The 106,842-nt window shown below is 68.4% G+C and carries 91 protein-coding genes, 1 tRNA gene and 1 pseudogene; 52 read left to right on the top strand and 41 right to left on the bottom strand.

Annotated features, from left to right (window positions below):
• Positions 1–121: 121 nt before the first annotated feature.
• The 5 genes from QFW96_RS24700 to QFW96_RS24680 all read left to right on the top strand — a co-directional run bounded on the left by QFW96_RS24700 (position 122) and on the right by QFW96_RS24680 (position 5,334).
• The gene (locus QFW96_RS24700) at positions 122–385 is read left to right on the top strand and encodes a sarcosine oxidase subunit delta (RefSeq protein WP_281458110.1); all 264 of its coding nucleotides are present in this window, start codon (positions 122–124) and stop codon (positions 383–385) included.
• The gene (locus QFW96_RS24695; RefSeq protein WP_281458109.1) at positions 382–3,198 is read left to right on the top strand and encodes a sarcosine oxidase subunit alpha family protein; all 2,817 of its coding nucleotides are present in this window, start codon (positions 382–384) and stop codon (positions 3,196–3,198) included. Before QFW96_RS24700 ends, QFW96_RS24695 begins: the two co-directional genes overlap by 4 nt.
• Positions 3,191–3,781, top strand: a complete 591-nt coding sequence (locus QFW96_RS24690; RefSeq protein ID WP_281458108.1) for a sarcosine oxidase subunit gamma — start codon at positions 3,191–3,193, stop codon at positions 3,779–3,781. Before QFW96_RS24695 ends, QFW96_RS24690 begins: the two co-directional genes overlap by 8 nt.
• A 105-nt stretch (positions 3,782–3,886) precedes the next feature.
• Positions 3,887–4,510 (top strand): MBL fold metallo-hydrolase, encoded by a 624-nt coding sequence (locus QFW96_RS24685; RefSeq protein WP_281458107.1) that lies wholly within the window; start codon positions 3,887–3,889, stop codon positions 4,508–4,510.
• Complete coding sequence (locus QFW96_RS24680) at positions 4,507–5,334, top strand: methylenetetrahydrofolate reductase (protein ID WP_281458106.1); 828 nt, start codon at positions 4,507–4,509, stop codon at positions 5,332–5,334. The genes QFW96_RS24685 and QFW96_RS24680 overlap by 4 nt, the downstream gene beginning before the upstream one ends.
• A gap of 125 nt (positions 5,335–5,459) precedes the next feature.
• Here QFW96_RS24680 and QFW96_RS24675 read toward each other — a convergent pair whose 3' ends face one another.
• The 3 genes from QFW96_RS24675 to QFW96_RS24665 form a co-directional block, all read right to left on the bottom strand.
• Positions 5,460–6,644, bottom strand: a complete 1,185-nt coding sequence (locus tag QFW96_RS24675; RefSeq protein WP_281458105.1) for a hypothetical protein — start codon at positions 6,642–6,644, stop codon at positions 5,460–5,462.
• A 32-nt stretch (positions 6,645–6,676) separates the two neighbouring features.
• The gene (locus tag QFW96_RS24670; protein ID WP_281458104.1) at positions 6,677–7,084 is read right to left on the bottom strand and encodes an STAS domain-containing protein; all 408 of its coding nucleotides are present in this window, start codon (positions 7,082–7,084) and stop codon (positions 6,677–6,679) included.
• 524 nt (positions 7,085–7,608) lie between these two features.
• Positions 7,609–8,670 carry a CobW family GTP-binding protein gene (locus tag QFW96_RS24665; RefSeq protein WP_281458103.1) on the bottom strand — a complete coding sequence of 354 codons (1,062 nt, stop codon included), beginning with the start codon at positions 8,668–8,670 and terminating at the stop codon, positions 7,609–7,611.
• Positions 8,671–8,836: 166 nt separating this feature from the next.
• On the opposite strand from QFW96_RS24665, the gene QFW96_RS24660 reads away from it, so the two are divergent.
• From QFW96_RS24660 to arfA, 4 genes are read left to right on the top strand one after another with little or no spacing between them, the layout of a single operon-like run.
• Entirely contained in the window at positions 8,837–10,132 is a 1,296-nt protein-coding gene (locus QFW96_RS24660) for an extracellular solute-binding protein (RefSeq protein ID WP_281458102.1), read from the top strand.
• Positions 10,133–10,148: 16 nt separating this feature from the next.
• Complete coding sequence (locus QFW96_RS24655; protein WP_281458101.1) at positions 10,149–11,033, top strand: carbohydrate ABC transporter permease; 885 nt, start codon at positions 10,149–10,151, stop codon at positions 11,031–11,033.
• Positions 11,026–11,856 carry a carbohydrate ABC transporter permease gene (locus tag QFW96_RS24650; RefSeq protein ID WP_281458100.1) on the top strand — a complete coding sequence of 277 codons (831 nt, stop codon included), beginning with the start codon at positions 11,026–11,028 and terminating at the stop codon, positions 11,854–11,856. The genes QFW96_RS24655 and QFW96_RS24650 overlap by 8 nt, the downstream gene beginning before the upstream one ends.
• Positions 11,857–11,868: 12 nt before the next feature.
• Entirely contained in the window at positions 11,869–13,380 is a 1,512-nt protein-coding gene (gene arfA / locus QFW96_RS24645) for an arabinosylfuranosidase ArfA (RefSeq protein ID WP_281458099.1), read from the top strand.
• A gap of 1 nt (position 13,381) precedes the next feature.
• On the opposite strand, the gene QFW96_RS24640 is transcribed toward arfA, so the two are convergent.
• From QFW96_RS24640 to QFW96_RS24630, 3 genes are read right to left on the bottom strand one after another with little or no spacing between them, the layout of a single operon-like run.
• Positions 13,382–14,161 (bottom strand): sugar phosphate isomerase/epimerase family protein, encoded by a 780-nt coding sequence (locus tag QFW96_RS24640; RefSeq protein WP_281458098.1) that lies wholly within the window; start codon positions 14,159–14,161, stop codon positions 13,382–13,384.
• Between the two features lie 27 nt (positions 14,162–14,188).
• Positions 14,189–15,109 (bottom strand): sugar phosphate isomerase/epimerase family protein, encoded by a 921-nt coding sequence (locus QFW96_RS24635; RefSeq protein ID WP_281458097.1) that lies wholly within the window; start codon positions 15,107–15,109, stop codon positions 14,189–14,191.
• A gap of 2 nt (positions 15,110–15,111) precedes the next feature.
• The gene (locus QFW96_RS24630; protein ID WP_281458096.1) at positions 15,112–16,242 is read right to left on the bottom strand and encodes a Gfo/Idh/MocA family protein; all 1,131 of its coding nucleotides are present in this window, start codon (positions 16,240–16,242) and stop codon (positions 15,112–15,114) included.
• 183 nt (positions 16,243–16,425) lie between these two features.
• On the opposite strand from QFW96_RS24630, the gene QFW96_RS24625 reads away from it, so the two are divergent.
• A complete protein-coding gene (locus QFW96_RS24625; protein WP_281458095.1) occupies positions 16,426–17,649 on the top strand; it encodes an ROK family transcriptional regulator in 1,224 nt (407 codons plus the stop codon).
• Positions 17,650–17,745: 96 nt separating this feature from the next.
• Positions 17,746–18,843 carry a Gfo/Idh/MocA family protein gene (locus QFW96_RS24620; RefSeq protein WP_281458094.1) on the top strand — a complete coding sequence of 366 codons (1,098 nt, stop codon included), beginning with the start codon at positions 17,746–17,748 and terminating at the stop codon, positions 18,841–18,843.
• A 3-nt stretch (positions 18,844–18,846) separates the two neighbouring features.
• On the opposite strand, the gene QFW96_RS24615 is transcribed toward QFW96_RS24620, so the two are convergent.
• The gene (locus QFW96_RS24615; RefSeq protein WP_281458093.1) at positions 18,847–19,767 is read right to left on the bottom strand and encodes an oxygenase MpaB family protein; all 921 of its coding nucleotides are present in this window, start codon (positions 19,765–19,767) and stop codon (positions 18,847–18,849) included.
• Between the two features lie 129 nt (positions 19,768–19,896).
• Here QFW96_RS24615 and QFW96_RS24610 point away from each other — a divergent pair, with 129 nt between their 5' ends.
• The 5 genes from QFW96_RS24610 (at position 19,897) to QFW96_RS24590 (ending at position 22,558) form a co-directional block, all read left to right on the top strand.
• Positions 19,897–20,118, top strand: a complete 222-nt coding sequence (locus tag QFW96_RS24610) for a hypothetical protein (protein WP_281458092.1) — start codon at positions 19,897–19,899, stop codon at positions 20,116–20,118.
• Positions 20,119–20,183: 65 nt separating this feature from the next.
• Entirely contained in the window at positions 20,184–20,465 is a 282-nt protein-coding gene (locus tag QFW96_RS24605; protein ID WP_093420260.1) for a metal-sensitive transcriptional regulator, read from the top strand.
• A gap of 11 nt (positions 20,466–20,476) precedes the next feature.
• Complete coding sequence (locus QFW96_RS24600) at positions 20,477–20,827, top strand: DUF6153 family protein (protein WP_281458091.1); 351 nt, start codon at positions 20,477–20,479, stop codon at positions 20,825–20,827.
• A 67-nt stretch (positions 20,828–20,894) separates the two neighbouring features.
• On the top strand, positions 20,895–21,515 hold the full coding sequence (locus QFW96_RS24595) for a DUF305 domain-containing protein (protein WP_281458090.1): 621 nt from the start codon (positions 20,895–20,897) through the stop codon (positions 21,513–21,515).
• Between the two features lie 245 nt (positions 21,516–21,760).
• On the top strand, positions 21,761–22,558 hold the full coding sequence (locus tag QFW96_RS24590; RefSeq protein WP_281458089.1) for an SAM-dependent methyltransferase: 798 nt from the start codon (positions 21,761–21,763) through the stop codon (positions 22,556–22,558).
• Here QFW96_RS24590 and QFW96_RS24585 read toward each other — a convergent pair.
• The 3 genes from QFW96_RS24585 to QFW96_RS24575 form a co-directional block, all read right to left on the bottom strand.
• Entirely contained in the window at positions 22,553–22,825 is a 273-nt protein-coding gene (locus QFW96_RS24585) for a GlsB/YeaQ/YmgE family stress response membrane protein (protein ID WP_281458088.1), read from the bottom strand. The two genes, QFW96_RS24590 and QFW96_RS24585, sit on opposite strands and share 6 nt — an antisense overlap.
• Before the next feature lie 81 nt (positions 22,826–22,906).
• The gene (locus QFW96_RS24580; RefSeq protein ID WP_281458087.1) at positions 22,907–23,782 is read right to left on the bottom strand and encodes an SAM-dependent methyltransferase; all 876 of its coding nucleotides are present in this window, start codon (positions 23,780–23,782) and stop codon (positions 22,907–22,909) included.
• Between the two features lie 85 nt (positions 23,783–23,867).
• Entirely contained in the window at positions 23,868–24,755 is an 888-nt protein-coding gene (locus QFW96_RS24575; RefSeq protein ID WP_281458086.1) for a class I SAM-dependent methyltransferase, read from the bottom strand.
• 394 nt (positions 24,756–25,149) lie between these two features.
• On the opposite strand from QFW96_RS24575, the gene QFW96_RS24570 reads away from it, so the two are divergent.
• A complete protein-coding gene (locus QFW96_RS24570) occupies positions 25,150–25,452 on the top strand; it encodes a hypothetical protein (RefSeq protein WP_281458085.1) in 303 nt (100 codons plus the stop codon).
• Between the two features lie 221 nt (positions 25,453–25,673).
• Here the strand turns inward: QFW96_RS24570 and QFW96_RS24565 are convergent, their stop codons facing one another.
• Positions 25,674–25,931: an SHOCT domain-containing protein gene (locus tag QFW96_RS24565; protein ID WP_281458084.1), complete on the bottom strand. Its 258-nt coding sequence runs from the start codon at positions 25,929–25,931 to the stop codon at positions 25,674–25,676.
• Positions 25,932–26,141: 210 nt separating this feature from the next.
• On the opposite strand from QFW96_RS24565, the gene QFW96_RS24560 reads away from it, so the two are divergent.
• A complete protein-coding gene (locus tag QFW96_RS24560) occupies positions 26,142–27,074 on the top strand; it encodes an acyl-CoA desaturase (RefSeq protein ID WP_281458083.1) in 933 nt (310 codons plus the stop codon).
• Positions 27,075–27,163: 89 nt separating this feature from the next.
• Positions 27,164–27,499 carry a VOC family protein gene (locus QFW96_RS24555; protein ID WP_281458082.1) on the top strand — a complete coding sequence of 112 codons (336 nt, stop codon included), beginning with the start codon at positions 27,164–27,166 and terminating at the stop codon, positions 27,497–27,499.
• 44 nt (positions 27,500–27,543) lie between these two features.
• On the opposite strand, the gene QFW96_RS24550 is transcribed toward QFW96_RS24555, so the two are convergent.
• The 5 genes from QFW96_RS24550 to QFW96_RS24530 form a co-directional block, all read right to left on the bottom strand.
• Positions 27,544–27,894, bottom strand: coding sequence for a TraR/DksA family transcriptional regulator (locus QFW96_RS24550; protein ID WP_281458081.1), 351 nt, complete (start codon positions 27,892–27,894; stop codon positions 27,544–27,546).
• 26 nt (positions 27,895–27,920) lie between these two features.
• A complete protein-coding gene (locus QFW96_RS24545) occupies positions 27,921–28,925 on the bottom strand; it encodes a TerC/Alx family metal homeostasis membrane protein (protein ID WP_281458080.1) in 1,005 nt (334 codons plus the stop codon).
• Between the two features lie 275 nt (positions 28,926–29,200).
• Complete coding sequence (locus tag QFW96_RS24540) at positions 29,201–29,809, bottom strand: methyltransferase domain-containing protein (RefSeq protein WP_281458079.1); 609 nt, start codon at positions 29,807–29,809, stop codon at positions 29,201–29,203.
• Positions 29,806–30,456, bottom strand: coding sequence for a TIGR04282 family arsenosugar biosynthesis glycosyltransferase (locus tag QFW96_RS24535; RefSeq protein ID WP_281458078.1), 651 nt, complete (start codon positions 30,454–30,456; stop codon positions 29,806–29,808). The genes QFW96_RS24540 and QFW96_RS24535 overlap by 4 nt, the downstream gene beginning before the upstream one ends.
• Positions 30,453–31,112: a glycosyltransferase family 2 protein gene (locus tag QFW96_RS24530; RefSeq protein WP_281458077.1), complete on the bottom strand. Its 660-nt coding sequence runs from the start codon at positions 31,110–31,112 to the stop codon at positions 30,453–30,455. The genes QFW96_RS24535 and QFW96_RS24530 overlap by 4 nt, the downstream gene beginning before the upstream one ends.
• A 135-nt stretch (positions 31,113–31,247) precedes the next feature.
• Between QFW96_RS24530 and QFW96_RS24525 the strand changes: the two genes are divergently transcribed.
• From QFW96_RS24525 to QFW96_RS24515, 3 genes are read left to right on the top strand one after another with little or no spacing between them, the layout of a single operon-like run.
• Entirely contained in the window at positions 31,248–32,504 is a 1,257-nt protein-coding gene (locus QFW96_RS24525; RefSeq protein WP_281458076.1) for a hypothetical protein, read from the top strand.
• Between the two features lie 5 nt (positions 32,505–32,509).
• Positions 32,510–33,193 (top strand): response regulator transcription factor, encoded by a 684-nt coding sequence (locus QFW96_RS24520; RefSeq protein ID WP_281458075.1) that lies wholly within the window; start codon positions 32,510–32,512, stop codon positions 33,191–33,193.
• On the top strand, positions 33,193–34,212 hold the full coding sequence (locus tag QFW96_RS24515) for a sensor histidine kinase (protein ID WP_281458074.1): 1,020 nt from the start codon (positions 33,193–33,195) through the stop codon (positions 34,210–34,212). Before QFW96_RS24520 ends, QFW96_RS24515 begins: the two co-directional genes overlap by 1 nt.
• Here the strand turns inward: QFW96_RS24515 and QFW96_RS24510 are convergent.
• Entirely contained in the window at positions 34,186–35,238 is a 1,053-nt protein-coding gene (locus QFW96_RS24510; RefSeq protein ID WP_281458073.1) for an NAD-dependent epimerase/dehydratase family protein, read from the bottom strand. The genes QFW96_RS24515 and QFW96_RS24510 overlap by 27 nt on opposite strands.
• Positions 35,239–35,374: 136 nt before the next feature.
• On the opposite strand from QFW96_RS24510, the gene QFW96_RS24505 reads away from it, so the two are divergent.
• From QFW96_RS24505 to QFW96_RS24485, 5 genes are all read left to right on the top strand, one after another.
• Complete coding sequence (locus QFW96_RS24505) at positions 35,375–36,871, top strand: molybdopterin-dependent oxidoreductase (protein WP_281458072.1); 1,497 nt, start codon at positions 35,375–35,377, stop codon at positions 36,869–36,871.
• 77 nt (positions 36,872–36,948) lie between these two features.
• Entirely contained in the window at positions 36,949–37,821 is an 873-nt protein-coding gene (locus QFW96_RS24500) for an AAA family ATPase (protein WP_281458071.1), read from the top strand.
• Positions 37,818–39,164, top strand: coding sequence for a vWA domain-containing protein (locus tag QFW96_RS24495; RefSeq protein WP_281458070.1), 1,347 nt, complete (start codon positions 37,818–37,820; stop codon positions 39,162–39,164). The genes QFW96_RS24500 and QFW96_RS24495 overlap by 4 nt, the downstream gene beginning before the upstream one ends.
• A gap of 123 nt (positions 39,165–39,287) precedes the next feature.
• Complete coding sequence (gene lnt, locus QFW96_RS24490) at positions 39,288–40,934, top strand: apolipoprotein N-acyltransferase (protein ID WP_281458069.1); 1,647 nt, start codon at positions 39,288–39,290, stop codon at positions 40,932–40,934.
• 51 nt (positions 40,935–40,985) lie between these two features.
• A complete protein-coding gene (locus QFW96_RS24485) occupies positions 40,986–41,759 on the top strand; it encodes a polyprenol monophosphomannose synthase (RefSeq protein ID WP_281458068.1) in 774 nt (257 codons plus the stop codon).
• 272 nt (positions 41,760–42,031) lie between these two features.
• Here the strand turns inward: QFW96_RS24485 and QFW96_RS24480 are convergent, their stop codons facing one another.
• The 3 genes from QFW96_RS24480 to QFW96_RS24470 all read right to left on the bottom strand — a co-directional run bounded on the left by QFW96_RS24480 (position 42,032) and on the right by QFW96_RS24470 (position 45,120).
• A complete protein-coding gene (locus QFW96_RS24480) occupies positions 42,032–42,370 on the bottom strand; it encodes an RNA polymerase-binding protein RbpA (protein WP_281458067.1) in 339 nt (112 codons plus the stop codon).
• Between the two features lie 479 nt (positions 42,371–42,849).
• Positions 42,850–44,256, bottom strand: a complete 1,407-nt coding sequence (locus QFW96_RS24475; RefSeq protein WP_281458066.1) for an MFS transporter — start codon at positions 44,254–44,256, stop codon at positions 42,850–42,852.
• Positions 44,257–44,352: 96 nt separating this feature from the next.
• A complete protein-coding gene (locus QFW96_RS24470) occupies positions 44,353–45,120 on the bottom strand; it encodes a glycerophosphodiester phosphodiesterase family protein (protein WP_281458065.1) in 768 nt (255 codons plus the stop codon).
• Positions 45,121–45,227: 107 nt separating this feature from the next.
• Between QFW96_RS24470 and QFW96_RS24465 the strand changes: the two genes are divergently transcribed.
• Both QFW96_RS24465 and QFW96_RS24460 read left to right on the top strand, forming a co-directional pair.
• A complete protein-coding gene (locus tag QFW96_RS24465) occupies positions 45,228–45,581 on the top strand; it encodes a hypothetical protein (protein ID WP_093420650.1) in 354 nt (117 codons plus the stop codon).
• Between the two features lie 141 nt (positions 45,582–45,722).
• Positions 45,723–46,355: a VOC family protein gene (locus tag QFW96_RS24460; RefSeq protein ID WP_281458064.1), complete on the top strand. Its 633-nt coding sequence runs from the start codon at positions 45,723–45,725 to the stop codon at positions 46,353–46,355.
• Positions 46,356–46,430: 75 nt separating this feature from the next.
• Here QFW96_RS24460 and QFW96_RS24455 read toward each other — a convergent pair whose 3' ends face one another.
• Together QFW96_RS24455 and QFW96_RS24450 are read right to left on the bottom strand one after the other, a co-directional pair.
• On the bottom strand, positions 46,431–47,390 hold the full coding sequence (locus QFW96_RS24455; protein WP_281458063.1) for a tyrosine-type recombinase/integrase: 960 nt from the start codon (positions 47,388–47,390) through the stop codon (positions 46,431–46,433).
• Positions 47,391–47,448: 58 nt separating this feature from the next.
• Complete coding sequence (locus QFW96_RS24450) at positions 47,449–48,801, bottom strand: M20/M25/M40 family metallo-hydrolase (RefSeq protein WP_281458062.1); 1,353 nt, start codon at positions 48,799–48,801, stop codon at positions 47,449–47,451.
• 119 nt (positions 48,802–48,920) lie between these two features.
• Between QFW96_RS24450 and QFW96_RS24445 the strand changes: the two genes are divergently transcribed.
• Positions 48,921–49,006 (top strand) — tRNA-Leu (locus QFW96_RS24445).
• Between the two features lie 33 nt (positions 49,007–49,039).
• Here the strand turns inward: QFW96_RS24445 and QFW96_RS24440 are convergent.
• The gene (locus QFW96_RS24440; RefSeq protein ID WP_281458061.1) at positions 49,040–50,533 is read right to left on the bottom strand and encodes a recombinase family protein; all 1,494 of its coding nucleotides are present in this window, start codon (positions 50,531–50,533) and stop codon (positions 49,040–49,042) included.
• Positions 50,534–50,950: 417 nt separating this feature from the next.
• Between QFW96_RS24440 and QFW96_RS24435 the strand changes: the two genes are divergently transcribed.
• The gene (locus tag QFW96_RS24435) at positions 50,951–51,244 is read left to right on the top strand and encodes a tetrahydrofolate dehydrogenase/cyclohydrolase catalytic domain-containing protein (RefSeq protein ID WP_343231406.1); all 294 of its coding nucleotides are present in this window, start codon (positions 50,951–50,953) and stop codon (positions 51,242–51,244) included.
• Positions 51,245–51,463: 219 nt separating this feature from the next.
• Here QFW96_RS24435 and QFW96_RS24430 read toward each other — a convergent pair whose 3' ends face one another.
• From QFW96_RS24430 to QFW96_RS24415, 4 genes are all read right to left on the bottom strand, one after another.
• Entirely contained in the window at positions 51,464–52,297 is an 834-nt protein-coding gene (locus QFW96_RS24430) for an SDR family oxidoreductase (RefSeq protein WP_281458060.1), read from the bottom strand.
• Between the two features lie 182 nt (positions 52,298–52,479).
• The gene (locus QFW96_RS24425; RefSeq protein WP_281458059.1) at positions 52,480–53,901 is read right to left on the bottom strand and encodes a phytoene desaturase family protein; all 1,422 of its coding nucleotides are present in this window, start codon (positions 53,899–53,901) and stop codon (positions 52,480–52,482) included.
• Positions 53,898–55,724 carry a DUF3556 domain-containing protein gene (locus tag QFW96_RS24420; protein ID WP_281458058.1) on the bottom strand — a complete coding sequence of 609 codons (1,827 nt, stop codon included), beginning with the start codon at positions 55,722–55,724 and terminating at the stop codon, positions 53,898–53,900. Before QFW96_RS24420 ends, QFW96_RS24425 begins: the two co-directional genes overlap by 4 nt.
• 79 nt (positions 55,725–55,803) lie before the next feature.
• The gene (locus QFW96_RS24415; protein WP_281458057.1) at positions 55,804–57,276 is read right to left on the bottom strand and encodes a class I adenylate-forming enzyme family protein; all 1,473 of its coding nucleotides are present in this window, start codon (positions 57,274–57,276) and stop codon (positions 55,804–55,806) included.
• A 278-nt stretch (positions 57,277–57,554) separates the two neighbouring features.
• On the opposite strand from QFW96_RS24415, the gene QFW96_RS24410 reads away from it, so the two are divergent.
• The 8 genes and pseudogenes from QFW96_RS24410 to QFW96_RS24375 all read left to right on the top strand — a co-directional run bounded on the left by QFW96_RS24410 (position 57,555) and on the right by QFW96_RS24375 (position 67,928).
• Positions 57,555–58,835, top strand: coding sequence for a PucR family transcriptional regulator (locus QFW96_RS24410; RefSeq protein WP_281458056.1), 1,281 nt, complete (start codon positions 57,555–57,557; stop codon positions 58,833–58,835).
• A 506-nt stretch (positions 58,836–59,341) separates the two neighbouring features.
• On the top strand, positions 59,342–60,778 hold the full coding sequence (locus QFW96_RS24405) for an aldehyde dehydrogenase (protein WP_281458055.1): 1,437 nt from the start codon (positions 59,342–59,344) through the stop codon (positions 60,776–60,778).
• Between the two features lie 123 nt (positions 60,779–60,901).
• Positions 60,902–61,801 carry an SDR family NAD(P)-dependent oxidoreductase gene (locus tag QFW96_RS24400; RefSeq protein WP_281458054.1) on the top strand — a complete coding sequence of 300 codons (900 nt, stop codon included), beginning with the start codon at positions 60,902–60,904 and terminating at the stop codon, positions 61,799–61,801.
• Positions 61,802–62,024: 223 nt separating this feature from the next.
• Complete coding sequence (locus tag QFW96_RS24395) at positions 62,025–63,080, top strand: alpha/beta hydrolase (RefSeq protein WP_485119556.1); 1,056 nt, start codon at positions 62,025–62,027, stop codon at positions 63,078–63,080.
• A 92-nt stretch (positions 63,081–63,172) separates the two neighbouring features.
• A pseudogene (locus QFW96_RS24390) lies at positions 63,173–63,699 on the top strand (YbhB/YbcL family Raf kinase inhibitor-like protein).
• A gap of 218 nt (positions 63,700–63,917) precedes the next feature.
• Entirely contained in the window at positions 63,918–65,171 is a 1,254-nt protein-coding gene (locus tag QFW96_RS24385) for a sensor domain-containing diguanylate cyclase (protein WP_281458052.1), read from the top strand.
• 183 nt (positions 65,172–65,354) lie between these two features.
• Positions 65,355–66,059, top strand: coding sequence for a GntR family transcriptional regulator (locus QFW96_RS24380; protein ID WP_281458051.1), 705 nt, complete (start codon positions 65,355–65,357; stop codon positions 66,057–66,059).
• Between the two features lie 345 nt (positions 66,060–66,404).
• Positions 66,405–67,928, top strand: coding sequence for a helix-turn-helix domain-containing protein (locus QFW96_RS24375; RefSeq protein WP_281458050.1), 1,524 nt, complete (start codon positions 66,405–66,407; stop codon positions 67,926–67,928).
• 612 nt (positions 67,929–68,540) lie between these two features.
• Here the strand turns inward: QFW96_RS24375 and QFW96_RS24370 are convergent.
• Positions 68,541–69,458: an enoyl-CoA hydratase/isomerase family protein gene (locus QFW96_RS24370; RefSeq protein WP_343231405.1), complete on the bottom strand. Its 918-nt coding sequence runs from the start codon at positions 69,456–69,458 to the stop codon at positions 68,541–68,543.
• Positions 69,459–69,516: 58 nt separating this feature from the next.
• Positions 69,517–70,662 (bottom strand): low temperature requirement protein A, encoded by a 1,146-nt coding sequence (locus QFW96_RS24365; protein ID WP_281458049.1) that lies wholly within the window; start codon positions 70,660–70,662, stop codon positions 69,517–69,519.
• A 342-nt stretch (positions 70,663–71,004) separates the two neighbouring features.
• Between QFW96_RS24365 and QFW96_RS24360 the strand changes: the two genes are divergently transcribed.
• Together QFW96_RS24360 and QFW96_RS24355 are read left to right on the top strand one after the other, a co-directional pair.
• Positions 71,005–71,724 carry a GntR family transcriptional regulator gene (locus tag QFW96_RS24360; RefSeq protein ID WP_281458048.1) on the top strand — a complete coding sequence of 240 codons (720 nt, stop codon included), beginning with the start codon at positions 71,005–71,007 and terminating at the stop codon, positions 71,722–71,724.
• Positions 71,725–72,116: 392 nt separating this feature from the next.
• The gene (locus QFW96_RS24355; RefSeq protein WP_281458047.1) at positions 72,117–72,758 is read left to right on the top strand and encodes a GntR family transcriptional regulator; all 642 of its coding nucleotides are present in this window, start codon (positions 72,117–72,119) and stop codon (positions 72,756–72,758) included.
• Positions 72,759–72,931: 173 nt separating this feature from the next.
• Here QFW96_RS24355 and QFW96_RS24350 read toward each other — a convergent pair whose 3' ends face one another.
• The gene (locus tag QFW96_RS24350) at positions 72,932–73,813 is read right to left on the bottom strand and encodes a helix-turn-helix domain-containing protein (protein WP_281458046.1); all 882 of its coding nucleotides are present in this window, start codon (positions 73,811–73,813) and stop codon (positions 72,932–72,934) included.
• A gap of 76 nt (positions 73,814–73,889) precedes the next feature.
• Positions 73,890–74,825: an alpha/beta hydrolase gene (locus QFW96_RS24345; protein WP_281458045.1), complete on the bottom strand. Its 936-nt coding sequence runs from the start codon at positions 74,823–74,825 to the stop codon at positions 73,890–73,892.
• 399 nt (positions 74,826–75,224) lie between these two features.
• Between QFW96_RS24345 and QFW96_RS24340 the strand changes: the two genes are divergently transcribed.
• Positions 75,225–76,625, top strand: a complete 1,401-nt coding sequence (locus QFW96_RS24340) for a PKD domain-containing protein (protein WP_281458044.1) — start codon at positions 75,225–75,227, stop codon at positions 76,623–76,625.
• A gap of 330 nt (positions 76,626–76,955) precedes the next feature.
• Here the strand turns inward: QFW96_RS24340 and QFW96_RS24335 are convergent, their stop codons facing one another.
• Positions 76,956–78,074, bottom strand: a complete 1,119-nt coding sequence (locus QFW96_RS24335) for an NDMA-dependent alcohol dehydrogenase (protein ID WP_281458043.1) — start codon at positions 78,072–78,074, stop codon at positions 76,956–76,958.
• Between the two features lie 236 nt (positions 78,075–78,310).
• Between QFW96_RS24335 and QFW96_RS24330 the strand changes: the two genes are divergently transcribed.
• Positions 78,311–79,210: an alpha/beta fold hydrolase gene (locus QFW96_RS24330; RefSeq protein WP_281458042.1), complete on the top strand. Its 900-nt coding sequence runs from the start codon at positions 78,311–78,313 to the stop codon at positions 79,208–79,210.
• Between the two features lie 103 nt (positions 79,211–79,313).
• Here QFW96_RS24330 and QFW96_RS24325 read toward each other — a convergent pair whose 3' ends face one another.
• Positions 79,314–80,780 (bottom strand): aldehyde dehydrogenase family protein, encoded by a 1,467-nt coding sequence (locus tag QFW96_RS24325; RefSeq protein ID WP_281458041.1) that lies wholly within the window; start codon positions 80,778–80,780, stop codon positions 79,314–79,316.
• Between the two features lie 448 nt (positions 80,781–81,228).
• Between QFW96_RS24325 and QFW96_RS24320 the strand changes: the two genes are divergently transcribed.
• The 7 genes from QFW96_RS24320 (at position 81,229) to QFW96_RS24290 (ending at position 92,006) form a co-directional block, all read left to right on the top strand.
• On the top strand, positions 81,229–82,380 hold the full coding sequence (locus QFW96_RS24320) for a LuxR C-terminal-related transcriptional regulator (protein WP_281458040.1): 1,152 nt from the start codon (positions 81,229–81,231) through the stop codon (positions 82,378–82,380).
• 486 nt (positions 82,381–82,866) lie between these two features.
• Entirely contained in the window at positions 82,867–84,903 is a 2,037-nt protein-coding gene (locus tag QFW96_RS24315) for a hydantoinase/oxoprolinase family protein (RefSeq protein WP_281458039.1), read from the top strand.
• 12 nt (positions 84,904–84,915) lie between these two features.
• On the top strand, positions 84,916–86,838 hold the full coding sequence (locus tag QFW96_RS24310) for a hydantoinase B/oxoprolinase family protein (protein WP_281458038.1): 1,923 nt from the start codon (positions 84,916–84,918) through the stop codon (positions 86,836–86,838).
• 14 nt (positions 86,839–86,852) lie between these two features.
• On the top strand, positions 86,853–87,113 hold the full coding sequence (locus tag QFW96_RS24305) for a hypothetical protein (RefSeq protein ID WP_281458037.1): 261 nt from the start codon (positions 86,853–86,855) through the stop codon (positions 87,111–87,113).
• A gap of 205 nt (positions 87,114–87,318) precedes the next feature.
• A complete protein-coding gene (locus QFW96_RS24300) occupies positions 87,319–88,083 on the top strand; it encodes an SDR family NAD(P)-dependent oxidoreductase (protein ID WP_281458036.1) in 765 nt (254 codons plus the stop codon).
• Between the two features lie 202 nt (positions 88,084–88,285).
• Entirely contained in the window at positions 88,286–90,649 is a 2,364-nt protein-coding gene (locus QFW96_RS24295) for a xanthine dehydrogenase family protein molybdopterin-binding subunit (RefSeq protein ID WP_281458035.1), read from the top strand.
• A 370-nt stretch (positions 90,650–91,019) separates the two neighbouring features.
• Entirely contained in the window at positions 91,020–92,006 is a 987-nt protein-coding gene (locus QFW96_RS24290; RefSeq protein WP_281458034.1) for an AraC family transcriptional regulator, read from the top strand.
• Positions 92,007–92,106: 100 nt separating this feature from the next.
• Here QFW96_RS24290 and QFW96_RS24285 read toward each other — a convergent pair whose 3' ends face one another.
• The 8 genes from QFW96_RS24285 to QFW96_RS24250 all read right to left on the bottom strand — a co-directional run bounded on the left by QFW96_RS24285 (position 92,107) and on the right by QFW96_RS24250 (position 104,808).
• Positions 92,107–92,922 carry an SDR family NAD(P)-dependent oxidoreductase gene (locus QFW96_RS24285; protein WP_281458033.1) on the bottom strand — a complete coding sequence of 272 codons (816 nt, stop codon included), beginning with the start codon at positions 92,920–92,922 and terminating at the stop codon, positions 92,107–92,109.
• A gap of 55 nt (positions 92,923–92,977) precedes the next feature.
• Positions 92,978–94,555 carry a class I adenylate-forming enzyme family protein gene (locus tag QFW96_RS24280; RefSeq protein ID WP_281458032.1) on the bottom strand — a complete coding sequence of 526 codons (1,578 nt, stop codon included), beginning with the start codon at positions 94,553–94,555 and terminating at the stop codon, positions 92,978–92,980.
• A gap of 69 nt (positions 94,556–94,624) precedes the next feature.
• The gene (locus QFW96_RS24275; RefSeq protein ID WP_281458031.1) at positions 94,625–96,091 is read right to left on the bottom strand and encodes an aldehyde dehydrogenase family protein; all 1,467 of its coding nucleotides are present in this window, start codon (positions 96,089–96,091) and stop codon (positions 94,625–94,627) included.
• Positions 96,092–96,191: 100 nt separating this feature from the next.
• A complete protein-coding gene (locus QFW96_RS24270; RefSeq protein WP_281458030.1) occupies positions 96,192–96,926 on the bottom strand; it encodes a hypothetical protein in 735 nt (244 codons plus the stop codon).
• A gap of 72 nt (positions 96,927–96,998) precedes the next feature.
• Positions 96,999–98,945 (bottom strand): hydantoinase B/oxoprolinase family protein, encoded by a 1,947-nt coding sequence (locus tag QFW96_RS24265; RefSeq protein ID WP_281458029.1) that lies wholly within the window; start codon positions 98,943–98,945, stop codon positions 96,999–97,001.
• Between the two features lie 3 nt (positions 98,946–98,948).
• Positions 98,949–100,994, bottom strand: coding sequence for a hydantoinase/oxoprolinase family protein (locus QFW96_RS24260; protein WP_281458028.1), 2,046 nt, complete (start codon positions 100,992–100,994; stop codon positions 98,949–98,951).
• Positions 100,995–101,893: 899 nt separating this feature from the next.
• On the bottom strand, positions 101,894–103,564 hold the full coding sequence (locus QFW96_RS24255) for an FAD-dependent oxidoreductase (protein WP_281458027.1): 1,671 nt from the start codon (positions 103,562–103,564) through the stop codon (positions 101,894–101,896).
• Positions 103,565–103,614: 50 nt separating this feature from the next.
• Positions 103,615–104,808: a cytochrome P450 gene (locus QFW96_RS24250; protein ID WP_281458111.1), complete on the bottom strand. Its 1,194-nt coding sequence runs from the start codon at positions 104,806–104,808 to the stop codon at positions 103,615–103,617.
• 209 nt (positions 104,809–105,017) lie between these two features.
• Here QFW96_RS24250 and QFW96_RS24245 point away from each other — a divergent pair, with 209 nt between their 5' ends.
• Entirely contained in the window at positions 105,018–106,052 is a 1,035-nt protein-coding gene (locus tag QFW96_RS24245; protein ID WP_281458026.1) for an AraC family transcriptional regulator, read from the top strand.
• 465 nt (positions 106,053–106,517) lie between these two features.
• Positions 106,518–106,842 (top strand): methylmalonyl-CoA mutase family protein (locus QFW96_RS24240; RefSeq protein WP_343231404.1); only part of this gene is annotated, 325 nt, incomplete at its 3' end.

Genomic DNA, 106,842 nt, shown 5'->3' with positions numbered 1-106,842 from the left:
TACACGGCGTCGCGGCGTCCTCCCCGGAGAACCGCTGAGAACCCGCGGCGGTGCCAGCTGAGTCCCACACCTGAAACAGCGGCTACCGCCGCATTTCGACAGCTCCTAGAAGGAGACCGTCATGATGTTGATCCCCTGCCCGTGGTGCGGGCCGCGCAACGAGACCGAGTTCCACTACGGCGGTCAGGCCGACGTGTCCTACCCCGCCGAACCGCACGCCACGTCCGATGTGGACTGGGCGGAGTTCCTGTTCTTCCGCGCCAACCCCAAGGGCGTGTTCGCCGAGCGCTGGAACCACCAGGCGGGCTGCCGCCGCTGGTTCAGCATCCGCCGGGACACCCGGACCAACGAGATCCTCCACGACGACAGGGCGGTGACGAGGTGAGCGACGACTTCAGGCTCCCCGAGGGCGGCCGGATCGACCGGGACCGCGTGCTGCGCTTCCGCTTCGACGGGCGCGACTACACCGGCTACCAGGGCGACACGCTGGCCTCCGCGCTGCTGGCCAACGGCGTCCACCAGGTCACCACCAGCATCAAGCACGGGCGTCCGCGCGGGATCGTGGCCGCGGGGCCGGAAGAGCCCAACGCGCTGGTGCAGATCGACGAGCCGTTCCCCGAGCCGATGCAGACGGCCACGACCGTCGAGCTGCGCGACGGCCTGGCCGCCACCGGCCTTCCCGGGCAGGGGCGGCTGGCCACCGAACCGGACCCGGCCCACTACGACGCGACCCACGCGCACTGCGACGTGCTGGTCGTCGGCGGCGGCCCGGCCGGGCTGGCCGCGGCGCTCAGCGCGGCCCGCAGCGGCGCTCGGGTGATCGTCGCCGACTCCGGCACCGAGTTCGGCGGCAGCCTGCTCGGTTCCGGCGAGGAGCTCTCAGGGCGTCCGGCCGAGCACTGGATCTCCCGCGTCGTGGCCGAGCTGACCGAGGCCCCGGAGGTCACGGTCCTCCCGCGCACCACCGTGTTCGGCCACTACGACCACAACTACCTCGTCGCCGTCGAGCACAAGGGCGAGGACTCCCCGATCCGGCAGCGCACCTGGCACATCCGGTCCCGCGAGGTCGTGCTGGCCACCGGCGCGCACGAGCGGCCGCTGGTGTTCCCCGGCAACGACCGGCCCGGCACCATGCTCGCCGGGTCCGCCCGCACCTACCTGCACCGCTACGGCGTGCTGCCGGGCCGCCGCGCGGTCGTGTTCACCACCAACGACAGCGCCTACGCCGCGGCGATCGACCTGCACGACGCCGGTGTCGAGATCGCCGCGATCGTCGACGTCCGGCCGGTCGTGTCGACGGTGTGGGCGGCGCGCTGCGTCGAACGCGGCATCCCCATCCACCACCGGTGCGGGGTCATCGGCACCTCCGGCGACGCCCGCGTCACCGGCGCGACCCTGCAGCGCGTCGACGACGGCACCACCAGCGAGCTCGACTGCGACGTCCTGCTGGTCTCCGGCGGCTGGAACCCGGCCGTCCACCTGCACAGCCAGTCGCGCGGAACCCTGCGCTACAGCGCGGAGATCGCCGCGTTCGTGCCCGACCGCAGCGCCGACGGGGTGCGCTCGATCGGCGCCGCCGCAGGCGTTCTCGACACCTACGACTGCCTGCGCACCGGATCGGAGGCCGGCAGCGACGCGGCGCGCGACGCCGGGTTCGACGCCGACTTCGCCGAGGTGCCCTCCGCCGCGGCTCCCCCGGTCGTCCCGCCGCAGCCCACCTGGCTGGTGACCGGGGTCGACGAGGCCGAGCAGTACGTGGACCTCGCTCGCGACGCCACCGTCACCGACGTCCGCAAGGCCGTCGGGGCCGGGATGGACTCGGTCGAGCACATCAAGCGGTTCACCACCATCGGCACCGCCCACGACCAGGGCAAGACCTCCGGCATCCTGTCCTCGGGCGTCATCGCCCACCTGCTGGGCGTGGACCTCGCCGAGGTCGGGGCCACCACGTTCCGCGCGCCCTACACGCCGGTCGCGTTCGCGGCGCTGGCCGGGCGCGACCGCGGCGACCTCTACGACCCGATCCGGGTCACCGCCATGCACGACTGGCACGTCGAGCAGGGGTCGCCGTTCGAGAACGTCGGCCAGTGGAAGCGGCCCTGGTACTACCCGCGGCCCGGCGAGGACATGGAAGCCGCGGTGCTGCGCGAGTGCGAGGCCGTGCGCACCGGGGTCGGCATGCAGGACGTGTCCACGCTCGGCAAGATCGACGTGCAGGGCCCGGACGCCGCCGAGTTCCTGGATCTCGTCTACACCAACAAGATGAGCACGCTCAAGGTCGGCCGCATCCGCTACGGGCTGATGTGCACCTCCGACGGGATGGTCTTCGACGACGGCACGGTGATGCGCACCGGCGAGCACCGCTACCTCATCTCCACCACCTCCGGTGGCGCGGCCGGCGTGCTGGAGTGGCTGGAGGACTGGCTGCAGACCGAGTGGCCGCACCTGCGGGTGCACCTCACCTCGGTCACCGAGCAGTGGGCCACCATCGCGCTGGCCGGGCCGCGCTCCCGCGAGGTGCTCGCGCAGGTGACCTCCGGCATCGCGCTGGACAACGAGTCGCTGCCGTTCATGGCCTGGGAGGACGGCATCGTCGCGGGCAGGCGCGCACGGGTGTGCCGGATCAGCTTCTCCGGCGAGCTCGCCTTCGAGATCAACGTGCCCCGCTGGTACGGCCGCGAGGTGTGGGAAGCCCTGCACGACGCCGGAACCCCCTACGGCATCACGCCTTACGGCACCGAGACGATGCACGTGCTGCGCGCCGAGAAGGGCTTCCCGATCGTCGGGCAGGACACCGACGGCACCGTCACCCCGCACGACCTGGGGATGAGCTGGGCGGTGTCGAAGAAGAAGGACGACTTCCTCGGGATGCGCTCGTTCACCCGGGCCGACACCGCCCGCTCCGACCGCAAGCACCTGGTGGGCCTGCTGCCGCCGGTCGACGAGGCCGTCGTGCCGGAGGGCTCGCAGCTGGTGGAGACCGAGCTGCTGCCGGAACCGCCGGTGCCGATGCTCGGCCACGTCACCTCCAGCTACCGCAGCGCCGCGCTCGGTCGCCCCTTCGCCCTGGCCCTGGTCAAGAGCGGGCGCGACCGCATCGGGCAGACGATCTACAGCCACGTCGGGGACCGCCTGGTGCCCGTGGAGATCACCGAACCGGTCTTCTACGACAAGGAAGGAGCCCGCCGCGATGGCTGAGCCCTACGGCGAATCCCCGCTGGCCGCCCGCGCCGAGGCGCTGGCCGACGCCTCCGCACCCGGCGCCGTGCGCCTGTCCGAAGTGGCCTTCACCACTCAGGTCACCCTCCGAGTCGACCCGAAGAGCCCCGCCGCCGAGCGGATCGGCACGGCCCTCGGCGTGATGCTGCCCAACCAGGCCGGGCAGGTGGCCCGCACCGAACGGCTGATGGTGGCCTGGCTCGGACCCGACGAGTGGCTGCTGGTGGCCCCCGAGGGCGAGACCGAGCAGATCGAGACCACCCTCACCGACGCCCTCGGCGAGGAGCACGGAGCGGTCGTGGACGTCTCCGCGCACCGCACGATCCTGCAGGTCTCCGGGCCGAAAGCCCCTGAGCTGCTGGCGAAGGGCTGCGCGCTGGACCTGCACCGGCGCAGCTTCGGCCCGGACTCGTGCGCCCAGACGCTGCTGGCCCGGGCGGGCGTGCTGCTGCTCAGCCGCGACGTCGAACCGCCGTCGTACTGGATCTTCGTGCGCGCCTCGTTCGCCCGCTACCTCGCCGACTGGCTCTGCGACGCCGCGGCCGAGTACCGGGAGCCCTGAGGTGACGGCCCGGATCGGGGCCCGCGTGCCCGCGCTTAGGATGGCCGCGAAGCGGTCTTCGACGAGCCGGACCGCGGTGCAGCTGCGTTCGGTGGTGACGTTTCGATGAGCATCCGCATCGACCACGCCGTCGTCGACGGGAAGTTCTCCCTCGACGGCGAGGTCCACGAGGTGGAGAACAACCTGTGGGTCGTCGGTGATGACCACCAGTGCCTGGTGATCGACGCACCGCACGACGTCGAAGCGATCCGCGAGCTCGTCGCCGGCCGCGAGGTGGTGGCGGTGCTCCTCACCCACGCCCACGACGATCACGTGCGGGTGGCCCCGGACCTGGCCGAGGCCGTGGCCGCGCCGATCCACCTGCACCCGGCCGACCGGCCGGTGTGGGAGCTCACGCACCCGGTCCGGCAGCCCGACGCGCGGCTGGTGGACCGCCAGACGTTCCACATCGGACGGTTGAGCGTGCAGGTCATGCACACGCCCGGTCACACCCCGGGCTCGGTGTGCCTGTACAGCCCGGACCTGGCGACCGTGTTCACCGGCGACACCCTGTTCGCCGGTGGACCCGGTGCCACCGGGCGCTCGTTCTCCGACCGGGACGCGATCATCGACTCGATCCGGGACCGGCTGCTGCCGCTGCCGGCCCGCACCCGGGTCCACCCCGGTCACGGCCCCAGCACCACGATCGGCGAGGTCGTGGAGCAGTTCGACGAGTGGGTGTCGCGGTGAGCGCGGCGCTGGCGGCGGCGCTGCGCAACGCCTCCTACGAGGTGCTGCCGTTCCGCAGCACCGAGGAGAAGGTGCTCGCGCACGTGCCCTGCGACGTGCCGCTGACCGTCACCACCACCGAGGCCCGTGGCCTGGAACCGACGCTGGACCTGGCGGTGCGGCTCAGCAAGAACGGCTACACCGCCGCCCCGCACCTGGCGGCCCGCCTGGTGCGCGACCGCGCGGAGCTCGACGACATCGCCGCGCGGCTGCTGGAATCGGGTGTGCGGCGGCTGTTCGTCGTCGGCGGGGACGCCGCCGAACCCGCCGGGGAGTTCCCCGACGCCGAGAGCCTGCTGCTCGCCCTGGCCGAGGCCGGGCACGACTTCGGGCACCTCGGCATCGCCGGCTACCCGGAGGGCCACGGCACGATCCCGGACGCGGTGATCTCGGAAGCGTTGCGGCGCAAGGCCGATCACGCCCACGAGATCGTCACGCAGCTCTGCTTCACCCCGTCCACGACCGTCGACTGGGCCACCCGCCTGCACGCCGACGGCATCCCGACACCGGTCCGGGTGGGCATCCCGGGCAGCGTCAACCGGCAGAAGCTGATCCGCGTCTCCGCAGGGCTGGGACTGGGCCAGTCGGCCCGGTTCCTGGCCAAGCAGTCGGCGATGTTCTGGCGGTTCTTCCTGCCCAGCGGCTACCGCCCGGACAAGCTCGTCAACGCCCTGTCCGACCAGATCCTCCAACCCGCCAACGCGATCACCGGCTTCCACATCTTCACCTTCAACGACGTCGAAGGCACGGAACGCTGGCGACAGAAGCAACTCGCCCGGCTCTAGCACCTTCGTGGCGAGCACGCCGTGACGCCGTGCATCGGCATGCATCAGGAGCGGCGCACGGAGACCACGGAGGCGCTCGGGTTCCCCACCCGCACCGCCACGCAAAGCGAGTCCTCGACGGTTCGTCAGTGCACCTGTTCGCTGCGGCGCTGTTCCTCGCGGTAGCCGTAGGCGGCCTGGCGGACGGCGCGGTCTGATTCCAGGCTGGAGCCCAACGCTCCCGCGATCACGCCCATCGTGGTGAAACCCCACGCCAGGGCGAGGTAGCGGGTGAAGTCGGCGGGATGGCCGAGGCTGCTGGCCAGCAGGTTCGGCGGGACGATGAACAGCGCCACGGCGAGGTTGATCGCGAACAGCCCGACGTACATCACGCCGACCCCGATGGTCAGCGTGGCGACCGTGGAGGTGTTGTACAGCAGCACCTGCTCGCGGTCGCCACCGCTGCGCCGCTTCTCCCACAACCCGTGCGCGGTGATCAACCACAGCACCAGCAGCACCACCGACACGAGCCCGGCGATGATCTGCCGGAACACCCCCAGCTGGTCGCCGATCTGCCAGATGGTGCTCGACGACAACCCGAAGGCACTGGTGGCCACGGCCGCCGCCAGCGCGCTGCGCAGCCCGAACACCAGCTGGGCGGGCTGGTTCGAGCGCACCATGCCGCTGAGCAGCCGCAGCCGCCCGCGCCTGCGGGTGGTGCTGTAGCGGACGTCGACCTCCTGCTCGCCGCCGAGCTCGTGCCGCACCACCGGAGCCAGGAGCCGGGACACCGCGTTGTCCAGCCCGTAGCGGTTCCCACCGCCGCCGCTGCGGCCGGTGAGCTCGTCGACGATCTGCAGCACGACCCGCCGGGCCCGCCGGTAGACGCCGGTGCCGCCGAGCGCGGGCAGCGACACCACGGCCACCCCGCCCTCCAGGTCGGTCTCGGCGACCACCGGACGTCCGTTGGCGCGCACCGGCAGGTCGGTCAGGCAGATGGCGTGGTCCCAGTCGTGCTCGCCCATCCGCTCGCGCGTGGAGGCCAGGATGTCGCGGGTGCTGTGCCTGCCCGCGGTCACCGGATCGACGTCGACCTCGACCGCCCACGAGTGCTGTTCGCCGAGCAGTTCGGGAAGATCGTCGGCCAGGCGGCGGGTGACCTGCTCGGGCATGTCCGGATCGGCGATCAGCCCGAGCCGCCGGTCCGGGGTGCCGGACTCGGGCTCTCCGCGCTCGGCGAGCCGCTCGCCCTCCTGCGACTCCTCGCCGCCGTGTTCCGTTTCGAACGCTTCGGCGTCCTCGTGCTCGGAGTCGGTGTCCTGCTCGCCCATGTTCCTCCTCTCGACGGTCTCCCCAGGATGACTCATCGGGCGGGCAACTCCTGACGGGCCGCGTAGCTGAAGCGGCCGGTGAGATCCAGCAGCCGCAGCAGCCGGTCGACGACGCCGGACGAGACCAGCACCAGCTCGGTGCGCCGCTGCTGGGCGACGCGGCGCGCCTCGACCAGCGCGGTGACGCCGTCGGAGTTGATGAAGGTGACGCGGGAGAGGTCGAGCACCAGCACGGTCACCGCGCTCGCCAACCGCTCGGCGAGGGGGCCGGTGAGCAGATCGCGGGCGGCGAGGTCCAGCTCACCGTCGACCTGCACGACCGCCACGCCCTCGCCGGGCTCGAACACGCGAACCCGCAACGCCCCGGACACCGGTCCCGTCGCGGGCGAGGAGCCGCCCCGCTGCGGCGGCACCGGTCCCGGAAGGTCGGCGTTGGCCACCACTACCCCCTCGATGCCGGATCTACAGGCGCGTTCGCCCGCGCCCCGGAGGAACAGGAGTTCGTTCCGCGCGCACCCAGGAGGCGGGCACCGGTGGGGAGACCGGCCTCCGGCCCGCGTTCCCGCAGCGGAACGACAGCGGTTGTGAGCTCAACCGACGGTGAACGCGAGAGTACCTATCGTCCTGAAAGGTCGCACACCGCACAAACCCGACCACGCACCGGCAGTTCCCGTGGAGATGACCGCGGGTTCCCCTCGATCAGGTGGGAACCGCGCGGGATCGTCATCGACTTGCACGATTTCGCGCACCGGGCAATGCGCCTGCTCCAACCCCGTGGAGCGGTCTGGACCGACTAACCCGATCATGTCCGGGTTTTCGGCGCGGTGTCCACATCGGAGATCAGCCGTTGGTTGGTACTGGTGCACGGGTCGGCGCCGGGCTCGGAGGCGTGCGGGGCGCTGCGGCCGCACGTGGGTGGTCCCTTCGGGGTTGAGCGCTCGGCTGGGGGCGGTTTTTCCTCGAATCAGCCGGCCTCGTCGTCCCATTTGTCCGGATGGTTCGAGGAAGGACCGTCGTCCTCCAGGTGCCGTGCGAGGTTGAGGACGCCCATGCGGTCGACGGCGTCCGGAGTCGGGTCGATGCAGGATTCGAGACGGGCGCGGAGGTTCGAGGGGTCGAGGTCGGTGCCGATGAGGACGAGGCTGGTCGAGCGGGAGCCCTTCCAGCGGGTCGTCTCGAAGGCGGCGTAGACGCCGACCGCGTGGAACTGGAAGCAGCGGCCCTCGCCCGAGGCTCCGAAGTCGATCGGGCCCTTGATGCGGTAGACGCCCCGGCTGCGCTCCTTGAGGAAGGCCAGGAACGCCGTCGGGTTCAGCGGCCGGTCGGTGGTGAACTCCATCGACTCGTAGACGGCGTGCATGTGGTGGCCGTGGTCGTCGTCGTGGTCGTCCAGGTCCGCGAACGACAGCTGCCGAGCGCCACCGGCGTCGCGGATCGCGGGGTCGTCGAACAGGATTCCCGGCGAGATCCGGCCGCGCTCGGTGGCCAGCACGGCACCCTCGGCGAGCTCGCGGACCTCCCCGATCACCCGGTCCCGCTCGGCCTCGTCCACCCGGTCGATCTTGTTGACCACCACCAGGTCGGCGAGCCGCACGTGGTCGTCGAGCTCGGGATGCCGGGCGCGGCTGTCGTCGAACTCGGCGGCGTCGACGACCTCCACCAGCCCGCCGAACTCGATGCCCGGGTTCTGCGAGGACAGCACCATCCGGACCAGCTGGGCGGGCTCGGCGATGCCGCTGGCCTCGATCACGATCGCGTCCAGCGGCGCGCCCGGGTGGGCCAGCTTCTCCAGCATCCGGTCCACGCCCTCGGCGTCGACCGCGCAGCACAGGCAGCCGTTCTCCAGCGACACCGTCGCGTCGACCTGCCCGGCGACGTTCATCGCGTCGACGTTGATGCTGCCGAAGTCGTTGACCAGCACACCGATGCGGCGCCCGTCGTCGTTCCGCAGCAGGTGGTTGAGCAGGGTCGTCTTGCCCGAGCCCAAGTAGCCCGCCAGCACGACCACCGGAATCCGCGCCGTCACCGTCTCCCCCAGATCGACACCTCGCTCACCTGCGCCATCCTCGCACGCGCCGCCCGACCGGCCGATTGACCCGGCCCGCACCGCACCTCTAGCTTCAACCGCGACCTCAATCGGACAATGTTCGAAATCCCGTACATCCGGACACCGCTGTCTCGGAGGTGGATTCGTGGGTGGACCAGGGCTGAGCCGCAGAACGCTGCTGGCAGGGGCCGCACTGGGGTGCGCCGGGCTGGCCGGCGGGTGCGGGGTGCCGCGCGGGGAGCGCGAACTGCGGTACTGGAACCTCTTCGCCGGGGGCGACGGGGACACGATGAAGGCGATGCTGGCCCGCTACCGGGCCGCGCATCCCGACGTCGCGCTCCGGGACGTCACGCTGGAGTGGGGCGACCGGTACTACACCAAGCTCGCGATGGCCGGGGCCGCCGAGCGGGCGCCCGACCTGGCGATCCTGCACCTGGGCCGGTTGCCGGCGTTCGCGCCGGGCGGGCTGATCGACGAGCTGCGCCCGGACCTGCTGCGGGAGAAGGGGATCGAGCCCGATCACTTCCCGGCCGGGCTCTGGAACCGCTCGCACCACGGCGGCAGGCTCTTCGCCGTCCCGCTCGACACCCACCCGGTGGTGCAATACCACAACACCGACGTCTGCCGGGAGGCCGGACTGCTCGACGAGCACGGCCGGTTCCGCCCGCTGCGCGGGCCCGAGGCCGTGCGGGACGCGCTGCGCAGGGCCAAGCAGGTCACCGGGGACAGCGGGCTGCTGCTGGAGACGACCGGCGACGGCGTCGGCCCCTGGCGGTTGTTCTGGAGCCTCTACCGGCAGCTCGGCGGCGACCTGATCACCCCCGACGGCACCCGGTCGGCCGTCGACGACCGCAAGGTCGCCACCGTCCTCGACTTCGTCCAGGGCCTGCACGGCGACGGCCTGGCCACCGGCGGGCTGGACGGTGACGGCGCGATCGCGCTGTTCAGCAGCGGGCGGGCGGGGTTCTTCTGGTACGGCGAGTGGGAGGTGCAGACGTTCCTCGAATCCGGGATGCCCTTCAGCATGACCCGGTTCCCGGCGGTGTTCGGCCGCGCGCTCGCCGAGGCCGACTCGCACGCCTTCGTCCTGCCCCACCGGGACCGAAGCGACGAGGACCACCTGCGGGTCTACGACCTCGTCGCCGCGCTGCTGCGCGACAGCCTCGCGTGGGCCGAGGGCGGCCACATCCCGGCCTACCTCCCGGTCAACCGCAGCCGGGCCTACGCCGACATGCAACCGCAGTCCGAGTACCGGTCGGTCATCGACGACGTGCAGCTGGACCCGGACGTGTGGTTCGCAGGTTCCGGCTCACGCCTGTGGACCGAGATGAACTCCGTGCTCGGCCCGGCGATGGACGGCCGGCTCGCCGTGCCGCGCGCGGTGTCGCAGATCCGGCAGGTCGTCGACGACCTGCTCGCCACCCCGAACCCCACGGCCTGAACGGAGGTTCCCGCACATGGCCAGGCACAACCTCGGTGGTTCGGGGCTCGCGTTCGTGATGCCCTTCCTCACCGCCTACTTGCTGTTCCTCGTCATCCCGCTCGGGATGGGTCTGATCACCGCTCTCACCGACGCCGCCCTGACCTCCGGGGACGCCGACTTCGTCGGCCTGGCGAACTTCGCCGAGGCGCTCACCGATCCGGCGATGTGGCGGTCGTTCGGCGTGACGGTCGGTTTCACCGCCGCCGGCACTCCCCCGCTGATCCTGGTCGGGCTGGTGATGGCGCTGCTGACGCACCACCTGGCACCGGCCCGCTGGTTGTGGCGGCTGGCGTTCTTCGCGCCCTACGTGCTGCCGTCGTCGGCGATCGCGCTGATCTTCGTGTGGATCTACCAGCCGGAGTTCGGGCTGGCCGACTCGATGCTGTCCTGGTTCGGGATCGGGCCGATGGGCTGGCTGTCGCACCCGGTCGCGGCGATGCTCGGCGTCGTGGTGGCCACGGTGTGGTGGACCGTGGGCTTCAACTTCCTGCTGTACCTGGCGGCGCTGCAGGCGATCCCGGACGACCTCTACGAGTCCTCGTCGCTCGACGGGGCCGGGGCGTGGCGGCAGCTGTGGCACATCACGCTGCCGATGCTGCGGCCCACGACAGGACTGATCGCGGTGTTGCAGGTCTTGGCCTCGCTGAAGGTCTTCGACCAGTTCTACCTGATCACCAACGGCGGGCCGCAGCACAGCACGCGCCCGATCCTGCAGTACATCTACGAATCCGGCTTCACCCACTACCGAACCGGCTACGCCTCGGCGATCTCCTACGTGTTCTTCGCCGCGATCCTGCTGGTCACCCTCGCGCACTTCAGCGTCCAGCGCCGCCGAGCCGCGGGAGGCACCCATGTCTGACCGGTTCCGCTGGGGCACAGCGGTTCTCGCGCTGGCGACGGTGGCGCTCGCCGCGCTGTGGGCGCTGCCGTTCGCCTGGACCCTGCTGACCTCGCTCAAACCCGAGTCGGAGACCACCGAGGTCCCGCTGCGGTGGCTGCCCAGCGAGTTCACCGTCGAGGCCTACCGCAGCGTGCTGTCGACCCCCGACATCTGGGTCTGGTTGCTCAACAGCGTGTTCACCGCCGGGACGGTGACGGTGCTGGTGGTGCTGCTGGCGAGCACCGCCGCCTACGGGTTCTCCCGCACCGATTTCCGGGGCCGCAGAGCGCTTCTCGCGTTCGTCGTCGCGGGCGTGCTGGTCCCGGCCGAGGTGCTGATCGTGCCGCTGTTCGACGAGATGGTGTTCCTGGGCCTGGTCGATACCCCGTGGGGCGTGATCCTGCCGCAGGTGGTGCTGCCCGCGATGGTCTACATCCTCAAGGTGTTCTTCGACGGCGTGCCGCGCGAGCTGGAGGAGGCCGCGATCGTCGACGGGGCGAGCCGGTGGCGGATCTACTGGCGGATCGTGCTGCCGCTGTCGCGCCCGGTGCTGGCCGCCGTCGCGATCTTCACGTTCATCACGACGTGGAACAACTTCCTGTGGCCGTTCATCGTCACCGCCGACCCGGCCACGATGACGCTGCCCGTGGGACTGGCCACGGTCCAGGGCAGCTACGGCGTCCGCTACGCCGAGGTGATGGCGACCGTGGTCATCGCGGGCCTGCCGTTGCTGCTGCTGTTCGTGCTGTTCCAGCGCCAGATCGTGCGCGGCATCGCGCACACCGGTCTGGCGGGACGATAAGGAGGGGAAACAGTGACCCACGGCGAGACCGCGCGGGCGAGCCTGACGATCGACCCGGCCTTCGAGATCGGCGAGGTGCACCCGAGGTTGTTCGGCTCGTTCGTCGAGCACCTCGGCCGCTGCGTGCACACCGGCCTCCACGAGCCCGACCACCCCACGGCGCGCGAGGACGGGCTGCGGCAGGACGTGCTGGACCTGATCGGCGAGCTCGGGGTGACGCTGGTGCGCTACCCGGGCGGCAACTTCGTCTCCGGCTACCGCTGGGAGGACGGCGTCGGCCCGGTCGCCGAGCGGCCGCGCCGACTGGATCCCGCTTGGCGGTCGGTGGAGACCAACGAGTTCGGGCTCAACGAGTTCATGCGGTTCACCGAGGTCGCCGGGGTGGAGCCGATGATGGCGCTGAACCTGGGCACGCGCGGGCCGATGGAGGCCCGGGAGCTGCTGGAGTACTGCAACCACCCCGGCGGCACCGCGTGGTCGGACCTGCGGCGCGCGCACGGTCACGAGCGGCCGCACGGGATCGGGCTGTGGTGCTTGGGCAACGAGCTCGACGGGCCGTGGCAGATGGGGCACAAGACCGCCGAGGAGTACGGCCGCGTCGCCGCCGAGACGGCGCGGATGATGCGGATGGTCGATCCCGGGGTGCGGCTGGTCGCCTGCGGCAGCTCGAACTCGGCGATGCCCACGTTCGCGGCGTGGGAGCGCACCGTGCTGGAGCACACCTACGAGCACGTCGACCACATCTCCTGCCACGCCTACTACGAGGAGTCCGACGGCGACGTCGACAGCTTCCTGGCCTCGGCGCAGGACATGGAGCACTTCATCGACTCCGTCGTGGCCACCTGCGACCACGTGCGCGCCCGGTTGCGCAGCCCGAAGCGGCTGGAGGTGTCCTTCGACGAGTGGAACGTCTGGTACCGCGGGCTGCGCGATCCCGCGACCGAACCGGATTGGGAGGTGGCGCCGCGGCTGCTGGAGGACAACTACACGCTCACCGACGCGGTCGTGGTGGGGAGCCTGCTGGTGACGTTGCTGCGGCACTGCGACCGGGTCACCGCGGCGTGCCTGGCGCAGCTGGTCAACGCGATCGCGCCGATCATGACCGAGCCGGGCGGTCCGGCGTGGCGGCAGACGACGTTCTTCCCGTTCGCCGACGCCGCGCGGCACGGGCGCGGCCGGGTGCTGCGCGTGGAGCCGCGCTCGACGCGCCACGACACCGCCCAGTACGGGGAGGTGGACCTGCTGCACGCCACCGCGGTCCAGCAGGACGAGGACACCGTGGCGGTGTTCGCGGTCAACCGCGCCACCGACCGGCCGCTGCAGCTGACCGCCGACGTCCGCGCGACGGGCAGCACGCGGGTGGTCGAGCACCGGGTGCTGGCCGACCCCGACCGGCACGCGCGCAACACGCTGGCCGAGCCCGAGCGGGTGCGGCCGCGCGGTGTCGAAGGCGCGGCGGTCGACGGCGGGACGCTGAGCGCTGTGCTGCCGCCGCTGTCGTGGAACCTGCTGCTGCTGCGGTGAATCAGGCGAAGGTGGAGCCGTGGGTGCGCAGGACTGCGGCGTTGCTGGTGAGCAGGACGAAGGAGTCCAGGCAGGTGGTGTCGATCTCCGCGACGTGCCAAGGGGTTTCGCGGGCGGCGTCGAGGACTTCGACGACGTCGAGGGCGCCCGTGCCCAGCGGGGTTTGCGGGGTGTCCCGGGTGGCCGGGCCGTCCTTGAGGTGCACGGCGATCGCGCGCTCGCCCAGGGAGCGCAGCACCTCGGCGGGGTTCGCACCCGCGGCCTGGGCCCAGTAGGCGTCGAGCTCGGCGCGCAGGTCGGGGTGGGTGCGCTGCCAGAAGCGGTCGTAGGCCGGGCCGCCGGGCAGCGGGGCCCACTCGAACCAGTGGTTGTGGTAGCCGAGGGTCAGACCGGGCGGGGCGTCGGCGGCGGCCTGGCCGAGGGCGTCGGCGAACGCGTCGAGGCTCGCGGTGTCGCCGAAGGTCTCCTCGCCGAAACCGGGGACCTGGCGCGGGTGCGGGATGAACGCGGTGTCGGCGCCGAGTTCGGCGCACTCCTCGGCGAGTTCGGCGACGCTCGGCAGGGCGGCGTGGGTCGCCGAGACCGCCAGCCCCGCGGCGTCGAGGTCGGCGCGCAACTCGCGGGCTGCGGCCAACCTCTCGTCCTGGCTGCGGGTCAGCGAGCCCAGGCCGAACGGTTCGACGTGGCGGAAGCCGATCTCGGCGAGGCGGGCCAGGGTTCCGGGCTGGTCGGCGGCCAGCTCGTCGCGGACGCTGTAGAGCTGGACGGACAGTGTCGGCACAGGATCTCGTTCCTCTCCGGGAAGGGATCAACCCACGATCAACGGCCGGAGGGTGCGCTGGGCGATGCGCAGTCCCCGGGTGATGCGTTCGTCGTCGCCGCCCCAGACGGGGTCCTCGTGCTCGACCGACAGGGTGCCGGTGAAGCCGTGCTCGTAGAGCCGGTCGACGACCTTCGGCCAGTCGACCTGGCCGAGCCCGGGAACCCGGTAGCGCCACCAGCCCATGTCGAACGGGTTGTCGCCCTTGTCGATCTTGCCGAAGAACCCGTAGCGGTTGCGCGCCACCGGGTCGAGCTCGACGTCCTTGGCCTGGGCGTGCACGATCCGGTCGATGTGGGGCGCGATGGTCTCGACCGGGTCGATGCCGATCCAGGTCAGGTGCGAGGGATCCCAGTTGAGGTAGAAGCCCAGCGAGAACATCCATTCCCACAGCTCCGGCGAGTACGCCAGGTTGCCGGGGTAGCCGTCGGGGTGCCAGCCCTCCATCACGCAGTTCTCGACGATGAGCTTCACGCCGCGCTCACCGGCGTAGTCGACGAGCTCGGGCAGCACCCGCTGCCCCTCGGCGAGGTTGTCGGCCACGGATTTCGTCCAGTCGCGGCCGATGAAGGTGCCGACGTGGGGCACGCCGAGCGCTTGGGCGGCGTCGACGGCGTGCTTGAGGTGAGTGCGGATCTCCTCGCGGCGCTTTGGGTCGGGGTGCAGGTTGTTCTCGTAGTAGGCGAACGCCGACAGCTCCAGGCCGTGGCGCTCGAAGAGCGCCTTGGTCTCGTCGACCTGCTGCGGGCCGAAGTCGGCGACCGGCAGGTGGGCGGCTTCGAAGTCGCGGCCGCCGGTGCCGGGCCAGACCGCGACCTCCAGCGCCTCGTAGCCGTTGGTCTTCGCCCAGTCGGCGATCTGTTCGAGGCTCCACTGCGGGAGGCACGCGGTGAGCATTCCGAGTCGCATCGTCACACCTTCGTCCAGTCGCGGTTGCCGGCGGCGCGCACGACCGCGTCGATCAGGCGGGCCGAGCGCAGTCCGTCGCTGAAAGTGGGGAGTCCTTCGGGGTTCTCGCCGTCGATGGCCGCGTAGGTGTCGGCGACGAAGGCGTCGAAGCAGTCGGCGTAGCCCTGCGCGTGCCCGGCGGGCAGCGTCGAGAGCCGTTGCTGCTCGGCGGATCCGGTGCCGATGTCGCGGACCAGCTCGCGGTTGCCCTCGGCGCCGCCGAGCCAGACCCGCTCGGGGTTCTCCTGGTCGAACACGGCGCTGCCGCCCGAGCCGTCGAGTTCGAACCACAACCGGTTCTTCCGGCCCGCCGCGACCTGCGAGATCGTCGCCGAGCCGAGCACGCCGTTGGCGGTGCGCAGCAGCAGCGCGGCCGTGTCCTCGGTGCGCACCTCGACGCGTTCGCCCGCATCACCGGTGGGGCCGGTGAAGCTGGCGCCGCCGGCGGCCGGGCGGGTGGGCACGGCGATGGAGAGCTCGGCGAGCACGTCGGTGAAGGTCTCCCCCGACACCCACTGCACGAGGTCGCACCAGTGCGAGCCGATGTCGGCGAAAGCCCGTGACGCCCCGCCCTTCTCGGGGTCGACGCGCCAACCGGAGGCGTGCGGGTCGAGCATCCAGTCCTGCAGGTAGCTGCCGTGCAGCAGGTGCCAGTCGCCGAACTCCCCGGCCTGCCTGCGGGCGCGGAGCTCGCGCACCAGCGGGTGGTAGCGGTACACGAACGGCACAGTGGCCACCAGCCCGCTGCTCTCGGCCGCGGCGGCCATCCGCTCGGCCTCGTCCAGCGTCATCCCCAGGGGTTTTTCGCAGATGACGTGCTTGCCCGCGGCCAGCGCCGCTTCGGCGAAGGGCGCGTGGGTGGCGTTGGGGGTGCAGATGTGCACCACGTCGACGCGGTCGTCGGCCAGCACCTCGTCGAAGGAGGCGTAGGCGCCGACCCGCCACTCCCCCGCCTTCTCCAGCGAGCGCTGCGGGCTGGAGGCCAGCACGCCGACGACCTCGGCCCCGGCCAGCAGCGCGGAGCGCCGGTGCACGGCGCCGATCATCCCGGCGCCCACGATCGCCGCACCGCGCCTGGTCGTACCAGGGCACACGCGCACCCCTCCCCCCGTGATCGATTGGATCCGTGATCGATGGAACTGCGGACAACGGCGGGTGTCTCACGCCCGTTCTCGTCCTCACTCACGCTAGGATCCGCTTTTTCCGCCGACAAGAGCTATTGTTTATTTTCTTTTCGGTCATAAATCAGCGTTAAATCGCCGGGAAGGGGTTTCGGCGTGGGATGGGATCCGGTCCGGCTGACCGTGCCGCGCACGTCCGGACGAGCCGACGGGAACCTGGTGCTCAGCGGCCTGACCAGGCTCATCGCCTCCGGCACCGCCGAGAGCAGGGCCGAGCTGGTCAAGCGCACCGGACTGGCCCGCTCCACCGTCAACAGCCACCTCGAAGCGCTGCTGGCCGCCGGGGTCGTCGTCGAGAAGGGCGCGATCAGCGGCGGTGGCCGGGGCCGTCCGGCGCACCGGCTGGGCCTCGCCCCGCGCGCCGGGGTCGTGCTGGCCGCCGACGTCGGCGCGCACTCCACCCGCCTGGCCGTGGCCGACCTCGGGCAGGAGCTGCTGGCCGAGCGACACGTGGCGCTGGACCTCTCGGTCGGCCCGGAGCGCTCGCTGGACGTGCTCACCGAGCACCTGCGCTCGCTCGTCGGCGGCGCAGGAGTCGCCACCGATCAGGTCAAAGCGCTGGTCATGGGCCTGCCCGGACCGGTGGACTCGCGCATGGGGATGCCGGTGCGGCCGCCGATCATGCCGGGCTGGGACGGGTTCCCGGTCGGCGACACGATGGCCGACCGGTTCGACTGCGCGGCCTCGGTGGACAACGACGTGAACCTGATGGCCCTGGGCGAGGCGCGGGCACTGCCCGCCGACGAGTCGCCGCTGCTGTTCCTCAAGGTCGGCACCGGCATCGGCGGCGGCATCGTCTCGGCCAACGGCGAGCTGCACCGGGGTTCCGACGGCGCGGCCGGCGACATCGGGCACATCCGGGTGCCCGGGGCCGACGACGTGATCTGCCAGTGCGGCAACGTCGGCTGCGTCGAAGCGGTGGCCTCGGCCGCGGCGGTGCTCCGCGGGCTGCGCACCGAGTCCGGCGGGCCGGGGACCACAGACGACCTGGCCCGGCTGCTGCGCGACGGCGATCCCCTGGCCGTCCGGGCGATCCGCGCCGCGGCGGCCACCATCGGCGAGGTGGTGGCGATGCTGGTGCACTTCTACAACCCGAAGCGGATCGTCCTGGGTGGACTGATCACCTCGGTCGGCGACGACCTGCTCGCCGGGATCCGCAGCGTGGTCTACCGCCGCGCGCTGCCGCTGGCGACCCGGAACCTGTCGCTGGCCAACAGCGCGCTCGGACGTTCCGCGGGCGTGGCGGGTGCGGTGGTGGCCGGCATCGAGAACGTGCTCTCACCGGAGGGAATCCGGGGCCTGGTGCGCGAAATCCCTTGACACCGGCACGTCCGCGCGGCAACGATGCGATCTGTCTCACGCCACCGCACCGACCGCTCGGTCGCGCGGCTTCGAGACGTCTGAGGGAGATCCTTCATGAGTGACCCCACGTTCCGGGTCCCCACGTTCCGGGTCGGAGTCATCGGTGCGGGCTGGGCGGGCCAGCAGCACCTCGCCGCCTACGACGCCCTGCCGAACGTCGAGATCGCGGCGATCGCCGGGCAGGAGACCGACGTGGTCACCTCGCTGGGCGAGCGCTACGGCGTTCCGCACCTGTTCGACAGCTGGGAGCAGCTCGTCGAGCTGCCGGACCTGGACGCCGTGAGCGTCGCGGTCCCCAACTTCCTGCACGCGCCGATCGGCGTCGCCGCGCTCAAGCGCGGGCTGCACGTGCTCAGCGAGAAACCCCTGGCGCGCAACGGTGTCGAGGGCCGGCAGATGGTCGAGGCGGCGCGCGCGGCGGGCCGGGTGCTCGACGTGGCGTTCAACCACCGGCTGCGCGGCGACGTCCAGGCCCTCGGCCGGATCATCGGCAGCGGCGAGCTGGGGCGGCCCTACTACGCCAAGGCCTCGTGGATGCGGCGGCGCGGCATCCCCACCATCGGCAGCTGGTTCACCAGCCGCGAGATGGCCGGCGGCGGGCCGCTGGCCGACATCGGCGTGCACGTCCTGGACTACGCGCTGTTCCTGCTCGGCGAGCCGAAGGTGGAGTCGGTCAGCGCCGTCACCTCCGGTGAGCTGGGCAGTCGCGGAGTCGGCGGCATGAACTGGGAAACGGCCCGCGCCCGGGGCGGTTTCGAGGTCGAGGACTTCGCCTCGGCGTTCCTGCGCCTGGAAGGCGGCGGGGCGCTTGCCCTGGAGACCTCGTGGGCGGCGTTCCGCGACCCGACCGATCTGCTGGACTTCCACGTGCTGGGTACCGAGGGCGGCGCGGAGCTGCGCGCGGTGGGCGCGGCCAAGAAGGCGGTCGGCGACCTGCGGATCTTCCGCGACGTCGACGGCGAGATCGCCGACTACCAGCCCGCCGCCGAGCCGGGCCGCGCGCACGCCGCGGTGGTGGAGAACTTCATCCGCTTGCTGGCGGCACCGCAGGAGTGGGCCGCCAACGACGGCTCCCAGGCCCTGCGCCGCGCCGAGATCATCGACGCCTGCTACCGCTCGGCCACCGAGCACCGCGAAGTTCCGGTGGCGTGAGCCTCACCCGGCGTTGGCCGGGAAGTAGTGCTTCGGGTCGCCGCGCTTGTCCACCGGCGGGTAGTTGCGGGGCGGGGTTTCGACCAGGGGCGCGTCGATCGGGCGGCGCCCCTGGGCGCGCTGCCAGGCCGCGCGGGCGCGCGGGTGGTAGCGGAAGCGGAACGGCACCAGCTTCCACAGAGCGCCGAAGGCGCGGCCGCCGACGCGGAGCAGGAGTTCGTCGCGGCGGGTCCAGCGCAGGCCGAGCTTCTCCCGGACCGGTGGGTCGTAGCAGCCGGTGGTGAGCCAGAGCATCAAGCGCACCGTCGGCGGGCGCAGCAGCCGCCACAGGGGGTCCGGCAGCCAGCGCACCAGCGGCGGTTTGCCGATGCGGGAGACGTCGCGGACGTCGAGGGTGGCCTGGTTGACCTCCAGCTCCTCGCGGCACATCCGGTCCCAGTAGCGCTGGAAGCTCGGCCAGTCCTCCGGCACCGGGCGCATGCTCATGCCGTAGAGCCGGTACCACTGCACGCCCTCGGCGTAGACCTGCGCCTTCTCCGCCTCGCTCAGCGGCGTGCCGAGGCGTTCGTTGATCAGGATCGGCATCACCAGGAACGTCGCGTGCGCCCAGAAGAACGTCTCCGGGTTGAGCGCGTGGTAGGGCCTGCCGCGCTTGTCGACGCCCTTGATGCCGTTGTGGAAGCCGCGCACCAGCTTGGCGGTCTCGGCCGCGCGCGGACCGTCGTAGACCACGCCGCCGATCGGGTACAGCGACCGGTAGAGCCGCTCCCACCGCTCGTCGAAGAACTCCGAGTGCTCCTCCACCCCCGCCCCCAGCTGCGGGTGCATGTTCTGCATCGACCCGGCCCACAGCGCGAGCAGCAGCCCGCGCCAGTCGCCGAAGTAGCGCCACATCAACGAGTCCGGACCCAGCGGTTCGGGCATGCCCACGCTCCGATCGATGTGAGGACAGCTGTCATCAAAAGTAGGCAGGCGAACACGCAGCGTCAATGCCGCACGCCCGGACGGACGCCACCGGACCGGCACCTAGACTCGGACACCGGAGGTGGGGTCGTGAGCAAGAACCAACTGGGCGTGCTGCTGATCCGCACGCTGCTGTTCTTCGTCGTGGCCGTGGTGCTCGGCGTGATGACCGGCTGGCCGACGTACGCGATCATCGCGGTCGCGCTCACCGGCGGCGCCGCGCTCGTGCAGTTCGGCGGCTGGCTGTGGATGCGCCGCACCGAGCAGGACGCGCCCGCCGAGAAGCCCGCGGTGCGCGGCGAGTTCCTCTGACTTTCCCGAGTTACCCCCCTGGGGTATAAAGGTGGTGGGCCCACCGGTCCAGGGGAGGGAAATCGATGCACGGCTACGCCCACAACAAGGACGACTACGCCAAGCGACTGCGTCGCATCGAAGGTCAGGTGCGCGGCCTGGCGCGCATGATCGACGACGACGAGTACTGCATCGACGTGCTCACCCAGGTCTCTGCCACCACCAAGGCGCTGCAGGCCGTGGCGCTGGGGCTGCTCGACGAGCACCTCAAGCACTGCGTGTCCGAGGCGATGTCCGAGGGCGGCGAGCAGGCCGACGCCAAGATCCGCGAGGCCAGCGACGCGATCGCGCGCCTGGTCAAGTCCTGACGGATCATCTCGTGCGCCCGACCGCGCTGCGCTGGGTCCTGCTGCTCGCCCTGGCACTGGGCGTGGTGCTGATGCACCACGTGCCCGCCCAGCACGACTCGCACCACTCCCAGCACACCGCGACCGCGCAGGTCCAGGCCGCCGCCTCCGAGCACGACGACGGCTCCCACGAGCACGACCTGCTGCACCTGTGCCTGGCGGTGGCCGCGTCCTTCCTCGCGCTGCTGGCCCCGCGCCTGCGCGCCGACCTCGGCGTGATCGCCGAGATGCCCCCGCCTCGCTTCCGGCGCACCCTGGAGCGGGCGCGCCAACCGGATCCCTTACCTCGGCGGCTCGCCGCACTCTGCGTACTCCGGCGCTGATCGGCACCGGACCGGCACGACCGGTCACGCCCGATCCAGCCCCAGCGAACACGAGGTATTCCCAGCGATGAAGCACGCCCGCACGGGTGTCGCCGCGTTCGGCGCCGCCCTGTCCCTGTCCTTGCTGGCCGGCTGCGGCCAGCCCGACGACGCCGCCCCGGCGGCTCCCCCGGCGCACACCGCGCACGGCGACCACGCACCGGAGCAGCCCGCACCCGAGCAGCCCGCCGCGCCCGAGCACAACGACGTCGACGTGATGTTCGCCCAGGGCATGGTGCCGCACCACCAGCAGGCGCTCGACATGTCCCGGATGGCCGCCACCAACGCCGAGTCCCAGCAGGTCAAGGACCTGGCCGCGCGGATCGAGGCGGCGCAGGGCCCGGAGATCGCCAAGCTCAACGGCTGGTTGCGCGACTGGAACGCGACCGGCCACGGCGACCACAGCGGTCACGCCATGACCGGCATGATGTCCAGCGACGAGATGGCGGCCCTGGGCCAGGCCAAGGGCGCCGAGTTCGATCAGAAGTTCCTGATGCTGATGATCAAGCACCACGAGGGCGCGGTGGCGATGGCCCGCACCGAGGTCGACAAGGGCCGCTTCCCCGACGCCCAGCAGATGGCCCGCGAGATCATGATCAGCCAGCAGTCCGAGATCGACTCGATGCGCACGATGCTCACCCAGCACTGATCCGGGAGCGTCAGCGAGGGACGGTTCTTCCTCGAATTGACCCGGCAAAACGGACTTTGATCATGGGTGATTCGAGGAAGAACTGCTCCCTCCCGCACACCCGACCGACGCGATCTGGTGACCCCGGTGGCGGTGGTACGGGTTGGCAACTGAACCGTGGCCGGTGCTTGACCTCGACTCGGGTCTGCGGGGTATTAGCATCACGGCTGGGCGGGACCTCCGCCCGGTCGTGAGGGGGTAGTGCGATGTCCGAGCCCGACGAGGTCGACGTGGCCAGGCCGAACGCTGCGCGCGTCTACGACTACTACCTCGGCGGCAGCCACAACTTCGCCGTCGACCGCGAGATGGGCGACGAGGCGATCGCGATGTGGCCGGAGCTGCCGCAGATCATGCAGGCCAACCGCGCGTTCCTGCGCCGGGCCGTGCACTTCTGCGTCGAGCGGGGAATCCGCCAGTTCCTCGACCTCGGCTCGGGGATCCCGACCGTGGGCAACGTGCACGAGGTGGCTCAGCTGGCCGCGCCCGGCACGCGGGTCGTCTACGTCGACACCGATCCGGTCGCCGTGGCCTACAGCAAGAAGCTGCTGGCCGACAACCCCGACGCCGACATCGTGCGCGCCGACGCGCGGGAACCGGACGAGGTGCTGAACTCGGACGAGGTCGCCGCGCTGCTGGACCTCGACGAACCGGTGGCGGTGATGATGGTGGCGCTGCTGCACTTCGTCGGCGACGAGGACGGCCCGCAGGAGATGATCGCCCGCTACCGCGCGGCGATGGCGCCGGGCAGCTACCTGGCGATCTCGCACGCCACCGCCGAGGGACGCCCCGACATGGCGGACGAACACGCCGACCTCTACAAGAAGCGGACCGCCACTCCCATGACGTTCCGCTCGCGAGTCGAGGTCGGCGAGTTCTTCGAGGGTTTCGAGCTGGTCGAACCGGGGCTGGTGTTCCTGCCCCAGTGGCGGCCGGTCTCGCCCTCCGAGGTCGGTGACAACCCGGAGCGCTTCACCGCGCTGGCCGGTGTCGGCCGCAGGTCATGAGCGGATGCGGCGCTTGCGACCCGTGATCTGGTTGTAGATGACGAGCACGATCACGGCACCGATGACGGAGCCGATCCAGCCCGCCGGCTGAAAACCGCGCAGGCCCACCGTGAGCAGGCCGAAGAGGAAACCGCCCACCGCGGAACCGGCGACACCGACGACGATCGTCATCAGCAGGCCGATGTCGTCCTTGCCGGGCACGATGGCCCGGGCGATGAAGCCGGCGATCAGACCGAAGACGATCCAACCGAGAATTGTCAGGAACACCGAGCTCACCCGTTTCGCTCGCGGACACTTGCGAATCCCCAGGCTACTCCGATCTTGCGAGCCGGGTCGCGGTGATCGTCTTCACCCGGGTTTCACCGCGGTCACGAATCGGCTGATGTCGAGCATCGGGCCGACGGCGCGCCCCGGGTCACGGCCGAGCCGGGTGGCCGCGTCCTCGCTGGGCTCGGCTTCGGCGCGCCAGCCGAGCTCGTCGAGCACCTCGGTGACGGGAACCCCTCCGGCGTGGAGGAGTTCGTCGAGGTCCATGCCCTGCTTGCGCCCGTACTCGGCGATCTTCGGGTCGTCGCGGATCCGCGCGGTGTCGCCGAACTCCTCGACCGCCACCCGGCTCGACGGCGCGGACAGCTCGGTGATCGTCGCCAGCAACCGGCGTTCGGCCTCGGCCGGCAGGTACGGCAGCAGACCCTCCGCCAGCCACGCCGCGGGTTCCGCGGTGTCGAAACCCGCTCCGATCAACGCGGCGGGCCAGTCCTCGCGCAGATCGACGCCGATCGGCCGGTAGCCGCAGGGGAGTTCGACGTCGGCGAGGGTTTCTCGTTTGAACTGCAGCACTTTCGGCTGGTCGAGCTCGAACACGACGGTGCCGCCGGGCCAGTCGAGCCGGTAGGGGCGGGCGTCGAGACCGGCCGCCAGGACCACGAACTGCCGCAGGCCGGAACGCGCGGCGGCGAGCAGGAAGTCGTCGAAGACGCGGGACCGGACGCCGACGTAGTGGTCGATGCGCTCGGCCCAGCCGCGCTCGTCGTCGGGGATGGCCGCCAGCGCCTCCGGCGTCGTCGGGAACGCCATCCCCTGGTCGGCCGCGCGCACCAGGACCTCGGCGTGGGGGTCGTCGATGAGCCGGTCGGCGCGGTGGGTCTCGATGGCGCGCACGGCCGCCACGGCCAGCGCGGTGCGGCCGACGCCGCTGATGATGTCCCAGTCCTGTTCCGCCACGACCCGATCGTAGGCGCGGCCGGAGCCGCCTGCCGGTTTCCCCGAAAGAGCCTGACCAGCAGACCCTTTCGGGGGTGCACCGGGTTCACTCGGGCTTGTGGGACTCCACGAAGCGGCTGGCGTGGGTCATCTGCCCGAACAGGCCCGTCAGGTCCCGGCCGTAGCGGGCCGCCTTGGCCTCGGCACCCTCGACCTCGGTCTTCCAGCCGAACCCGCGCAGCACGTCGGGCGCCTCGGGGCGGTCGTCGGAGTGCAGCAGGTCGCGCATGTCCAGGCCCCACTCCTTGCCGAACTCCGCGAGGCTCTCGTCCTCGAAGATCTGCCCGACGTTGGCGAAGTCCTCCACCGCGAGCCGGCTGCCGGGGGCGGAAAGCCGGTCGATGGTCTCCAGCAGCTGCTGCTCGGCCTCCTCGGGCAGGTACGGCAGCAGGCCCTCGGCGAGCCAGGCGGTGGGTTGCGACGGGTCGAAGCCGGCCTCGGTCAGCGCCGCCGACCAGTTCTCGCGCAGGTCGATCGCCACGGGGCGGTGCGCGCAGTTCGGCGCGGCGTCGAGCCCGTCGAGGACGGTCTGCTTGAACTCCAGGACCTTGGGCTGGTCGATCTCGAACACGGTGGTGCCCTCGGCCCAGTCCAGGCGCTGGGCGCGCGCGTCGAGCCCGGACGCGAGGATCACGGCCTGCCGGACTCCCGCTTCGCCCGCCTCAGCGAAGAAGTCGTCGAAGCAGCGGGACCGCACGCCCATGTAGTCCTCCATCTTGGCCTGCGCCCAGACGGAGTCGGCCGGCAGTTCCGCGACCTCGGCCGGGGAGGTCGGCATGGGGGCCGGTGCGTCGGCGGCCTTGACGAAGGCGGCCGCGTACGGGTCGGAGATCAGCCGGTTCTCGCGGTGGGTCTCCAGCGCCCGAGCGGCGGCCACGCCCAGCGCGGTCAGCCCGACGCTGGTCACGATGTCCCATTGCTGGTCAGTTGTCACGCTGCGCCCCTTCCGGCCCCGCGCCACCCCGGGGCCTCATTCGTTCCGGTCACTCGCGCGGAACGCGCTGAGCAGAAATCGGTACTAAGAGTGACCGTAACAAGTTAGTTGTATGACGCAACTAAGTGTGCGCCAGGGCACACGCAGATCGGACGAACCACCGAAAGCCGCCTACCCAGGCGAAATGCGCACGAGAGGCGTTCGACGCCGAGCGTTCACCCGACGGTATTCGCGGTGACCGGCAGCGAACACTTTCCGGGTGAGAATTCGGAAGAGGAAGCAGAGAAAGACGGGTACTTTTCAGCACTCCGTTGCACCGGATCAACGAGATCCACCCATGTGGGTGATCATCGGCGGAGAAAATTGTGCTGTTCAGCGCATAGACTCCCGGCCCGTGACTGCACTACCGCACAGCTCGACCGAGGCGGCCCTGCGCGACGCGGTGGACACAGCCCTCATCGACCTGCTGACGAAGCCGAACAACCCGGCGGACCGCGCCCGTCAGGAACTCACCCGCGCCGTCGGGCTGCTCGACGAGCACCCGCAGATCGAGGTCTCGGCGGACGCGGTGACCGCGGTGCGCTCCGCCGCCGAGCACCTCGCTCAAGGCGAGCGCGCCAACGCCCGCACCGCGCTGGTCAGCGCCCGCGGCCGGCTCTCCGCACCGGGCTCGCGGCAAGCCGCTCGGCACAGCTGACACCACGACGTCCCTCGTGGACGAGGTGCTCACCTCGCGTTGGTGGGTGGACAGTTCTCATGAAAACTGCCCACCTCTGGAGACCGGGAAGTTTTCATGAAAACTTCCCCACTCGTGGGGACGGGAGACCTCGTGGGGGTGTCTCGTGGACGTGGAGGGGGACAGTTTTCATGAAAACTGTCCCCCTCCCACAACCACATCACCCGGAGTTCACGACCACATCACCGGAGTTCGCCGAGTCGTTCTCGGTACTCCTCGCCGGTGAGCTCGCCTCGGGCGTAGCGCTCGGCGAGGATCGTGCGGGCGCTCTCGGTCGCCGAGGGACGCCGGGTCTTGCGCAGCAGCGCGTAGATCACCGTGCCGATCAGGGCGGCGATGAGCACCATCCACACCAGCCCGAAGATCCAGAACGGGCCTCCGCCGTGCCCGCCGGGTCCGGGACCACCGGGTCCCCACTGCATCAGGAGTTCGGTCACCATCTCTGCTCACCTTCTTCGTCGGTGAGACCAGCATCGGCGCGTTGGCCGCTCGCATCGTCGGCCCAGGAGCGACAACCGCCCTACCGAATGCGACGTACCGGTCGTGCGGAGTTCACCGCCGGTTGCCGCCCGGTTCCTTGCGATCATCAGCGCCCTCGGGGTTGGGTGAAGCGTGCGGGCCCACCGCACCCCTAGCCGAGGAGATGCCAGTTGGACGCTGCCGAGATCACCGGACCCAAACCCGTCCTGGCCGGGCGCAGGCCCTGGGGCCCGCAGCTGTCGGTGTACGTGTTCATCCTCGGACCGTTCCTGGCGCTGCTGGCGGCCGTGCCGCTGGCGTGGGGCTGGGGCCTGCGCTGGTGGGACGTCGCCCTGGCGGCGGGCTGGTACGTGCTGACGATCCTGGGCGTCACGGTCGGCTACCACCGCTACTTCACCCACGGCGCCTTCCGCGCGAAGCGCTGGTTGCGGATCACCCTCGCGGTCGTGGCGAGCATGGCGGTGCAGGGGCCGATCCTGCACTGGGTGTCCGACCACCGCCGCCACCACGCCTTCGCCGACCGGGAGGGCGACCCGCACTCCCCCTGGGCCTTCGGGACCTCACCGGCTGCGCTGGTGCGCGGGTTCTGGCACGCGCACATGGGCTGGGTGTTCGAGCGCGACCTGACCAACCAGGAGCGCTTCGTCCCGGACCTGCTGGCCGACTCCGACATGCGCCTGGTGCACAAGCTCTTCGGGCCGCTGACCGTGGCGACGTTCCTGCTGCCGGGCCTGATGGGCTGGCTGATCACCGGCACCGCATGGGGCGCGCTGACCGCGTTCTTCTGGGCCGGTCTGGTGCGGGTGGCGTTCCTGCACCACGTGACCTGGTCGGTGAACTCCATCTGCCACCTGGTGGGCGAACGCCCGTTCAAGAGCCGCGACAAGGCGGCGAACTTCTGGCCGCTGGCGATCCTGAGCATGGGCGAGTCCTGGCACAACCTGCACCACGCCGACCCCACCTGCGCCCGGCACGGCGTGCAACGGGGTCAGATCGACATCTCGGCGCGGGTCATCTGGCTGTTCGAGAAGGCCGGGTGGGTCCACCACGTCCGCTGGCCCACGCCCACGCGGCTGTCCCGGCTGGCCGTCGGCGAGGACTGAGACCCACCGGGCAGCCTCACCGAGGGGTCAACTCGGTGTTGGTCCTCGACCGGGAGCCCGCTGTCGGGGGCCGCACCTACGCTCGGGGCGTGTACGCGATCGACTTCGTTGAGTTCCCATCGAGTGCGGCTTCCAGCTCGGGCCGGTTCTTCGCACGGGCTTTCGGCTGGACCGCCACCCCCTACGGGCCCGACTACGCCGACGTGGCCGGTGCCGGTATCACCCTCGGCTTCCAGTCCGATCCCGACGAGCTGCCTCCGGCGCCCCTGGTGACGATCCGCGCGGACGACCTCGACCAGGCGCGGCGCGACGTGGAGAGCGCGGGAGGCGTCATCACGGTCGAGCCGTTCGAGTTCCCCGGTGGCCGGCGTTTCCACTTCCGGGAGCCCGGTGGCTGCGAACTGGCGGTCTGGCGCCCGACCTGAGCGCGCGAGCGGGGTCGTTCGCGGCCCGCGCCCGCTGCGGGAGGTCAGTGCCGCGCCGAGGTGCAGCGGATGCACAGGGTGGCCGCGGGCAGGGCTTCGAGGCGTTCCTTGCTGATGCGCTTGCCGCAGCGCAGGCACTGGCCGTAGGTACCGGTCTCGATGCGGTGGGCGGCCTGGTCGAGCGCGTCGAGCTCGGCCTTGGCGTCGGCCAGCAGGCCCTGGGTCTGGGCGCGCTCGTAGGCGATGGTCACGCCCTCGGGGTCGTGCTCGTCGTCGTTGGTGGTCCAGGTGGCCTGCTCGACGATGGACGCGAGGTGCCGCTGCAGCGACTCGATGCGGTGCTGCACCTCGTCCCGGTGCTCGGCCAGGATCCGCTCCGGCGATTTGCGCGCCATGCCCGGACAACGCCGGGCGGCGCGCTTTATTCCGCCTCGGCCCCGGTCGTCACCGGTTCAGGTGCCGGTTCGTCCTGGCGCTTGGTGCGCGACCGGGCGAGGCTGGCGACCGTGGTGATGGCCAGGGTGAGCACGATGAAGCCCAGCGAGGCGGCGATGCCGATGTCGGGCACCGCGAAGTGGATCTCCTCGACGTGCGAGCCGTGCAGCGCTTCGATGATCAGCTTCAGCCCGATGAAGCCGAGGATGACCGCCAGCCCGTAGCTGAGGTAGATGAGCCGGTCGAGCAGCCCGCCGATGACGAAGTACAGCTGCCGCAGCCCCATCAGCGCGAAGGCGTTCGCGGTGAAGATGATGAAGCCGTCCTTGGTGAGCCCGAAGATGGCCGGCATCGAGTCGAGCGCGAAGATCACGTTGGCGAGCCCGAGCGCGGCCACGACCAGCAGCAGCGGGGTGAACATCCGCTTGCCGTCGACGCGGGTGACCATCTTGCCGCCGTCGTAGGTGTCGGTGGTGGGCACGAACTTCTGCAGCGCGCGGATCATGCCGCTGCCGTCGTCGTCCTCCGAGTCGTCGCCGGCGTCGCGGGCGACCTTGATCGCGGTGTAGATCAGGAACGCGCCGAACAGGTAGAACACCCAGTTGAACGCGGCGAGCACCGCGACGCCCGCGGCGATGCAGACCGCGCGCAGCACCAGCGAGATCAGGATGCCGATGTAGAGGACCCGGTGCTGGTGCTCGCGGGGCACCGCGAACCGGGACATGATGAGCACGAAGACGAACAGGTTGTCCACCGACAGGCTGTACTCGGTGACGTACCCGGCGAAGAACTCCGCGCCGCTGGTCGACCCGGCGAAGGCGAACAGCAGTCCGCCGAAGATCGCCGCGAGCGCGACGTAGAAGGCCACCCACAAGCCGGCTTCCTTGACGCCGACGGCGTGCGGCCGCCGGCCCACGATCAGCAGGTCGGCCGCGATCAGGCCGAGCAGCGCGACCAGCGTCACCGCCCACACCCACACCGGGAAGTTCATCCGCGTCCCCTCACACCGACTGCTGCGCCACTCGTCCGGACACCCGGACGAGTGAATGCAGAATACTGTATGGAAAACCGGGCCCAACGAGACCAGAGCGACAAACCCGAGCAATTCGGGCGGAAAATCACGCCATTCGGAGCAAAATCACAGCCGGGCAGGGGCCTTTGACGCGCTAAGTCCGATTCATCCTCGCCGGTACCGTTTTTCCGATCGTCCACACTGGACTTATTGTCCCATGCGGGCGGGAATCCTGGTTCTCCGGTCGCCGCGAGTCAAGACGTGCTGCGCAGCTCCGCGAACCAGCGCCCGCCGACCGCGATCACGCGCGGGACGAACCCCGGAGCCAGGCCCGCGATGGCTTCGGCGCCCACCCGGGCCCAGCCGAAGCTGCGGCCCGGTCCGGCGGCGTCGACGACGGCGGTACCGCACCAGATCCCGGTCCCGGGCGGCTCGACCTCCACCCACGCCGCTCCCCCGGGCCGCAGCAACCGGCGGACCCGCCCCAGCAAGGCTCGGGGGTCGCCGCCGATGCCGATGTTGCCGTCGATGAGCAGCGCCTCGCCCCAGCCGCCCTCACCGGGCAGCGGGCCGAAGACGTCGCGGCGCAGCGCCATCGCCCCGCGCCGCACGGTCATCGCGACGGCCAGCGGCGAGCTGTCGATGCCCAGGCACGGCACTCCTGCTCTGGTCAGGGCCTCGGTGAGCCTGCCGGGTCCGCAGCCGATGTCGAGCACGGGACCGGTGCAGGACGCCAGCACGTGCCGGTCGGCGGCCTCGGGAGCGGCGCTCCAGCGCCGTCCCGGCAGCGGACGGCTCGCGCCGTCGCTGGTGCGCAGGGTGGCGGTGGCGCCGCGCAGGGCGGCGTCGAACTCGCCGCTCACCGCGGGCACCCGGCGAGGGCCTCGGCGAAGCGGCTCCCCGGGATCCCGGCGGCGACGGCGCGGGCGTCGGGCATGGTGTCGACGTCGGTGAGCTCGGGCAGCGCCGCGACCCGCAGCCCGGCCTCGCGCAGGGCGAGCAGGGTGCGGCGCCCGGTGTCGGCGCGGGAGGTCGGGATCCCGGCCAGCAGCGCGGCGGCCCGGGGATCGCGGAAGCCGATGGCCCACCAGCCGCCGTCGGCGGCCGGGCCGAGCACGGCGTCGGCGCCGCGCAGCCGGTCGCGGGCCTCGGCGAGCAGTCCGGCGGTGACCTGCGGGGTGTCCATGCCGATCTGCAGCACCGGCAGTCCCAGGCGCGCCGTGTCGGCGTGGGCGGCGGCCAGGCGCTGCGGGAAGTCCGCGCCGCGCTGGGCCAGCAGGGTCGTGGTGCGCAGCCGCGAGCGGAGTTCGGCGGCTCGGGCAGCGCGGTCGATCTCGCCGGTGAGCGCGACGACCGGGTGCGTCGCCGGGGTGGCGTGCACGGCGTCGAGGGTGTCGAGCAGGCTGGCGGCGGCGAGCTCGGCGGCCTGCTCGGGCGTGGCCGGCGGGCACAGGCGCGTCTTGGCCAGGCCGGGCACGGGTGCTTTGGCGACGACGAGCAGCGCGGTCATCGCAGCACCCGGGCCATGTCGCGGGTGGCGCGCAGGGTGCCGCGCAGCGACCCGGAGACCTTCGAGCGGGTGCCCGCGGCCCGGGGCCGGTAGTCGACGTCGATCTCGGCGATGCGCCACCCGGCACGCCCGGCCAGCCGCAGCAGTTCCAGCGGGTAGCCGAAGGCGCGGTCGGCCACCCCGAGCGCGAGGAGGTCGGCGCGGCGCGCGGCGCGGACCGGGGCGATGTCGTGGACCGGCACGCCGTCGCGCCGCAGCAGGGCCGCGATGAGCGCGTTGCCCGCGCGGGCGTGCCACGGCCACGCGCCCGGGGTGGTCGGGACGCGGCGGCCCACCGCCATCTCGGCTCCGGCGCGCACCCGAGCGACGAGCTCGGGCAGCACCGCCGGGTCCAGGGAACCGTCGCAGTCGGCGAAGCACACGATCTCGGTGCGGGCGGCCAGCAGGCCGGTGTGCACGGCGGCGCCGTAGCCGCGGCGGGGTTCGGCGACCACGGTCGCGCCGAGCTCGGCGGCCACCGCCGCGGATCGGTCGCGGGAGCCGTTGTCCACCACGAGAGCGCGGTACCCGGGTGGCAGGGCGGCGAGCACTCCGGGCAGAGCGGCGGCTTCGTCCAGGCAGGGCAGCACGACGTCGACTTCGTTCACAACACCCATGCAAGCGCACAGTGGACGGCCCGAAAACCGCTGCAGCGCTTACCGAATCCTTACGCCGGGGAAGTTCTTACGAGGTTCTGACGGATCGCTCCCACGCGTGGGAAACCACCCCCGCCCACGGCTAGGTTCGCAGCCGTGCCCCGCCGTGCCGACCTGCTCGCCCTGACCGCCGCCGTCCTGGTGGTCGCCGCCACGGCGATCGCCGGCGCGCTGCTCAACCGAATCGGTGTTCCCCTCTTCGCCGACGCCGCGCCGCTGTTCGGCTTCTGGGCACCGCACGTCGGCCCCGGAACGCCCCTGGCGGTGGCGGTCGCCGTGGTCGTGATCGTCTGGGGCCCGGCGGTGTCCGCGCGGCTGCCCTGGCGCGGGCTGCTGGCGGCGAGCTACGCGGCCGCGCTGGCGTGGACGGTGTCGCTGGCGCTGGTCGGCGGGTGGCGCGGCGGCATCACCGAACGGCTCACCGACTGGACCGAATACCTGCACGACGTGCCCCGGGTGCACGACATCGGCGTCGTGCTCGCCGAGTTCACCCGGCACGTCCTGGCAGGTCAGCCCGAGTCGTGGACGGTGCACGTGTCGGGTCATCCGCCCGGGGTGCTGCTGGTGTACACCTGGCTGGACCGGCTCGGGCTCGGCGGCGGCACCTGGGCATCGGTGGTGACGCTGCTGGTCGGGGCCCTGGCCGCGGTCGCGGTCCCGGCGACGGTCAAGGCGCTGCGCGACGAGCCCGCGGCCCGCGCGGTGATCCCGTTCGTGGTGCTGTTCCCGGGCGCGGTGTGGATGGGCGTCTCGGCCGACGGGCTGTTCACCGGGGTCACCACCGTCGGCATCGCCCTGCTGGCGCGACGTCGCGCGCTGCTGGCCGGGCTGCTGCTGGGCTTCTCGCTGTACCTCAGCTACGGCCTCACCCTCGTGGCCGTGCTCGCGCTCGCCGTCGTCGCGCTCGACCGCTCCTGGCGCTCGCTGCTGATCGCCGCCCTGGGGGCATCGCTGGTCGTCGCGGCGTTCACCGCGGCGGGGTTCTGGTGGCTCGACGGCTACCACCTGGTCGTCCAGCGCTACCACCAGGGCGATTTCGCGCAGCGCCCCTACGCCTACTGGGTCTTCGGCAACCTCGGCGCGTTCCTGCTCTCCGCCGGTCCCCTCGCGGCGGCCGCCTCCTTCCGGAGCTCCTCCCCGGCCCGGTGGCTGGTGGTCGCCGCGGGGGCGGCCGTGGTGGTGGCGGACCTGTCCGGGTTGAGCAAGGCTGAGGTCGAGCGGATCTGGTTGCCGTTCGCGGTGTGGTTCGCTGTGGCCGGTGCGCTGCTGCCCGCCGCCTCCCGGCGCTGGTGGCTGGGCGCGCAGGCGGTGACGGCGCTGGGCGTCGAACACCTGATCGCGACGGGCTGGTGATGGGGATGCGGGTGCTGGTGGTCGACGACGACCACGCGGTGCGCGACGTCGTGCGCCGCTACCTGGAACGCGCCGGTTACGAGGTGTTCCTCGCCGGTGACGGCGAGGAGGCCCTGCGCACCTACGCCGACCGCAGGCCCGACCTGATCGTGCTCGACCTGATGCTGCCCGGCCTCGGCGGTCTGGAGGTCTGCCGCCGGGTCCGCGAGCACGGCTCGGTGCCGGTGGTGATGCTGACCGCGCTCGGCGAGGAGTCCGACCGGGTCGCAGGCCTGGAGCTGGGCGCCGACGACTACGTCGTCAAGCCGTTCAGCCCCCGCGAGCTCGTGCTGCGGGTGACCTCGGTGCTGCGCCGCGCCTCCCACGCGCCCCCGGCCGCGCAGGAGTCCCTCGCGGACGGTTCGCTGGTGCTGGACCCGGGTGCGCGCCGCTGCACCCTCGACGGGGTGGAGCTGTCGCTGACCATCCGCGAGTTCGACCTGCTCGCGCACCTGATGCGCAACCCCCGCCGCGCCTTCACCCGGGCCGAGCTGCTGGAATCGGTGTGGGGCTGGAACTTCGGCGACCAGTCGACCGTGACCGTCCACATGCGGCGGTTGCGGGAGAAGATCGAACCGCGACCCGACCGCCCCGACCGGATCAGCACCGTGTGGGGCGTGGGCTACCGCTACGACCCCGAGGTGGGCTGATGGACCTGCTCACCGAGCTCACCCACGTCGCGCCGTACGCGATCGGCCTGTCCCTGCCGGTCGCGCTGATCGGCGCCGGGCTGCTGTACCTGCTGCGGCACCGCTCGCTGGCCACGACGCTGACCGTGCTGGTGGTCGTGCCGCTGGCGGCGACGCTGGCCGGAGTTCTCGGCGTCACCGGATTCATGTTCGGCCCGCTGCTGACCACCGTGGTCGTCATCTGCACCGCCGTCGGCGTGATCACCGCGCCGATCGCGGTCGTGCTGGGCCGCACCATCGCCCGCCGCAGCGTGTGGGAGCGCGAGGCCCGCGCCCGCGAGCGCGCCGCCGAGGCCTCGCGGCGCGAGCTGGTCGCCTGGATCAGCCACGACCTGCGCACCCCGCTGGCGGGCATCCGCGCGATGGCCGAGGCGCTGGCCGACGGGGTCGTGGACGAGCGCGGCGAGGTCTGCTCCTACGCCGACCGCATCCGCGGCGAGACCGAACGCCTGTCGCGGATGGTGGACGACCTCTTCGAGCTCTCCCGCATCACAGCGGGCGCCCTGCACCTCGAACTCGGCGCGGTCCCGCTGCACGACGTCGTCAGCGAAGCCGTGGCCGCCGAGAACCCCCGCGCGCAGCGGCGCGGGGTGCGCCTGGCGACCGAGACCGAGCACTGGCCCGTGGTGGCCGGCAGCGACGCAGAACTGGCGCGGGTGGTGCGCAACCTGCTGTCCAACGCCATCCGGCACACCCCGCCGCACGGCTCGGTGGTGCTCTCGGCGGGTCGCGAGGGCGGGCAGGCGTGGCTGCGGGTCGACGACGCCTGCGGCGGCATCGCCGAAACCGAGCTGGATCGGGTCTTCGAGGTCGCCTACCGGGGCGATCAGGCGCGGGGCGACGGCGAGCACGGCGCCGGGCTGGGGCTGGCCATCGCGCGCGGACTGGTCCAGGCCCACCGCGGTGAGATCCGCGCCCGCAACCACGGTCCCGGCTGCCGCTTCGAGGTCCGGCTACCCCTGGCCGACGGCGTCGCGTAGCGGCGCCCCGGCGAACTCGCGCACCCCGTCGGCGAAGTCGACGCGCGCCTGGAACCCCAGCACCCGGCGGGCTTTGGCGGGATCGGCGACGACGTGCCGGACGTCGTTGGGCCGCGCCCCGCCCACCACCTGCGGAGCGGGTCCGCCGCAGGCCGAGGCGAGGGATTCGGCGAGTTCGCCGATGGTGTGCGGGGTTCCGGAGCAGACGTTGACCGCGTCCAGTTCCCCCTGCGGCGCAGGGGTTTCCACCGCCGCGAGGTTGGCGGCGGCCACGTCGCGGACGTGCACGAAGTCGCGTCGCTGCCGCCCGTCCTCCAGCACCTTCGGAGCCTCGCCCCGGTGCAGCGCGGAGCGGAACAGCGACGCGACACCGGCGTAGGGGGTGCCGCTGGGCATCCACGGGCCGTAGACGTTGTGGTAGCGCAGCGCCCGCACGTCTCCCCCGGTCTGCCGCGCCCAGGCGGCGGCGAGGTGCTCCTGCGCGAGCTTGGTGGCGGCGTAGGTGCTGCGCGGGTCCAGCGGAGCGTCCTCCGGGACGAGCTCGCTGGTCAGCGGCTTCCCGCAGCGCGGGCACGGCGGCTCGAACCTCCCGGCCTCGACGTCCTCGGCACGCCGCCGGCCGGGGCGGACGTCGCCGTGCTCGGTGCAGCGGTAGCGGCCCTCGCCGTAGACGACCATCGAGGAGGCCAGCACCAGCCGCCGCACCCCGGTCTCGTGCATCGCGGCCAGCAGCACCGCCGTGCCGAGGTCGTTGTGGGCGGCGTAATCGGGCATGTCGGAGGGGTCGACGCCGTGGCCGACCATCGCGGCCTGGTGGCACACGACGTCGACGCCGCGCAGCAGCCGCCGCACCAGCTCCGCGTCGCGGACATCACCGCGCACCAACGGGAACCGGGTCCGCGGCGGCGCCCCGTGGGCTTGGGGCAGCAGGGCGTCGAGGGCCACGATCTCGTGGCCGTGGTCGGTGAGGGCCTCGGCGACGGCCGAGCCGATGAACCCGGCGGCGCCGGTCAGCAGGATGCGCACGCCCCGACGCTAGGGCCGCCCCGGCCGGGACGGGGCCGTCCGGGCCGGGATGTCATCGATCCACAAGAACTTTCGGCTCCCTTACGCCTCGCCCGCACCTCTGGCGCGGCGGTCGCGGCAGGGCTCGAATGAAACCATGACCTCGCTCTCCCGTGGCCGAGCCGCCGCGATCGGACTCATCGCGGCGGGCTCGGCGCTGGCCGCCGGGCACCTGGTGGCCGGTTTCGGCGATCCGCGCACCTCTCCCCCGGTCGCCGTCGGCGGCGCGTTCATCGACCTGGTGCCGCCCGGGGTGAAGGAGTTCGCGGTGGCGCTGTTCGGCACCGCCGACAAGATAGCGCTGCTCACCGGCATGGGCGTGGTCATCGCCGCCCTCGCCGTCACCGCCGGTTTGCTCTCGCGGCACCGGGTGCTGCCGGGCGCGCTGATCATCGGCGCGTTCGGGCTCGTCGGGATCGCGGCGGCGCTGAGCAGGCCCGAGGGTGCCGCGCTGCCCGCGGTGGTATCGCTGATCGTGGGGGTGGGCGTGTTCACCGGGCTGCACCGGCTCGGCGGCCGGCCCGCGACCACCGAGTTCGAACGGCGCCGGTTCCTGGCGACCTCCGGCCTCGTCGTGGTCGGCGCCGGACTCGCCGGTATCGCCGGAACCGCCAAGCAGTCCAGCACCGCCACCTCCCAGCAGCAGGTCGCCGCGCGACTGCCGAAGCTGCCGGCACCGGCGATCCCACCCGGCGCGGACTTCGTCGCCGACGGCACGCCGCCGTTCGTCACCCCCAACCGCGACTTCTACCGGATCGACACGGCCCTGGTCGTGCCCCGGCTGCGCGCCGAGGACTGGCGGCTGCGGCTGCACGGCATGGTCGAGCGCGAGCTGGACCTGTCCTTCGCCGACCTGCTCGCCCGCCGCCTGGAGTCGCGCACGATCACCCTCGCCTGCGTGTCCAACGAGGTCGGCGGCAACCTCATCTCCACCGCGCACTTCGTCGGCGTGCCGGTGCGCGACCTGCTGCTGGAGGCCGGGGTGCGGCCGGGCGCGCAGCAGCTGATCACCACCAGCACCGACGGCTACAGCGCGGGCACGCCCGTCGACCTCCTCCTGGAACCCGACCGCGGCGCGCTGCTGGCGTTCGAGATGAACGGAGAACCGCTGCCCGCCCAGCACGGCTTCCCCGTGCGCATGGTCGTGCCCGGCCTCTACGGCTACGTCTCCGCCACCAAGTGGCTGGTCGACGCCGAGGTCACCACCTTCGACCGGCAGGCCTACTGGCAGCAGCGCGGGTGGTCCCGGTTCGGGCCGATCAAGACCCAGTCCCGCATCGACCGCCCGCAGCGCGGCGCCCAGGTCCCGGCCGGGCAGGTGACGGTGGCCGGGATCGCCTGGGCCCAGCACACCGGCATCGACGCGGTGCACGTCCGCGTCGACGGCGGACCGTGGCAACCCGCCGAGCTGGCCACCGAGGCGGGCCGCGACACCTGGCGGATGTGGCGGGCCAGGCTGGACCTGCCGCCGGGCGAGCACGTCGTGCAGTGCCGGGCCACCGACCGCACCGGCACCCCGCAGACCGAGACCCGCCGGGGTGTCGTCCCCGACGGCGCGACGGGCCTGCACGAGATCACCTTCCGCTGCGGGTGAGCGGCGTCACTTCCGTTGGACAGCACCACGCGAACTGAGCAACCGTTCGGTATGGGACTCGGTGAGGGGAGCGCGCGGTGAGCGACGGCGGGACGGGCATCTTCGAGTCGGTGGACGACGTCGTCGAGCAACTGGCCGAAACCGGCTACCTCGCCTCGAACGCCGTGGCCACCACGGTGTTCCTGGCCGACCGGCTCGGCAAGCCGCTGCTGGTCGAGGGACCGGCCGGGGTCGGCAAGACCGAACTGGCCAAGGCCGTCGCGACCGTCGCCGAGGCCCGCCTGGTCCGGTTGCAGTGCTACGAGGGCATCGACGAGGCCCGCGCGCTCTACGAGTGGAACCACGCCAAGCAGCTGCTGCGCATCACCGCCGGTCGCGACGAGACCTGGGACGAGGCCCGCACCGACATCTTCAGCGAGGAGTTCCTGCTCCCCCGGCCGCTGCTCACGGCCATCAGCGGCGACGAGCCGACGGTGCTGCTCATCGACGAGACCGACAAGGCCGACGTCGAGGTCGAGGGCCTGCTGCTGGAGGTGCTCAGCGACTTCCAGGTCACCGTGCCCGAGCTCGGCACCGTCAGCGCCTCCCGGCGGCCGTTCGTGGTGCTGACCTCCAACGCCACCCGCGAGCTGTCCGAGGCGCTGCGGCGCCGCTGCCTGTTCCTGCACATCGACTTCCCCGACGCCGAGCTGGAGCAGCGCATCCTGCGGCTCAAGGTCCCGGGCCTCGACGAGGCGCTGGCCTCCTCGGTCGTCGAGCTGGTCGGGGCGCTGCGCGGGATGCAGCTGCGCAAGTCGCCGTCGGTGGCCGAGACGATCGACTGGGCCCGCACGCTGCTGGCGCTGGGCGCCGACACCCTCGACGAGGAGGTGGTGCGCGACAGCCTCGGCGTCATCCTCAAGCACCAGGACGACGTCCGGCGGGCCACCGAGAAGCTGGTCGTGCCATGACCTTGCAGGCCCGCCTGGTCGGTTTCGCCGGGGCGCTGCGCGAGCAGGGGCTGCGCATCGGTCCGGGCGAGACCGTCGACGCCGCCGCTGCCGCCGAGGTCCTCGGCATGGCCGACCGGGAGCGGTTGCGCGAGGGCCTGGCCGCCGCGCTGCTGCGCACCGACGGGCAGCGCAAGGTCTTCGACGCGGCCTTCGACCTCTACTTTCCCAGCGGCGTCGGCGCACCCGAGAGCGCCCGCGACGGCGATCCCGAAGACCTGGAGCAGCGGCTCGTGGAGGCGCTGGCCGGCGACGACTCCGGCGCCCTGTCGCAGCTGGCCGGGGAGGCGGTGGACGCGCTCGGGCACTTCGGCGGCGAGGGCGGGCCGCAGGGCTGGTCGGCGCACCAGACCTTGGAGCGGCTGCAACCGCAGACGCTGCTCGCCCGGGTCCTCGCGGCCATGCGCGCCGGAACCGTGGAGGACTTCACCGATCGGCTGGATCGCGACGAGATCCGCCGCCGCATCGACGGTTTCCGCGAGAAGGTCCGCACCGAGGCCCGACGTCGGTCCGCGGAGCTGCGCGGCACCGACCACGTCGCCAAGCACGCCATCACCCCCAGCGCCGACCAGGTCGACTTCCTCAACGCGGGGCGCGATCAGCTCGCCGAGCTGCGCCGCGCCGTGCAGCCGCTGGCCCGCAAGCTCGCCACCCGCATGGCTGCCCGGCGGCGCCGCGCCAGCCGCGGCGGCATCGACCTGCGCCGGACGCTGCGCCGCTCGCTGTCCACCGGCGGCGTGCCGCTGCGCCCCGCCTACCAGCACCACCGCCCGGCCCGGCCGGAGATCGTGCTGCTGTGCGACGTGTCGGGCTCGGTGGCCGGGTTCGCGAACTTCACGATGCTGCTGGTCCAAGCGCTGCACGACCAGTTCAGCAAGGTGCGGGTGTTCGCCTTCGTCAACCGCACCGACGAGGTCACCCACCTCGTCGAACCCGGCGCCGCCGATCCGGCCGAGCTCGGGCGCCGCGTGCTCACCGAGGCGGAGGTGACCGGCTGGCACGACAGCAGCGACTACGGCCACGCGCTCGGCGAGTTCGCCGAGCGCCACCTGGACGCGGTCGGCCCGCGCACCTCGGTGCTGGTGCTCGGCGACGCCCGCACCAACGGCTGGAACCCCAACCTGGAGGCGCTGCACCTGATCAAGGAGCGCTCCCGGCGGGTGTTCTGGCTCAACCCGGAACCGGAGAACCGCTGGTCGACGGGCGATTCAGCGGCCCTGGAGTACGCGGCCATCGCCGAGATGCACGAGTGCCGCAACACCCGCCGCCTCACCCACCTCGTCTCGACTCTCCTGCCCGTCTGACGACCGCCGGGGCAGGAGCGCGCGGTCCTGCGCGTACATTTGGGTCGAGGCGCGTCTGGGGCGCGCCGGCAACGTTGGTGGCCCCGGTCCGGGGCCGACATGAGCACCGAGAAGGTTGATCGGGTGGTAGTCCCCACGGCTCCTGCGCAGGACGTCGCGCAGCCGGTTCGACGCACTCCCGGACCGCGGGCCGCGTGGGCGCTGCGCCTCGTCGCGGTGATCGCCGCCGGGTTCGCCCTCTACGCGGGGTCACCGCCGCGCGAGGCCTGGTGGGTCGCGCCGCTGGCGATCGCGGTGCTGGGCGCCGTGGTGCGCCACCGCAGTGCGCGCGCGGGCTTCGGCTACGGCGTGGTGTTCGGCTTCGCGTTCCTGCTGCCTCTGCTGGGCTGGCTGCAGGACTTCCTCGGCGCCGACTTCGGCCCCTGGCCCTGGCTGGGCGTGGCCGCGGTGGAGGCGCTGTTCATCGGCCTGGCCGGTGCCGGGATGGCCCTGGTCAGCCGCCTTCCGGTGGCTCCGGTGTGGATGGCGGCGGTGTTCGTCACCGCCGAGTCGGTGCGCTCGGCGTTCCCCTTCGGCGGTTTCCCGTGGGGCAGGCTGGCCTTCACCCAGGACACCGGTCCGATGCTGTCGCTGGCCGCGATCGGCGGCGCCACCCTGGTCTCCTTCGCCGTGGCCCTGGCCGGGTCCGGCCTGGCGGAGTTGATCGGGCGGGCTGGGCTGATCGGGCGGGCTGGGCTGATCGGGCGGGCTGGGCTGATCGGGCGGGCTGGCCTCATCGGGCGGGCTGGGCTGATCCGCGCCCCGCGCCGCTGGGCGGTGCCGGTGGCCGCGATCGCGGTGCCGCTGCTGGGCGGGCTGGCGTGCTGGCCGCTGGTGGGCACCGACGCCAACGCCGGGACCAAGCGGGTGGCGATCATCCAGGGCAACGCCCCCAACCTCGGCCTGGGCCTGCTCTACGAGGACGACGTGCTGCACGACAACCACGTGCGCGCCGCTGAGGAGCTCGTGGACGACGTGCAGGCCGGGCGCGTGCCCAAACCCGACTTCGTGCTGTTCCCGGAGCAGGTCGGCAGCTGGGGCCCGGCACGCAGCGATCCGGAGCTGTCGGCGATCGCCTCCCGGCTGGGGGTGCCGCTGATCGTCGGCGGGCTGGGGCAGGACCGCGACCAGCAGCTGCGCAACGAGATCGTGCGCTGGGACCCGGAGACCGGCTTCGGCGACCGCTACGTCAAGCAGCACCTGGTGCCCTTCGCCGAGACGATCCCGATGCGCGAGGTCGCGCGCCTGGTCAGCCCGTTCGTGGACCGCTTCCAGTCCGACATGGTCCCGGGCGACGACCCGGGCGTGCTCGACGTCGCGGGCCTGAAGCTGGGCGTGGGCATCTGCTACGACGTCGCCTACGACGACGTGTTCGGCCCGGCCGCGGCGGAGGGCGCCACGCTGCTGGCGGTGCCCACCAACAACGCCTGGTACGGGCATTCCGAGATGAGCTACCAGCAGCTGGCGATGTCGCGGCTGCGCGCGGTGGAGACGGGTCGCGCGGTGCTGGTCGGCGCGACCAGCGGGGTCAGCGCCGTGGTGGCGCCGGACGGGTCGGTGGCCGCGCGGACGGAGCTGTTCACCGAGCAGAACCTGGTCGCCGAGGTTCCGCTGCGGTCGAATCGAACCTGGGCGACCGAGCTCGGTTCGGTTCCGATGTGGACACTGGCGGTGCTGGGGGTGGGCGCGATCGCGGCCGCCGGGTGGCGGGCGCGGAAGTCCGGCGCCTGATCGACGAACGAGTGCGCGGCCGGTCGGCGACGACCGGCTAGGAGGATGTGGATGGCGAGGCAAGCGCCGGCCGAGAAGGTGCTGGTGGTGATCCCGACCTACAACGAGCGGGAGAACCTGGAGCCGATCGTGCGGCGGCTGTTCGACGCGCTGCCGACGGCGAACGTGCTGGTCGTCGACGACGGCAGCCCCGACGGCACCGGTGAGGTCGCCGACCGGCTGGCGGCCGAGGACGACCGGGTGCACGTCCTGCACCGCACGGCGAAGGCCGGTCTGGGGGCCGCGTACGTCGCCGGGTTCGAGTGGGCCCTGGCTCGCGATCACACGGCGATCATGGAGATGGACGCCGACGGCTCGCACGCCCCGGAGGACCTGCCGCGCCTGGTCGGCATGCTCGGTGAGCGGGGCACGGGCGCCGACGTGGTCCTGGGCTCCCGCTACGTCACGGGCGGTCGCACGGTGAACTGGCCCTGGTACCGGGAGTTCCTGTCCCGGGGCGCCAACCTCTACTCCAAGCTCGCCCTGGGCGTCCCGATCAACGACATCACCTCGGGCTACCGCGTCTACCGCCGAGAGGTCCTGGAAACCCTCCAGCTGCACAACGTCGCCTCGCAGGGCTACTGCTTCCAGGTGGACCTGGCCCTGCGCGCGGTGGAAGCGGGCTTCAAGGTCGCCGAAGTCCCCATCACCTTCGTCGAACGAGAGCTCGGCACCTCCAAGATGGACGCCGACATCGTCAAGGAAGCCCTGCTCAGGGTCACCACGTGGGGAATCCGCAGAAGAACCACCCAAGCAACGAGAACCGCACGCCAGCTACTCCCCTGATCCACGTCAGGCAACCGGCGAAGCCGGTTTCTCAGTACCCCACCTGAGCAACTGGCACCGCCGCGGGTTCTGACACGTCTTCTGGGGAGCCGACGTGTCGTGTATCGGCATACATGAGCCTCGGATCCCGGAGCCAGAAGGCGTGTCAGGTTCCGCTACCCGCACCGCCAAGCAACAAGACCACGGAGCAGTTGATCTTTAAACCCTACCCCGGACACACGTAAGCGCCCGAGCCACAAGTAAGAGCCCGGGCGCTTGCGATGTTCAATGAATCAACGACCCCGACGAGTCCTCAACAGCTCCAGCCGCTCGTTGAGCAGCTCTTCGAGCTCAGGGATCGTGCGCCGTTCGAGCAGCATGTCCCAGTGGGTGCGCGGCGGCTTGCTCTTCTTCTGCTCCGGCTCGTTGCCGTCGATGATCTTCGACTCGGTGCCGTGCAGGCGGCATTCCCAAGTCGGGGGGACCTCGGCGTCGTCGGAGAAGGGCACCTCGAACTCGTGGCTCTTGGGGCAGGCGTAGCGCACCGTCCGGCGCGGTGCGAGGTCGTGGTTACGGTCGGTCTCGTAGCTGACAGCTCCGAGCCGGCTGCCACGCAGAACGCGGTCGGCCATGACGGTTCCTTTCCCTTCGGCTCGGGCGCAGTTCCCGAGCGGTTGTGCTCACCGTGTGCAACGACGGAGTACCCGTCGTCTGTTCCCGGTGTCGTGCTGCTGGTCGCCGTCGGTGACATTGTTCACCCGTCAACGACGGCTGTCCTCCTAGGGACGCGGCCAGGTCGCGTTCGTGACGCGTTCTCCCGACAGCAATCCGTAGGTGGGTTCGAACGGGTGATAGTGCCAGATGTCCGGTCACTACCGCCAAGCAGGACCCCGGATTGTTAGTCATTGTGGGATGCAGATCACGACCCGTACGGCCGAAGGACCTGCCCTGGACGTGACTGCTCGTAATGCCATGATCCTCCCCGTGATCACAACGCAGCGTACTGGCATATTCCGTTTCCGCGGATTCCCCGCACCACCTAGATCACCAGCATGGAGCAATGCGCGCTCGATCGCGAGACGAACACGCCTGATCACGCTGCGCACATGACTCAGAGCAGCTCCGGTGCCCGGTTGCCCACCGCCTCGATGGCCCGGCGGACCGGCACCAGCGCGACCAGCACCAGGCCGACCGCGAAGAAGATCACCAGCGAGATGATGGCCAGCCGGAACGAGCCGGTCGCCTGACCGACCCCGGCGAACACCAGCGGCCCGAGCCACGACGTCGAGCGCTCCCCCACCTCGTAGAGCGAGAAGTACTCGGCCTCGCGGCCCGGCGGAATCATCTGGCTGAACAACGAACGGGACAGCGCGTTGGTGCCCCCGAGGACGAGACCGATCCCCACGGCCAGCCCGTAGAACTGCATCTGCTGCCCGGCCTGCACGAAGTAGGCCGCCACCAGCACCAGCAACCAGAACGCCAGGCTGACCAGGATGGTCTTCTTCGCGCCGATCCGGCGGGCCAGCACCCCGTGCAGCACACCGCCGACGAAGGCGATGAACTGCACGATCAGCAGCGTCACGATCAGCGAGTCCTGCGGCAGCTTGAGCTCCAGGCTGCCGTACTGCGCCGAGACCTGGGAGACCGTGGAGATGCCGTCGGTGTAGATCCAGTAGGCGCCCAGGAACGCCAGGGTCAGCGGGAAGTGCTTGGCCTCGCGCAGCGTGTGCAGCAGCTGCTTGAAGCCCGCGGTGACCGCCGCGGTTCCCCTCTCCCCGCCCTCGGGCGCCTGGTGCCTGCGCAGCGCGGTCAGCGGCAGCAGCGTGAACACCGCCCACCAGACGCCGGAGGAGAAGAAGATCAGCCGGACGGCCGCCGACTCCGACAGGCCCACGGCGTCGTGCCCGAGGTAGATGACCAGGTGCAGCGCCAGCGCCGTGCCGCCGCCGAGGTAGCCGATCGCCCAGCCGCGGGTGGAGACCCGGTCGCGCTCGTCGGCGTCGGCGATCTCGGGCAGGAACGAGTAGTAGACGACGATCGAGGCGCCGAAGCAGATGTTGCCGATGATGAACAGCACCACGCCCAGCTGCCAGTTCTGCCCGGCGACCAGCGCGAGCAGCCCGGTGGTGAACGCGCCGCCGAAGGCGAAGATCGCCAGCATCATGCGCTTGTTCTGGGTGCGGTCGGCGATGGCGCCGGTGATCGGCAGCACCACGACCTGCACCACCGTGGCCACCGACAGCAGGTAACCCCACAGCGACCCGGCAGGGAACGTCAGCCCCAGCATCGAGATGTCGCAGTTGACCAGCGAGTTGTCGCCGGCGCAGGCGTTCAGGCCGTTGCGCGCGACGTCGGCCTTGGCCGCGGCGGTGGCCACCGAGGTCAGGTACAGCGAGAGGAAGACGGTGGTCACCGACGTGGGGAACACCGAGTTCGCCCAGTCGTACCAGCACCAGCCGCGTTGTTCCCGCCGACGCTGCGCGGTCCCGGGTCCCGCTTCGCTGTCCATCACGCTCATTCCGTTCGGTCCTCCGGCGGAGTGGATCACTCGATTGGAGGCACCATACTGGCTACCGGAGTGGTCGTGAGACGCACTCGCGCACGATTCTTCCGCTTATCCCGCGACGCGTTCCCGCAGCAACCCGTTCAGCAGGTCGGGCCGGTCGGTGACCAGCCCGTCCACGCCGAGATCCAGCAGCCGCCGCATCTCCGCGGGGTCGTCGACGGTCCACACGTGGACCTCCACGCCCCACCGGTGCGCCAGGGCCACGAACCGCTCGTCGACGACCTCCAGCCCCTGGTGCCGCACGGGGACCTGCACGGCCGCTCCCCGGATCAGCTTCCGCCGGAACAGCGACCCGGCCCGCGAGCACGCCCACAGCGCCGCGACACCGCGCTGCCCGGTGGAGGTCAGCAGGCGTCCCCCGCCGACCTTGCGCAGCAGGGTCAGCCGCCGGTCGTCGAAGGAGGCCAGGCACACCCGGTCCCAGGCGTTGTGCCTGCGCAGGGTCCGCAGGACCGGTCCGGCGGCGCTGTCGGCCTTGACGTCGATGTTGAGCAGCAGGTCCGGGAACTCCTCCAGCGCCGCGTCCAGGCTCGCCACCGGTTCCCGGCCGCAGATGCGGGCGCGGGCGACCTCCGCGAACGGCAGGCGCGCGATCTCACCCGCCCGGTCGGTGGTGCGCCGCAGGTTCGCGTCGTGGTGCAGCACCACGACACCGTCGGCCGTGGCGTGCACATCGGTCTCGACGTACCGGTAGCCCTCGTCCGCGGCGGCGCGGAAGGCGCTGAGCGAGTTCTCCATGTCGGCGAGTTCGCCGAGGTGCCAGCCGCGGTGGGCGAACGCGCGCGGCAACGGCCCGTCCAGGAAGGGATGCGTCACGAGGACCACTGTCCCCCACCCAGGTGACTCCCGGGTAACCGGCCGGTGGACGTGACCTCGGCGTGGCGGGTCGGTGAAGATCACCGGGATTGACTAACGTGATCAGCGTGGACAACCCCGTCGAGCCGACCCGACGAGCTCGCCAGGTGCGGCACTGCGCCTGGTGCGGCAGGCGCGTGCCCGATTCAGGGCGGCAGGGCAGGCCGCGCCTGTACTGCGCCCAGTCGTGCAGGCAGCGCGCCTACGAGCGGCGCACGGCGGTGCAGCGCGGCGGACTCCCCGAGGACTCGGTGGTGCTCTCGGCCGTCGAGCTCGCGGACCTGCAGGACCGCCTGTTCCAGCTGCGCTGCGCGGCCGAGGACGTGGTCACCGCGGTCGACGACGATGCCGACCACGCGGACGTGCGCAAGCTCGCGGCCCAGGTCGTCGACGTGGCCGCCGAGCTCGAACGCCTCCGCTGAACACCGAAGGACCCGCCCGGCCGCAACGGCGAACGGAGCCCACTGCCGAACGGCAAACGGAGCCCGGAACGGCAAACGGAGCATTGTGACGACATGACCGGGTGGCAAGATGAGACGAACCCCGGCGGCGAGGAAACGACGGTGTCCGCACGTCCCGCGGTCCGCGGCTTGCGCCGCGTCGACCTGCTCAGTCCCGACCCGATCGATGCTGCCTTCTTCTACCGCGCCGTGCTCGACTGGTCCCCGGTCCCGGCCGGTCCCGGCCTGGACTGCTGGGTCGGCAACCGCCGCTGCGCGTTCATCCGCAAGCCCCGCGCCGACGAGGCCACCGGGTTCCGGCTGGTGTTCGCCGGGGCCCCGATGGACTGCTCGCTGACCGGCCCGGACGACGCGCTCGCGCAGGTCACCAAGGGACGCGCCCAGCACGGTCCGCTGGCCCCGGAACCGCGCCCGGGCGAACCCTGCTGGGCGGAGCTGACCACGACCGACACCGCCCGCGCCGACGCGTTCTGGGCCGACACCCTGGGCTGGGAGGTCCAGGACGGCGCCTACACCTCCGCGGGCCGGACGGTCGCCGGGCGCACCGAAGCCACCGGCGAGACGGGCTGGCTGTGCTACGTCGCGGTCGCCGACCTCGACGAGATCGAGCGCTACGCCGCCGAGCGAGACGGCGAGGTCGAGCGCCGCACCCACCCGGTGCTGGGCAAGACGATGCTGCTCACCGACCCGTGGGGCGCCCGAATCGGGCTCGCCGAAGCGACCTCCTGGGGCTAGGCCTTTCCCGGAGCCGCTGCTCCAGGTGCGGGACTCAGCCCGCGCCGCCGAGCAGGGCAAGCACCAGAACTCCTCTCAGCCGAGCTCGCCGAGGACCCGGTGAGTCCGGTTCGCCTTGACCGACAGCCGCTGCTCACGGGCGGTGACGTCGATGTAGGTCTGGCTGGAGTTGATCGAGGAGTGCCCGAGGAGCTTGGCGATCTCGGCGGCGCTCGCCCCGTCCTCGGCCAAGCGGGTCGCGAAGGTGTGGCGCAGCGCGTGCACCATCGCCCCGGGCTGCACCCGATCGGACACGCCCGCGGCCTGCAGCGACCGGCGCACCAGGTACTGCAGGCCGCCGCGCTGCAGCTTCTCGCCGCGGTGGTCGACGAACAGCGGCTCGGCCCCGGGGAGCCGGTTGCCGAAGCGCTGCTTGCGGGTGCGCAGGTAGGTCTGGATCAGCCCGTCGAGGCTGTCCTCGATCGGGATGGACCGGCTCTTGCCACCCTTGCCCTGCACGTGCAGCCGCCGGTCGCCGCCGCGCCCGGCCAGCGACGCCACGGTCAGCTCCAGCAGCTCCGCCGAGCGCACACCCGTGCACAGCAGCGTCGCCAGGATCGCCAGGTCCCGCTCCGGCCACGGGTTGCGGGCCTTCCGGACCCCGGAGGCCACCTGCTTGAGCAGGCGCTCCGGGGTCTCCTCCCCCTGCAGCGGCTTGGGCGCGGCCGGGGCGCTGCGCGGCTTGGGCACCACCTGCATCGGATTGCCCGCCACCGCGCCCTCGATGACGCCGAACCCGAACAACCCGTTCCACGTCGACCAGGCCCGCGTCACGGTCGCCGCCGAGCGCTTGGCGGCGAAGCGCGCGAACGCCGACCGCAGCACCGAGGCGTCGAGGTCGTCGACGGGCAGCCGGTCGGACGGCGTGCCGGTGAGCTCGGCGAGCTCACCGGCCACCGACTCCAGGTCGCGGCGGTAGGCGCGCAGCGAGTTGGCCGCCAGCTTCCGAGCCTGCAGGTGCTCCAGGTAGCTCTCCACCAAGCGCGCCAGGTCCACGCGACACCTCCCGAAACGATGATCAACTACGGGAGATCAAACCAGACGCCACCGACAGTCAGCTGTTGCGGATGAACCGGTCCAGCACTCGCACGCCGAACTTCAGCGCGTCGACCGGAACCCGCTCGTCGACGCCGTGGAACAGCGCGGAGAAGTCCAGGTCGGCGGGCAGCTGCAGCGGCGCGAAGCCGTAGCAGTTCATGCCCAGGCGCGCGAAGGACTTGGCGTCGGTGCCGCCCGACATCATGTAGGGCAGCGCCTTGGCGCCCGGGTCCTCGGCCAGCAGCGAGGCCTGCATCTGCTCGACCAGGCGGCCCTCGAACTTCGTCTCCACCGGCGGCAGCCCGACCCACTCGCGCTCGACGTCCGGGCCCAGCAGCTCGGCGAGCTCCCGGTCGAAGGCCTCCTCGCGGGCGGGCAGGATGCGGCAGTCCACGGCGGCCTCGGCGACCGAGGGGATGACGTTGTGCTTGTACCCGGCGGTGAGCATCGTCGGGTTGGCGGTGTCGCGCAGCGTCGCCCCGATGATGCGGGAGATGTTGCCGAGCTTGGCGACCGAGCCTTCGAGGTCGTCCTCCGGGAAGTCCCAGCCGGTGATCTCGCTGACCCCGTCCAGGAACTCCTGCACGCTGTCGCTCATGATCAGCGGGAACCGGTGCTGCCCGAGCTTGGCGACGGCCTCGGACAGCTGGGTGACGGCGTTGTCGGAGTGCACCATCGACCCGTGCCCCGCGCGCGCCCGCACCCGCAGCTTCAGCCAGCGGATGCCCTTCTCGGCGGTCTGCACCAGGTAGGCGCGCACCCCGTCCTTGAGGGTCAGCGAGTAGCCGCCGACCTCACTGATGGCCTCGGTGCAGCCCTCGAACAGCTCCGGCCGGTGGTCCACCAGCCACTGCGCCCCCTGGAAGCCGCCGGCTTCCTCGTCGGAGACGAACGCGAAGACGATGTCGCGCGGCGGCACGATGCCGTCGCGCTTGTAGCGGCGGGCGATGGCCAGGCTCATCGCCAGCATGTCCTTCATGTCCACGGCCCCGCGCCCCCACACGTAGCCGTCCTGCACGGCCCCGGAGAAGGGGTGCACGGACCACTCGGCCGGGTCCGCGGGCACGGCGTCGAGGTGCCCGTGCACCAGCAACCCGCCTCGCGACGAGTCGGCCCCGGGCAGCCGGGCCACCACGTTCGCCCGCCCCACCTGGTCGCCGGCCTCGACGTAGGTCACCTCGTACCCGACCTCACCGAGCTTCTCGGCCACGTACTCGGCCGCGGCCCGCTCGGGAACCAGGGTGTCGGCGTCACCCGTGTTCGTGCTGTCGATGCGGATCAGGTCGCTGGCCAGGGAGACGACCTCGTCCTGCGCCAGCGCCAACCCCGCGTCCTGATCACTACCGGAGATCCCGTTGTGCTCGCTCACCAGGCATTTCTATCACCCGAGGCGCAAACAGGGGGGTCCCTGCAAGGCCCTGTTGACCATGAGCTAATCTATTAGCACAACACAGCGGGAACACCCCGGAAACGGCGGTGACCCGAGATGTCCGAGTGGCGGAATGGCAGACGCGCTAGCTTGAGGTGCTAGTGCCCTACTAATGGGCGTGGGGGTTCAAGTCCCCCCTCGGACACTCTTTTACCCCACGGATCTTCTAGATCCGTGATCAGGGATCATCATCGCTGAAAGCTGATCTTCTCTCCCAGGACTTGGGGATAGGGTTCATGTCGAGCCCTAGGGTCATCTGGCCAGGTGCCACCATCGGTCCCGCGGTCGCGTGGTGTGGCGTCGGCTTGAGCTCCCAGCTTCCGTGACCGCACACCACTTCCAGCCCGTTGCTCGCGAGATACTCACCGATCTCCAGGCCCAGAGCATCCTCCGGTAGTTCCCACTCTTGCTGGCTAAGCAACCCTGGTAAGACATCGCGGAGATGGTCCTCACGGACGTAGACGTTGCGGGGTGCCTCCTCCGGCCGTGGTGTGGCGGTGGTGTAACCATGACGACAGCGATACCCCGCACGGCCGTGCACCCAGTGCGCATCCATCCGACGACCGCACTCACCACACACCACCAACCCGGCCAGCACATACTCACGCGTGTCACCGGTCTTGGTAGGTCGCGCGGCACGTACCCGCTGAACGGCGACAAACGTCGCCTCATCAACCAACGGCGCATGAGCCAACCCCTCGGATACCTCCCAGTCGTTCACCGAGTTCGCACGCACCGCCCCTGAGCCCCTGCCGCTTGCCCGTCCCCCGGCACCGTGGCCCTGGGTTGTCTGCCGGTTCCAGACCTGCCGACCCGTATACCGCGGATTCTCCAAAATCCCCCCAACGGTTCGTGCGATCCACCGCTGCCCCGCCCGGTGCCGATTCCGGACCTGATCCGCCCCGGCCGGGCACGGCACACCACGCTCGTTGAGCTCCCGCGCCAACGACGCCACCGACCGACCACGAGCACGCTCGGCAAACATCCACCGCACCCACGGCGCGGTCACCGGATCCGGCTCCAACACATGCACCCACCGCCCCCACCGCGCATGCACCGCGTTTGGATGCGGCCCACCATCAGCCAACCGATACCCATACGGCGGCCGACCACCCAGAAAACGCCCCTGCGACCGCACCTGGGCCGCCATCGACGCCTTCACCCGATACCGAGCCCGCACCACCTCGCGCTGCGCCTGCGCGCCCAGCAACGCCATCAACGCCTCATGAACCGGGCTGTCCAGCTCGACCGGCCCGCCGGCCTCGGGTAGCCAGACTTGCACCCCGAGCTCGTTTAGCCGGGCCACAACGTCTCGGAACTGATCACCATAGAAAGCACGCTCGTACTCACCCACCACCACCGCATCGAACTCACGGCCCCGATCCTCCGCCGCCGTCAACAGGGCGGCCGCGGCAGGCCGATCCCACCACGACCACCTCCGCGACCAGCCCTCATCAAAGAAGTCAGCCACGATCACACCGACACCCTCAACCAACTCCTCCGCCACCGCCCGCTGCCACCCACGCGACGTCCCCGCATCCTGAAACTCACTGGTCGACATCCGCCCATAAAACGCAAACCGCACACCACCCACAGGCTCCGCCACCGAGCGCAGCCCACGACGACGGCCCGCCACAGCATCCACAAAACCCGAACCACTCAACCCACCCATCTCGGCCCCTTTCCTCAAAGCCGAGACACACAACGCCCGCACCCATGACAACGAACCACCCCACGTCCACCCGAACAGAGCAGCCGAACCAACACCACCCAACCCAACAGCAGCCCCACTACCAACCGCTCTGCGGCTCCCAACTTCCCCACCTCACTTCGCGGGCGTTGTCTTGGTCGCCACCTAACTGCGCAGAGCCCACGCGATCCATCGAAGCGACGCAAACACCACCTCGATCAAATTCGATATGCACTGAACCAATCGCGCAAGCCAAATCCACGGCTACGTCACTTGACCTATCTGGGCCACGACGGTCGGCAAGTCGTGGTCCGGTCATCAGGGTGATTCCTCAGGATGGGCTGGTTTCAACCGTCATAGCAGGTCCGAAGCGCGTTCCGGCGACATCGCTCACGGTGGCTGTCTAGGGCAGCTCGGCGGACCGCGCGGCTGTGGTTCAAGGCGAGCCTGGAAGAAGACGTCCACCGTCTCCGCGCAGAAGGACTCGGAATCGGCCTCGCCACCGTGGTGGTCGGCGAGGAGTACAGCTCGGCCGCCTACGAACGTCGCCTGCGCCGCCTCGCCGACGAACTCGGAGTGCCCTACTCCCACCAGCACCTGAACGCGGATGCGACCCAGGACGACGTCCTCGCTCGGATCGCGCAGCTAACGACGATCCCGCGGTCTCGGGCACTCACGCAGCGCTCGCCGTAGATCATCGTGCTCCACGGTGGTGCGGAAAAGATCGAAATCACGACTTTCGGGCACGAGTTCTCTTAGGGATATGCGGGTACGTGGATGTCCCCGCGGCGTAGAAATGAGCTCGGCCGTGTCATTCGAAGAGCAAGTGCTCAAACCCGTCTCCAGCAGCAGAAAATGGAACACGAGGATTCCATCAAGTCCTCAGCGCATGATTCCGCGTCAAAAACGGCATCAAAGGAAAAGATCCGGCGACAGGTCGGCCTCGCTGGCCCCGTCGTAGGCGTAGGCCGACAGGTCGGTGACCCCGGCCGCTCGCAGAACCTCGGAGTCGATGTAGCACTCGCCGCTCCCTGCGGAGGTCGGCTGGGTCAGCAGCACCTCCGCAGCGTCCGCCATGATCTCCGGTCGGCGCGAAGAGCGCACACCGCCATCCCCAGCAACGACATTGCGCACCGCTGCCGTTGCGATGAGCGTGGCTGGCCACAGGCAGTTAGCGACAATGCCTTGATCCCGATATTCCTCCGCCAGCCCCATGGTCAGCATCGTCATCGCGTACTTGCTCGCGGTGTACGGCGCGTGCGCGGCGAACCACTTGCGGTCCAGGTTGATCGGAGGCGACAAGGTCAATACTCGCGGGTCGTCTGAACGGAGCAAATGCGGCAACGCAGAAGAAGTCAGGACGAACGCGCCCCGGGCGTTGACGTCGAGCATGAGATCGTACCGCTTGATCGGTAGTTCCCCGAAACCCTGGAGAGCGATCGCGGAGGCATTGTTGACGACGAAGTCGATGCCTCCGAATGCGTCGACGACTTGCGTCACCGCACCGCGGACTGCGTGCTCGTCCCGGATGTCACCGATGATCGGCAGAGCCTTCCCGCCAGCTTCCTCGATCTCCGCCGCTGCGGTGTGCACCGTACCGGGAATGCGCGGATCTGGCTCATCGGTCTTAGCGATGAACGCAACGTTCGCGCCCGCACGAGCAACGCGCACGGCGATTGCCAAACCGATGCCGCGGCTTCCACCCGACATCAGAACGGTACGTCCGCTCAGTGGCAGTTCAGCCATGTGCCTTCCCTTCGTGGAACAAGCGCCGTAGCGCCCTGGCATGCGATCGGTCGATCAACGTGCTCGGGACCCCCACACAAACCCGACCAGTCGACCGTGAGGCTCGAAGCGTCACCGATGTCGGCGACAGCTCAAGCACTTCGATTGCGTTGTCGATGAACTCTGCTCGTGCTGGTTCCCGCTCAGCTTCGGCGCTCCAGGTAATGCAGGGCTTCACGGGCCGCATGTGATCCGCACATGCCATGTGCTCCAGGACCTGGCGGAGTGGCCGCTGAGCAGATGTAGACGCCCGGTATTCCCGCGCTGTAGGGGTTGAGCGTCGGACGCGGCCCCAGGATCAGCTGAGTCATGTCCTTGGCGCCCGTGAGGATGTCCCCGCCGACGAAGTTCGGGTTGTGAACAGCTGTCGCAGTCGTCGTGCGCGCCGACTGGCCCACGATCCGATCGCGGAAACCCGGCGCGAACCGCTCGATCTGCGCGATGATCGCCTCGGTCGCGTTACCGGTGTAGCCGTTCGGAACGTGCGCGTAGGTCCATAGCGGATGGGTGTTTCCCACCGAACGCTGCGGGTCGGCGAGGTACTGCTGGCCGACGAGAACGAACGGACGGTCAGGCATGCGTCCCGCATGAATGTCGCGCTCGGCAGCGGCGATCTCAGCAAAGCTGCCACCGACGTGAACCGTGCCGGCCCGCCGAGCCTCGGAGTTGATCCAGGGCACTCCGCCCTCGACTGCGAAATCGACTTTGAAGGCTCCCGGTCCGTGCCGGAAATGCTTGTACGCGCGCGCTACCCGCCCTGGTAGTCGGTTGCCCAGGATGTCCGCGACCGCACCGGGCGCGAGGTCGAACAATGTCACGTCGGCTGCGGGCAGCTCCGACACGTCTCTGACTGCGACACCCGTCTCGATCTTGCCGCCGAGATCTGAGAGCAAGGCCGCCAGGGCGGTGGTGATCGACTGCGAACCACCGGCGGCAACCGGCCACCCGTGCCGATGCCCCGCCGTGAGGATGCCCAGCCCGATGGCGGAGCTCAGGGGCCTGTGCAGCGGCTGGTATGCGTGCGCGGCGACGCCGCCGAACAGAGCCTTTGCCCGTTCAGTCGCGAAGCAGCGGGCGATGGCCGAACCTGGGAGCACGGTGGGCAGGCCGAACCGCGCAAGTCGCAACGGATGCTTGGGCAGCCGCAGCATCGGCCCGGTGATGTCCTCGGCGAGCGCGTCGTAACCGGCAGAAGGTTGACTGAAGAGGAACCGCCACTTGCTTCCGTCCGCGCCGAGGCCGCTGGCGGTGTGATCGACTGATCGCCACAGGACGCCGGCGTCGCCACCGTCCAGGGGGTGTGCGCAGTCGATCTCCGACCAGCGCCACGACAGCCCGTAACGCTCAAGACCGAGACTGTTGAGAAACGACGAGCCTGCCGCCATTGGATGGAACGCCGAGCAGTGGTCGTGCAGCAATCCCGGCAGGATCCCCTCACCGGAGCGGGTACCGCCTCCGACTTCGTCGGCAGCCTCCAGGACCGTGACCTGCACCCCCGCTTTGGCCAGCGCCACGGCGGCGGCGAGCCCATTCGGCCCGCCACCCACCACAACAGCGGTGCTCATGCCGTCGTCCTCGGAGTGCCGTTGTCCTGAGCCTGCCCGCTTCGCTGGTGCGTCGTTGTTGCCGGCCGAGAGGCGCGGGACCACGTCACGGTCAGCGGTATCGGCCCGTTCGGCAACCAGGGCTGCTCCCGCACTGCGTCAGCCACCTTCCACGTCCCCCGCTCGATCACACCCTCTGCGACGTCGATGACCTTGTAGTGCTGGACCTTGCTGTGGATCGCCTGCGATTCGACCCAGACCACGATGAATTCGCCTGGTTCGAACTGGCACTGCTTCTGCACCGCGGCGAGCAGGTCCTCGTTGTGCAGGTGGCCATCACCGAAGTTGAACCCGACCAGGGAGTTGCACGCGAATTCAGCTTCGCGCACGGTCCAGCGGTCGATGTCGGGAATGTGCGTGTACAGCAGGGAGAACAGGCCGCGGCCCTGGCTGTGCAGCGACCGCCACCCGATGGTCTGCTGCAAGGTGATCTCAGCGACCTTGGGCGGGTAGCCCATCATTTCGAGCTGCTCGATCTGGTTCGTCGTGGGCCTCTTCACGCCGTTGAGCTTGGCCTCAGCGCCCGGCGCGAAGGCCCACAGCGCAGATGCCCAGTTACCGGCGTACTGGCGCATCGACGGCAGGAACGACACCAGGTCCGGGCGCAGGTTCCCCAAGATCGGGAAGAACGCAAGGCCGGCGACAATTCCGGCCGCCAGCCATGGCGACGACATGTCCCACACGGCGTGATCCTGCCAGTTGGGGAAACCCAGGAACAGGACCACCGCGGCGTAGGCGAACAGGACGTTCCACTCCAGCGGCACAGCCAGCGGGAATGTCGAGGTGATGAACACGTGGAACAGCACCATCAGGGCGACAGCGCCGAGAGTCACCCAGTAGTTCGTCGAGAACAAGAGCACGAGTGGTGTGATGATCTCCACGCAAGTCCCACCGACGTGAGCCATGAAGAGGGCGAGGCCCGAGGGGCGGATGTCGCGTGGGAAATCACGGTAGTGCGCCCGCTTGATCCATCGGCTGGGAATGCAGGGGCTGTTGCTGACCATCGGAGGGACGACGTTGGAGAAGTGGTGGCCGAACTTCGACACCCCTGCCCCGACCCACACGCTGATGATCAGCAGCTTGAGAGCGATCACCATGTCGCCGAACGGAAGGACGGCGAAGAAGAGCATTGCCGGCAGGTACTGCTCGCTGCGGGCGGCGATGAAGATCGTCTTGTCCCGGAGACCGGCGACGACGAGCAAGACAGCCGCTGAGATCACCGGGACCGCGTTGACCAGCCCCGTCGTGTTTCCGGGCAGCACGGCGGACAGCGATTCACTCGGCACACCGGGTTGCACGATCGCCACGATCAGCGAAGCGAGCAACCCCAGGTAGACGACGACGTCGAAGCCCGTTCGCCGGTCACCGGAGGTGAACGGGACCCGCCGCCATGGGCGCAGGCGGATCGTGCCGGGACGAGCCCAGAACAAGATTCCCCCGGTCATGGGCTTGAACTTGCCGGCCAGCGGCCCCCACGACCCGCAGACACCGACGGCCTCGAGGAGCACCGTCCACAGGACGAGCTTCTGGTACACGACCGGCTCGTCCCACCAGGCGAGGACATCCCAGAACGGCCCAGCACCTGATGTCCAGGTCGCCAGCGCTGTTCCACCCAGGATGTAGAGCAGCAGCACCTTGAGGCCGTAGGTCGTGTGAATCATCTTCGGCGACCCGAACCCGTACTCGACCCAGTGCAGGGCCAGCGTCTTCATGCGTTCCCGCAACGGTTTGTCGAGAAAGGTCTCGACATCGACAGGAGGGAAATCGGCCGTCTTGAACCCCATCATCAACTCCTTTGGTGGCATGGGGACACTGCCCCACCCATGCACCTTTCGCATGGGCGGAAATGGTCGTGGCACGGTTCTAAATCAGCTCGCTTTTCGCAAAACGCTTCCGGAGAGACGGCTTATCAATCTTGCCCACCGGGTTCTTGGGCAAGGAATCCACGATAATAATCTCGGCAGGAAGTTTGAACTTGGACATCATTCCGACCAGGCTGTCGCGAATTTCTCCCTCGTCGAGGATCGCGCCGCTGGCCGGGGAGACGACCAGCACGGGTTCCTCGCCGAGAACCGGGTGCGGACGGCCGACGACGGCCGCCTCGAACACCTCAGGCAACTGGTAGACGACGTTCTCGATCTCTTTGGGATAGATGTTCTCGCCGCCGCGGATCAACATGTCCTTCGCGCGGTCGACCAGGGTGAGGTAACCGTCATCGTCCAGATACCCGATGTCGCCGGTCCGCAACCAACCGTCGGTGACAGTCGCGGCGGTCTCCTCGGGACGGTTGAGGTAGCCACGCATCACGTTCGGCCCGTGGATGAGCACCTCACCAGGGCCACCGCTGTCCAGGTCTTCCCCATCAGCGTTGACGATCCGGACCGACTGGCCCGGCAACGGGAGTCCAACGGTGCCGGGCTTGCGAATGCCGCGAAGCGGATTGACCGTGCTGGCACATGTCCCCTCGGACAAACCGTAGCCCTCAACGATCGGCACGTCGAACCGCCGTTCGAATTTGTTGAGGAGCTCCACGCTCGCTGGCGCGGCGCCGCAGACCGCGAACTCAAGAGAGGACGTGTCCGGCGCGACGCCACTGGGCAGATCAGCCAGTTTGGCGTAGATCGTGGGAACGCCCGAGAAGTAGGTTGGGCGGGCTCGCTCGACACGGTCGAAGAACGACGCCGGGTCGAACCGTCCCGCGATGGTGGCCCGGCCTCCCGCCAGCAGCGGTGACAGGATGCTCACCACGATGCCGTTCACGTGGAACAAAGGCAGGACCAGCAAGCTGTGCGATCCACTGTCCAGGCCGAAGGCCTCGATCATCATCGTGCACATCGCGCCGAGGTTTCCGTGGTCGAGCATCACGCCCTTGGGGCTGCCCGTGGTGCCGCTCGTGTAGATCAGCAGGGCTAAGTCCCGGGAATCCAGCTCCTGTTCCGGGGCATTGGCTGCCGCGCCCGGATGAGCTGCCAGGTCGGTGATCGCCTCCACCGAGTTCGGTATCTCAGCGAGGTGCTCCGGGACCGTGACGACGACCTTCGCCGCCGAATCGTGGAGCTGATGAGCGACCTCACCTGCGGCCAGTGATGGGTTGACCGGTGTCACCACCGCGCCGACATGCCATGCGGCGAACAAGCCCACCACGAATGATGTGCTGTTCGGCATCATAATTGCGACCACGTCTCCCGAAGAAATCCCCCTAGAACGCAGTGCAACTGCTGCCAGTGCGACCGCCGACGCGAATTCGGCATTCGTCAGGTCGACCGATTCATCGGCGATGGCCGGTCCGTGGGGGTCCTGCGCCGCGCGCCTACCGGGCAAAGTCTGGAGAAGCATGAAAACTTCCTGGTGACCTCGTTGTAACCGTGACAACTCGACGATACGAAGCGACCTGTGATCCGCACCATGTCTTGCCATCATGAAGAATCTCGGAGTCTTCGTCTCCGGGAAACAAAAACGGACGGGAGGAACCTGGCCCTGCAAACCCCGAGCTGACCTCTGGCCAAGGTCGAAGCAGGTCAGGTGGGCTGCCACCTCGACTGCGTAGTTGACCCGGCACGACTACCGGGTGTCGTAGTTGACCTGGCGCGACAACCGCGGGCTACCGTTGTTCGATGGGGACAGGGATGGAGCACGCCGACCAGGACGTCGTAGACCGGTGGGCGGCCGCCGTGGCGGCCGAACTCAACCGCCGTCTCACCACCGAAACCCTGGCGATCAAGAAGGTGCTCGAAGCAAGCATCACCGAGCTCCGCGGCGATGCGCGGCTGCTCGAACTTCTCGGCGCGAGCATCGAAGGCAACCTCGACACCATCCTGCACACGCTCCAGCACAACATCGCCGCGGAACACCTGGAAGCCCCCGCTGCGGCCATGGAGTACGCACGACGCCTCGCCCAACACGGTGTCCCGGTCAACGCGCTCGTGCGGGCCTACCGGCTCGGCCAGAGGACCTTGCTGGACATCGCACTGTCCGAGGTGGAGGTCACGAACCTCGATGCGAACCTCCGTCTGTCGGTGGCGCATCGCATCGTCTCCGTGGTCTCCGACTACATCGACTGGATCTCCCAGCAAGTGGTTGACGTGTACGAGCACGAGCGAGAGCGGTGGCTCGCCACCCGCAGCAGTCTCCGCACCGTGCGAGTGCGCGAACTCCTCCGCGAGGAGGACGCGCCGGCTCCGGAAACCGAAGCGGACATCGGGTATGCGATGGGGCAGCAGCACCTCGCCGTGATTCTGTGGCTTCCCGACACCGGCAAGGAGCGCATCGCGGATCTTGAACAAGCCGCGCACGCCATCGCGCACTGCGCAGGGGCTCGACGGTCTCCGCTGTTCGTCGCGTTCGACAGAGTTTCGGGCTGGGCATGGATCCCGCTGGGTGGACGGTCCACCATCGATCGTTCCCAGATCCGCAGTTGCGTGGCCGAACGCGCCGACTCGCTCTCGGTCGCCGTCGGTACCCCGGCACACGGCCATTCGGGGTTCCGCGAGAGTCACCAGCGTGCCCAACTCGCGCACGACATCGCGCTCCTCAGCGACGCTGCTGATCGCCGCATCACGTTCTACGACGAGCCCGGGCTGCCGACGATCGCCCTGCTCAGCAAGAACATCGAGGAAACGAAGAGATGGGTCGCAGAGATCCTCGGGCCACTCGCGGCCAACACCGACAGCGCCCAACGGCTCCGGTGCACCCTGAGAGAGTTCCTGTCCAGAGGATCGAGCCACAAAGCTGCGGCCGAAGTGCTGAACCTGCACTACAACACGGTGAAATACCGCATCAAGAAAGCAGAGGATGAACGCCGACGTCCAATTGGGACGGACAGGTTGGACGTCGAACTGGCGCTACAGGCCTGTCAGTGGCTCGGCAAGTCGGTGCTCATGACCGAGCAGGACTGATCAGCACTGTACTGCCCGGGAAGTTCTCATCGGTCACCTACGAAGTCGCGGCCGGTCGGACTTGATCGACGCCAGTGGCTATGGGGTCGAAGAACACTCGTACGGCGCCGAAGCGATCAAGTTCGAGGCGTCCCGAACCACCGAACTCCAGCAGAAGCGCCATGCTGAGGGGTCGCGTCTCCACTGCCCTGGACTCATGCTCGTCGAGCGGTCCACCTCCGGCGATGCGACGGTGAGCAGTGATCCTATTGCCTCCTCCGAAGCCGTATTATATATTTTTTTCGAATCTGAGCAGGACGGGACTTCGCTCGGTCCCTGCACGAGGGCTGTTGCTTGGCCGTAGAGGATTCGGCGGCATCAGATCGGACCGGCTCGTCGAGTCCGGCCCGGTCGCGCGCATGTCCCAAGCCCGGGAGAGGTGGCCGCCATTGCCTCTCCACATCCTGCCCGACGAGCAAGGTCCGCCGCACCACTGGCGCGCGCCAAGTCGCGAGAGGAAATCCTTCATGACCGTGGTAGCCGATTCCCGGCTCGAGATGTATCTGTCCGGTGCGCGGGTCCCCGCGCACTCGCAGGCCGCCATCGACGTGATCGATCCGGCGACAGAAGAGGTCATCGGCCACATCGCCGACGGGGACGCCACCGACGTCGACCGCGCGGTCCGGGCCGCGTCCGATGCGCTCCCCGCCTGGCGCGAGCTGACACCCGCCCAACGGGCTGGGTTCTTGCGAGCGATCGCGGACGAGTTCGAGCGCCGCATCGACGAGATGTCAGAGCTGGTGTCCCGGCAGAACGGCACCCCCATCGCCCTGGCCGGGGCGATGCAGGCCATGGTCCCGGAGAACTACCGCTACTTCGCTTCGCTGGCCGACGCACTCGAGACGCGGGAACGACGGGCCACGGTCGGCGGTGACGCGATCATCACCCGCGAACCGGTCGGCGTCGTCGGCGCCATCGTCCCGTGGAACGGGCCGCAACCGCTCACCGCGTGGAAGGTGGGACCGGCACTGGCCGCGGGCTGCACCGTGGTGCTCAAGCCCGCCCCGGAGACGTCGCTCGACGCGCTCCTGCTCACTGAGGTCTTCGACGCCGTCGGCCTGCCACCAGGGGTTATCGGCGTCGTCACGGGTGGGCGGCAGACCGGGGCGGCACTCGTCGAACACCCGACGGTGCGCAAGATCGCGTTCACCGGATCGGCCGCGGCAGGCAAGGCGATCGCCGCCACCTGCGGCGCAGGACTCAAGCACGTGACGCTCGAGCTCGGCGGCAAATCGGCAGGCATCCTCCTCGACGACGTCGACCTCGACAGCTTCCGCCCGTTCGTCCTGTCGGCATGCACTCCCAACACCGGACAGACCTGCCGCGCGCTGACCCGCGTGCTGGCCCCGCGCGCACGGTACGAGGAAGTGGTGCAGTTCCTCGCTGATGCGCTGCGCGCCATCCCGCTCGGCTCCCCGTCGGACCCGGCGAACCTGTACGGCCCGCTCGTCAACGCCGCACAGCGCGAACGCGTGGAGGCCTACATCCGCATCGGCGTCGAGGAAGGCGCAGAGGTCGTGACCGGCGGCGGCCGACCCGCCGGATTCAACTGCGGGTACTACGTCGAGCCCACGCTGTTCCGGAACGTCACCAACGACATGCGCATCGCGCGCGAAGAGATCTTCGGCCCCGTGATCGCCGTGATGCCCTACGACACCATCGACGAGGCGGTCGCCATCGCCAACGACTCCGAGTACGGACTGGGCGGCGGCGTGTTCTCGCCGGACGTCGAGCGCGCGACCGCGGTCGCGGAGCGGATCGAGTCCGGCACCGTCGGCGTCAACACGGCGACGTTCCCCATGGACGCACCGTTCGGCGGGATCAAGAACAGCGGGCTCGGCACTGAGCTGGGGCCGCATGCCCTCGACCCGTACCTCACCTACAAGACCATCTTCAGACCCTGACCCCTGACGACCACGCAACGGGACTAGGCCACCCTTGACTGAGAACATAATATATACAATATTTCGTTGGCTGCGAGCAGAGATCCCCGTCGCTGGCCTGAAGACAACAGGGAGAAGCCGAAGATGATGCGGTTCGATGGCAAGGTGGCACTGGTAACTGGTGGCGGGCGCGGCCTGGGACGTTCGCACGCCCTGCTCCTCGCATCGCGCGGGGCTTGTGTGCTCGTCAATGATCTGGGTGGCGACACGCTCGGGTCGGGCTCCAGTTCGCGCCCGGCGGACGAAGTCGTCGCCGAGATCAAGGAGGCCGGCGGAGAGGCCGTGGCCAACCACGATGATGTCGCCACCAACGCAGAAGCAGTAGTGCAGGCCGCGATCGAGGCGTTCGGCAAGCTCGACATCGTCGTGAACAACGCCGGCATCAACGTCCCGGCCACGATCGGCTCGGCCGACATCGTCCACCAGATCAGGCGCCAGATGGAGGTCAACTTCTTCGGCACCGCCGCTATCACCGCCGCTGCGTGGCCTCACCTGATCGCCAGCGGCTCCGGCCGCGTCGTCAACACCGCGTCGCCGACCATCGTCGGGTGGGAGGGCCAGACCCCTTACGTCACCTCCAAGGCCGCCATCTTCGGGTTCACCCGGTGCCTCTCCCTGGAGGGCAAGGAGGTGGGCATCCGCGTGAATGCGATCGCTCCGACCGCATACAGCCGCATGGTCGAGGAAGCCGACCTCCCCGACTCCCTCAAAACAACGCTCAAGGAGAGCATGACCGCGTCGATGGCTTCGCAGATGGTCGCCTACTTCGCTCACGAAAACTGCTCCGTGACCGGCGAGACCTTCCTGACTCAAGGCGGACTCATGCAGCGCATCGCTCTCACGATGAACGAAGGCTATGCCAACCCTGCTACGACCCCTGAGGACATCGCCGAACACCTCGACACGATCGTCGACGACGCAACGAGCAAGCCGCTCGGCATCGTGGGCAGCGACGGAGAGGTCTCCCTTCTCGACATCCTCTAGGTCGGTCCCTCCGAGGCTCGGTCCCGCTTGACGCTGACAGGGGTGCGTGCAGCGCCGGAGGCAGTGTCGCGCATCGCCGACGAGGCGGAGTGCGTGCCATGGCGCTCAACGCCTTGAGGAGCCCGAGGTCTGACGCGTGCAGCTCTTGATTCGCTGCCATGGCACACCGAAGACCCGCGAACGATCGTGAGTACGCACCATTCCGCACTCGGCTGGCGGAGGGATGGGGGGATGGTTTCTTCCCAGGAGGGAGCCGTCCCTTCTCGCACTCTCCATTCCGAAGCACAGTTGGAGTCACGGGGAGACAGACGAACCTCCCCTGGCCGGGAAGCCGACACGGCACCGCGCCACCACTTCAGCACCATTTCGAGGTTTGTTTTTCATGAAGACCGATGTGCGCTTTTCGAGCGGCGACCTGATGCTCGCGGGACACCTCTACACCCCTGACACCACGTCGTCGGAGCGGTCGCCGGCCATCGTGGTCGGTCATCCGGCCACTGGCGTCAAGGAGCAGACTCCCAGCCTGTACGCGCAGCGCCTGGCAGACCAGGGCTACATCGCCCTGACCTTCGACGCCGCGTACCAGGGCGACAGCGAAGGCCAGCCGCGCGGGCTGGAAGATCCGTTCCAGCGCGCCGACGACTTCCGCTGGGCCGTGTCCTACCTCGCCAACCGCGACGATGTGGATGCCGAACGGATCGGCGTGCTCGGCATCTGCGCCTCCGGCGGCTACGTGCCCTTCGCCGCACAGACCGACCACCGGATGAAGGCCGTGGCAACCGTCAGCGCGGTGGACCTGCCCGGCTTCTTCCGCGCAGGCGACGCGGACGGTTTCAACGAGCTGGTCAAGCAGTCGGGTCAGGCGTACAGCGACGAGGTCGCAGGTAAGCCGGTTCCCATGGTGCCTGCACTGCCGGAGACCGCGGATGAGTCGACGCCGGAGTCTGTGGCGGAGTTCGTCGACTACTACAAGACGCCGCGGGGGCAGCACCCCTGCTCGACCAACGCGTGGGCGCTGCGCAGCGCCGCCCTGCTCGACCAGTACGACTCCTACGCGCAGGTCGACAAGATCGCCCCGCGGCCACTGCTGATGATCGCCGGCACCAAAGCGGCGACCCTGCCCTTCAGTGAGGGCGCGGTGGCCAAGGCCGGCGACAACGCCGAGCTGCACCTGATCGAAGGCGCCACGCACGTGGACCTCTACGACAAGGACGAGTACCTCACCCCAGCTGTGGCCAAGCTGACCGAGTTCTTCAACCGAAACCTGGTCAAGGCCTGACACGGAGGCGCGTCGGTCGCGGCACCGATACCGCGGTCGACGCGCCTTTTTCAGCAGGTCGAAACGATTCGGCAGAGCAGGAGGACCGTGTGATGAGTCGTGACCCCTATGTTGACCTTCCCCAGGCCCCGTCGTTCACCCTCGTCAGCGAGGACGTCGCGCACGGCGAAACGCTGCCGCCCGCGCAGCGCAGCGGGATCTTCGGCGCGGGAGGCGACGACATCTCCCCACACCTGAGCTGGTCCGGCTTCCCGCCGGAGACGGCGAGCTTCGTGGTGACCATGTACGACCCCGATGCCCCGACCGTCAGCGGCTTCTGGCACTGGGCGGTGATCGACCTTCCGGCCAGGACTACCGAACTGCCGACCGGCGCCGGCGAGCCGAGCGGACGCGAGCTGCCCGACAACGCCCTGACACTGACCAACGACGCCGGCTTGCGCCACTACCTCGGTGCGGCGCCGCCGGAAGGGCACGGCGTGCACAGCTACTACATCGCCGTGCACGCCGTCGGTGTCCGTCGCTGGGGATTCCGCACACCGCGACACCTGCGTTCATGAGCTTCACCTTGCTCAACCACACGCTAGCGCGGGCGATCATGGCGCCCGTCTACGAGAGGTGACGAACGCGAGGCGCCGGGCAGGGGCGGCGGCGAACGACCGAGCCGCCGGCGGCATGGCGCCGCCCGAAGAGACCCACTTCCATGAGCGCAGGCGACCACCCATGCTCGCCCGCTCAGCAAGTGTCAACCACCCGTCCAGGACGTTCCGCAGGTGGACGGCCAGCTGGTCCAGACCGATCACGGACCGAGTTCGGCCCAGGCCGCCTATCGTGTGAACCGTGGACAATCGGGAAGACAACGCCCTCGACACGGTTGCCTGGGAAGCACTGTGGAAGCGGGTGCCCAGTCCGGTCGCGCTTGTCGACTTGCAGGGGCGCATCATAGAAGCCAACCCTTCCCTGTGTCGCATGCTCGGATATGCCCGGGAGCGATTGCTCGAGTTGTCCCCCTCGGACGTGACGTATGGACGCGGTCCAGTACTGGATCTGGAAAGCGCCGCGAAGATGGCCGAGGAGGAGCAAGACTCCTCCTCAGAGGAAAAGCGGCTCGTGCGTGCCGACGGCAGCGTCATCTGGGCGCTCATCAGTAGTGCATCGGTCCCGACACGGGCAGGGGGCCAGCAGCTGATCATCTCCCAGTTCCAGGACATCACCGCGCAGCGGGCCTCCGACCTGCTCTGGCGTCAGGTTCTGTCCAATGCACCGGTCGGCATGGCGATGAACGATCTCTACGCCCGTGCCACAGCGGTCAACGACAAGGTGTGCGAGCTCGTCGGCTATTCCCGCGACGAGCTCATCGGGTGCGGCACCGAACTGGCTTACGAACCGGACAAGGAACGGATCGAAGCGCTCTACGCGGAGTTCCGGGAGGGGCGCGTCGAGTCGGCGAGCCTGGACTTCTGCATGCGGCACCGCGATGGACACCCGTTTTGGCTGGCCGGCCGCTTCAGCCTGATTCGGGGCCCGGACGACCGGCCGACCTCCGTTGTCTGCCTGTACGAGGCCCTCAATGGCGCCGCACGCGTCAACGAAGAACACCTGGCCGAGCTGACTCGCAAAGCGCTGCACGACCCGCTCACCGGCCTGGCCAACCGCGCCCTGTTCCTCGACCGGTTCCAGAAGCAGCTGGGCGAGCTCACCGGACGGCGCGGTCTGCTCGCCTTGTTCATGATCGACCTCGACGGCCTCAAGGCGATCAACGACACCCACGGGCACCTAGCCGGCGACGCGTTCCTGCAGGCGGCAGCCGAACAGTTGCTCTCCGCAGTACGCCCCGACGATACCGTGGCCCGGATCGGAGGGGACGAGTTCGTCGTCCTCGCCACCGTGGCCGACCAGGACCGCGCGGAGAGGATGCGCAAGCGGATAGACCAGCAGCTCAACAAACAGGCCACCGCTCCGGGCCGAGATCACATCACGCTCGCCGCCAGTGTCGGGCTCGCCACCACAAATGACGTTGCGACCACTTCGCACACCTTGCTCGGCGAAGCCGACCGCGATATGTACGCCCGCAAACGCGCTCGCACGAGGTGAAGGTTCAGCGCCAGTGGCGCTGAGCAGCTCACGCGACGACGAGTAACTCCTATCGCCTCAGCCTGAGATCGCTGCATACAAAATGCATAATGCCCATGCTCGGTCCGACGCATCACCTCACACCGCGGCACGTAACGCTTCATATATTATGTTCTCCAATGCTCTGGGGAAGGTGGCTGAACGATGGCGCACGACACGGGACTTGGGCGGGACCGCGGATCCCGGCGCCAGCAGCTCTCCGAGGACGTGGCGAGCTACGTCCGTGAGCTGATCGTCTCGGGCGCCGCCCGACCGGGCGAGTTCCTGCGCATGGAACCCATCGCTGAGGCGGTCGGCGTCAGCAACACTCCAGCCCGGGAAGGACTCCTTTCACTGCGTGGCGAGGGTTTCGTCCGGCTGGTGCCCAGACGTGGCTTCGTCGTCGCGCCCTTCTCCCGGCAGGACGTGCACGACCTGTTCTGGAGCCAGGCCCAGCTGGCCGGAGAGCTCGCCGCCCGAGCGGCGAAGAACATCACCGCTGCCCGACTGGACCGGCTCGCGGCGCTCGTCGAGCAGTACTCGGCCTCCATCACCAACGATGACGAGGCAGGCCTCGTCGAACTCGGCCACACTTTCCACCGCGAGATCAACTTCGCAGCGGAGTCCGACCGCCTCGCCCTGCTGTTGGGATCTGTGGTCAAACAGCTCCCCAACCGCTTCTACGCAGCGATCGAGGGGAAGATCTCCTCAGCCCACGACGAACACCCACTCATCCTCGAAGCCCTCCGGAACCGCAAGTCACAGCGAGCAAGGGCGCTCATGGAACAGCACGTCTTGGAAAGCGCCGACCACCTGATCGAAATGCTCGACGCACGCGGCCTCTGGAGCGAGGACCGGTCCGCGTCCTGAAGCCGACACCCGGCAATCGTTCCGTGTGCGAGTCGAGACGTTCGACATCTTCGGACCCCTCCGGTCGACAGCACGAAGGTTCAGGCACTCGAGCCCGCTGACCTCGTCTTCGCTCCCCACCAGCCTCGCGATGATCTCAAGCGAATGATCGCGGACATTATGTGGAACATATTATGCTCCTCCTCACGTTGTCGGGTGTGGCATCCCGGGCTCCTCCGGTCGCCGTGAGCCCGAGCAGCCGAGAACCGTGGCGAGAAGAGGTGGTGCCGCGTGCCCAGTCATCCGGTTTGCGCCCCTGCCGCACGACGGCGCCCCGAGATCGAGTCTTCGTGGGCACGATCGCGGTTGAACGGCCTGCGCCAAGACGTCACACCACGTCTCGACCAGGACGTGGTCAACGCGGAGAGCACCCTGTCCCGCGCAGCCGGGCCGGTCCTCGACCACGCGCAGAACGAGCTCCTCGGAGCGCCGGTCGGGCTTGTGCTCGCCAACCACACCGCGCACGTCCTGGACGTGCGCTTCGCCGACCACTCGGACAGACGCGCCGTCGTCGAGCTCGGCGTCGTACCAGGTGCCCGGCTCAGCGAGGATCAGGTGGGCACCAACGCGGTGGGAACCCCGCTGGAGACGAAGCAGGGGTTGCTGGTGCACGGGCCCGAGCACTACATGGCGGCGTTCCAGTCCTTCAGCTGCTACGGACATCCGATCATCCACCCGATCACCCGCCGCCTCGCCGGAGTGCTCAACATCGGTGGTCGTTCGAGCGCGCAGAATCCGCTGTTCCCCGCATTGGTCCGCCGCCTGGTCCGCGACATCGAGGCGCGGCTCCAGCTCAACTCGAGTTCCGGCCAACGGCGGTTGCTGGCTGAGTTCCAAACGGCCTCCCGCCGGCGAGGTCGTGCCGTCGTCGTGGTCGGGCAAGGCTTGGTGCTCGCCACCCCTCCCGCGCTCGATCTGCTCGATCCCACCGACCACGCGGTCGTGCGGACGTGCGCGGAGGAGACGCGATCCGGTACGACGACCCAACGGCTGACGTTGACCTCCGGCCGCACCGTCCGGCTCCAGTGCACGCCTATCGACGGAACGGACGGTGCCCTCGTCGACATCGTGGCTGAGCGGGAAGGCGACCACGACGCCCCGGAGCCCTCAACTCGGTGGCCGCTGCTGGTCGTCGGCGAGACCGGCAGCGGCCGCACCACCGAGGCGCGGCGGCTCATCGGTCTTGACGGCGTCACGCTCGAGGCCCCCGAGATCGTGAGGCAGGGCGAGCAGGCCTGGGCAGCCGGCATGGGCACGCAGTTGGACGGCGAAGGACCCGCTGTCATCGTCGAGGACGTGCAGCTGTTATCCGAACCGATGACGGCGCTGCTGGCCAAGTGCCTCCGCAGCACGACTAGAAAGGTGGTGCTGACCTCGACGCCCGGCGATCACCTCGACAGTGTGCACGCACCGCTCGTGGCCCTGTGCGACGATCGCCGAGACCTTCTCCCCCTGCGTCGGCGCAGCCACGAGATTCCGCAACTGGCGCAGCAGATGCTGGCCGATATTTGTAGCTCCGGACGTACCCGGCTCACCTGCGAGACCATGAGCGTGCTGGCCTCGCAGCCCTGGCCCGGAAACCTGGCCGAGCTGCGCCGCGTGATCCAGAGCCTCGCTGCAGCTCGCTCAGCGGGCGACATCATCCCCTCCGACCTCCCGGAGTCGCACCGCGGTGTGCGAAAGCAGACGTCGCCCTTCCGGGACGCCGAACGCGAAGTCATCGTCGCGGCGCTCGAGACGGCCGGGGGGAACAAGCTCAAGGCGGCACGGGCCCTTGGTGTGAGCCGATCGACGCTCTACAACCGGATGCGGGCCCTGCACATCCACTGACCGCGACGGTCCTTTCAGGAAGCCGGAACCAACTGCCCAAAATGTTGGACACCGCCGCCCAGGGACACTTCCTAAGGTCGGGACAACGCCGCCGAACGTTTCGGCGACACGACCTGGCGATGGGTGGCGCTGGCTGTCAGACCGAGAGCAGTGCCGTGTCCCGAAGAGTTACTGCCCGAGCGACTGCGGCTGTCCAGCGATCGTGAGCGGTCCCCGACGCTCACGACGGTCATCCGAAGGGGCCCAGCCCGACGACGACCACTCGGCCCCCTGCTCCCCTCGAGCAGGGGGACCGGGCTCTACACAGCCGGCGCGTGCGGGCACTAGTAATCGGCCGCAGCGATCCCGTTGGCCTCGGCGACGTGCCCTGGACGAATGCCGACCATCCCGCGATGGCCATGCCACGGGTGCCCCCGGGGCCGCCCCGGAACCCGTCGAGGTTCGAAACGTCGCTCGGGGAGTTGATGCCGCAGCTCCCACCACGGGGAGCTGCGGCACCACCGCAACGGAGCCCACGTGCTCGAGTGCTGCCGGAGGTCATCAGCTCGGTTCGGGATCGCCGTCCGATCGGATGGGCAGCGAATTCGAGCCTCCGCCACGACTTGGGGCCGCTCAGGCGCGTGAGTCAGTGCTGAAGTTCGGGGCACGGCGCTCGCGGTAGGAAGCAACACCCTCCACGACGTCCGGACCGCCGAAGCCGAGGAACTCCAGGCCGAGCGAGGCGTCGAAGATCGGTCCCGCCTGCCGGTACCACTCGTTGAGCGAGTACTTCGTCCACCGGATCGCATCCTGCGCACCCGAGCTCAGCTCACCGGCGATCTCCCGGGCAGTGTCGAGCAAGTCAGCCTCATCGGCGGTCAGCGACACCAGACCAGCCCGCTCGGCGTCCTCACCCGAGATCCGTCGGCACGTCAGCAGCAAGTACTTGGCCTTGGCCATGCCGCACAGCAGAGGCCACACGGCCGCCGCGTGGTCACCTGCGGCCACCCCGAGACGGGTGTGCCCGTCGACGATCTTCGCGTCACGCGCGGCGATCGAAATGTCCGCCATCAGTGCCACAACCAGACCAGCACCGACCGCGGGCCCGTGGATGGCGGAGATGATCGGCTTGTTGCACGCCAGGATGTTGTAGTACAGATCGCGCGCCTCGCGCATGACCCGCATCCGCACGTCGTAATCCGCGATCTGCTCCTCGACCAGGTCGAAATTGCCACCCGCCGAGAAGGCCTTTCCCCTGCCCCGCACGATGACCGCCCGCACCTCGGGATCGGCGTCGATGACGGGCCACAGCTTCGGGAGCTGCGCGTGCGCGGTCGCATCCACCGCGTTGAGGTTCGGAGCGTCGAACACGACGTCCAGCACTCCGGGCTGATTGTTCTCGAACGTCAGAGCCGTGAACTGCTTGTACTTCTCGAGCATCGCTGCCCTGCCTTTCTCTCTAGTCAGGCGACCCGTTCGAACACGGCCGACGAGCCCTGCCGGTGGCCTCGACCGGATGGCCCAGCGAGAAGCCGGACCGTTGACGTTCACCCGTTGTCAAGTTTTATATATTATGCTGACAATTCCAAGAGGGTCGGCAAGGCGGGCGTCAGGCGGCCTCCGCCGCTGCACCCCGCTCTCGGGCGATGTGGCTCACCAGAACGAGCAGGACCAGCACGAGCACCAACACCGCTACCAATGGCGGGAGCCAGTACGCGGCCACCGCACCGGTCGTCAGGGCGATCGCGCCCAGCCCTCGCGGGATCCACACGATGCCGGTGGTAGCCCGGAAGTAGAACATCTGCGCCAACAGGTACAACGTCGGTCCACCGAGCAGGAGCACGCCCCCGATTCCCGCATGGGCATCCTCCGCATGCGCGATCACCAGCTCGCTGCCGGCAGCGAGGACCACCAATCCAGCCATCACGCCGTAAACGGCGTTGATGCCCAAGTGCACGGACCGGATCGGGTCGTCGGTCGCAGCGATGTGGTCGGCCACCTGCTGCTCACCGCGCCCGAAATAGGTCAACCACAGACACACCAGAGCCACGAACACCCCCAGTGATGACAACAGGGTGCGGACGTCGGGGTGTTCTTCTGACATGACCCGGCCGATCGTCAGCACGGTTTCGCCCAGCAAGATGATCAGGAACAGCCGCATGCGCTCGAGCATGTGGGAGGCATCGAAAGGGACGCTCGTCGACCGCAGCGCACGGCGCGGCACTGGATGCGCGGTCCAGGTCCCGACCAGATCGATGAGCGCAGCGACGCCCCACAGCCGCATTCGCCACTCAGCGTCAAGACCCGCTCCCACCAGCCAGAACGGCATGGACGCCGCGATCCAGACCAGCACTCGCCTGAAGTGCTCGCGCAGCTCGGGCGACGGCGCGCGCAACGCCGCGAAACCAGCCGCCCCGGCCAGCGCTGCCAGCATCGGAATCACGAACAGCCACGGGCCGTCGGCGAAGGCATGCGCGATCCCCGCGTTCATGAACAGGCCACAACCCATCACCCCCGCGGTCACAGCCCGGGTGGCCCGGCGTTCAACATCGAGCATCGTGACCTCGAAGCTCGTGAACGCCCACACACCGCAGACCGCGACCAGCAGGAGCAACGTCTCGGCCGCCCCGTGCCACGTCAGGTGCTCGATGAGGTGGTGCGTCAGCTGCGAAACGGCCAGCACGAAGACCAGGTCGAAGAACAACTCCAGGGGTGAAACTTCTCGGTGAGCCCACCGGGAACGCCGTTCGGCCATCGCTCCTCCTCGACATGACTGCTCGGCGAACCTCCGGCATCGTCCCGTTGCCGGCAAGAGGCTCCAGGCGCGAAGCTCATTCTCCGCGACGTCGCGGGGAGATCGCTGAGATCGCGGCAGCCCACTTAAACCCCCTTGACCACGCGGTGCGCCCTCGAACGCCACGTCGAGACGGCGCCGGCTCGCGTGCCGGAGACGCTGGTCGCGGCGCCCCTTTAGCCACCCACGGACGCTGCAGATCGTGGAACGCCGTCCCGTCCACCGAACGAGTCGATCGCATGAAGTGTGACGCCAAGGAAATTTTGTATATGATGCATGTCACCTGAACGGGAGGTGACGCTCATGGTCGACCACTCGATCACCACGGGGCACGACCGGTTCCGGAGCAACCGAAGCCGACGGGAACAGCTCCCCGAAGCGGTGGCCAGCTACGTCCGTGACCTGATCATGTCCAGCCAGGTCAAACCGGGCGACTTCCTCCGCATGGAGCCCATTGCCGAGGCCCTGGGCGTGAGCAGCACGCCCGTGCGCGAGGGACTGCTCGCGCTGAGCAACGAAGGATTCGTCAAGCTGATACCCCGCAGGGGCTTCGTTGCCGCCTCGGTTTCCCAGCAAGACGTGCGTGACCTGTTCTGGACGCAAGCGCAGTTCGCCGGCGAGCTCGCCGCCAGGGCCGCCAGCAAGATCACCCCGGCGGACATCGCAAGGCTCGAATCGATCAACGAGCAGTTCAAGGAGGCCGTCGACAACGACGTTCAGAACGACATCACCGAACTCGGTCATGCCTTCCACCGGTTGATCAATCGCGCTGCCGAATCCCGGCGACTGAGCCTTCTGCTCAGCTCTGCGGTGAAGCAACTCCCGAACCGCTTCTACGCCTCGATCGAAGGCCACGTCACCGCCACCCGCGGCGACCACCCCGAGCTGATCGAAGCACTGCGGTTCCGCGACCCCGAGTTGGCCCGAACCCTCACTGAGAACCATATCCTCGACGGGGCCGACGGCGTCATCCGGACGATGCGGGCACGCAGCTCCTGGGGCGGCCGGGAGAAGACACGCTGAAGATGGGCTTCGCGCTCGTCAACAGCACCCGAAGCGATATCAGCGATCATCGCCATCAACGTGAGGTCCGCCGGCTTTCCAACGTGCCTCACCCGGCCGTCGACCCCGGGAAGCCCAAGACCCGACGCAAGCAACGCGACAACGCGCGACCGACGCATACCAGGTCATTGCGCAGCCTTCTCGGCCCGGTCAGGTGGCTTACAACAGGACACAATCCCCCGACTGCCGCGCTGCGGCGGCCTCGCTCAACGACGCCACAGGGATGTTGCGCCGCAACGATGTAGGTCCGGTATATTATGTTCCGGAAGTCTCGAGAATGTGGAGTCAAAATGTCGGTTGCGAACGACCTGGGCACGGTCCGCAGCAGCAAGCGGAAGCAGCTTCCCGACGAGGTGGCGAGCTACGTCCGCGAGCAGATCATGTCCGGCCGCTTCAAACCGGGCGACTTCCTCCGCATGGAGCCCATCGCCGAAGCAGTCGGTGTCAGCAACACACCTGTCCGCGAGGGGTTGCTGACCCTGCACAACGAGGGTTTCGTCCAGCTCGTGCCCCGCCGAGGCTTCGTCGTCGCGCCGTTCACCAGGCAGGACGTGCGCGATCTCTTCTGGGCACAGGCCAAGCTGGCGGGTGAGCTCGCGGCCCGCGCCGCCAAGAACATCACCCAAGCGCAGCTGAGCATACTCGAATCGATCATGGAACAGCTCGAGAAAGCCGTCGAGGTCGGCGACAAGAACCTCATCGCTGACCTCGGGCACGCCTTCCACCGCGAGATCAACCTCGCCGCGGATTCGAACCGCCTGGCTCTTCTGCTCGCAGGGGTCGTCAGGCACATGCCGAACCGCTTCTACGCCTCGCTCGAGTCCCGAGTGAGCTCGACCAGGGAGCAGCACCCGCTGATCGTCGACGCCCTGCGGAAGCGAAGTACCCGGAAGGCCCGGGCGCTGATGGAAGAGCACATCACTGAGAGCGCGGACTACGTCATCGAGATGCTCGAGCAGAGCGGGTTCTGGGACGACGAAGCGACAGAACCCTAATCTAGATCATCGAACGGACCACCGAGTCCAAGGTGTAGCGCCCCGAGATCGCCGTCTCGGGGCGCCTTGACCCAGCCGGGTTAAATCGCGTTCCGGATTCGCCGCGAGGCGCGGGTCCAGGCACTCGACAACCTCATGCACGTCCGCCAGCCACGACGAAGGACCCGCTGTCTCTAGTGGGTGTGGGTGTCGCGGGTGGGTTCGGTGGTGTCGGTGTGCTGAGCGGCCCAGGAGGCGAGGATGCGCAGGCGGTCGTGGGTGGGGGTGTCCGGCTCGGCGGTCCAGGTGACCAGGTGTTGGTCGGGGTCGTTGGTGCAGGTCAGCGTGTCCCAGTCGAGGGTGAGTTCGCCGACGACGGGGTGGTGCAGGGTTTTGGTGCCGATGCGCTGGTTGGCCACGTGGTGCTCGGCCCACCACTGGCGGAAATCGGTATCGCGTACCGAGAGCTCGCCGACCAGTTCGGTCAGGTGCTGGTCGTCGGGGTAGCGGGCGGCTTCGTGGCGCAGCAGGGCCACGCTGGTGCGGGCCACCGATTCCCAGTCGGCGTAGAGGGTGCGCATGTGCGGCTCGGTAAACAGCAGCCGCACGTAGTTGCGGTGCTTGGCCGGCAGCTGGGCGAAGTCGGTGACCAGGGCCGCGGCCAGGGGGTTCCAGGCCAGCACGTCCATGCGCCGTCCCAGTACGAACGCCGGGGTGAACCGCAGGTCGTCGAGCACCCGCTGCAGGGACGAGCGCACCGTCTGGCGCGTGCGGCGGCGAGGCCGTGTGGCGTCCTTGCCGGCCAGTTCGGACAGGTACTCGCGCTGCCCGTCATCCAGCTGCAGCACCCGGGCCAGAGCGCTGAGCACCGGCGCCGAGGCGGCGATGCGGCCCTGCTCCAGCCGCGTGTAGTAGTCGGTGCTGATCGCCGCCAGCTGAGCGACCTCCTCACGCCGGAGTCCCGGCACCCGCCGGTGACTGCCGGTCTCGGGCAGCCCCACCTGCTGCGGGCTCAGCTCAGCACGTCGTGCTTTGAGGAAATCACCCAGCTCACTGCGGTGCGCCCTGCTGCTCATGACACCCATCCTTGTCTCGTGTGGCCTCCGCCGCACCCCGCCAAGGCACTTCGGGGCGGGGTGCGGCGGATCGGTTTCAGAGGTGCTTGCGGAAGAACGGGACCAGGTGCTCCAGCGCCTCGCCCGTAGCCTTGGGCTGGTCGTAGAGCTCGTAGTGCGAGGCACCCTCGACGACCACCAGTTCCTTGTCCTTCGAGGCCGCACGCCCGTAGATCTCGAACCCGGCCCGGTAGGCACCGAAACCGCCCGGCCGGTCACCGACCACCACGCACATCGGCTGGGTCAGCAGCACCTCGGCCCGATCGAAGGCATCCCAGCCCGCCAGCGCCGCCTGCCGGGAGAACAGGAAACTCGTCGCACCGTTGTCCGCGCGGCCTCGATCGGTCTTGTAGTACTCGGTGGCCTCACGCACGTCGATGTCGCTCACCCCCGCCTCCTCGGCGGCCTGCGGCGACGGCGGCAGCAGGTCGTTGACCACCGCGTCCTGCCCACGAGCCTCGGCAGTGCGCTGCGCGGCGATCGCCTCCAGCGCACTGATCGGGTCGTAGTTGACGAAACCCTCGCGCATCATCCGCCCGACGTTGGCCGCAGTCACCGTGCCCAGCGCCTTGATCCGCCGCTCGGTCATCGTCGCGTTGATCGCATACCCGCCACCACCGCAGATGCCCAGCACACCGATCCGGTTCTCATCGACGTACGGCTGGATCACCAGGTAGTCGATCACGTAGCTGAAGTCCTGCACCCGAAACGCCGGGTCCTCGGTGAATCGAGGCTGACCGCCGCTGTCCCCCTGAAAACTCGCGTCGAAGGCGACCGCGACGAAACCCTGCTCGGCCAACGCGGTGGCGTAGACGTTGCCGGAAGTCTGCTCCTTGCAGCTGCCGGTCGGGTGCGCGCTGATCACCGTCGCGTAGGTCTGACTGCGGTCGAACTCCGGCGGGAAATAGATGTCCGCCGCCAGATCCCACGCCAACGCCTTGATGTTCACACGCTCGACATTGCCGGAAGGCATGCTCTTCACTCCTCACAACAGTCGCCGCGACCCCATTTGCCAGGCCTATCACCAGCGACTTCGTTCCCGATGGCTCCCAGTATTGGCACGTACGCGCCGGCGTGGCAGGGACAATTTCTTCCCAGGAAGCACCCGTCCCAGGACAGTCACCGCCTCGTGACCGACAAGTCTGCGTCCCTAGATCGGTGGAAGGCAGCACACCCGACGGCTTGAACCTGCGGCAGCGCGACGAGATCGCGGTTGTCCAGATTCTTGGACACTCCAGCTCCCATGCGCTCCCTACCGTTTTCAACGCGCAAGAAACCGACTTCAGCGTTGAGCCGCGTGGCTCAGGAGATCGAAAGGGTTCGGCGTATGGATGGAAATGTGCTCCACCGCTCGCGACGTACGGCGATATGCGTGTCGACAGCACTCGCGTTGATGACAACCGGAGGACTGGCCCCCGCAACGGAAAGCCTGGCCTCCTCACCCCGGGAACACGTCCCGCCGACGCGGTACCTCCTCGTCGGCGGCATGGGTTCGGCGAACGTCGGCGTGCTCGCCGTCGATCGTGAGGGCACGACGTCGAACGTGCCCGGATCGCCGTTCCTCACCGGTACCGGGCTGTCGTTGGTGATCACACCCGATGCGCGGGCGGTGTACGTCGCCAGCATGGCCGGGGCGATCACCGGTTACCACATCGGCAGCGACGGCGCCCTCACCCCGATCGACGGTGCCCAGATCGTCGTCGGCTCACCTGTGGCCGGCCTGGCGATGGCTCCGGACGGGGCACACATGTTCGCCACGATCGGCGGTGAAGTCCGCTCGTTCTCGATCGCGTCATCGGGTGCTCTGACGCCCGCCGGTGCCACGCAGGCCCCCGGGCAGAGCACGCTGAGCCTCCCCGCGATCACACCGGACGGAAGACATCTGTTCGTATCCGACTTCCTGAACGACGTCGTGACGTCTTTCGCGATCGCGTCCGATGCCGGCCTCGTCCAGGTCGGCCAGCCTGTTCCCACGGGCTCCCGACCGGCACTGCCCGGCATCACACCCGACGGCCGCTTCCTGTACGTGAGCAACGAAGGCACCGGCGATCTGTCGGGGTACGCAATCGCTCGGGACGGCACGCTGACTCCGACGCCGGGCGGCCGCTACCCCACCGGCGGGACACCGCACGGCACCGCCATCACCCCCGACGGACGCCGCCTCTACGTACCCGACGCGTCTCCGGACGGCAACATCCACGGATTCCAGATCGGCGACGACGGCGCACTGACTCCCCTCGCCGGCTCGCCTCACCCAGGCCCCGGCGGAGGCGCCATTCCCGGGCGAATCGTGCTCAGCCCTGACGCCCGTCGAGCGTTCGTCATCGAAGCCCTCACACCTAACGTGACCTCGAAGGTGCACAGCTACGCGATCGCACCCGACGGAACTCCTACCCCCACCGGGCAACCTCCCGCAAACTCGGGCGTGCTGTTCTCCGACGGACCATCCAGCGAGATCACTCCCAACCAGGGGCCGGCGGCGGCACTGCGCATCGTCGGTGCGGAGGGCCCGACGCACGCCTTCTCCGCCGCGGGCGCAACCGACTCCGACGGCACGATTACCCGTTACGACTGGGACTTCGGCGACGGAACCTCTGCCACCACGACGACACCCGAAATCACGCACACCTTCGACCAGCCCGGGATGCGGACCGTCACCGTGACGGTCACCGATGACGAAGGCTGCTCGCTCAAGCTGATCCACACCGGCCAGGTCACCACCTGCAACGGCGGACCGCTCGCTCGCGCAACGCAGGAGATCAGCGTTCCGTGACGCGTTGCCGTTCCAGGATGACGCGGTTGGCCGCCACACCCGTAGCGGCCAACCGGCCTGCTCGACCGGCTCACGCTCCCTCGACTGAACCTGCAACCATCCGGCCAGCGATGACGGGCACAAGCTCATCACGCAAACCGAGGCAAGATGAACGGCGCCGCAATTACCACCGCGAATGGTTGCGAGCAGTCAAGATCGACGTAATGGTGACCAGGCAGACCTGTTCGCTGTCGAGGAAGTAGGCGACACCGCCTCCAGCGGAAACCGGACACGAACAGCGGGCCCGCACGCCAGCTTCGACGCACCGGGCCCGCTGTTCGGCGGTTCGTCTCACTCGTACCGGATGATGCCGCGGATGTTCTTCCCGTCGTGCATGTCCTGATAACCCTGGTTCACCTCGTCAAGGGTGTAGCTGCGAGTGACCAGCTCATCCAGTTTCAGCAGACCGTCGCGGTAGAGGTTCAGCAACCGCTTGATGTCCCAGTTGCCATTCGTGGCGCCGAAGAGCGAGCCCTGCAAGCGCTTCTGGTGCAGAGTCAGTTCGAACATCGAGATCGGCGCACCGATTTCTGCCTGGTTGCCCACCGAGGTCACCACGCAGGTACCGGCCTTGCGAATCGAGGCGAGCCCCTGGGCCACGTACGCGGGCTGGGCGACCCCGACGGTGATGATCGTCGAGTCAGCGCCCTGACCGTTGGTGAACTGCTTGGCTAGCTCCGTTGCTTCTTCCATCGACGCGACTGCGTGCGTCGCACCGAACACGCCAGCACTCTGCCGCTTGAACTCCACCGGGTCCACAGCAATGATGTTCTCCGCACCGGCGTGCTTGGCGCCCTGGATGGCGTTCACACCGATGCCGCCGATGCCCATCACGATAATCGTGTCGCCCGCCTGGACCTGCGCGGAGTTGACCGCCGAACCCCAGCCCGTGCTCACCCCGCAGCCGACCAGGCAGGCCTTGTCCAACGGGATGTCGTCGTCGATCTTCACCACAGACCCCAAGGACACCGTCGTCGTCTCCACGAAGGTGGAGAGGCCGCACATCTGCCCGACCTGAGTTCCGTCCTCGGTGCGCAGGCGGAACGTGCCGTCGGTGAAGCGAGGCCCAGCCAGGATGCCTGCGGCCAGATCGCACAGGCTCTGCATGCCTGTGGCACACCAGCGGCAATGCCCGCACGCCGGAATCGCAGTCAGGACGACGTGGTCGCCCTCCTCGATTCCCTTGCTGTTCGGGAAGGCCTTCGTGACGACGCCAGCGCCCTCGTGGCCGAGGGCGAAGGGGAACATGCCGACCGGGATGTCTCCCTTAACGTGGTGGTCGTCGGAGTGGCAGAGACCGGAGGCGACGAGCTTGACCTGGACCTCGTCCGGACGGGGATCCTCAACTTCCAGGTCCACGACCTCCAGCTTGCCCGGCGCCTGCCGAATGATGGCTCCACGGGTGCGCATCGGAAGATCTCCTTTGATCAGCGAACGTGCAACCCCGTGAAGATAATATATTATACTACAGCGTGCTAGGGGATGCTCAACGCGTGCCACCTCGCCTAGCCGAGACGCTGCGCATCGATCTCTCACCGCCAGGCCTACGAAAAAGGTCGCTCCATATCGGACAAATTCAACGTGCGCCAGGTCGGCAGGTGTCGCCCGCAAAAAACGCGCATGAAGAAATAGCAGGAGGAGACGCTGTGGTTGAAGCAGACGGCGGCCGTACCCGCGTGGAGTTCCGCGGGCTGGACGGCATCGAGCTCGCAGCCGACCGGTGGGATCCGAACCCGGGAAGCCCACTCGGAACGGTGCTGCTGCTCCACGGCGGCGGCCAGACGCGACACTCGTGGGCGCGCACGGCACAGGTCCTCGCCGATAGGGGATGGACCGCGATCGCGGTGGACGCCCGAGGGCACGGTGACAGCGACCGTTCCCCGGACGGCGCCTACACGCTCGACCACTTCGTCGGAGACATCCACCGCATCGCGCGGGCCTGCGATCAGCCGCCTGTGCTGATCGGCGCATCGCTGGGGGGACGTGCCTCGCTTGCCCTCGCGGGCGATCATCCGGACTCGATTTCGGGTCTCGTGCTGGTCGACATCGCGGCCCGAACCGAAGAATCGGGACGCTCGATGGTCCGGGACTTCATGGCCAGCGCTCCCAACGGGTTCGCCTCTCTGGAAGATGTCGCCGAGGCGGTGAACGCATACAACCCCCGTCGCTCGCGACCGCGCAACCTCGAGGGTCTCAAGAAGAACGTCCGCTTGCACACCGACGGACGCTGGTACTGGCACTGGGATCCGGAATTCCTGCGATACGCGGAGACCGATCTCGACGACGCCACGGGCAGGCTGAACGCGGCCGCGCGCAACGTCACCGCGCCGACCCTGCTCGTGCGGGGCAACAGGTCCAACATCGTGACACCGGAAGCCGTGGCGGAGCTGCTGGAACTCATCCCAAACGCACGGGCTGTCGAAGTCGCCGCCGGACACATGATCGCCGGCGACGACAACGACATCTTCGCCACGCACCTCTTCGATTTCCTCGCCACCGAGGTCCTCGACGGGCATGCGACATGCGGCCGCGAGACGAAGCGGTAGCTCTGGGTCCTGACAGCGGAGCCGCGACCAGCGGGGACGAGTGGCGACTCCGCTCGTCCCCGCTCAACGGCTTCAGGTCCGTCGCTCGAGGCTCGGCGCTCGATCAGAGCGGCCACTGCACGTGCTTCACCTCGAAGAACTCGCGGAATCCCTCCTCGCCGCTTTCTCGCCCGATACCGCTGTGGCCGGGCCCGCCCCACGGGGCGTCATCCCGTCTACCGCCGCCACCGTTGATCGTGACGGTGCCGGAACGAATGCGGCGCGCGACGGCGATCGCCTCCGCTGTAGGCCCCCACACATTGGCGTTGAGCCCGTACTTGGAATCGTTGGCGATCCGGATCGCATCATCGACCTCGCGGTACGGGAGAACCACGCCAACGGGGGCGAACAGCTCCTCCTGGGCGATCTCGTCGGTGTTGTCGACGTCGGTGAGCAAGGTGGGTTCGAGGAAGAAGCCCTCGTCGAGGCCGGCCGGGCGTCCGCCACCGGTCGCCACATTCGCGCCCTGCTCGACGGCGCGCGCCAGATACCCCGAAACGTTGCGGTGATGCTCACCGGTGATCAGCGGCCCCACCATAGTGTGCGGATTGTGCGGATCACCGACGACGAGGCCACTCATGAACGAAGCGGCCTTTTCGACGAACTCGTCGAAATCCGCCTCGGGTACTAGCGTCCGCGTGGTCGCCCCGCAGGCCTGTCCGGCGTTGCGACAGAAGCGCAGCACCGATGGCTTGATGGTGGCCTCCACGTTCGTCCCGGGCAGCAGGATGTTCGGAGACTTGCCGCCGAGCTCGAGGACGACCTTCTTCAGCGACGGCGCGGCAAGTGTCAGGATCTTGCTGCCGACGGTGGCTGAGCCGGTGAAGCTCACCATGTCCACTTCGGCCGCGCCGACCACCTGTTCGGTGACGGCCGGCGGCCCGAACACCAGGTTGACCGCACCCGGCGGGAACCCGGCCTCCTCCACGAGCTTCACGAAGGCGGTCGTGCACAACACGGCCTTCGGTGACGGCACCAGGACTGCCGGGCAGCCGGCAGCGAACGCCGGCCCCAACTTCCACGCGGCCAGCACGAGCGGCACGTTGTAGGCGGTGATCGCCGCGACCACACCAGCTGGCTCGCGCAGCAGCATGCTGCTCGACGTGATGGGGTCGTAGTGCAACGGCAAGTGCTGTTCCCACCCGTCCCTAGGGCCACGCCGCGCCGTTTCCGCGTACCACCGCAGGACCTTGATCGGCCCATCCACGTGGAGCTCCGCACCGCTGAGCGGCGAACCCACCTCGATGGCCGTGAGGCGCACGAGTTCTTCCCGATCGCGTTCCATCAGGTCCGCGAGCCGGTGCAACAAGTCGCTGCGCTCGCGCGCGCCGAGCCGGCTCCACTCGCCGCCGTCGAACGCGCGTCGCGCCGCTGCAGTGGCAGCGGCGACCTGTGCCGGGCTGGCAGACGGCGAGACCGCGATCTCCCTCTCGGTCGACGGGTCGACGGAGCGGATCTCCGCACCCTCCCCCGTTTGCCACTTGCCATCGATGTAGCACGCGGCCTCTGTCGCCGCCGCAATCGCAGCCATGTTCGCTCCTTTCAAGCGAAACGGATGGAATCCGAGTCAGATCAGCAAGGGACGAACTCGCAAGGAGCCGTCCTGAACGGAGTGGAGGTGCCGAACATCGGCTACACCATCAATGCGCACGGCCTTCGGGTGCTGCAGCGCCTACCGACGCGGCCGAACGCCGCGATCTCGCGATGAGGGCACCACCGAACGACCCAAAGTAAAATATTTCATGCGTAATCTCCGGTCAATGCCCAGCGACGCCGGACACCGCGCCCAGCAGACGTTGCCCATCCGACCCGTTCGGGCCGGGGGTTGACCGCATCAGTGCAGGCACGAGTGGTTCGTCGACACGGATGAGTGGTTGTCCCCAGTCGCAGGAGCTGCATATTATGGATAATCTCCTGCGGGCTCAGTGCCGTGCCCAGCGCGAGCTCGCCGATTCCGCACGTCGGGGATGTCGAGGTGGATGATGGAGCTCGAACAGACCGTCTCGCTGCCCCGTGGCGGGGCGGCCGACGGCCCGTTGCTCGGTCGCGAGCCTGGCATGGCTGCAGCATCGGCCCGGGCATTCCACGAGCTCTGCTCCGACGTGAAGGCTGCACTAGACATCGACATCCCTCAGCCCGATGCCAGCACGCTGCCGGTGCGTGCGGTGCAGTCAGTACTGGCACGGCTCTGGAGCGCCGTACTCGGCGAGACGCTGCACTGCGCTCAAGAAAGCACGACGTCACCGGCGCGGCAGCTGGAACTGCTCGAACTCCTGGGACGGATCCGGGGCATTGAATCCGAGGTCGCCGAGGCCCGGATCCGCCGGGGACGGACTGACCTGCGTCTAGTCGCGGACGCGTTGGCCTCGGTCCGCGAGGCGCGAACCGTCCATGACTTCCTGAGCCGGGTCCCCGAAGCGGGCTGCCGGCTCGGCTTCGATCGGGTCCTGGTATCCCAGATCGAGAACTCGGTCTGGAAGCTGCACACGATGTGCGTCGTCCGCGAGCCGCGGTGGGCCGACGAGATCGTAGCGGCTGGGAAGGCTAGACCACCACAGCTTGACGGCGGGATCATCGAGGCCGACGTCGCCGACCGCGCCAAGCCGTGCCTGATCTTCGACGCGCAGAACAGCCACCGGGTCGACCGGAATCTGATCCAGGTCACCAGGTCCGCGTCCTACGGCATCGCACCGCTCACCGTGCACGGCAAGGTCGTCGGCCTCCTCCATGGCGACTGCTACCACCAGCGCCGCGACGTCGACGAGACCGACTTGACGCTGCTGTCGCTGATGGCCGAAGGGCTCAGCCACTCGCTTGGACGACTCAGCATGGTTGAGGGACTGAACGCACTCCGTGAGAACGTCGACCAGCTCGCGACTCGACCACCGATGTTCCCCGCGGAGGCGGCACCGGCTGTGCCGCTCGGAGAAATTCCACCGCTGACAGCCCGCGAGGTCGAAGTCATGGAGCTGCTGGCCGCGGGCCACTCCAACAGGCACATCGCCCGGCGTCTGCTGGTCTCGGAGAGCACCGTGAAATCCCACGTCACCCACCTCCTGCGCAAGCTCGACGCCTCCAGTCGCGCCGAAGCGATCTCGCGCTGGCTACGTCGAGGCGCAGCGGCGCGCTGACCTCGGACGATCAGGATCCCTCAATCTCCCATGCCGCACGTTTCCCCGCGGTGCGCTGCTTCGCACTCACCCGAACCACTCGTGGCGATGCTTCCCGCCAGCTGATCCGCTGGCGTGCAATTCCTCGAGAAGTTCGACAGGCCGGGTGACCAACTGGTTGTGTGATACCTCCTCCTTCAACGAAACGTCCTGTGATGCGCATGGCGACGGCAGAGGTTGACGGCGTAGCGCGAACCTGTCCGAAGGTCGGACGAGATCTCGGACCTTTTGAGGACGCCTCTCCCGGATCGCCCTCACAGAATGACGTGCAACACACCACCACCGATCGGCGCGTTCGGCCCCGGTGGCGGCATCCACACCGGGCTCGTCGCCCCTGCGGCGACCCCTGCAATCCCAAACCCGCTCCTGACGCAGTCGCGTCAGCAGCGCACAACATGATGACCGCGGAGGCGTGAGGTGACTGAGCAACGAGGCTCCGTCGACTGGATGGTCGGCATCGACGTCGGCGGAACGTTCACCGACATCATCGGGCTCAACCGGGCGACCGGCGAGATCCGCGACGGCAAGGTGCTGTCAACCAAAGAGCAGGAAGTAGGTGTACTGCAGGCACTTTCCGCGATCGACGTGACCGTCCCGGAAGTTGCGGAGATCGTGCACGGACACACCGTCGGCATCAACGCGCTGCTCAGCCGCGCCGGTGCGAAGACCGGGTTGCTCGCCACCCAGGGTCACCGAGACCTGCTCGACGTGGGCCGGATGCACCGCGAGTTCGGCAACCGCTTCTACGACCCCACCTGGCTGCGCCCGCACCAGGAGCGCCCGGTCATTCAGCGGCAGAACCGCATCGGCATCCCGGAACGGGTCCTCTACGACGGCTCGGTGCGACTGGATCTGTCCGAAGACGCGGTTCGGGCGGCTGGCAAGGATCTCGCCAGCCGGGGCGTCGAGTCCGTGGGAGTCTGCTTCATGAACTCCTACCGCAACGCCGACCACGAACGGCGGGCGGTCGAGATTCTCGCCGAGGAGCTCCCCGACGCCTACATCCAGACCTCGCAGCTCTACCCGGTCTCCAAGGAGCACGAGCGGACGACGACGGTCGCACTCGACGCCTACGTGGGACCAGCAGTGGTCGGTTACCTGCAGCGGCTCTCGGCGGCCCTGACCGCGCAGGGCTTCGGCGGCACCCTGTGGATCATGATGATGAACGGCGGTGTAGCGACCTACGAGGCCGCTGGAAAAGCGCCGGTCTTCCAGCTCGTTTCGGGCCCGGTCGGTGGCGTCACCGGCACCATCCAGCTGGCGCGCGAGTCGGGTCGCACCGACCTGCTGACCATGGACGTGGGAGGCACCAGCACGGACGTTGCGGCTATCGTCGGATCCCAAACCCCGCTGACGGACTTGTGGACCCTCGAAACGGGTCTGACACTCACGCTGCCGCTGGTCGACGTGGAAAGCGTCGGTTCGGGCGCCGGAAGCATCATCGCGCCGAACACCCTGGGCCAGATCTCCGTCGGGCCGCGCTCCGCCGGGTCCAACCCCGGCCCCGTCTGCTACGGACGAGGCGGCACGGAGCCGACCCTGACCGATGCCTGCCTGGTTCTCGGCATCCTGCAGCCCGATCTGTTCGCCAACGGCAAGATCCGCCCCGACGTCGACGCCGCGCGCGCCGCACTCGCTGCAGCGGGCAAGCGGTGGCACATGTCCGCCGACGAACTCGCTGCGGCCGCCTATCAGGTCGCCTGCGAAGACATCGCCGCCAAGATCCGCACGATCTCCGTCTACCGCGGACTCGACGTCCGCGAGTTCGGACTTCTGCCCTTCGGCTCGGCAGGGCCGATGCTGGCGGACCGGGTCGGCCAGATCCTCGGCCTCGACAGCGTCGTGGTACCCGGCACTCCCGGACAGTTCTCGGCACTGGGACTGCTCCAGAGCGACCTGCGCGCGACGAGCGCGCACTCGCTGATGATCCCTCTCCTGCCGGACAACGCCGACGAGATCGAGGCGGGTTTCGCCACCCTGGAGCGCAAGCTCACCGACGACCTGAAGTCGCAGGGCGTCGACATCGAGGGGTTGACGTTCGACCGCGCGGTGTTCGCGATGTACCGGGGGCAAACCTGGGACAACCGCCTACCCATTCCGAGCGGCCGAATCACCGCGGAATCCGTCAGCGAGACCATCTCTGATTTTCACGCCTTCTACCAGGATTCCTACGGGTTCTCCGCGCACGAGATCCCCGTGGTGATCTCCACCGTCGAAGTCACGGCCGTTATTCCGCGCCCCCACAAGGTTACCGCCGGGGAACCGGAACCAGGTGAGTCTCTGCTCGGCTACCGGCAGGTTCGCGTGCCGGGATCAGGAGAAAGCCTCAGCGTCCCGGTGTACGTCCGCGAACGGCTCAACGACGACGAAACCGTAATCGGTCCAGCCCTGGTCGCGGAGAAGTTCGCCACGACCTTGGTGCTGCCCGGCCGACGCGCCCACGTGGACGAACACGGCCTGTTGATCATCGAGAGCGACCGCTGAGGAGCTACCACCATGACCATCCAAGCTGAAAACACCGCCGCTCCAGCAGAGTTCGAGCTCGACATTCTCCGCTACGGCCTGATCGAGGTCGCCCGTGAGATGAACGATGCGCTGATGCGCAGTGCGTTCTCGCCGGTGTGCCGCGACATCCTCGACTGCACGACCGCGATCCACGTCCGCAGCGGCGACGGCTGGGAAACCGTGGCTCAGTGGGAGGGCTGCATGCAGCACGCCTTCACCTCCCCGCACATCGTCAACTTCGCCATGGACGATATCGACGTCGATTCGATGCAACCCGGCGACGTCATCTTCGTCAACGATCCCTGGCGCGGCACGATCCACCAGTCCGACGTCAACCTGCTCCGCCCCGTCTTCGTAGACGGCCGCGTCGAGTTCATCCTGCACTCGACCTCGCACCTGGTCGACCTCGGCGGCCCGATTCCCGGCGGGTTCGCCAACGGCACGCAAACGGCCTTCGAGGAGCAGCTCAAGCTCCCGCCGACGTTGCTGTACGCCAACGACGTCCCGGTCCGGCCGCTGTTCAACTTCCTGCTGGAGAACAACCGGGTCCCGCAGCTGGTCCTCGGCGACCTCCGAGCGCTCTACGGCTGCCTGGTGGTGGGTGAGCGCCAGCTGCAGGCTCTCATCGCCCGCGGCGGCCTCGAGAAGGTCAAAGCCGCCGGGCAGTATGCGATCGAGGCCACCGAGCAGAGCATGCGCCGCGGCATCGCCGCCGTCCCCGACGGTGACTACACGGTCGAGGACTTCCTCGACGACGACGGCGTCACCGACGAACCGATCCCCGTGCGGGTCACCGTGAAGGTCCGGGGCGACAGCATGGAGATCGACTTCTCCGGCTCGGGTCGCCAACCGCTCGGCAACTGCGGTACGGCCTGGTGCGAGGCTGTGCGGTGCATCGAAGCGGTGAAGATGATGGTCGACCCGAGCACCCCGGTCAACAGCGGCACGCTGCGCCCGATCGAAACCATCCTCCCCCAAGGCAGCGTCGTGTGCGTGCTGCCGCCGTCCAGCTGCTCCAACCACGCCGACATCGGCCCGCGGTGCATCAACGCCGTCGCCAGCGCCCTGAGCGAAGCTGTCGGGGACCGGTCGATCGCCTGCGACACGGGTACAGCGCTGGTCATCAGCCTCGGTGGCGTCGACACACGGCCCGGCCACGAGGGCATGCCGTGGGGCGCGTTCGCACTCACCGGCGGCGGTTGGGGCGGCACGTGGAAGGAAGACGGCGTCTCCTTCTGCGTGACGCCCATCGGCAACTGCCGCACCTCAGTGCAGGAGCACGTGGAAATCGAAAGCCCGCTAATCATCGCCCAGCACGAGATGGTCCTGGACACCGCCGGTGCCGGCCAGTACCGGGGCGGCCTGGGATCCGTCTACACGTTGACCGCCCAGTCGGACACGATGGTCACCGTCACCTGCGACCGCGTGCGCACCGGTGCGCCGGGGGCTGCCGGAGCGGGTGCGGGCGCGCCGGCATTCGGCTGGTACATCCCCGACTTCAACCTGGACAAGCACTCTGACCCGCTCGACCTGCGCGGGCTCGAACCCCTGTTCGGCATGTTCGACGACGACGGCTGGCCTGACCCCAACGACGGCTCGTTCTGCAACGGAGCGCGCTACAACACCGGCAAGATCTCCGGAATCGTCCTCAAGGCCGGGGACGCGTTCCGGTTCATCATCGGCGGAGGCGGCGGGTGGGGCGATCCGCTGCTGCGCGACCTCGACCACCTGGAAGAGGACGTGCGCAACGGGCTCTACAGCGAGGAGTTCGCGTCCCGTGCGTTCGGCGCCGTGCTGACCGATGGACGCATTGATCGTGATGCGACGGCCGAGCGTCGCGCGGAGCTCACCACACTCCGCGAGCAGGGACGCTGGTCGGTGCCCATCGCCGCCCCGCTGAACTGGACCCGCTGAGAAGGAGAAACCCGATGTCACTCGACCGACTCCTCTTCCCCCGTCCGGAGACCCCGCGGGTCTCCGTCGAACGAACGCCGGTGGAGGCCACCTGCCCGTCCTGCGACGGAACGAACGTCGCCCGCTACCCGGTGGCGAACTACCAGGGCCCGCGGATGGTCGTGAAGTGCCAGGACTGCTTCACCCACCTCGCGGTGACTCGCCCTGAGCCCGAGGACCACTGGCCGGCATGGCGCTCCCCCACCCGCGATTGGGCCCCGTCCCGACTCGGTTGACCCCTACCGAGTCGGGAGTGCGAAGGCCCATCCAAACCCCAGCGCGTGCCCGAAGGCGCTTCGGCCGAACTGCTCAACACCAACAACACCGGACAGACACAACGCCGAGCTTCCAACCAGGCTGGGAACTGTCCACTGCTGAGACCAGTCATCCACGCTTGATTGCTTCAGCAGCCCCAATACTGCACAGAGAAAGAAGAGTGAGATGTCAAGATTGCTGGAGGGCAAAGTTGTTCTCGTCACCGGCGCCGGAGGCGGGATCGGACGTGCGACATGCCTGCTAGCAGCCAAGGAAGGCGCGCTGGTCGCGGCGACCGACGTGTCCGCGGAAGCAGTGGACAAGACGGCGCAGTTAGTGCGCGATGCGGGCAGGGAAGCCTTCGCAGCGCCAGCGGACCTCACTGACAGGGCTGCCGTCGATGCGATGTTCGCCGCCGTCGTCGACAACTTCGGACGCCTCGACGGCGCGTTCAACAACGCGGGCGTCAGCGGAGGACAGATCGGGCAGGGCGGCAAACTCGTCGCCGACTGGGACGAAGAAGCGTTCGACCAGATCCTTGCGGTCAACCTCAAAGGGGTCTGGCGATGCATGCGCGCCGAGCTCAAGCAGATGGTCGCGCAGGGCGGCGGTGCGATCGTGAACACCGCGTCGCTCGCTGGACTCTCCGGCTTCAAGACCACCGCGGGCTACGCAGCCTCCAAGCACGGCGTCATCGGGCTGACGAAGACGGCGGCGATCGAGTACGCGCCGACCGTGCGCGTCAACGCGGTGTGTCCCGGCTACACCGACACCGACCTGATGAAGGACGCGATGAGCAGGAGCGGGGCGACCATCATGTCGCGCATTCCCTCCGGGTCGCTCGGCCAGCCCGAGGACATCGCCGAGATGGTGTGCTGGCTGCTCTCCGATCGCTCGTCCTACGCCACTGGCAGCCCGTTCGTCGTCGACGGCGGCTACATGGCAGGTTGACCAGGCCAGTCGCACACCGCCAGGTCTGCGACCGACTGAATGGGCTCGCGGGGCATCGGCCGAATCACCGATGCCCCGCCGCCTTCACCAACTCCAGGTTGCCCGGATGCGCACCGACTGAAGGACGCACCCGCCCCTGCTCACCCGCTCCTCACACCAACGAAAGTGGCACATTACACACAATATATAGTAATGTTCTCCCATGGCAGGGTCGCTGATCGGAACCGAAGTGCGCCGGGTCGAAGATCCGGAACTCCTGCGTGGGCGCGGCACTTTCGTCGACAACCTCAAGATCGACGGCGTGCTCCACGCCGCGTTCGTGCGCTCCCCGTTCGCGCACGCCTCGATAGAACGGATCGACACGACCGAGGCCGCGGCAGCTCCTGGCGTGGTCGCGTTGTTCACAGGACAGGACCTGGACCTGCCCACGCTGAAGCCCTACATCGAGCTCGACCCGCGATGCGCGCGTCTTCCCCTCGCCACGACCAGGGTGCGCTTCATGGGCGAGCCGGTCGCCGTGATCGTGGCCGAATCAGCATCGGCCGCCGCTGATGCGATGGAACTGGTCGACGTCGAATACGACCCCCTGCCGGTCACGGTCGACCCCGAGGCCGCGCTCGACCCCGACGCCGAACTCCAGTTCCCCGAACTCGGCTCGAACATCGCGGGCGGCAACCGGGACGACGAGGACGTCCTGGCCGGGGCCGACGTCGTCGTCCGCGCCCGGCTCGAGAACCAGCGGCTCGCGGTCGTGCCGATGGAGGGCAACGCGATCGCGGTAGTACCGGGTGGCGACCACTCGGCCACCATCCACGTCTCCACCCAGATGCCACACGGCCTCCAAGCCGCCGTGTCCCAGATGTTCGGCTGGGATCTCGAGCAGGTCCGGATCGTCGCCCCGCACGTCGGCGGGGGCTTCGGCGGCAAGGTGGAACTGCGTGCAGAGCACGCGGTGGTGATCGAAGCGGCCCGACGACTGAAACGGCCGGTGAAGTGGACGGAGACACGCTCCGAGAACATGCAGGCAGCACCGCACGGCCGGGCTCAGGTGCAGTACGCCGAACTCGGACTGAACCGCGACGGCGCGATCGTCGGGCTCCGGTGCCGGGTGATCGGCGACGCGGGGGCGTACGCGGGCTTCGGCGGCGCCCTCGCGCTCGGGCCGACGCGCATCATGGCGCAGGGCGTGTACGACATCCCCAAACTCAGCTTCGCCGGGATCGCCGCGCTGACCAACACCACACCCGTCGGTGCGTTCCGCGGAGCAGGCCGTCCGGAAGCTACCGCGATGCTGGAGCGGTTGATGGACCTGGCCGCCGCCGAGCTGGACATCGACCCGGTCGAACTTCGCCGGCGGAACTTCTTGCACCCTGAGCAGTTCCCGCACACCACCGCGACCGGGGCCAGCTACGACACCGGCGATTACGACCTGCCGCTGCGGAAAGCTCTGGAACTGGCCGGCTACGATGAGCTGCGCGCCGAGCAGGCACGACGGATCGAGGCGGGCGAGACCGCATTGCTCGGAATCGGCACTGCCACGTACGTGGAGATCACCGGCGGCGGGGCCGCCGGTGAGTGGGGCTCGGTGGAGATCCGCCCCGACGGCGGTGCGACGATCAAGATCGGTACTTCCAGTCACGGCCAGGGACACGCGACGTCGTTCGCCATGATCGTCGCTGACCGTCTCGGCATCCCCATGGAGTCCGTCGAGTTCGTCCAATCCGATACGGCACAGGTGCCGCGAGGCGGCGGAACCGGTGGCTCGCGGTCATTGCAGCTCGGCGGCAACGCGGTAGGGCAGGCCGCGGAGCAGGTGCTGAACAGGGCGAAGGAGCTCGTCGCCGACCGGCTGGAGGCCGCGGTTGACGACATCGAGCTGACCGAAGACGGCCGGCTCGGCGTGGTCGGCGCGCCGACGACGGGCCTGAGCTGGGCCGAGATCGCCAATCAAGCCGCTGAGGATGGCAATCCCTTGGCAGCCGACACCGACTTCACCTCTGGTGGCGCGACGTTCCCGTTCGGAGCACACGTGTCCGTGGTCGAGGTCGACTCTGAAACGGGAGTCGTACGACCTTTGCGGCACATCGCCGTCGATGACTGCGGCCGCGTGCTCAACCCGCTGATCGTGCGCGGGCAGCAGCACGGCGGCGTGGCCCAGGGCATCGCGCAGGCGTTGTGGGAGCAGGTCTCGTTCGACGAGGATGGCAACCTCATGACCGGCACCCTCGCTGACTACGCGATGCCGTCCGCAGCCGACCTACCACCACTCGAGGCGCACAACACCGAGACACCGACTCCGCGTAATCCACTCGGTGCCAAGGGCATTGGCGAGTCCGCAACCGTCGGATCGACACCTGCGGTGCAGAACGCCGTGGTGGACGCGCTCAAGCACCTCGGTGTCCGGCACATCGACCTGCCCGCTTCCCCGCAGCGGGTGTGGCGTGCGATCCAGGACGCCAGCTCCGGTGACCCCACGTCACCGTGGCAGGAACCACCCGCCGCCTTCGACGCGCTCCCCCTCCGCGAACCAGGCCCATCCCCCGACGCCGACGAAGCGGTCGCCTGAGCGTGACAATGAGATATCAGCCCTCGCTCGTGGCGCGGGCCAGCGCACACTTCAGACACACCGGACAGCTCCCGGGCCAGACTCCGCGAAGTCGAGCAACGTGAGAGACAGGACTGCCCGTACGCACCCAACCGACGGATGCAGGGCCTCGGGCGACGGCCGCCACGACGGTTCAGCGGTTCAAGGGGTACGTGGAACCCGGTCACGCAGTCAACGCTGACAGCACAGTACGCACCGCCTTCCGAGAGCGTGACCTGGGGAAACGAACAACCCGGATTGGCGGCGAACAAGCGCCAACAAGCTTGATCTCGGATATATTATATCGATAATGGTTTTGAGGAACACTTGCACGTCATGCAGGGAGGTCACCGTGGACCAGAAGGAGCAGCAGGTTGACCACAGGCGACCGCTCAACCTCCACACAGCGGACCTCGACCTCGCCCAAGATCACGTGACGAGAACCTTCGCCAACCACGAGCTGCACATTCAAGGGTCCCGAAGCCTCGACTTCCACCTCGACGTCGTCCCGTCGCCACGTCTGACGATCGGACGCATGACCTACGGCGCGGACGCGGTGCTCTACGGCCCCCCGATGCAGCTGTGCTACCACGTCAACCTGCCCGGGTCAGGCGTGAGCACGGTTGAGCAGAACGGCCGCAGCAGAACCTTCACAGCCGGAGAGGCCGGAGTCGCTTTCCTGCCACAGGCTCCCGTCATGGTGGCCTGGAGCGCGGACTCCTGGCAGTACCACCTCAAGCTCCCCAAGAACCTGCTGGAGACCCACGCCGCCAAACTCTCAGGGCACCCGGTGGCAAACGGAGTCGACTTCGATCTCACCTTCGACATCACCTCCAGCACCGGCCGGGCGCTCGTCGCCACGGCCGGCTTCCTCTACGCAGAGCTGGCGAGACCAGGAGGTCTCGGCACGCTCCCCGCCGCTTGCCAAGAGCTGGAGTCCGCCCTCATGACTCAGCTGCTCATGACGATCCCGAGCCAGCTGACCCCCGAGCTCGATCACAAGCCCGCGCACACCCCCCGCTCGAAGATCCGGGAGATCATCAACTACATCGACCGGAACCCCGACCAGCAGATCACCACCGCGGACCTCGCAGCGATGGCGGCTCTCAGCCCACGCACGCTCCAGGTGGGCTTCCGCGAAACGGTCGGAATGTCGCCGACTGCCTATCTCCGCGAAGTACGACTGGACCGGGTGCACTGCGAGCTGGTAGCAGGCGCGGCGTCGGTCACCGAGGTCGCCGCGAGGTGGGGTTTCTACCACCCCGGGCGGTTCGCGCACCAATATCGCGACCGTTTCGGATGTCTTCCCTCGGAGACCGCACGCAGCGGGCGTGGCTGAGCTGAGGCTGCCGGGAAAGATCTAAGCCTGGGCCTGCCGAAGCCGAGGCGGGGCTGGAGCCTCACAACGACGCCCCAACCCCGCCTCGGCTTCTCCCCCGCTAGCCTTGCGGAGCTTCGTCGAACACCACCGTTGATGCGTCGACCGCAGCACCACCACCATCGGCCACCAAGACGTGCCCGGTAACCATCGAAGCATCGCCGGACGCGAGGAAGGTGCAGCACCCGGCGATCTCCTCAGGCTCGGCCACCCGACGAAGGGGCACGTGCTGTGCCGTCATCGCATAGGCCTCATCGACCGTGATCCCCTCGCGCTCGGACAGGTGCGCCATGGCCCCTTCGCCGAGCGGCGTCCGAACCCAGCCGGGGCACACCGCGTTGACCTGCACTCCCCGCGGTCCGTACTCCCGTGCCAACCAGCGGGTGACACCGATGATGGCCGCCTTCGCCGCCGTATAGCCGACGGTGCCGGGCGGGCCTGCGATGAGGCCCGCCGTCGAGGCGAAGAGCACCAACGACCCCTGACTTTCGATCAGGTGCGGCATGACCTCACCGGCCAGGTAGTACGAACCGTGCAAGTTGACGTCGAGAGCCTTGTGGTAGGCGTCCACGTGCTTCGGACGCGCGGTACCAGCAATCGCCGCTCCCTGAGTCGCGATCACAGTGTCCAGACCACCCAGCTCCGCCACAGCCTGGGCGACCACATCGCGAACCGCTTCCCCGTTGGTACCGTCGGCCGGCAGGGCGATCCCGCCGATCTCGTCGGCAAGAACCTTGAGTCGTTCGACGTTGATGTCGGTGATCGCGACACGTGCACCATCTTCGGCGAGACGCCGCGCGGTCGCGGACCCCACTCCCCCAGCCGCGCCAGTAACGAGCGCGAGCTCGGAATTCCTTCTTCCAGTCGGACGGGTCATAACAGGAGCACCTTCCTATCTTCACGAGCCTGTGCGAGCGAGGCTCTACACCCGCTCACAGGCCCGCGGGCCGCGAACCCTCTGAAACGACGTTCTCGTACCGCTCGCGAAGTCGGTATTTGAGGATCTTTCCCGAAGCGTTGCGAGGAAGTTCGTCCTGCGCCACGAAGTACTTCGGAATCTTGTACGCGGCCATCTGCGCCCTGCAGAACTCCCTGAGCGCCTTCTCGTCGATCTCCGATCCCGGCACTGGAACGATGACCGCGCATCCGACCTCGTTGTACTTCGGGTCCGGTACCGCCACCACTGCGCAATCCTGCACGGAGGGATGCGCGGTCAGCACCCGCTCGACTTCCGCGGGGTAGATGTTCTCGCCACCACTGCGGATCATGTCCTTCGCGCGCCCACCCAGGCTGAGGAACCCCTCCGCATTGACCGACCCCAAGTCACCCGTGCGACACCAGCCGTCGACGAATGTCGCCTCGGTCGCTTCAGGCCGTCGCCAGTAGCCCGCGCACACGCCCGTACCGCGGACCACGATCTCGCCGACCTCGCCGACCTCAGCAGGCTCCCCGTAGGGGTTGATCACCTTCGCCTCGGTCATCGGAAGCGGGCGCCCGACGCTCTTGCTCTGCTCATCGAAGTCATCGTCATCAAGCGTCGTGGAAATGGCGCCGCCCTCGGTCAACCCGTAGACCTGGGTGAGGCGGACCTGCGGCATCCGCTTGCGCACCTCAGCCACCGTCCACGGCATCATCGTGTCCCCGCCGATGATGAGGTGCGTCAGAGACGGAGGAACCCGGTCCTCCAGGTCATCCAACCGCAGCATGTCGTTGAGCATGAACGCGAACAGGAGGCAATCCGTCACCCCCTCAGCCCGGATCACGTCCAAGAGGTGTTCGATCGAGAAGTTACCGGACGGCAGGCTCACGGCTCTGCCGTGACTCAGCAGTGCCGGTGCAGTCACCGCCTCGAAGCCCCCGGCGTGGTACAGGGGGCCGGGAACCAGGGCAACGGTTCGCGGCGAAAAACTCCACTTCAACGCCTGCAGAGTAGCCGTTCCGACCGTGTTCCCGTGATTCCACAGCGCACCCTTCGGCAAGCCGGTGGTGCCCGAGGTGTAGATCAACGCGATGCCGTGGTCATCTCCAATATCCAGCCACTTCTCGAGCACCGGCTTGTCGCGCACGACGTCGAACGGCAGAGACCAAGGCGGAAGTTCGCGATCGGAGTCCGGAAGCACCACGAAGGTCTCAACGTCGATGGTCTCGCGGATCGGTTCCACTGATTCCAGCAGGCTGCTATGGACGATCAGCGCCTTGCTTCCGGAGTCGTTCAGGATGAACTCGAGCTCAGTTGGTGCGAGTCGAAAGTTCAACCGCACCAGGATGACGCCCAGGCGCATGGCTGCGAAGCAGAGCGGGAGGTATTCCGGGTCGTTGTACAACAACAACCCGAGCCGATCCCCCTCGGCCAGGCCCAGATCACGCAGCCCCTGCGCGTACCTCATTGACTTCTCGCGCAGCTCGCGGTACGTCAACCGGTCGCGTCCGTCGAAGCTCAACGCGACATTCTCGCTCCCCGCGGTCGGGATCTGGGCAACCGCGGAGTCCAGCACCCAGTTGAAGCTCATGGTGCGTCGCCTCCCGTCCAATTCTCCGAAGTGCACGTCCGCGATGCCACTGCGGTCATCGGGGTCGTGTCATACACCTGGGCCGATCACGACCTGTTTGAGCTCGGTGAACTCCTGGATCCCTTCAGGCCCCGACTCCCGCCCCCAGCCGGATCCCTTCCGCCCGCCGAAGGGGGCGGTCACGCTGGGCCCGAAGGTGTTGATCGCCACCGAGCCCGCCACGACCGCTGAAGCCACCTCCAGCGCGACCGCCCGGTCGGTGGTGTAGACGGAGGAAGCCAGACCGAAACCGGTGTCGTTGGCCAGCCTGATCCCGTCCTCCAAATCCCGATAGGTCTGCACGACCGTGACCGGCCCGAACACCTCGTCCTGAACCACCTCAGCGTCCGGGGCGACCTCCGTGACCAGCGTGGGCTCGTAGTAGAAGCCCTTGTCCAACTCAGGAGGCCGACGACCGCCGGAGACGACCTGTCCGCCGGCTGCGATCGCGCGCTCCACGAAACCTTCGGTCCGCTCACGCGCGACCCGGTTCAGCAGGGGCCCCACCCGGGTCTTCGGGTCGAGCGGATCACCGATCCGCAGGTCCTGCCAGGCTGCGCGCATCTGTTCGACGAGCTCATCGTGCCGACGTTCGGACACGAGCACTCGAGACAGCAGCGCGCAGACCTGTCCCGTTCCGCCAGTGGCCCCCGGCACCAACGATTTCAACACCCGATCGATCGGTGCGTCGTCGAGGATCAGCGCCGGGGACTTCCCACCGAGTTCCAAGTGCGTGCGGGCGAAACGACCGCGGGTGTTCTCGATGATCTCCTGAGCTGCGTTTCGCCCACCGGTCAACGACACCATGTCCACGCGCGGATCCGCAGTGAGCCTTTCCGCTACCGCGACATCGCTGCACAGGATGCTCAGCACTCCACTCGGAAAGCCAGCATCCGCTGCGCACTCGGCGACGATCCGCATCGTGAGCTGGGACTCCTCCGCGGCCTTCACGATGACTGGACACCCGGCCAGCAGAGCCGGCAGAACCTTGGTCGCAACCGTGACCAGCGGACCGTTGTAGGCCATGATCGCGAGCACCACACCGACTGGTTCCCGCTGGACCACTACCTCACCCAACGGCGAGGAACGCACGTCGGACCGCAGAGCGTCCTCGGCGGAGTCGAGAGCGGACCGCCACGCAGCCACAGCCCCGTACTTGTGAAGGGTGCCGCTGTAGCGCACGGGCATCCCGGCCTCGACGGCCCATACGGCGCCCAAGTCCTCGAGACGATCCTCCAGGCGCTCGCAGAACCGCGTGCAGACCGCTACCCGAGCGGTGACGGACATGCTCCCCCACGCGTCACGTCCCTGCTCGTGCGCGGCTGCGACCGCCGTGTCGGCTTCCTCGGCTGCAGGCAGCCGTACCTCACCGACGGATTCCTCCGTACTGGGCGAGACGACGTGAAACGGTCGGCCTGTGGCGGATATCCAGTCACCACCGACATAAATCGCATCCGCATGAGGCACGGTCACCCCGGCTACCTTCAGTTCACTCATCAGTTGTCGTTCCTCAGTTCAGCCGATACGTCACACGGGAAGGCGCGGCCTGTTCGTGATCACACCCGGTTTGGGCAGGACTCGCGCTCAGAGCCGGCCATCAGGTTCCGGTCTTGGGGAGGAAGAAGGGGCTGACCGGCTTCAGGAACATCGTCGAGAAGGGGCTGATCATGAAGTCCGGAATCACCATTTCACCCGAGACCAGCTGCCGCTTGACCTCCTCGCGGAAGCCCCCCAGGTCACCCGCGGTCTCATAGATCGCGAGGTGTCCCAGATCGAGTGCTTCCACCCCAGGCAGGGGTTTCACCTCGGAAACCTCGAAGCGCTCAGCACGCAGCACACCAGGTGCGGACATGATCTGCGGGATGTGCTCCTCGTCGTACCACTTCGCGAACGTCTTGTCGTCTCCTGTGTGCCGACTCCAGGCGAAGAACATGTGCCGGTCGTCGAGGCTGTCAGCCTCTTCGAACGAGGCGGAGTAGAACGGGGAACTGACCGATTTGAGGAACAATGCTTTGAAGGGCTGCACCATGTAGTCGGGAAGGACCATCTCCTGCGAGATCAGCTTCCGCTTCACCTCCTCCCGGAAGCCCTGCGCTGACCCTTCCATCTCGTAGAGCGCAAGATGTCCGAAGTCCAGCGAACGCACCCCGGGAAGCGGTTTGGTGTCAGCGATCACGAACCGCTGTGCTCCCAGGATTCCCGGCGCGTCCATGACCTGCGGGATGTGCTCCTCGTCGTACCACTTGGCGTACGTGTCGTAGTCCGACGTGTAAGTACTCCACGCGAAAAAGAGGTTCCGATCATTCGACGTGGGAACGGCTGCGGAAGCCATTGGATTCACTCCTCAATTCGTTTCAGCTCAGTGCGGCCGGAATGCCCGCTCGGAGCCACTCCGGCCGCGTGATCAACCTCGTGAGCGGAGCTCGGCGGTGGCCTGCTCATCCACTCGGAGCCCTTCGGGGTCGTAATGGGGATCGCCCACCACGACAACGCCGTAGTCACGAGCCGCGCCTTCGGGACTGACGTACTCGTCCCGCACGTCAGCGAGGACCTTCCGCGGGTCGCGCTCGAACGGAGCGCCCCAACCTCCGCCTCCGTTGGTCAAGCAACGAAGCACCGAACCGGCCTTGGTCTTCCAAGGCTTCTGGCTTGCGAAGTAGTGGTACTTCCCGCTCTCGGGGTCCAGCACCTTCGTGTCCGGATCGAGGACACCGGCCACCGGCACGCTGCGGGCGTAGATCTCCGGCGTCACCCCGACCAGTCCCTCCAGCGCTTCACCTTCCGGCGGGAAGACCCACATCGCGCCGGTCGGGCCGGCTTCGCCCCCGTTGGCACCGACGCCGCTGGGCTCCTTGGTCCGGAATGGCGACAAGTGCTGCTCCGCATCGGTCAGCCACAGCGAGTCCTTGAGGTTGGCCGCGCCTCCTCGGTGCTTCCCGGGTCCGCCGGTGTCCATCGCGTGCTCCTTGCGGAGCAGCACGATCGGCGAATCATGCTCGATCGTCTCGGTCGCCGGATCCAGGTTGTTCAGGTTGAACAACACGGTGTAGCTGTCCCCGTCGCCCTCCTTGGTGGCGCCCCACGGACCGTGTTCGCCGCCGCACTGCGTCGCGCTCGTCCAGTACGTTCCGTCGGGACGAACACCGCTGGCGTTGTGCGTGTTCGTCGAGCCGTAGTCGCCGGCCACCGCATTGGCGCCCAACACCGGGTTCAGGGCGTTGAAGATGGCTGCGATCAGTGCCCCCGAGGCTTCCCAGAACATCATGGGAGCGCCTTCTGGAGGCAGGGCCGTCAGAAGTGTTCCGGGTGGGGCGACCAGGTCCACGTGGCGCCAGGTACCGGAGGTGAACGGAATTTCCGGATCGAGCAGCATCGTCAAGGCCACCCCCAACGCTGTTTTCGCGTCGGAGATGCCGCAGTTGATGCAGGTGCGAGCCTGTCCGGAAGTGCCCGAAAGGTCCGCCTCGACGTGCTTGCCGCGCTTGCGCAGGGTCACGTGCACGGTGTAGTCGATGGTGTCGTCAAGGCCGTCGGCGTCAACGGTCGCGCTACCGGTGTAGTCCCCGTCAGGGATGTCGGCGAGCGCTTCGCGCATCCGTTCCGCCGAGGTGTCGCAGGCGTAGTTCAGCGACCCGAGAAAGGCGGCGAGCCCGTACCGGTCGATGTTCTCGCGCACCAGCCGTTCACCGAGCTGCAGCTGCTGGTGCATGCTCTTGAAGTCCGGCAGCAACATCGAACCCCAACGCGTGTTGTCGAAGATGAGGCTGAAGGACGAGCGCACCGGCTCATCCTTCGACCACAGCAGCACCGGCGGGATCACCACGCCGTTCTCGTAGACATTCGTCTTGGTCGCGGAGAACCCGCCCGGGACGGTGCCGCCCATGTCGAGCTGATGGGCGCGCATGTTCACGAACGCCACGATGGCGCCGTCGACGAACACCGGCCGGGTGAACAGCACGTCGTTGACGTGAGTTCCGCCGCGATACGGGTCGTTGCAGATCAACACATCACCTGGCGAGAGGTTCTCCGGACCGAACTCCTCGACGGCATTGCGGCAGGCATCGGGCATCGTCCCGAGGAACGGGGTGAGGCTGTTGCTGACCACAGCCATCCGGTAGTCCTGCTCCGGTGGTCCGCTGATCGTGCAGGCGAAGTCGTACCAGTCCCGGATGATCGGCGAGAACGCCTCCCGCAGGAAAGCGGTGGCCATGTGCCCCACCGCGTACTTCAGCCGGTTCACCAGCACCGCTGCGGTGAACCGATCACAGCCGTACGCCGCCTGGAACTGCTCGTCGGAGATCTCACGGATCAGGGGCGTCGTGTCCACTGATGAGGGCTTGAGGTCGCTCATGGCTCATTTCCTCCGGATGATGAGTTCGCCGTATGGACCGACGGTCATGCGCTGGTGCTTCGCGACGTGGCTGGTCGACAGCCCCTCGTTGACGATGATCGGACCCTCTAGCTCGTCGCCAGCCCGCAGCGCAGCGCGGTCGTAGACGTCGGCCTGCTGCCCGGCGTCGGCATCATCCGCGTCGGTGTCGCCCAGGTACCGCAGCGTCACCGTGCGGCTCCTCTCGAGCGGCTCGTCTGCGGCTCGCCGTGGAATTTCCGGGTAACTCACCTTCGGTGTATCCAGCACCGCACGCACCCGGAAGGTCACTCCTTCCACCGGCAACGCGTCGAAGCGGTTGTGCGAACGCTCCTCGTAGACCTCGTGGAAAGCGCGGATCATCGCCTCGATGGCGTCATCATCGATGTTGCCGCCGGGAACGGGGACGAACGGGGTCTCCCAGCTCTGGCCGACCAGGTGCCCGTCGTAGCTGCGCTCGAACGTGACCTCGGTGCCCGGGTCGAGCCGCTCCCGGATCTGGTTCTCCATCTCGGTGAACAGCGCGTCGATGCGTGGTGCGATCTCCGGGCTGAGCACCATGTACGCACTGCGGTTGGCGGTGTAGACCTGGTCCGCCGACAGCAGTCCCAGCGCGGAGAACAAGCCCGGGTTCGGCGGTACGACGACCTGCTTGCAGTGCACCATGTCCATTGCAGCCGGGAGCAACATCGGCCCTGCCGCCCCGTAGGCGATCAGGCTGAAATCCCGGGGATCGACGCCGTTCTTGATCGCCACGTTGAACACGCCCTCGGCGATGTTGTGCACCGCCATCTCGTAGGCGTACCGGACGCGCTGAGCGAGGGTGAACTCCGACTCGAGGGTCTCGAAAGCCTTGCGGGACAGGTCTCGGTCGAGGCTGAGCTTCCCCCCGGCGAACGTGTCCGGGTCGATGATCCCGATCATCAGACACGTGTCGGTGGTGGTGGGCTGGGTACCGCCTCGCCCGTAACAAGCCGGCCCGGGAACGGACCCCGCACTGCTGGGACCGACCTGGATCTCCCCTGTCCGACCGATGGTGACGAGACTTCCACCGCCAGCACCGATCGCGCTGACATCGTTCGCCAGCGCATTGACCACGAGATCGTGCTCGAGTTCAAAACTCGTGTTGACGAACGGCTCTCCATCGGTCACGACACTGATATCACAGGAGGTACCACCGATGTCGGCGCAGAGCAGGTTCGACTCGCCGATCAGGGAGCCGAAGTGAGCACTTGCGACAGTGCCGGCTGCCGGGCCGGAGAAGACGATCCGGAACGGCTGCTCCATCGCGCGCTGTGAAGGGACCAAAGTCGCAGCGCAGTCCGCGAAGTTCAACTGACCGGTGAAGCCGATCTCGGCGAGCCCGTTCTCCAACTTCGCGGTGTAGTCGGCGTAGATCAGCTTCATCAGAGCGTCGACGACCGTAGTCGAGGCACGCGCGTACTCCTTGGCCAGCGGAGAGACCTCGCTGGAGATGGAGCACGGCACATTCCCGAGGACCTCTTGCACGAGCTCCCGCAGGCGCTGCTCGTGCGCGCGGTTGACGTACGCGTTGATCAGGCAGATCGCCACGCCGGCGACATCGCACCGGCGCAGGACCTCCAGCTCCGCCCTTGCCTGCTCCTCGTCGAGTTCGAAGAGCACAGCGCCCTCGGCGGTGACGCGCTCGCGGATGCCGCGCCGCAAGTATCTGGGCACGAGCGGCCGGGACGCGTCCCCGAAGCTCCGGCGCCATCGCGGGTCCAGGATGGCCTCCGGCGGGCGCCACACGCGTCCCATGTCGAGGATGTCGCGGTGGCCTTCTGTCGCCAGAAAGCCGATCTTCGGCAACCGGCGGGTGATCACGGCGTTCAGTCCGTGAGTGCTCGCGTGGTTGAAGTAGCTCGCGTCCTCAACTCCCAGCGCTGCCGCACCCTCGATCACCGGCTGGCTGACGTCGGAGTAGTCCGTCGACACCTTCGCCGTTTCGATCCGGCCGTTTCGCAAGGCGACAACGTCGGTGAACGTGCCGCCCACATCGACTGCGATCATCATTGATCCCTTCGCTACAGCTGGTCGGAGAGAAGCTTGATCGGCCCGAGCAGTGGACCGCGCTCACGGCTGACCGTGCCCAAGCACTCCTGGCACTTCACGACGTCGAACCAGCCGCCTTCCGAATTCACCGGATAACTGCGGAGTTCCTCAGCACCACAACGGGGACAGCTTCCTTCGACCGGCTGTCGTTCGAGGAACAAGGGCGGACTTGTGGTATTCGAATGCTCGTTCATATCGGCACAACTCCACTGTTGAGCTCGATGGTCAGGCGCTTGTGCGCCGTTGTGGACAAGACGCTAGGACTGGCACACACAGAGCACCATCCCGTCACCGCAGAGTTCAGTCCGGAAAGCGAAAGCAGAACTGCTCTATGTTCCTCGGCCCGGAGGAGTCTTTCAGAACAGCGAACCTGATCCCACGAGGACAGCCTTTTCACCGGGAAGCGCCGCAGAACGAGTACGCGGAGGCTACGACACGCGTGAGAGCACCCGACCGTCCTCAAGGTGCACAATGCAGAGGACGGCAATCATCGCATGTGCCACCTGCACGGTCCGTCAAAGCGGGATCCCCGTGCTCCGGACTCGCTCAAGAAAAACCGGCAAGATCAGACGGTGGGGATGCCCTTCGTCATGACCCCCCAGAGCAACGCCCCTGGCGGCAGGGTCGACTGCCACACGAATTCATTCCGTCATGAACAACCCGCGTCGCCGAGCACCGCGATTCCGGCACTGCTCGCGGTCGGTCCACAAAGCAGTGCCGGGTCGTCAAAGAGCTCGGCAGCGATCAGCGCGCAATTGCGTGCCCCCGCCGCAGTTCCCTGTTCGTCGTCATAGGCGACCCAAGACGAGAGGACCCCGCTCGCAACTCCTGCCTACCAGGGAATGGCCCACGGCTTGTTATTCCTCCGAGGCGGAAAGCGCAATGGTCAGGAGCTCGTCGCGCCGGACGACCTTGACCCGAGGACGGTCAACGCGGTTTCCCTCGTCAACCTCGTGCATGTCGATCGCCTGAGCTCCGGCCAGATCGAACGAATCGGGAAGCTGCTGCGCGAGATCCTCGATTTCGTGGGTGGGCGTGCTCAGCCGACCGTTCACGAAGTCCGCCAAGAGGGACTGCACGGTCTCCTGGGCGCATTTCCTGTTCATCCCGATCCCGCCGGTCGGGCCGCGTTTGATCCATCCCGTGGTGTAGGTGCCCGGGGTCACCGCACCGCCGGCGGAATCCAGAACTCTCCCGCCTTCGTTGGGCATCGTGCCGCGTTCCTCGTCGAACGGAACCTCCGGGATCTGGGTTCCGCGGTAGCCCACCGCTCGGAGCACCAGGCCGCAGTCCAGGGTGTCGGTCTCCTCCCCAGTGGTGCCGTCGGCGACCTTGCGGTGACGCAGACGGATGCCCGACACCTGGTCCTCGCCGAGGATCTCCTCCGGTGCTCGGAAGAACTTCAAGACAATTTGGCGGTCGGACTCCGGGACGGTGTCGGCGGCCTGGCGCAGCAGCGAGAGCTTCAGATCGCGGCTGAACCGACGGTGCGGGGAATCGTCGTCGTCCAGTGGCCGGGAAGCGAGCTGTTCCGTGTCGACGACGACGTCGACACCCTCCATTTCAATCAATGAACGCAACTCCGGGGAGGTGAACGCGGCGTCCTGCGGACCCCGGCGAGCGACGATCACGACCTCTCGAATCAGAGAACTTCGAAGCGCGTCCAGCGCGTGTTCAGCGATGTCCGTACCCGCCAGCTCGCCGGGGTCCGCTGCAAGGATGCGCGCCACGTCGAGGGCAACGTTGCCATTGCCAAGGATGACCGCCCGCTCGTGCGAGAGGTCGAAGAAGCGGGTGGCGAAATCCGGGTGGCCGTTGAACCACGCGACGAACTCTGACGCCGAGACGCTGTTCGGAAGCTCCTCCCCTGGCACGCCGACCCGCTTGCCCTCGATGGCGCCCACGGCGTACACCACGGCGTGGTACCGATGCAGCAACTCGCTGTGGCTGATGTCGCTGCCCACCTCCACGTTGAAGAAGGCGCGCACCTCCTTGCGCGCCGTGATCCGGTCGAAAGACTCCTGCACCTGCTTCGTCGTCGGATGGTCTGGGGCAACACCGGAGCGAACGAGACCACCCGGAGTGCACAGGCGTTCGAACATGTCGACCCGGACGGGCACGTCGGTCTGCTCCAGCAGCGCCTCGGCCGCGTAGTGGCCCGCTGCACCAGTACCGACGATGGCGACTTTCAGAGGCCCCACATCCGAGGCTGCCGACATGTCCCACCTGGGCGGAGCCGGCTCATCCGCGGTGTCCCGGTCCACCGCGGAACCAGTCGCGGCGTAGTAGTCGGCGTTGATCTGCTCGTAGGGCGCCATCTCCGGCGTGAGGTCGCTATCAGGGGTGATGGCTCCGACCGGGCAGACATCGATGCAGGCTCCGCAGTCGATGCAGACATCAGGATCGATGTAGAGCATCTCGGCGGTGAAGTACTCCGGTTCGTCCGGCGTCGGGTGGATGCAGTCGACCGGGCAGACCGGCACGCATGAGGCGTCGTTGCAGCAGTTCTGCGTGATCACGTGCGGCATTGTGGGAGCGTCCTTGGAGAATGCGGATAGGAATGGATCGACGGCGTCTGCTAGGGGCGGACCGGGTACTTGGCGAGGCCGCGGACCCACCACGACGGCATCCATTCCACTGTGTCGTGCACCGGCCGCAGGTTCGGCATTCGCTCCAGGGCCGCACCGAGAGCCGTGCCGCACATCATCTTTCCCAGCAGGGCGCCGATACAGTAGTGGGTGCCCAGCCCCAAGGCCAGGTGCTTGCTGACACCCTGGCGGTTGATGTCGAACTTGTCAGGGTCGTCGAAGATCGTCTCGTCGCGATTGGCCGAGCCGATGTAGGAGAGAACGATCGAGTTCGCCGGGATGGTGATGCCGTGCATTTCGATGTCCTGCGTGGTGGTGCGGCTCAGGAAGTGCACCGGAGACATGTGCCGGAAGGCCTCGTCGATCACCTTCGCAGTCGCAGCCGGGTCGGACTTGACCGCTGCCAGTGCCTCGGGATTCTGAAAGCACTCGTACAGCGCCGAGCTGATCAGGTGCGACGGGGTCTCCGAGCCACCGAACTGCAGCAGGAACACCAGGCTGAGGATCTCGTCCGAGGTCAGTGCCTGCCTGTCCTCCTCAGCCTCAACCAGGGCCGAGACCAGGTCGTTCGAAGGATTCTTCCGCCGGTAGGCGATCAGGTCGGTGAAATAGGCGCGCAGCTCGTTGACGCTGGTCCGGATGCGGTCCAGATCCTCCTGGGGCAGCACGGTCCGGTTCGGCGCCTGGAGCAGATCCATCGTCCAGCGCTTGAACTCGTTGCGCGCGATCTCCGGATCAGCCCCGAGGATCTGTGCGGTGACGTTGACCGGTACGTGCGCGGCGAAGTCGTTGACGAAGTCGAACTCATCCTTGTCCTGGACCTCGTCGAGGAGCTCGCTGATCAGCCGCCGGATACCGTCCTCCATCTTCCGGATCACGCCGGGCAGGAAGGCCTTGTTCGCCAGCTTCCGGAGGCGGGTGTGGTCCGGCGGATCCATCGAGATCAGCGACGGCACCTCGGGCACCACGTCGAACTCACCCAGCGTGTTCGCGATCCAGTCCTTGGAGGAGAACAGGTCCGGCCGCTTGACGGTGGTGATCACGTCGTCATACCTGAACAGTGCCCACAGGTTGAGCGGCTCGATGTAGTAGACGGGCGACTCCTGGCGCATCGTCCGGTAGTAATCGTAGGGGTTTTGCTGGTAGTCCGGCGTGAGCGGGTTGAACGCGACTGCGCTTGTCATGGGGCGGTTCTCCTCGATGTCCGAACTGACGTGATCTTCAGGTCGTGCATCTGAACCAGGTGCACGTGCTACATGACACATTTTATTTTGGATGAGATATGGACCACTATCCTCGAGGCGACGACGAGTAGCCGCAAAACGACGTCGGATCAACGGGCGGGTGACTTGTCAGTTGACCCTCCTGCGCACGTGGGCCATACTCTGCCGCCATGGTCGGTCGTCACCATGACGAGGCGGCGCAGCGCGATCAGGTCAACGCTTCCGGCGCGCGATTCCCCACGGGCACCGCTGCCCCTCTGCGCTTGCACACGGCGGACCTCGATGCTGCCCGGGAACACACGTCCCGGACGTTCAGCCAACACGAGGTCAAGATCACCGGCGAGCGCAGCCTGGACTTTCGACTCGAGCTAGCGCAGTCTCCACGGCTCACGATCGGTCAGCTGGCCTATGGCGCAATGGTGACGATCAAGGGCCCGCCGATGCGGCAGTGCTATCACATCAACATTCCGATCACAGGCGAAGCCACCGCAGAACAGGGTGGCCACCGCCGAACCTTCTCCGGCGGCGAAGCCGGAGTGGCCTTCGGGCCTTGCGCTCCACTGATGGTCCGCATGAGTGCCGACTCCTGGCAATACCACGTCAAGCTGCCAAAAGCGCTGCTCGATTCCCACGCGGCCAAGCTGGTCGGACCACCGCTCGGCGAAGACATCCAATTTGACCTGGCTTTCAACCTCAGGACCGAGATGAGCCGGGCGCTGATCGAAACCGTTCGCTTCCTGTACACCGAATGCTGTCGCCCTGCCGGGCTCGCCAGCATCCCGGCGGCCTGCCGCGAGATCGAATCCGCACTGATGACCCAGCTTCTCCTGACAGTGCCGAGTCAGCTGAGCCCGGCGTTGAACGACAGGCCGATACGCACACGGCGGGCGAAGATCCGTCAGGCCGTGGAGTACATCAACGAACATCCCGAGGACGAGATCACCACTGCTGATCTCGCTGCGGTTGCGGCTCTCAGCCCACGAGCGCTCCAGGCAGGCTTCCGGGACCTGGTCGGAGTGTCGCCGACCGCTTACCTCCGCGGGGTGCGGCTCGATCGCGCGCACCTCGAACTCGCCTCAGGTGGTTCCGTGACCGACGTCGCCACACGGTGGGGATTCTTCCACCTGAGCCGATTCGCCGAGCAGTACCGCAAGAGGTTCGGCGTCCTGCCGTCAGAGACCGCGCGCCGCTCACCCCCTCTCTGACAGGTGGTTTGACGCCGCAACAAGTCGGCGAGGAATACACCCGGAGCAACCGCAGCGTCTCTGCTGCCACTCCGGACGCGGCGCAGGCCGCCCGTCGCTCCAATGGGCCGGTCGCCACCGTCGGACCATCGGCTCAGTCGAACGATGGCGCGATCGGAAATGCGTGCAGCCCGCTCTGGCCAGTGTGACGAGCCTCGACCGGCATGACTCAGCCCGCAAGACGGCCTGGCGCCCACGTCTCCAGGACGCACTCGAACTAGGACTACCAACGGTTCACTTAGACTGCAAATCTGCACTTCCTAGACTTGCCATAGCAATACCAACACTATGGATACATCACTTTCCTGTTGACGCGCGCCTGCGCATCGCTCTAGCTTGCTGCTGGCAACCGCGTGACGAGGCCGGCGTTCACCGCTAGAGCGGCGGGTCCTGGTTTGCCCTGATCGAAGTAGGGAACTTGGACTGATGACAGCATCTGTGGGTAGGGAACATCCCACCGTCGGTGGCGAATTTCCCCCGGCAACCTCTGCGCAGTGGCGGCAGCAGGTTGAGAAGGTCCTTCGGAAGTCGAAGATGCTCGACGAGAACGCGCCAGCTCCATCACTTGTGGAGGACGTGCTCGCCACCACGACCTACGACGGGATCACGCTGCATCCGCTGTACTCGGCAGACCTGATCACAGAACCGCCTGGGCCCGCTGGGTATCCGGGTTCCGCGCCGTTCGTGCGGGGCAGTCGGCCGCAGGGCGGGGTGGCCGAGGGCTGGGAGGTGCGCCAGCGCCACGAGCACC

Source organism: Saccharopolyspora ipomoeae (assembly GCF_029952525.1).
GTDB lineage: Bacteria > Actinomycetota > Actinomycetes > Mycobacteriales > Pseudonocardiaceae > Saccharopolyspora > Saccharopolyspora ipomoeae.
This window is presented reverse-complemented; position numbering and strand designations above follow the sequence as displayed.

Excerpts from the sequence above, each read along its gene's own strand:
- QFW96_RS24700 (WP_281458110.1), top strand. The coding sequence starts at position 122 with ATGATGTTGATCCCCTGCCCGTGGTGCGGGCCGCGCAACGAGACCGAG.
- QFW96_RS24690 (WP_281458108.1), top strand. The coding sequence starts at position 3,191 with ATGGCTGAGCCCTACGGCGAATCCCCGCTGGCCGCCCGCGCCGAGGCG.
- QFW96_RS24685 (WP_281458107.1), top strand. The coding sequence starts at position 3,887 with ATGAGCATCCGCATCGACCACGCCGTCGTCGACGGGAAGTTCTCCCTC.
- QFW96_RS24675 (WP_281458105.1), bottom strand. The coding sequence starts at position 6,644 with ATGGGCGAGCAGGACACCGACTCCGAGCACGAGGACGCCGAAGCGTTC.
- QFW96_RS24655 (WP_281458101.1), top strand. The coding sequence starts at position 10,149 with ATGGCCAGGCACAACCTCGGTGGTTCGGGGCTCGCGTTCGTGATGCCC.
- QFW96_RS24650 (WP_281458100.1), top strand. The coding sequence starts at position 11,026 with ATGTCTGACCGGTTCCGCTGGGGCACAGCGGTTCTCGCGCTGGCGACG.
- QFW96_RS24635 (WP_281458097.1), bottom strand. The coding sequence starts at position 15,109 with ATGCGACTCGGAATGCTCACCGCGTGCCTCCCGCAGTGGAGCCTCGAA.
- QFW96_RS24620 (WP_281458094.1), top strand. The coding sequence starts at position 17,746 with ATGAGTGACCCCACGTTCCGGGTCCCCACGTTCCGGGTCGGAGTCATC.
- QFW96_RS24615 (WP_281458093.1), bottom strand. The coding sequence starts at position 19,767 with ATGCCCGAACCGCTGGGTCCGGACTCGTTGATGTGGCGCTACTTCGGC.
- QFW96_RS24605 (WP_093420260.1), top strand. The coding sequence starts at position 20,184 with ATGCACGGCTACGCCCACAACAAGGACGACTACGCCAAGCGACTGCGT.
- QFW96_RS24595 (WP_281458090.1), top strand. The coding sequence starts at position 20,895 with ATGAAGCACGCCCGCACGGGTGTCGCCGCGTTCGGCGCCGCCCTGTCC.
- QFW96_RS24590 (WP_281458089.1), top strand. The coding sequence starts at position 21,761 with ATGTCCGAGCCCGACGAGGTCGACGTGGCCAGGCCGAACGCTGCGCGC.
- QFW96_RS24565 (WP_281458084.1), bottom strand. The coding sequence starts at position 25,931 with ATGGTGACCGAACTCCTGATGCAGTGGGGACCCGGTGGTCCCGGACCC.
- QFW96_RS24550 (WP_281458081.1), bottom strand. The coding sequence starts at position 27,894 with ATGGCGCGCAAATCGCCGGAGCGGATCCTGGCCGAGCACCGGGACGAG.
- QFW96_RS24545 (WP_281458080.1), bottom strand. The coding sequence starts at position 28,925 with ATGAACTTCCCGGTGTGGGTGTGGGCGGTGACGCTGGTCGCGCTGCTC.
- QFW96_RS24535 (WP_281458078.1), bottom strand. The coding sequence starts at position 30,456 with ATGACCGCGCTGCTCGTCGTCGCCAAAGCACCCGTGCCCGGCCTGGCC.
- QFW96_RS24530 (WP_281458077.1), bottom strand. The coding sequence starts at position 31,112 with ATGGGTGTTGTGAACGAAGTCGACGTCGTGCTGCCCTGCCTGGACGAA.
- QFW96_RS24520 (WP_281458075.1), top strand. The coding sequence starts at position 32,510 with ATGCGGGTGCTGGTGGTCGACGACGACCACGCGGTGCGCGACGTCGTG.
- QFW96_RS24515 (WP_281458074.1), top strand. The coding sequence starts at position 33,193 with ATGGACCTGCTCACCGAGCTCACCCACGTCGCGCCGTACGCGATCGGC.
- QFW96_RS24505 (WP_281458072.1), top strand. The coding sequence starts at position 35,375 with ATGACCTCGCTCTCCCGTGGCCGAGCCGCCGCGATCGGACTCATCGCG.
- QFW96_RS24495 (WP_281458070.1), top strand. The coding sequence starts at position 37,818 with ATGACCTTGCAGGCCCGCCTGGTCGGTTTCGCCGGGGCGCTGCGCGAG.
- QFW96_RS24485 (WP_281458068.1), top strand. The coding sequence starts at position 40,986 with ATGGCGAGGCAAGCGCCGGCCGAGAAGGTGCTGGTGGTGATCCCGACC.
- QFW96_RS24480 (WP_281458067.1), bottom strand. The coding sequence starts at position 42,370 with ATGGCCGACCGCGTTCTGCGTGGCAGCCGGCTCGGAGCTGTCAGCTAC.
- QFW96_RS24475 (WP_281458066.1), bottom strand. The coding sequence starts at position 44,256 with ATGAGCGTGATGGACAGCGAAGCGGGACCCGGGACCGCGCAGCGTCGG.
- QFW96_RS24440 (WP_281458061.1), bottom strand. The coding sequence starts at position 50,533 with ATGGGTGGGTTGAGTGGTTCGGGTTTTGTGGATGCTGTGGCGGGCCGT.
- QFW96_RS24430 (WP_281458060.1), bottom strand. The coding sequence starts at position 52,297 with ATGGCTGAACTGCCACTGAGCGGACGTACCGTTCTGATGTCGGGTGGA.
- QFW96_RS24425 (WP_281458059.1), bottom strand. The coding sequence starts at position 53,901 with ATGAGCACCGCTGTTGTGGTGGGTGGCGGGCCGAATGGGCTCGCCGCC.
- QFW96_RS24420 (WP_281458058.1), bottom strand. The coding sequence starts at position 55,724 with ATGGGGTTCAAGACGGCCGATTTCCCTCCTGTCGATGTCGAGACCTTT.
- QFW96_RS24415 (WP_281458057.1), bottom strand. The coding sequence starts at position 57,276 with ATGCTTCTCCAGACTTTGCCCGGTAGGCGCGCGGCGCAGGACCCCCAC.
- QFW96_RS24410 (WP_281458056.1), top strand. The coding sequence starts at position 57,555 with ATGGGGACAGGGATGGAGCACGCCGACCAGGACGTCGTAGACCGGTGG.
- QFW96_RS24405 (WP_281458055.1), top strand. The coding sequence starts at position 59,342 with ATGACCGTGGTAGCCGATTCCCGGCTCGAGATGTATCTGTCCGGTGCG.
- QFW96_RS24400 (WP_281458054.1), top strand. The coding sequence starts at position 60,902 with ATGATGCGGTTCGATGGCAAGGTGGCACTGGTAACTGGTGGCGGGCGC.
- QFW96_RS24395 (WP_485119556.1), top strand. The coding sequence starts at position 62,025 with ATGGGGGGATGGTTTCTTCCCAGGAGGGAGCCGTCCCTTCTCGCACTC.
- QFW96_RS24380 (WP_281458051.1), top strand. The coding sequence starts at position 65,355 with ATGGCGCACGACACGGGACTTGGGCGGGACCGCGGATCCCGGCGCCAG.
- QFW96_RS24365 (WP_281458049.1), bottom strand. The coding sequence starts at position 70,662 with ATGGCCGAACGGCGTTCCCGGTGGGCTCACCGAGAAGTTTCACCCCTG.
- QFW96_RS24360 (WP_281458048.1), top strand. The coding sequence starts at position 71,005 with ATGGTCGACCACTCGATCACCACGGGGCACGACCGGTTCCGGAGCAAC.
- QFW96_RS24350 (WP_281458046.1), bottom strand. The coding sequence starts at position 73,813 with ATGAGCAGCAGGGCGCACCGCAGTGAGCTGGGTGATTTCCTCAAAGCA.
- QFW96_RS24345 (WP_281458045.1), bottom strand. The coding sequence starts at position 74,825 with ATGCCTTCCGGCAATGTCGAGCGTGTGAACATCAAGGCGTTGGCGTGG.
- QFW96_RS24335 (WP_281458043.1), bottom strand. The coding sequence starts at position 78,074 with ATGCGCACCCGTGGAGCCATCATTCGGCAGGCGCCGGGCAAGCTGGAG.
- QFW96_RS24325 (WP_281458041.1), bottom strand. The coding sequence starts at position 80,780 with ATGGCTGCGATTGCGGCGGCGACAGAGGCCGCGTGCTACATCGATGGC.
- QFW96_RS24320 (WP_281458040.1), top strand. The coding sequence starts at position 81,229 with ATGATGGAGCTCGAACAGACCGTCTCGCTGCCCCGTGGCGGGGCGGCC.
- QFW96_RS24315 (WP_281458039.1), top strand. The coding sequence starts at position 82,867 with ATGGTCGGCATCGACGTCGGCGGAACGTTCACCGACATCATCGGGCTC.
- QFW96_RS24310 (WP_281458038.1), top strand. The coding sequence starts at position 84,916 with ATGACCATCCAAGCTGAAAACACCGCCGCTCCAGCAGAGTTCGAGCTC.
- QFW96_RS24305 (WP_281458037.1), top strand. The coding sequence starts at position 86,853 with ATGTCACTCGACCGACTCCTCTTCCCCCGTCCGGAGACCCCGCGGGTC.
- QFW96_RS24300 (WP_281458036.1), top strand. The coding sequence starts at position 87,319 with ATGTCAAGATTGCTGGAGGGCAAAGTTGTTCTCGTCACCGGCGCCGGA.
- QFW96_RS24295 (WP_281458035.1), top strand. The coding sequence starts at position 88,286 with ATGGCAGGGTCGCTGATCGGAACCGAAGTGCGCCGGGTCGAAGATCCG.
- QFW96_RS24285 (WP_281458033.1), bottom strand. The coding sequence starts at position 92,922 with ATGACCCGTCCGACTGGAAGAAGGAATTCCGAGCTCGCGCTCGTTACT.
- QFW96_RS24280 (WP_281458032.1), bottom strand. The coding sequence starts at position 94,555 with ATGAGCTTCAACTGGGTGCTGGACTCCGCGGTTGCCCAGATCCCGACC.
- QFW96_RS24275 (WP_281458031.1), bottom strand. The coding sequence starts at position 96,091 with ATGAGTGAACTGAAGGTAGCCGGGGTGACCGTGCCTCATGCGGATGCG.
- QFW96_RS24270 (WP_281458030.1), bottom strand. The coding sequence starts at position 96,926 with ATGGCTTCCGCAGCCGTTCCCACGTCGAATGATCGGAACCTCTTTTTC.
- QFW96_RS24265 (WP_281458029.1), bottom strand. The coding sequence starts at position 98,945 with ATGAGCGACCTCAAGCCCTCATCAGTGGACACGACGCCCCTGATCCGT.
- QFW96_RS24260 (WP_281458028.1), bottom strand. The coding sequence starts at position 100,994 with ATGATCGCAGTCGATGTGGGCGGCACGTTCACCGACGTTGTCGCCTTG.
- QFW96_RS24255 (WP_281458027.1), bottom strand. The coding sequence starts at position 103,564 with ATGCCGCACGTGATCACGCAGAACTGCTGCAACGACGCCTCATGCGTG.
- QFW96_RS24250 (WP_281458111.1), bottom strand. The coding sequence starts at position 104,808 with ATGACAAGCGCAGTCGCGTTCAACCCGCTCACGCCGGACTACCAGCAA.
- QFW96_RS24245 (WP_281458026.1), top strand. The coding sequence starts at position 105,018 with ATGGTCGGTCGTCACCATGACGAGGCGGCGCAGCGCGATCAGGTCAAC.